Here is an 86,705-nt window from a genome sequence, read left to right on the forward strand (position 1 = left end):
TGGCAGGTCCGTTGGCGTGACGGCAGCGGGAAGCAGCGCAAAGAGAACTTCGACAAGCGGAGCGTGGCCGACACCCGTGCGGCCACCATCGAGGCAGACCTCGCGCGCGGCCTCTACGTCGACCCTGCCGCGGGCAAAGAGAGCTTCCGGGCGGTCGCCGAACGCTGGCGCACCTCGGCCGTTCACCGCTCGACAACGGCTTCGCGCGTCGAGCGGGCACTGCGGAATCACATCTACCCGGCGTTCGGCGATCGGCCCGTCGCCAGCATCCGCCCCTCGGAGATACAGGCGTGGGTGAAGGACCGCGCGCAGGTGCTCGCCCTGTCCACGCTCGGAGTGACCTACGCGTATCTCGTGAGCGTGCTGAACACGGCCGTACGTGATCGGATCATCGCGGTGAACCCGTGCGACGGGGTGCGCCTACCGGCAAAGCGTCGTACCGAGATCGTGCCCCTGCACCCGGACGTCGTCCGTGCCCTGATCGACGCCGCCCCGGACTGGTACCGCTCGCTCACGCTGCTCGCCGCTGCGTCCGGTCTGCGGCAAGGCGAAGTGTTCGGGCTCGAGGTCGAGCATGTCGACTTCCTGCGCCGCGAGGTGAAGGTGCAGCAACAGCTCATAACCCCCGAGCGGGGCGTGCCCTACCTCGGTGAGCCGAAGACGCACGAGAGCTATCGCACCGTGCCGCTCGCCAAGTCGGCCGTGGACGCTCTAGTGGCGCACCTCAAGCGGTATCCCGTCGCCGAGACGGAGGTCGAGGACCGTACGAACCCGCGTAGGCCACGCACGCGAAAAGCTCGGCTGTTGTTCCTCAACGAGCACAACGAACCGGTGCGGCGGGACGGTTGGGCTCACGTCTGGCGGCGGATGGTGAGCAACGCCGACAAGGCGCTCGCCGCGGCGCACGAGCGCAGGCGCGCGGCTTGGGTCAAGAAGGGGAAGCCGGAGGGCGAGGCGCCCGAACTCCTGCAAGTCCCCGAGGGGACAAGCATGCACGACCTGCGCCACTTCTACGCCTCGCTGCTGATCAAGCACCGCGAGAACGTCAAGACGGTGCAGAAGCGGCTCGGCCACGCCAAGCCGTCGATCACGCTGGACACTTACACACACTTGTGGCCCGACGACGAGGACACAACGAGGGCAGCCGTCGAGGAAGTCCTCGGCGATGTGCCCCCGTTGTGCCCTCCCCGGCGCGCCTACGGTGCATAAGTGCAGGTCAGGGCAATCCGTCAGCGGTAGTTGACGAACTGAAGCGCGAAGTCCAGGTCCTTGCCCTTGAGCAGCTGCTGGACCGCCTGCAGGTCGTCGCGGCTCTTGGAGGAGACGCGCAGCTCGTCGCCCTGCACCTGCGCCTTGACGCCCTTCGGGCCCTCGTCGCGGATGATCTTGGCGACCTTCTTCGCGTTCTCCTGGGAGATGCCCTCCTCGAGCGAGGCGAAGATCTTGTACTCCTTGCCGGAGGCCTGCGGCTCACCCGCGTCCAGGGCCTTCAGCGAGATGCCGCGCTTGATGAGCTTGGACTGGAAGACGTCGAGAATCGCCGCAACCCGCTCCTCGGAGTTGGCACGCATCTCGATCTTCTCGCCGGACCAGGCGATCGAGGCCCCGACGTTCTTGAAGTCGTAGCGCTGCGAGATTTCCTTGGCGGCCTGGTTGAGGGCGTTGTCGACCTCCTGCCGCTCGACCTTCGAGACGATGTCGAAACTGGAGTCGGCCATATTGAGTTGGCTCCTCGTGCGTAGATCCATCAGGGGGTGCGGCGTGTGATCCCCGGGCTTGGCGGGGCGGGCCGCCCCGTCAGCCTAGTCACCCCGGGCCCGATCGAGGGGCTGCGAATCGAGTGGCGAAGCACCCCTGGTCATCGGGTATGGTTTACGACGTTGCCACGGAGCGACTCGAAAGAGATTCCGAGGCAGCACCACCCATGGCGGTGTGCCCGAGTGGCCAATGGGAGCGGACTGTAAATCCGTCGGCTTAGCCTACCCAGGTTCGAATCCTGGCGCCGCCACAGGAGTGAAGAGGCCCCTGACCTTTCCGGTCAGGGGCCTCTTCGTTGTCTTCAGTCCACAACAGCCCGCACCGCGTCCGCCACCGGGGTGTCGCCGCCGATGAGCTCCAGCGTGCGGCCCGCCGTGCCCGGTTCGTCCAGCAGCGCCGCCAGCACCGCCGCCACGTCGTCGCGGGAGACCGCGCCGTGCCCCGTGGACTCGGCCAGCCGCACCAGGCCGGTGCCGGGGTCGCTGGTGAGCCGGCCCGGGCGCAGGACCGTCCAGTCCAGGCCCGGCCGGGCGCGGACGTTGGCGTCCGCGGCGGCCTTGGCGTGCAGGTACGCCGCGAAGACCGGGTCCGTGCCCGGGGGCGGCTCGCGGTCGGCGCCCATCGACGAGACCACGACGAAGCGCCGTACGCCCGCGGCCTCGGCCGCGTCCGCGAACAGCGTGGCCGCGCCGCGGTCGACGCTGTCCTTGCGGTCGATGCCGCTGCCCGGCCCCGCGCCGGCCGCGAAGACGGCGGCGTCCGCGCCCTCGAGGTGCCGGGCCACGTCCCCGACCGACGCCGACTCCAGGTCGCAGACGACCGGTTCGGCACCCGCCGCGAGCAGGTCCCCGGCCTGCCCGGCCCGGCGGATGACGCCGGCCACCTCGTCACCGCGTGCGGCGAGCAACCGCTCCAGCCGCAGCGCGATCTGGCCATGTCCACCTGCGATCACGATGCGCATGGTCCGACCGTAACGCCGAAGGCGGCGTCAGGCCGGTTCGGAGCCGCGCGGCGACTGCCGGGGCAGGTCGAGCGCCACCGAGCCCGGTACGTGCCGGTACTCCCGTACCGCGCTCGTACGGGCCACCACCCGCCCCCGGTGCACGACCAGGCGGCTGTACCCGAGCGACAGGGCCCCCGCGATCCCGCCGCCCCGCACGGCCAGCAACTCCGCCGGGAAGCCCGGCTCGAGCCGTACCTCCGCCAGCCCCATCGCGGCCCGCGCCCGCGCGCTCACGGCCTCGTACGCCTCCTCCGGGCTCAGCTCCCCGTGCGAGGCCAGCAGGTAGGCGGCCTCCAGCGGGTCGCCGCGCCCCACGGGGTTGGCCGCGTCCCGTACCGCCCCGCTGCCCGCCGCGACCCGCACCCCGGCGGCCCGCAGCAGGCGTACGGGCGCGCAGTGCGCCGCGCCCACCCGCCCGCACCGGCCCGGACCGGCCGCGCCGCAGTCGCCCTGCGGCAGGCACACGACCGTCACCCCGGCCGCCGCGAGCTGCTCGGCCGCCCGTGCCGCCACCTCGTGCGGCAGCCGGCCCAGCCCGCCGCACGGCCCGAGGGTCACGCCCGGGCGCAGCCCGCCGGCCATCGCGGCGAGCCGGGCCAGCCGGGCGGGGTCGGCGGCGTCCGTGTGCAGGTCGACGGCGCAGCCGTGCTCGGCGGCGACCTCGATGACGGTCTCCGCGTAGCCCGTCGGGTCCGGGTCGAGGTCGGGGCAGCCGCCGATCGCGGTCGCGCCCATCTTCACCGCGTCCCGCAGCATGGCCAGCCCGTCGGCCCCGGCCGCCCCCGTGAGCAGCCGGGGCATCGCGACGGCGGTGAGGTCGGTGAGCTCGCGCAGTACCCGGCGTGCCTGCAGCACGGCCTCCAGCGAGCCCAGCCCCTGCACGTCGCCGATCCGTACGTGGGTGCGCAACGCGGTGGTGCCGTGGCCGAGTTGGAGCAGTGCGGACTCGGTGGTCCGGCGCAGGACCTCCTCCTGCCCGTACGGGACCGGGCCGCCGAGGTCGGCCGTCAGCGCCGTGTCGCAGTGCGCGTGCGGTTCGGCGGGGGCGGGCAGCAGCAGATAGCCGGCGAGGTCGCAGCGGGCGCCGGGGGCCAGGCTGCCGGCGGTGCCGACGGCCTCGATGCGTCCACCGCTGAGCCGTACGTCCACGGTGCGGCCGTCCGGGAGGTGGGCGCCGGACAGCACCAGGGGGTTCTCGCCGGGGCCGCCGCCGGGGGGCGTGGTGGCGTCGCCGTCGGGGTTTCTCGCGGGCTGCGGCTGGTTGTCGGGCATGGAGCTCCCTACGGGGCCGGGGCAGGCATTCACGCAGCGTGGTCCGAGCCTAGGCCGCGCACGGAGCGGGTTCGCGCAAGCAGGCGACGTACGGCGAATAGTCGTACCGGTGTGGTCGGCGGGGCGGGTGGGGAAGCCCTGGTGAGGGGTGCGGCCATACGGATTTCACCTTCGGCCGCAGAGCGTGTAATGTCTTCCTCGCTCGCCCCAATAGCTCAGTCGGCAGAGCGTCTCCATGGTAAGGAGAAGGTCAACGGTTCGATTCCGTTTTGGGGCTCTGGTGTGAGAGGCCTCCCGTCCTCGGACGGGGGAATCTCCCGCACCGCAGCGGTGTAGCTCAGTCGGTAGAGCAAGCGGCTCATAATCGCTGTGTCACCGGTTCAAGTCCGGTCACCGCTACACACAGTAGCCGATTGTGGGGTCGGTCCTCCGATCGGCTACTCTTTTCTGCGTTATTTCCGTCCATTCCGTCAAGGAGCACTCACGTGGCTGCCACCGACGTCCGCCCGAAGATCACGCTGGCCTGCGTGGAGTGCAAGGAGCGGAACTACATCACCAAGAAGAACCGGCGTAATGACCCGGACCGTCTTGAGATGAAGAAGCACTGCCCGCGTTGCAACGCGCACACCGCGCACCGCGAAACGCGATAAACACACAGGCTCGTACATGAGGCCGTCCCCGGTTCCTGGGGGCGGCCTCGTGGCGTATATCCAGCCAGGTATCCAAGCCAGGACAGCCAGGGAGGTGCCGAGCCGATGGCGCTCGACCAGTCCTTCGTCGGACGGACGTATCCGGCCACCGAGCCTTATGAGGTGGGCCGGGAGAAGATCCGTGAATTCGCCGAGGCCATCGGTGACGGGAATCCGGCGTACACCGATCCCGAGGCCGCCAAGGCGCTCGGCCACCTCGATGTGATCGCTCCGCCGACCTTTGTGTTCGCGATCACCTACCGGGCCGCCGGGCAGGTGATCCAGGACCCGCAGCTGGGGCTGGACTACAGCCGGGTCGTCCACGGCGACCAGAAGTTCGCCTACACCCGCCCGGTGCGGGCCGGTGACGTGCTGTCGGTCACGTCGACGATCGAGCGGATCAAGACGATGGCGGGCAGCGATTTCCTGACGGTCCGTGGTGACGTCCACGACCGGGACGGCGAGCACGTTGTGACCGTTCACACGATGCTGGTGGCGCGTGCCGCCGAGGAGGCGTGATGGCTGCCCGGGTTTCCTATGACGATGTCGAGGTCGGCACCGAACTGCCCGCGCGGACGTTCCCGGTGACCCGCGCGACGCTGGTGCGCTACGCGGGCGCCTCGGGCGACTTCAATCCGATCCACTGGAACGAGAAGTTCGCCAAGGAGGTCGGGCTGCCGGACGTCATCGCACACGGCATGTTCACGATGGCCGAGGCGGTCCGCGTCGTGACCGACTGGACCGGTGACCCCGGTGCGGTGACCGAGTACGGCGTGCGCTTCACCAACCCGGTCGTCGTGCCCAACGACGACGAGGGCGCGGTCATCGAGGTCAGCGGCAAGGTCGCGGCCAAGCTGGAGGACCGCAAGGTCCGCGTGGACCTGGTCGCCACGAGCGGGGGCCAGAAGGTGCTGGGCATGTCCCGCGCCGTGGCCAGGCTGGCCTGACCCGCTCCTCGTTGACGGGTTGGTTATTGATCGCTAACTTACTTCTCATGCCCAGAATGAGTGCGGAGGAGCGGCGCGAGAGCGTCGTCCGTGCGGCGATCGCGGAGTTCGCCCACGGCGGGTACGACGGCACCTCCACGGAGTCCATCGCCCGCCGTGTCGGCGTCTCGCAGCCGTACCTCTTCCGCCTCTTCCCGGGCAAGCAGGCGATCTTCCTGGCGGCCGTCGAGCGCTGCATGCAGCAGATCGGGCGGACCTTCGAGGAGGCGCTCGAGGGCGTGCCGCCGGAAGAGACCAAGCACGCCATGGGCTGTGCGTACGAGCAGCTGATCGCCCGCGATCCCGACACCCTCCTGATGCTGCTGCAGATGTGCGTCGCGGTGGCATCCGCCGAGGCCGCGGGCGACACGGAGTTCGGCCGCACGATCCGGGCCGGCTGGATGGGGCTCTGGGACCAGATCCATCTGGCGCTGGGCGCGGAGGAGGGCGCGGCGTCCCGGTTCATGGCCCACGGCATGCTGCTCAACACCCTGGTCTCGCTGGGTTTCCCCACCGATCACAAGGTGTGGGCGGGTCTCAGCGCAGACCACTGACGGTGCCGGACGGCTGCCCGGGATTCTTTCCGTCCAAGAAAGTTAGTGACCAATAAATAATTAAGGGGGAGCAGTGAAAGAACGCCAAGGCACCTGGGCCTTGATCATCAGCAGCATCGCCGGCTTCATGGCGGCCCTGGACAACCTCGTGGTCACCACCGCGCTGCCGTCCATCCGCGCCGACCTCGGGGGAGGGCTCGAGGACCTCGAGTGGACGGTCAGCGGCTACACGCTGACCTTCGCGGTCCTGCTCATGACCGGCGCGGCCCTGGGCGACCGCTTCGGCCGGCGCCGGCTGTTCCTCGTCGGCGTCGCGATCTTCACGGCGGCCTCGGCGGCCGCCGCGCTCTCGACCGGGATCGGCGCCCTGATCGCCGCGCGCGCCGTCCAGGGGGTCGGCGCCGCGATCATGGCACCGCTCGGTATGACGTTGCTCACCGTGGCCACCCCGCCCGAGCGCCGCGGCGCGGCGTTCGGCATCTGGGGCGCGGTCAACGGCCTCGCCGTGGCCGGCGGCCCGCTCATCGGCGGCAGCCTCACCGAGCACATCTCCTGGCACTGGATCTTCTGGCTCAACGTCCCGCTCGGCCTGCTCCTGCTGCCGCTGGCCCGGCTGCGGCTGACGGAGTCGTACGCACCGGACGCCCGCCTGGACGTACCCGGAACGCTCCTGGTCAGCGGCGGTCTGTTCGGCATCGTCTTCGGCGTGGTGAACGTGCACGCCCACGGCTGGACCGGTGGTCGCGTCCTCACCGGCCTCATCGCGGGCGCCGTGCTGATCGTCGGCTTCATCTGGCACGGCATACGCAACAAGAAGCCCATGCTCCCCATGAGGCTCTTCCGCAGCCGGGCCTTCAGCGGCATCAACGCCGCCGGTCTGCTGATGTTCCTCGGCATGTTCGGCTCGATCTTCCTGCTGAGCCAGTTCTTCCAGGGAGTCAGCGGGTACTCGCCCACCGAGGCGGGGCTGCGGATGCTGCCGTGGACGGGCATGCCGATGATCGTCGCGCCGGTCGCGGGCCGGCTCGCCGACCGGATCGGCGGCCGGGCCGTGGTCGTCACCGGCCTGGCGCTCCAGGCCCTGGGCCTGACCTGGTACGCGCTGATGATCACGGCGGACGTCTCGTACGCCTCCCAGCTGCCCGCGCTGATCATGAGCGGCGTGGGCATGGCGCTCTACTTCGCGCCGTCCTCGGCGCTCCTCATGGCCAGCGTCGGCCCGGCGGAGCAGGGCATCGCCTCCGGGGCGAACAGCGCGCTGCGCGAGGTCGGCGGGTCGCTGGGCATCGCGGTCCTCGGCTCGGTCTTCGCGGCGCAGGGTGGGTACGGCTCGCCCCAGCAGTTCGTGGACGGGCTCACCCCGGCGCTGTGGATCGGCGCGGCGGCCGTCGCCGCGGCCGCAGTGGCGGCGGCGGTCATCCCTCGCGGGACGGGGGCGGTACGGGCGGTTCACGACCGCTCACGGGAGCCGGAGCCGGCGTCCCGGTAGTGCGCGCACGGTGCGGCGCCGTGGGTGGGCACGCCCCTTCGGGGCGTGATCGCACCCTCCCGCGCCACCCGTTGCCCGGTACCGCAGGGCTGAGCTCTCCCGCAGGGGCCGGGCGCCGTCGGCGGCCGACCGGGCTCACCCACCGCCCCCGGGCCGAGCGCCGCGCCCCCGTACCCTAGGGCGGGTGCAGGAACTCCACGACGCCCCCCTCGCCCCCCTGACCACCTTCCGGCTCGGCGGCCCGGCCGCCCGCCTGGTGACGGCCACCACCGACGACGAGGTGGTCGCGGCCGTGCGCGAGGCGGACGCGGCCGGCACCCCGCTCCTGGTCATCGGTGGCGGCAGCAACCTGGTGATCTCGGACAAGGGCTTCGCGGGGACCGCCCTGCGCATCGCCACCACCGGCTTCGACCTCGACGGCACCCGCCTCACCCTCGCCGCCGGCGAGAACTGGTCCGACGCCGTGGCCCGCACCGTGGAGGCGAGCCTGGCCGGCGTCGAGTGCCTCGCCGGGATCCCCGGCTCCGCGGGCGCCACCCCGATCCAGAACGTCGGCGCGTACGGCCAGGAGGTCTCCCAGACGATCACCGAGGTGACCGTCTACGACCGCCGTGCCGACGAGGTCGTCACCATCCCGGCCGCGGAGTGCGCGTTCTCCTACCGCCACAGCCGCTTCAAGCAGGACCCCGCCCGCTACGTCGTCCTGCGCGTCGTCTTCGGCCTGGAGGACGCGGGCGGCCTCTCCGCGCCGGTCCGCTACCCCGAGACGGCCCGGGCGCTGGGCGTCTCGGCGGGCGACCGGGTCCCGGCCGCGACGGCCCGCGAGACGGTGCTCAAGCTGCGCGCGGGCAAGGGCATGGTCCTCGACCCGGAGGACCACGACACCTGGTCCGCGGGCTCGTTCTTCATGAACCCGGTCCTCACCGAGGAGCAGCTCGCCGCCTTCCTGGCCCGCGCGGCGGACCGGCTCGGCCCGGACGTCAGCCCGCCCGCCTACCCGGCCGGCGATGGCCTGACGAAGACCTCCGCGGCCTGGCTGATCGACAAGGCGGGCTTCACCAAGGGCTACGGAAGTGGCCGGGCCCGTATCTCGGGCAAGCACACGCTCGCCCTCACCAACCGCGGCGGAGCCACCACCGAGGAGCTCCTCGCCCTGGCCCGCGAGGTCAGGGACGGCGTCCGGGACGCCTTCGGGGTGACGCTGGTCAACGAGCCGGTGACGGTCGGCGTCAGCCTCTAACCAGCCACTAGCCACTCGTCGATCCCGGCGAGCAGCCGCCGCCGCGCGTCCTCGGGCGCCTGGGACGCCCGGACCGACTGCCGTGCCAGCTCGGCCAGTTCGCCGTCCGTGAAGCCGTGGTGCTCGCGGGCCAGCTCGTACTGCGCGGCGAGGCGGGAGCCGAAGAGCAGCGGGTCGTCGGCGCCGAGCGCTATCGGCACACCGGCGTCGTACAGCACCCGCAGCGGCACCTCCTCCGGCTTCTCGTAGACGCCGAGGGCGACGTTCGAGGACGGGCACACCTCGCACGTGACGCCGCGCTCGGCGAGCCTGCGCAGCAGGCGGGGGTCCTCGGCGGCGCGTACGCCGTGCCCGATGCGCCCGGCGTGCAGGTCGTCGAGGCAGTCCCGCACGCTGCTCGGCCCGGACAGCTCGCCGCCGTGCGGAGCGGCGAGCAGGCCGCCCTCCCGCGCGATCTCGAAGGCGCGGTCGAAGTCACGGGCGAGCCCGCGCCGTTCGTCGTTGGAGAGCCCGAAACCGACGACCCCGCGGTCGGCGTAGCGCACCGCGAGCCGGGCGAGCGTACGGGCGTCCAGCGGGTGTTTGACGCGGTTCGCGGCGACGAGAACGCGCATCCCGAGCCCGGTGTCCCGGGAGGCGCGGTCGACGGCGTCCAGGATGATCTCGAGCGCGGGGATCAGCCCGCCCAGCCGGGGCGCGTACGAGGTCGGGTCGACCTGGATCTCCAGCCAGCCGGAGCCGTCGCGCACGTCCTCCTCGGCGGCCTCGCGCACGAGCCGCTGGATGTCCTCGGGAGAGCGCAGGCAGGAGCGGGCGATGTCGTACAGCCGCTGGAAACGGAACCAGCCGCGCTCGTCCGTGGCCCGCAGCCTGGGTGGTTCGCCGCCGCTGAGCGCCTCGGGCAGGTGCACCCCGTACTTGTCGGCGAGCTCGAGCAGGGTCGAGGGCCGCATGGAGCCGGTGAAGTGCAGGTGCAGATGGGCCTTGGGCAGCAGCCGGACGTCGCGAACGTTCTCCATTCCCGGATCCTGCCGCAGCAATGTCACAAGCGGAAGACGCTTACCCGATCGGGGCCCGGCCCGAAAGCAAAAGCGGGGTCCCGGCTGCCCGGAACCCCGCTCACGCACATCGTCAGTCGCGGGCCTCGGCCAGCAGCTTCTGGATCCGGGAGACGCCCTCGACGAGGTCCTCGTCACCCAGCGCGTACGACAGGCGCAGGTAGCCGGGGGTGCCGAACGCCTCGCCGGGGACGACCGCGACCTCGGCCTCCTCCAGGATCAGCGCGGCCAGCTCCACGGACGTGGCGGGCCGCTTGCCGCGGATCTCCTTGCCGAGCAGGGCCTTCACCGAGGGGTAGGCGTAGAACGCGCCCTCGGGCTCGGGGCAGACGACGCCGTCGATCTCGTTGAGCATGCGCACGATCGTGCGGCGGCGGCGGTCGAAGGCGGTCTTCATCTCCTCGACGGCCTCGAGGCCGCCCGAGACGGCGGCCAGGGCGGCGACCTGGGCGACGTTGCTCACGTTGGACGTGGCGTGCGACTGGAGGTTGGTCGCGGCCTTGACGACGTCCTGCGGGCCGATGACCCACCCGACGCGCCAGCCCGTCATGGCGTACGTCTTGGCCACGCCATTGACGACGATGCACTTGTCCCGCAGCTCGGGCACGACGACCGGCAGCGACGAGAACTCGGCGTCGCCGTACACCAGGTGCTCGTAGATCTCGTCCGTCAGCACCCACAGGCCGTGCTCGGCGGCCCAGCGGCCGATCTCCTCGACCTGGGCGCGCGGGTAGACGGCGCCGGTGGGGTTGGAGGGGGAGACGAACAGCAGGACCTTCGTACGCGAGGTACGGGCGGCCTCGAGCTGCTCGACACTGACGCGGTAGCCGGTGGTCTCGTCCGCGACGACCTCCACCGGGATGCCGCCGGCGAGCCGGATGGACTCCGGATAGGTGGTCCAGTACGGGGTGGGGACGATGACCTCGTCACCCGGGTCGAGGATCGTGGCGAACGCCTCGTAGATGGCCTGCTTGCCGCCGTTGGTGACGAGCACCTGGGAGGCCTCGACCTCGTAACCGGAGTCGCGCAGCGTCTTCGCGGCGATGGCGGCCTTGAGCTCGGGGAGCCCGCCGGCCTGCGTGTAGCGGTGGTACTTCGGGTCGTGGCAGGCCGCGGCGGCGGCCTCGACGATGTAGTCGGGCGTGGGGAAGTCGGGCTCGCCCGCGCCGAAGCCGATGACCGGGCGACCGGCGGCCTTGAGGGCCTTGGCCTTGGCGTCCACGGCGAGGGTCGCGGACTCGGAGATCGACCCGATGCGGGCCGAGACCCGGCGGTCGGTGGGGGCCTGGACGGCGGGGAAGGGGGACGTGGCATCGGTCATGGGGAAATGGTCCCAGACCCCGCGCGGGGGGCGCGCGGCGGTTTTCGGGAGGCCCGTCAGCCGTATCTGTTCGACGACGGCCGCCGGAGCACGTACACTCATGCGTCGTTGGCCCCTCACAGGCGACTTCGTCCCGAGCACACCGTGCTTCCGGGCGGATGCGGTAGGTTGGGGGAACCACAAAGGGTCGTAGCTCAATTGGTAGAGCACTGGTCTCCAAAACCAGCGGTTGGGGGTTCAAGTCCCTTCGGCCCTGCTACACGCATTCATCGTCACCAGGGTGCGTGCGCGCGTACGTACAGATGCACCGCCGTGCGGCTCCACCGGGCGCGGCACGGCCACGACCCGGATTCAGGTGAGGACGTAGTGACGGAAGCCCTGGGCTCCACCGCGACGCCTGAGAGCGGTCGTCCCGAGGACGAGGTGGCCGTCAGCAAGGGCCGCCGTGGCGGCAAGCGCGGCAAGAAGGGCCCGCTGGGCCGGCTGGCGCTGTTCTACCGCCAGGTCGTCGCCGAGCTCCGCAAGGTCGTCTGGCCCACCAGGAGCCAGCTGTCGACGTACACCACCGTCGTGATCGTTTTCGTTGTCATCGTCATCGGACTGGTGACCGTGATTGACTATGGGTTCAACAACGCCGTCAAGTACGTCTTCGGCTGAACCCGCGCGTAAGGCGGCCTCCGGTGGAGGTTCGCCTCTTCGCTCGTTCCACCCCTTGAAGACCAGGAAGAAGCAGCCACGTGTCTGACCCGAACCTGAACGACGCCGCCGAGCCCGTCGAGTCGGCGGAAGCGGCCGACATCGAGGCCGCGGCTGCCTCGGCCGAGGTCGAGGGCGACGCTGCGGCTTCTGACGAGCAGGGCATGCAGGAGATCGTCGAGAACGCCGACGGCGCCGACGAACTCGACGCCGAAGAGGCCGCCGCCGGTGAGCCGGCCGAGGAGGCCGCGCTCCACATCGAGGGCGACGAGGCCATCGAGGCCGAAGAGGCCGAGGCCGAGGAGCTCCCCGTCGAGGCCGAGCCCGTCGACCCCGTCGCCGCGCTCCGCGACGAGCTGCGCGGCCTGCCGGGCGAGTGGTACGTCATCCACACCTACGCGGGTTACGAGAACCGCGTGAAGACCAACCTCGAGCAGCGCGCCGTCTCGCTGAACGTCGAGGACTACATCTTCCAGGCCGAGGTGCCGCAGGAAGAGGTCGTCCAGATCAAGAACGGCGACCGCCGCACCGTCCGCCAGAACAAGCTCCCCGGCTACGTCCTGGTGCGCATGGACCTGACGAACGAGTCGTGGGGCGTCGTCCGCAACACCCCGGGCGTCACCGGCTTCGTGGGCAACGCCTACGACCCGTACCCGCTGACCCTGGACGAGATCGTCAAGATGCTCGCCCCGGAGGCCGAGGAGAAGGCCGCCCGCGAGGCCGCCGAGGCCGAGGGCAAGCCGGTCCCGGCCCGCAAGGTCGAGGTCCAGGTGCTGGACTTCGAGGTCGGCGACTCGGTCACGGTCACCGACGGTCCGTTCGCGACGCTCCAGGCGACGATCAACGAGATCAACGCCGACTCGAAGAAGGTCAAGGGCCTCGTCGAGATCTTCGGCCGCGAGACCCCGGTCGAGCTGAGCTTCGACCAGATCCAGAAGAACTGATCGACAAGCGTCCGAGAGGCCAGGCCCGATGGGTCTGGCCTCTCGGTTTTTGGTCCGGCCGCGATACCCGTTATCGTGGTGCGGTATGCCTGCGCGCAGTGTGCTCAGGCAAAAAAACTCTCACTAGGACCCGGAGAGAGCAATGCCTCCCAAGAAGAAGAAGGTCACGGGGCTTATCAAGCTCCAGATCAAGGCCGGCGCCGCCAACCCGGCTCCGCCGGTCGGCCCCGCGCTGGGTCAGCACGGCGTCAACATCATGGAGTTCTGCAAGGCCTACAACGCCGCGACCGAGTCGCAGCGTGGCATGGTCGTGCCGGTGGAGATCACGGTCTACGAGGACCGTTCCTTCACCTTCGTCACCAAGACTCCGCCGGCCGCGAAGCTGATCCTCAAGGCCGCGGGCGTGGAGAAGGGCTCCGGCGAGCCGCACAAGACCAAGGTCGCCAAGATCACCGAGGCGCAGGTCCGCGAGATCGCCACCACCAAGATGCCCGACCTGAACGCCAACGACCTGGACGCCGCCGCGAAGATCATCGCCGGCACCGCCCGTTCCATGGGCGTCACGGTCGAGGGCTGATCAGCCCCCTGAACCACCAGTGGCAGGGCCAGCGCCGGCCCGGACCACGACTCCACGCTCAACCCAAGGAGCAGAAGTGAAGCGCAGCAAGGCTCTCCGCACTGCGGACGCCAAGGTCGAGGCGGAGCGGCTCTACGCCCCGCTCGAGGCCGTTCGTCTCGCCAAGGAGACGTCCACCATCAAGTTCGACGCGACCGTCGAGGTTGCCTTCCGTCTGGGCGTCGACCCGCGCAAGGCCGACCAGATGGTCCGTGGCACCGTGAACCTTCCGCACGGCACCGGTAAGACCGCCCGGGTCCTGGTCTTCGCGACCGGCGACCGTGCCGAGGCCGCGCGTGCCGCGGGCGCCGACATCGTCGGTGCCGACGAGCTCATCGACGAGGTCGCCAAGGGCCGTCTGGACTTCGACGCCGTCGTCGCCACCCCGGACCTCATGGGCAAGGTCGGCCGCCTCGGCCGCGTGCTCGGTCCCCGTGGTCTGATGCCGAACCCGAAGACCGGCACGGTCACCCCGGACACGGCCAAGGCCGTTACGGAGATCAAGGGCGGCAAGATCGAGTTCCGAGTCGACAAGCACTCGAACCTCCACTTCATCATCGGCAAGGTCTCGTTCGACGACGCCAAGCTGGTGGAGAACTACGCCGCGGCGCTGGACGAGATCCTTCGTCTGAAGCCGTCGGCCGCCAAGGGCCGCTACATCAAGAAGGCGACCCTCAGCACCACCATGGGCCCCGGCATCGCCGTGGACTCGAACCGCACCCGCAACCTCCTGTCCGAGGACGAGACCGTCTGAGTCCCGTAGCGAGCGCGTAAGCACGTGGGCCGGGCCCCGCACCTTCTGGTGCGGGGCCCGGCCTCGTTGCGCTACGTTCCTCTCCAGTGGCTCGAAGAGAATTTCGGGCAAACAGGCTTTCAAGGGGGATGGGGATGACGGGGAAGACAGTTCGTCGTGTGTGTGCGGCTGCTGCCGCGGCGCTCGCACTGACCTCGGTGGCCGCCTGCGGCGGGGGTGACGACAAGAGCGACAAGAAGACCTCGGACAGCGCCTCCTCCGCGGCCAAGGGCGGCCAGGGCGACACCGGGGGCTCCGCGGTCGCACAGGCGATCAGCGCGCTGAACAAGGCCGTGACCGCCACCAACGGCGCCCACTCGGCCAAGGTCGAGGGCTCCACGACCATGGGCACCGTCGGCGCCATGAACATGAAGGGCGCCATCGACTGGCAGAGCGGCATCCAGGGCGACATCACGATCACCGGTGCCGGCGGCCCGATGAGCGAGCTCATGAAGGCCAAGGGCGGGGACGCCGGGATGCACGCCCGCTACCTGTCCGACGCCTACTACGTGAACATGGGCGACGCGATGGCCGGCCGGCTGGGCGGCAAGCACTGGATCAAGTACGACTACGACTGGATGGCCAAGAAGCTGGGCCCGTCGGGTGCGTACCTGAAGGACCAGATGCAGAACAACAACCCCACCCGCTCGGTCCAGCTGATGATCGGCTCCGGTGACGTGCGCAAGGTCGGCACGGAGGACGTACGCGGCGTCAAGGCCACGCACTACTCCGGCACCGTGGACGTGGCCAAGGTGGCCGAGAAGCAGTCCTCCCTCGGCAAGGACCAGCTCGACCAGCTCAAGCGCCAGCTCGAGCAGTCGGGCGCCACCAGCGAGCAGATCGACCTGTGGGTGTCGGACGACAACCTGCTGGTGAAGAAGACCGAGAAGGCCGACGGCAAGACCGGCAGGATGGACTCCACGGTCTACTACTCGGACTACGGCACCAAGGTCGCGGCCGAGGCCCCGTCCGCCGACGACACCGTGGACGCCGCGAAGATGATGCCCGGCAACAGCTGACCGACAGCCCGATTTGCCTGAACGCGGGCCGTTCACGTAGCGTATGCGAGAAGCCAAAGACCGCTGGTTGCTTCCGCGTGCGAACCGTGCACGGGGAGGCCGAAGGATCCGCTAGCTGCGGACGGCCCGCGCAGGTGAATCGTGGATGAATCTCCCGGACTTTCCGTCCGGTCGAGTTACGCCCCGTGCGCCTGCGCCGGGGCGTTTGTTTTGCCCAGCCCCTTCTGAGCGGTCCTCATCACCCGGAAGGAGGCCGAGGCTCATGGCGAAGACCGAGAAGGTCGGAGCTGTGGCGGAGATCACGGATCTGTTCCGTAACTCCAGCGCCGCAGTTGTGACCGCGTACCAGGGTCTTTCCGTGGCGCAGACCAAGACGCTGCGTCGTTCGCTCGGTGACAACGCTCAGTACCGAGTGGTGAAGAACACGCTGACCAAGATCGCGGCCAATGAGGCCGGGATCCCGTCGCTGGACGAGCACCTTGTTGGCTCGACGGCGGTCGCCTTTGTGACCGGTGACCCGGTCGAGGCGGCGAAGGGTCTTCGTGACTTCGCCAAGGAGAACCCCGCTCTCGTCATCAAGGGCGGTGTCCTTGACGGCAAGGCGCTGTCTGCCGACGAGATCAAGAAGCTTGCGGACCTCGAGTCCCGCGAGGTTCTGCTCAGCAAGCTGGCCGGTGCCATGAAGGGCAAGCAGTCCCAGGCTGCCTCGCTCTTCCAGGCGCTGCCGACGAAGCTCGTCCGCACCGTGGACGCTCTTCGCGCCAAGCAGGCCGAGCAGGGCGGTGCCGAGTAATTCGGCTCGCACATTGATCGCCGCTGCCTGAAGCGGTGATCACAGCGGGCCTGTACAGCCCGCCGACAGGTACATCCCGGCACCAGCCGACTTAGTGGAAGGACGCCAATCATGGCGAAGCTGACCAAGGACGAGCTGCTCTCGCAGTTCGAGGACATGACCCTCATCGAGCTGGCCGAGTTCGTCTCCGCCTTCGAGGAGAAGTTCGACGTCACCGCCGCCGCTGCCGCGCCGGTCGTCGTTGCCGGTGCCGCCGGTGGCGCCGCTGCCGCCGAGGTCGAGGAGAAGGACGAGTTCGACGTCATCCTCACCGGCGCCGGCGACAAGAAGATCCAGGTCATCAAGGTCGTGCGTGAGCTGACCTCCCTGGGCCTGAAGGAGGCCAAGGACCTCGTCGACGGCACCCCGAAGCCGGTCCTCGAGAAGGTCGCGAAGGACGCCGCCGAGAAGGCCGCCGAGGCCCTCAAGGGCGCTGGCGCCTCCGTCGAGGTCAAGTGATCTCTGGGAGTCACCTGACTCCCGGCATCACATTCCAAAGGCGATCACCCATGCGGGTGGTCGCCTTTGGGCGTTCCCGGGACGGCTGCGCGGCGCTGTCGGCGGGGGCGAGTATGGTGATCTTCGTTGTGTCTTCCGGGGCCGTCCGGCGGCCGGAGGGCCTTGACGAACAGCACGCCGCGCGCGATTCTCAGGACGCGGTGACTCCTGGAGCCGCTTCGGTCCACCGTCCGAGGAATGGATCCGCGGCAGACAGGGAAGTATCGTCGTGCGCTTCCGGATGGCGCCGGGGGCGCCGGACGGCGAGGACAACAGGATCCCGGAGGGAGAGATTGGTATCGCACCGGTCTCGGGACATCCGCTCTGGACATCAGTGGGCCAAGTGGCTACACTGACCCTTTGCGCTGCCTGTTAGCTGCTCCCTGCCCGTCACCAGGGGCATGCCCACTGCCGAGCACACAGATGGAAACCCGCCTGAGCTGGGATTTCTTCCGTACGCACGAAGTGGGACCGGTACGCGCGTAGTGAGTCCGAGCCCTCGGAAGGACCCCCTCTTGGCCGCCTCGCGCAACGCCTCGACCGCCAATACGAACACCGGCGCCAGCACTGCCCCGCTGCGCATCTCTTTTGCGAAGATCAAGGAGCCCCTCGAGGTTCCGAACCTCCTTGCGCTGCAGACCGAGAGCTTCGACTGGCTGCTCGGCAATGCCGCCTGGAAGGCTCGCGTCGAGGCTGCGCTGGACAGTGGTCAGGACGTCCCCACCAAGTCCGGTCTGGAGGAGATCTTCGAGGAGATCTCCCCGATCGAGGACTTCAGCGGGTCGATGTCGCTGACCTTCCGCGACCACCGCTTCGAGCCTCCGAAGAACTCCATCGACGAGTGCAAGGACCGCGACTTCACGTACGCGGCCCCGCTCTTCGTCACCGCGGAGTTCACCAACAACGAGACCGGTGAGATCAAGTCCCAGACGGTCTTCATGGGCGACTTCCCGCTCATGACGCCCAAGGGCACCTTCTGCATCAACGGCACCGAGCGTGTCGTGGTCTCGCAGCTGGTCCGCTCGCCCGGTGTGTACTTCGATTCCTCCATCGACAAGACGTCCGACAAGGACATCTTCACCGCCAAGATCATCCCGTCCCGGGGTGCCTGGCTGGAGATGGAGGTCGACAAGCGCGACATGGTCGGTGTCCGCATCGACCGCAAGCGCAAGCAGTCCGTGACCGTCCTGCTCAAGGCCCTCGGTTGGACGACCGAGCAGATCCTCGAGGAGTTCGGCGAGTACGAGTCCATGCGCGCCACCCTGGAGAAGGACCACACCCAGGGCCAGGACGACGCGCTGCTCGACATCTACCGCAAGCTGCGTCCGGGCGAGCCGCCGACCCGTGAGGCCGCGCAGACGCTGCTCGAGAACCTCTACTTCAACCCGAAGCGCTACGACCTGGCCAAGGTCGGCCGCTACAAGGTCAACAAGAAGCTGGGCGCGGACGCCCCGCTCGACGCCGGTGTGCTGACCGTCGACGATGTCATCGCGACGATCAAGTACCTGGTGAAGCTGCACGCCGGTGAGCTCGAGACCGTCGGCGAGAACGGCACCTCGATCGTCGTCGAGACCGACGACATCGACCACTTCGGCAACCGTCGTCTGCGCAACGTCGGCGAGCTCATCCAGAACCAGGTCCGTACCGGTCTGGCTCGTATGGAGCGCGTCGTCCGCGAGCGGATGACCACCCAGGACGTCGAGGCGATCACGCCGCAGACCCTGATCAACATCCGGCCGGTCGTCGCCTCCATCAAGGAGTTCTTCGGCACCAGCCAGCTGTCCCAGTTCATGGACCAGACCAACCCGCTGTCGGGTCTGACCCACAAGCGCCGTCTGTCGGCGCTGGGTCCGGGCGGTCTCTCCCGTGAGCGGGCCGGCTTCGAGGTCCGAGACGTCCACCCGTCGCACTACGGCCGTATGTGCCCGATCGAGACGCCCGAAGGCCCGAACATCGGTCTGATCGGCTCGCTCGCCTCCTACGGTCGCGTCAACGCGTTCGGCTTCGTCGAGACCCCGTACCGCAAGGTCATCGACGGCCAGGTCACCGACGAGGTGAACTACCTGACCGCCGACGAGGAGGACCGCTTCGTCATCGCCCAGGCGAACGCGCCCCTCACCGAGGACCTGCGTTACGCCGAGGCCCGCGTGCTGGTCCGCCGCCGTGGTGGCGAGATCGACTACGTCGCCCCGGACGAGGTCGACTACATGGACGTCTCGCCGCGCCAGATGGTGTCGGTCGCGACCGCCATGATCCCGTTCCTCGAGCACGACGACGCCAACCGCGCGCTCATGGGATCGAACATGATGCGCCAGGCCGTTCCGCTGATCAAGGCGGAGGCCCCGCTGGTCGGCACCGGCATGGAGTACCGCTGCGCGGTCGATGCCGGCGACGTGATCAAGGCCGAGAAGGACGGTGTGGTCCAGGAGGTCTCCGCGGACTACGTCACCGTCGCCAACGACGACGGCACGTACAACACGTACCGGGTCGCCAAGTTCTCGCGCTCCAACCAGGGCACGTCCTTCAACCAGAAGGTCGTCGTCAACGAGGGTGACCGCGTGGTCACCGGCCAGGTGCTCGCCGACGGTCCGTCCACGGACGAGGGCGAGATGGCGCTCGGCAAGAACCTGCTCGTGGCGTTCATGCCGTGGGAGGGTCACAACTACGAGGACGCGATCATCCTGTCGCAGCGCCTCGTCCAGGACGACGTCCTCTCCTCGATCCACATCGAGGAGCACGAGGTCGACGCCCGTGACACCAAGCTGGGCCCCGAGGAGATCACCCGGGACATCCCGAACGTCTCCGAGGAGGTCCTCGCCGACCTCGACGAGCGCGGCATCATCCGCATCGGTGCCGAGGTCGTGGCCGGCGACATCCTGGTCGGCAAGGTCACCCCGAAGGGTGAGACCGAGCTGACCCCGGAGGAGCGCCTGCTCCGCGCGATCTTCGGTGAGAAGGCCCGTGAGGTCCGTGACACCTCGCTGAAGGTCCCGCACGGCGAGATCGGCAAGGTCATCGGCGTCCGCGTCTTCGACCGCGAAGAGGGCGACGAGCTCCCGCCGGGCGTCAACCAGCTGGTCCGCGTCTACGTGGCCCAGAAGCGCAAGATCACCGACGGTGACAAGCTCGCCGGCCGTCACGGCAACAAGGGTGTCATCTCCAAGATCCTCCCGGTCGAGGACATGCCCTTCCTCGAGGACGGCACCCCGGTCGACATCATCCTCAACCCGCTCGGTGTCCCGTCCCGAATGAACCCGGGACAGGTCCTCGAGATCCACCTCGGCTGGCTCGCCAGCCGCGGCTGGAAGGTCGAGGGCGACGAGGACTGGATGCAGCGGCTCCAGGCGATCGGCGCCGACGATGTCGCGCCGGGCACCAACGTCGCCACGCCGGTCTTCGACGGCGCCCGCGAGGACGAGATCGCCGGTCTCTTCGAGTCCACGATCCCGAACCGTGACGGTGACCGCCTGGTCCTGCCCTCCGGCAAGGCCCGGATGTTCGACGGCCGCTCCGGCGAGCCGTTCCCGGACCCGATCTCGGTCGGGTACATGTACATCCTCAAGCTGCACCACCTGGTCGACGACAAGCTGCACGCTCGTTCGACCGGTCCGTACTCCATGATCACCCAGCAGCCGCTGGGTGGTAAGGCTCAGTTCGGTGGTCAGCGCTTCGGTGAGATGGAGGTGTGGGCGCTCGAGGCATACGGTGCCGCCTACGCCCTCCAGGAGCTGCTGACCATCAAGTCCGACGACGTCACCGGCCGCGTGAAGGTCTACGAGGCGATCGTCAAGGGCGAGAACATCCCCGAGCCCGGCATTCCCGAGTCCTTCAAGGTGCTCATCAAGGAAATGCAGTCCCTGTGCCTCAACGTGGAGGTGCTGTCCTCGGACGGCATGTCCATCGAGATGCGCGACACCGACGAGGACGTCTTCCGCGCTGCGGAGGAGCTCGGTATCGACCTGTCCCGGCGCGAGCCGAGCAGCGTCGAAGAGGTCTGACGGGTCTGGTGGGGGGCTTCCCCGGAAGCCCCCCACCGTCCCCGGACCCCCAGACCACTGATGTAGAGCCCATACCTCGCTGACAAGCGAGAGGGCACGAACCCTGAAAGAGGGATTGACGACAAAGTGCTCGACGTCAACTTCTTCGACGAGCTGCGGATCGGCCTGGCGACCGCGGACGACATCCGAACCTGGTCCCACGGCGAGGTCAAGAAGCCGGAGACCATCAACTACCGCACCCTGAAGCCGGAAAAGGACGGGCTCTTCTGCGAGAAGATCTTCGGCCCCACCCGGGACTGGGAGTGCTACTGCGGCAAGTACAAGCGTGTCCGCTTCAAGGGCATCATCTGTGAGCGCTGTGGTGTCGAGGTCACCCGCGCCAAGGTGCGCCGTGAGCGGATGGGCCACATCGAGCTCGCCGCCCCCGTGACCCACATCTGGTACTTCAAGGGCGTCCCGTCCCGGCTGGGCTACCTGCTGGACCTGGCCCCGAAGGACCTCGAGAAGGTCATCTACTTCGCGGCGTACATGATCACGTACGTCGACGAGGAGCGCCGCACGCGCGACCTGCCCTCGCTGGAGGCCCACGTCTCCGTCGAGCGTCAGCAGATCGAGCAGCGCCGTGACGCCGACCTCGAGGCCCGTGCCAAGAAGCTCGAGTCCGACCTGGCCGAGCTCGAGGCCGAGGGTGCCAAGGCCGACGTGCGCCGCAAGGTGCGCGAGGGTGCCGAGCGTGAGATGAAGCAGCTGCGCGACCGTGCGCAGCGCGAGATCGACCGTCTCGACGAGGTCTGGAACCGCTTCAAGAACCTCAAGGTCCAGGACCTCGAGGGCGACGAGCTGCTCTACCGCGAGCTGCGCGACCGCTTCGGCACCTACTTCTCGGGTGCGATGGGCGCCGCCGCGCTGCAGAAGCGCCTGGAGTCCTTCGACCTGGACGAGGAGGCCGAGCGCCTCCGCGAGATCATCCGCACCGGCAAGGGCCAGAAGAAGACCCGTGCGCTCAAGCGCCTCAAGGTCGTCTCCGCCTTCCTGCAGACCCGCAACAGCCCCACGGGCATGGTGCTGGACTGCATCCCGGTGATCCCGCCGGACCTGCGTCCGATGGTGCAGCTGGACGGTGGCCGCTTCGCGACCTCCGACCTGAACGACCTGTACCGCCGCGTCATCAACCGCAACAACCGCCTCAAGCGACTCCTTGACCTCGGTGCCCCCGAGATCATCGTGAACAACGAGAAGCGCATGCTTCAGGAGGCCGTCGACGCGCTCTTCGACAACGGCCGTCGTGGTCGCCCGGTCACGGGCCCCGGCAACCGTCCGCTGAAGTCGCTGTCCGACATGCTCAAGGGCAAGCAGGGTCGCTTCCGTCAGAACCTGCTCGGCAAGCGAGTCGACTACTCGGCGCGTTCCGTCATCGTCGTCGGCCCGCAGCTGAAGCTGCACCAGTGTGGCCTCCCCAAGGCCATGGCGCTGGAGCTCTTCAAGCCGTTCGTGATGAAGCGCCTGGTGGACCTGAACCACGCGCAGAACATCAAGTCGGCCAAGCGCATGGTCGAGCGCGGCCGCACCGTCGTGTACGACGTCCTCGAAGAGGTCATCGCCGAGCACCCGGTGCTGCTGAACCGTGCGCCCACGCTGCACCGCCTCGGCATCCAGGCCTTCGAGCCGCAGCTGGTCGAGGGCAAGGCCATCCAGATCCACCCGCTCGTCTGCACCGCGTTCAACGCGGACTTCGACGGTGACCAGATGGCCGTCCACCTGCCGCTCTCCGCGGAGGCGCAGGCCGAGGCCCGCATCCTGATGCTGTCCTCGAACAACATCCTCAAGCCGGCCGACGGCCGTCCGGTCACCATGCCGACCCAGGACATGGTGCTCGGTCTGTTCTTCCTCACCACCGACGAGGAAGAGCGCAAGGTCATCGGTGAGGGCCGTTCCTTCGGCTCGGTCGCCGAGGCGATCATGGCGTTCGACGCCCGTGAGCTCTCGCTCCAGGCGAAGGTCGACATCCGCTTCCCGATCGGCACCGTCCCGCCGCGTGGCTGGACCCCGCCGGTCGCGGAGGAGGGCGCTGCGTCCGACAGCGGCTTCGCCGCGGGGGAGTGGCAGCAGGGTGACTCGTTCCGCCTGCGCACCACCCTGGGCCGCGCGCTCTTCAACGAGCTGCTGCCCGAGGACTACCCGTTCGTCGACTACTCGGTGGGCAAGAAGCAGCTCGGCGAGATCGTCAACGACCTCGCGGAGCGCTACCCCAAGGTGATCGTGGCGGCGACGCTCGACAACCTGAAGGCGGCCGGCTTCTACTGGGGCACGCGCTCCGGCGTCACCGTCGCCGTCTCCGACATCGTCGTGCCGGAGGCCAAGAAGGCCATCGTCGCGGGCTACGAGGCCCAGGACGAGAAGGTCCAGAAGCAGTACGAGCGCGGTCTGATCACCAAGGACGAGCGCACGCAGGAGCTCATCGCGATCTGGACCAAGGCGACCAACGAGGTTGCCGAGGCGATGAACGCGAACTTCCCCAAGACGAACCCCATCTTCATGATGGTTGACTCGGGTGCCCGAGGAAACATGATGCAGATGCGGCAGATCGCCGGTATGCGTGGTCTGGTGTCGAACGCGAAGAACGAGACCATCCCGCGTCCGATTAAGGCGTCCTTCCGCGAGGGCCTCTCCGTGCTGGAGTACTTCATCTCCACCCACGGTGCCCGTAAGGGTCTCGCGGACACCGCCCTCCGTACCGCCGACTCGGGTTACCTCACCCGTCGTCTGGTCGACGTCTCCCAGGACGTGATCATCCGCGAGGAGGACTGTGGCACCGACCGCGGCCTCAAGCTGACGATCGCCTCCAAGGACGAGGCCGGCATCCTGCGCAAGGCCGAGGACGTCGAGACCAGCGTCTACGCCCGCATGCTGGCCGAGGACGTCGTCGTCGACGGCAAGGTCATCGCGCCGGCCAACGTCGACCTCGGTGACGTGCTCATCGACCAGCTCGTCGCCCACGGCGTCGAGATGGTCAAGACTCGCTCGGTCCTCACCTGTGAGTCCGCGGTCGGCACCTGTGCCTTCTGCTACGGCCGCTCGCTGGCGACCGGCAAGCTGGTGGACATCGGCGAGGCGGTCGGCATCATCGCCGCCCAGTCGATCGGTGAGCCCGGTACCCAGCTGACGATGCGTACCTTCCACACCGGTGGTGTGGCCGGTGACGACATCACCCAGGGTCTGCCCCGTGTCGTCGAGCTCTTCGAGGCTCGTACGCCCAAGGGTGTCGCCCCGATCTCGGAGGCGGCCGGCCGCGTCCGCATCGAGGAGACCGAGAAGACCAAGAAGCTCGTCGTCACCCCGGACGACGGCAGCGACGAGACGGCGTTCCCGATCTCGAAGCGTGCCCGTGTCCTGGTCAGCGAGGGCGAGCACGTCGAGGTGGGCCAGAAGCTCACCGTGGGTGCCACCAACCCGCACGACGTCCTGCGCATCCTCGGCCAGCGCGCCGTCCAGGTCCACCTGGTCGGCGAGGTCCAGAAGGTCTACAACTCGCAGGGTGTGTCGATCCACGACAAGCACATCGAGATCATCATCCGGCAGATGCTGCGCCGCGTGACGATCATCGAGTCCGGCGACGCGGAGCTGCTGCCGGGCGAGCTCGTGGAGCGCTCGCGCTTCGAGTCCGAGAACCGTCGGGTTGTGACGGAGGGTGGCCACCCGGCCTCCGGCCGTCCGCAGCTGATGGGTATCACCAAGGCCTCGCTGGCGACGGAGTCCTGGCTGTCGGCCGCCTCCTTCCAGGAGACGACCCGAGTTCTGACGGACGCGGCGATCAACGCCAAGTCCGACAGCCTCATCGGCCTCAAGGAGAACGTCATCATCGGTAAGCTCATCCCGGCCGGTACGGGTCTGTCCCGCTACCGCAACATCCGGGTCGAGCCGACCGAGGAGGCCAAGGCCGCGATGTACTCGGCCGTCGGTTACGACGACATCGACTACTCGCCCTTCGGTACCGGCTCCGGCCAGGCGGTTCCGCTGGAGGACTACGACTACGGTCCGTACAACCAGTAGTCGCGGGTATCACGCTCAGCAGGGCGGTCGCTCCCTTCGGGGAGTGGCCGCCCTGCGGCGTTTCATGCGAGGTTCTGCAACTGCTTCTTGTCCGGCTTGCCCACGGGGGTGAGCGGGATGGCGGGGAGCAGGCGCACGGACTCCGGGGCGTAGAGGCGGCCCATGCGGGCGGTGACGAACTCCCGGATGAGCTCGGTGTCGGGATGATGCCCCGGGGCGGGGACGATCGCCGCGTGGACGTGTTCCACGGACTGCTCGTCGCGGGTGCCGAAGACCGCGCACTGGGCCACGGCCGGGTGGCTGATCAGGAGTTCCTCGAGTTCCGACGGGTGGACGTGCCCGCCGACCACGATGATCTTCTCCTTGATCCGGTCGACGATGAAGAGGTAGCCGTCCTCGTTGAGATAGCCGATGTCCCCGGTGCGCAGCCAGCCGTCGGGGAGCAGGACCTCGGCGCTGAGTTCGGGCTGCTTCCAGTAGCCGGGCATGACGCCCGCGGAGCGTACGTGGATCTCCCCTTGCCGCCCGGCGGGCAGGTCCCGGCCGTCGTCGGTGTCACGGATGGAGATCTCGACGCCGGGCATGGCCCGTCCGACGGTGATCCGTCCGTCGGGGCCGGTCACGGAGTGCTCGTGCGGGGCGACCTTGGTGATGTTCTGGGCCTCCGACTGCCCGTACCAGCCGTGCAGGACGGGCCCGAAGACCTCGGCGGCCTCGCGCAGCCTGGCCGGTGAGGCGGCGCAGCCGCCGTAGGTGATACGTCCCAGGCTGGACACGTCGGTGCCGGGGAGGGCGGGGTGGTCGAGCAGCTGGTACAGCAGGGGCGGCAACAGCCAGATGTGGGTGATGCGTTCCCGTTCGATCGCGGCGAGCACGTCGCCGGGGTCGAAGGAGCGCTGCAGGACGACGTGACCGCCCCGGAGGAGGGTGATGTCGGTGAAGATTCCGGCGAGATGGGCGAGCGAGGTACAGGCGAGGTAGCGGGGCCTGTCACCGGCGCCGGGGAGGGGAACGTCCAGGGTGCGGCGGTGGGTGGCGTGGGCTATGAGAATTCCCTTGGGAATGCCGGTGGTTCCTCCCGTGTGGCGGATGGCCTGGTCGTCGTCGGGGCTGACCCGGCACACGGTGGGGTGTGCCGCTTGGCGGGCTGAGGCGGCGAGGACGTCCTCACCGATCGTGCTCGGTCCGAGGGCGAGCACCGAGGCGACGTCCGTCAGGGGCAGCAACTCCTCGGCTTCGGCGTACCGTTCGCCGTCCACCAGCAGCACGGCGGTGTCCACGCTCTCGACGATCCGCGCCATGGTGTGCGGGCTCACGCCTCCGGTGAGCGCGGCCTGCCGCGCGCCCGCGAGGTGGGCGGCGTAGCGGGCGATGAGCGCCTCCACGGTGTTGCCGGTCAGCAGCGTCACGGTGGTGCCGCGGCGTACGCCCCGGTCGGCGAGCTCCCGGGCGAGCCGGTACGTACGGTCGCGGAGCTCGCCCGCCGTGACCTCGCGCCCGTCGGCGGTGGTCAGTACGGGGCGCCCGGGCTCGGCCGCGAGCGCGTCGAGGACGGCCTCGGCGTAGCTGACGAATTCTCGCTTGTCGCTGGAGGGTTGGTTGTCGTCCATGCCTCCGAAGCTACGCGGGGTTCGCTCATGCCTTCCACGACCAGTTGGGCCATGTGCTCATGTTTCTGCGGTTATGTGGCCATGTGGCCATGTGGTCCGCCCGCCTCGGGGCGGACCACATGCCGCTAACGGCCCGCGAGCTGGATGACCGATATCGCCAGCCCGGCGAGCGCGGTCAGCGCAGCCACGCTCGCCAGCGGCCAGCGGGTGCGTTCGAGGGCGTCCAGCCGGGCCTCGTGATCGGCGAGTTGGCGGTCGGTCTGGTCGCTGCGCTGGACGAGCAGCGCGAGCGCCCCGTCGACGCGGGCGAACCCGGCCTCCATCGTGCCGCGCAGCCGCTCCAGTTCCAGGGCGACGGCTGTCGGCGGTGTCGGTGCGGGGTTCACGGCCGGCCCCGTTCCTCGTGGGCTTCGGTGACGTCAGTGCGCAGCCAGCCTGGCAGCAGCGACTGGACGGCTGGCAGCGCCATCATCCGGGTGAGTCCGCCAGTCACGGCCAGCGCACCCGCGACCCATGGCAGGGATGCCGGGATGCCAGAGGCCTCGACGATGGCAGGGATGGTGACCGCGAGGGCGACGGCGGTCTGCAGGACAGTGCGCAGGGTGCGTTTGGTGGCGTCGGACATGAAGAATGCTTTTTCCTTCTGCATAGGGAAAGCCCTGCCGGCGCCTTCGCAAACAGGGAAGGAACTGGCAGGGCTTACGCGTGGATATATGTCAGGGCCGTGGCTGGTGTTCTTGGAGGTAGCGGGCGGCTCTCATGAGCAGATGTGGGTTGTCTCGAAAGAATCCCAGACCGGCATTGCATGGCCTGCAGAGCATCCCTCGGACACAGCTTCCACAGGTCTTGCTGCTGGCGGGGCAGCACGAGTGGTCGTGGTCGACAGCGAAGACCTGACCTGTTTCGTCCTGGCTGATGCCACAGATCAGACATCTTCCGCCCTGGTCTGCCAGCAGATTGGCCACTTGGCCAGGCGTGAGTCCGAAGCGCTTGGCCCTGATCTTCGTTGACTCGCATGTGGTGCAGTGCGGCCGAGGGCCTCCTCCCGAGATAGGGAAGAGAGCAAGAGCCTTGTAAGCACCGCATGATAAGCAGAGGTACAGGCCGTCCTTGAGCCGCTGAGACATAGGCGTGTACTTCTTGAGCGGTTTCAGAGGATCTATGCCCTGCCGCCACTGGCGATTGTGGCCGGTGCAGTAATGGCGATACTTGCGCGGTTTTTCGCAGATCCAGCCGTCGCCTTCAGCCTTGCATGTCTCGCTGTACATTCCATCACCATAAGAGGCAACGTCCGTGGCTGGCAGGAGAATTGAAAATCAGCTACGAGGTACCTTGAGCGCGTCCCAGGTAATCCTGCCAGGGATGCCGTCTGCGTCGAATCCGTTGAAGCCGAGTTTCTGCTGCCACCGCCGGTAGGAGCGCCGGTCCGCGTCTGTCCATCGGGGGCCGGGGCCCTGAGCGTAGGCGGAGCAGCCTTCGGCGACGAGGCGGCGGCCCATGGCGGTGATGATGGGGGAGTTGGGGTTGCTGCGGAAGAAGTCACTGCCAGGGAATGGCTGATACGACAGTGCTGGTGTTGGCGCAATGCCGTTGCGTGCCCAGCTGCGCATCTGCGCGCGGGAGTTGAACCGCGCCACGTTCGTGTCCACCGGGTCGTCGGTGAACTGGTGGATGAGCCAGTCCGCTTGGATCTTGGGCTCGCCCTCGTCGACGTAGTCGGCTATCCACAGGCCATCGGCGGCGTAGCTGGTGGTGTCGCGGTTTCGCCAGAAGTCGCGGTTGCAGTAGAGGATCACGCGGTGGCCGGGGCGCAGAGCCTTGACCTTGCGGAGCATGGCGTCCTTCTCCGCGCAGGTGGCGATGCCGCCGTCGGTGGTCTCCCAGTCGATGGCGAGGATGTCGCCTTCGCGGGAGTCGCAGCGGTCGACGAAGTACTGGGTCTGGGCGTCGATGTTGCCGGGGCGCAGGAAGTGGTAGAAGCCAACGACGAGTCCGGCCTCACGGGCGCGGGCGGCCTGGGCCTTCATCGACGGATTGACGTACGAGCGGCCCTCGGTGGCCTTGATGAAGACGAAGTCGAGGCCGTCGGTGGAGTAGGAGGACGACTGGTACGAGGAGATGTCTATGCCCTTGATGCTGCTCATGCCCACTCCTTCACTTCCTTCACAGCCGGGACCTGGAGGGCGTCCCAGGATGCGCGCCCGGGCCAGCCGTCGGCGTCGGCGCCGGTGTAGCCGAGCTTGCGCTGCCAGCGCTGGTAGGAACGCTGGTCGGCGTCCGTCCACTGTGCGCCGGGGCCCCGGTCGTACGCGGAGCAGCCCTCGGTCACCAGGCGGCGGCCCATGGCGGCGACGACCGGGGAGTCGGGGGCCTGGCGGAAGAAGGCGGTGCCGGGGAAGGGCTCGGTGCGAGCTGCCGGTGCGGTGGCGAGGCGGCGCGCGATCCGGTCGCGCATGCCGTCCATGGTGAAGCCGATGGGGTCGATCTTCTCGTGCGTCCACTCCTTGTGGCCGATCACGGAACCGGAACCCCAGCCGTGGGCGCGGCACATGGCGGCCGACACGCGCTCGATGGCGTCGAGCTGGGCCTCGGGCCACGGGTCGTCGCCGTCGCCGAGGTTGATGCACTCGAAGCCGTAGAAGCGGACGTTGCCGTCGGTGTCGTTGATCCGCGGGCGCGGCAGGGCGGTCTCGCGGATGACGGCGTCCAGGACGTTGCCGTCGCCGCCTCCGGCGTGGTTGGTACGGCCGTTGCCGACGAGGTGGACGGTGCCCGCCTTGTCGATCACGCCGTGGCAGAGCGGGCCGGGGAGTTCGTCGTAGCCGTCGTAGCAGAGCTGGACGGAGTCGGCGGTGCCGTCGCTCGCGGTGTGGTGGACGACCACGCCGTTGACGGGGCCCCAGGCGCCCTTGTGGTTGCGGTTGTGCTCGCGCCAGCCGTCGGTCTCGACGACGTCGACGCCCTCGGCGCGGAGGGCGTCGACGAACTGGTCTGCGGTGAGGGGAGTTGCCATGAGGAGGTGCTCCAGACAGAGGGGCCCCGCACCGGCATGCGGTGCGGGGCCGGGAGGGGGTCAGGCGACTGCGGCCCAGATGGCGTTGGAGTCGTCGATCACGGTGGACGGGTTGAACGAGGCCGGCAGCGAGGTCTGGCCGGTGACCGGGAGCCGCCCGTGGCGCACGAAGGCGCCGGGCATCCGGGCGCCGGACGCCGGACGGAGGCCGAAGTTCGCGCCGGCGGCGAAGCCGGGGCCGTTCTGCCGGACGTCGGGTCCGTTGATGACGAACGCGACCCAGTAGCAGCCGGGTTGGGCCTGGTACGTCGTGGTGAGCGGCAGCGTGACGGTGGTGCCCTCGAGCACCGGCTTGAAGATGTCCTTGAGCGACGGCGTCACCGCCACCCGCTTGCCGCCCGCGTCGTAGAGGCCCGCGAACGAGGCCGCGCCGAGGGTGTTGCCCGCGTAGCCGTGGATGTAGAAGGCCAACTGGCTGATCTGGGCGGGTGTGCGGAGCACGATGCCCATCAGGTAGACCTGCCCGTTGGGGCAGTACTGCGGCGTGGCCGGGTTGTCCTTGGTGCCGGGCGTCGTCGACATCGAGGCCGTGGCCGGGTCGAACGTCCAGGCCTTGAAGCCGAGATCGGTCGGTCCCCAGGTGCCGGGCGCCCGGAGGGAGTCGACATAGGCCTTGCGCACCAGATGGTTGTCCGAGGTCGGATCGGCGAGCGTGAGGGGCGCGCCGGCGAAGGTCTTCGTTCCCGTGACGGTCTGGTCGCCCGTGAGCGAGACGACGGAGTCGGCCGCCGCGGCGCCCAGGGCGGCCGCATCCAGCAGGACCGGCCCCGTCTTGCCGTTGACGGAGACCACGGCCGTCGACTGCTGTACGTACCGCAGGTCCGCCGCGGCCTGGTCGAGCGCGCCCACGTCCGCGGCGACGAGCTTGACGGCGCCCTTCTTGTCGTTGACCGACGACACCGGGGCGACCGCGCCCGGCGGCAACTGGGCCGCGGGCACCTTGCCGGTCGCGTCGAGGGCGGCGACGCCGCCCGCCGCGCCGACGTTCGCCACCGGCACGGCCTGGACGTCGGCAGCGGTCAGCTTGACGTCCGCCACGCTCTGGCCGTTGACGGACCGCACCACGCCCGGCGCGCCCGCCGGACCCGCGGGACCCGGCGCACCGGCCGGCCCGGCCGGACCGGGCACGGCGACGTAGTGCGGGGCCTCGGGGTCGACGGGGGCGATGTCGGCGAGGTCGACGGTCTTCTGCGCGGCCGGGAGGACGATGTCGTACGCGCGGTTGACCGGTATGCCGGCCAGCTGCTCGGTGACGGTGTACGACCACGTCGCCGGGTTCATGCCCGGGGTGTCCGTGGCGGGCAGCACCGCCTTGATGCGGCCGTCCGCATCCAGCGGGGCGACGATGGGGCCGCCGAGGATGACGTCGCTGCCGCTGTGCGTCAGCAGACTCGGGGGACGGAAGGTGACGACGCCGCTCAGCGCCAGGCCGTCCGGGGTGAGGTAGCGGCCGGTGACCGTCACCGTGGGGATGTTGTTGGGCAACACGGGAGTGTCTCCAGGGAGTTGGTGGTCAGGACTTGACGCCGTAGAGCGCCCGTGGCGCGCACGCGACGGTGCCGCCGGGCGCGGTGACGCGCGCCTGCACCTTGAAGGTGACGCGGGAGTCGAAGGGGGCGCCGACGGGGGCGGTGAACTCCAACTGGTCCGCGGCCGATACGGGACCCACGGGCATGTCGTCGACCAGCAGCTGCACCTCACCGCCGCCGGTGACGGCGATCAGGCAGTAGAGGTGCGGGTGCTGGACGATGGCCACGCCGCGGTACAGCGTCGTCCACTCGGTGGCGGTGGTGGATTCCCAGCGGGCGGTGTTCTCGGGCGCGGGCAGCGGATAGGGGATGTAGGGCCGGGCGAGCCCCTCTCCCGACGGGTCGTCCGCGATGATGGCGTTGCTGTTGCCGTCGAACACCTTGACCGACTGCCGCGGTGAGATGTCGGGTGCCTCGGCCCGTACCGCCATCGCGACCGAGCCGTCCTCGCGGCGCAGCATGAAGCCGCTCTGGCCGCTGCCGTCCGGCCGGTCGGGGAAGACCGCGGGGCTCTGGCCGATGAACAGCAGCTCGGCACCCTTCTCGCTCTCGCTGCTGCGCACGGCCAGCTGGCCGCCGTCGCTGATGACGACGTTGCCGCCCTTGACCCGGTCCATCGCGGGGCGGGTGTTGGCACTGCCCATCAGGGCGCGCACCTGTCGTTCCAAGGAACGGATGCGGTCCAGGAGGTCGGTGGGGATGGCGGCCATCTATGACCCCTTCAGTGGTTCCAGATAGAGCTTCGCGGTCTCGCCCCTGCCACGGGCGGGCGGCGTGACGGTCAGACCGACGACGCGGTAGCGGAGGTCCTTGTCGTCCACGTGCCAGCTGTCGCGGATGCGCAGCCGGACCGAGGCGCCGATGAGGGCCGGGTTGATGCGGCCGTCCATGCGGATGGTGACCTCGGGGATGACCTGCGGCCTTACGGAGCGGTCGCGTTCGGCCCGGGCCAGTGCGTCGAGGGCGTTCACGTCCGACACGCCGCTGTGGTCGGAGGAACCCTCGAGGCGCGGCCAGCCGGCCTTGAGGTCCTCGACCGCTTCCTGCGCCTTGGACACCTGCGGCCGGGAGTGGCTCGCCTGGTCCTGGTTGTCCGACTCGCCCCGGGCGAACCAGACGTTGGCCTGCACGGTCGCGTCGGTGGGCAGGCTGTACGAGATCACTTGCCCGGGGCGGTCCAGCACGATGTCCGAGGCGCCGGTCGTGATCGTCGGGTGGCCGAGCTGGAGGCGCTTGACCCGCCTGCCCGTTGAGGGATCGCGGTGACAATGGATGCGCCACTCGAAGCCGTCCTCCGAGGCCGCCAGGGCGTCGATGAGCTCCCGGATCCGGGCCAGGTCGGTGCCGAGGTAGGAGCGGGACCAGGGCCGCTTCGCGCCCGAGGAATCCGTCCCGTAGGCGATGCCGATGTTGCCGCCGGGCTTCTTCGGGTTGCCCTCGTCGTCCGGCTTGGTGTCCTGGGCGTACCCGATGAGGGCCTGGACGATCGCGAACTGGTCCTTGTTCGTGAACGACTTGTCGTCCGCCAGGATCCGGTGGTCGAGGTACGAGTCGAACGTGCCGGCCTGGATCTGTACGCTCAGCCGCCCCCGCTCGTCACCGCCCGGGGTGCTGGTCCACAGGATGCCGCCCCACCAGATCTCGGAGCCGCGCTCCAGCCAGACCGCGGTGCGGCCGGGCAGGAGCGCGGCACGGGCCCGCTGGGCGAGCGCCTCGTCGGGCAGCGGAATGGTGGCCCGCAGCTGGCCCGGCTTGCCGATGAAGTCGTCGAACTCCACGTCGGTGAGCGGCAGTGCGTCGACGACCCGGTCGGTGAGCAGGTCGCAGAACAGGGCGCGGTACGTCATGTCCGCCCGGTGCGTCGTCCGTATCACGCGTCGACCTCGTACGAGCCCCAGACCTCGTACCACGAGCCGGAGGACGGAGTGGCCGGGAAGTCGGCGTCCACCCAGGTGCCGGACGCCTTGCCGTCCGGGGCGGTGGTGGACCAGCCGCGGGCCACACCGGTACCCACGTCCACAGCCCGGAAGTCTTCCTTCTCCTGTCCGGTGACCTGGTAGACGTAGCAACCGCCGAAGTAATACGCCCCGTTGCCCGGTCCGGTACGGGACCGGAACATGCCGGGCATGGCCAGCTTCGGCGGGATCGGCAGGGAGAGGTACCAGTTGCCGTTGCGGTCGGGGCCGCCCCAGTTGGTGGTGGTGCCGATGGTGAGCGACGCGTAGAACTGAACCTGCGGGCCGTCCTTGATGTACCGACCGGTCACCTTGCCGTTGCCGATCCTGGGCTGGAAGTTGCCGTCCTCGGCACCCCACTTGGGCGTGTACGGCGTCCACTTGGGGCGATCCGCCGGGTACGCCTGCCACTTCTTGCCGTCCCAGCGCTGCAGCCCGGCGGCAGTGTCACGGTACTGACCCGGGTAGGCGCCGGGGCCGGGGTCGCCTCCGTCGGACGGGAGGATGCCGCCGACCGCGACCGTCACCTGGCGCTTGTCCGTCACCGCGCCCTTCGCCCAGTCGATGCCGCCGGTTCCGGCCGACGCTCCGGCCCGGACCCGGACCTCGGCCAGTGTGAGGGAGACGCCGGGCGCGGGCGGTGCGGCCGGGGTGGCCGCCGGGACGCCCTGCACGACCTCGACGGCGGCGCCCGTCTTGCCGGAGGCGTCCTGCTGGTTGTCGTAGACGCGCACCACGACGAGGTCGATGCGGTCGAAGGACGGGTCGCCGTCGGCGAAGGTGATGCTGGTGTACTCGGAGATATAGACCGGGTAGGCGCCGGAAGTGGCGCTGCCCTGGATGATGGCGCGGCCCGGCTGGACCCGGGTGCTCATGCCCGTGCCGTTGACGTCGACCCACAGGCCGTCCGTCCGGTACTGCCCCGACCGGGAGCCGGGAATGACGCCGTCGCGGGAGGTCAGGGTGCCGGTCGGGACCATGGTCCCGACCGGGGCGAGCCGGGTGTCGAGGCGGGACTGGCCTTCGCCGTCGGCCGAGTTGAGCAGCCACGCGCTGCCGATGTTCATGTCGTACTCCAAAAGGTGTCGGGGTGCCGGGGTGTGCTTGGACGGGGCTGGGCGGGGCTGTTACCAGTGGGCGTTGCGCCAGGTGATGGTGGCGGAAGCGTCTTGGTGCGCCTCGCTGGTGTCGGCGCGGAACGCGAACGACGTCTCACCGGGGGGGAGTTGGAAGAGCTGCTCCGGGTCCGACGAGAGCGTGGCCGTATTGATGCGTGACGAGCTGCCGTTGAGCAGGACCGTGCCGTCGCCGGTGTCGACCGTCAGGACGTCGGCGGGCGCGAGCGTGATGTCGTACTCCAGGCACAGGTCCTCGCCGCCCAGCCGGGTCAGTGACGGACGCGTGACCGGACCGCGGAACTCGATGACCGGACTCGTCGGCGCGTCACCGCTGTTGAGCGCGGTGACAATGCCGGTGCTGCCGGGCTCGCCCCAGGCGAGCGGCCAGGACAGGCCCTTCGACTTGCTCCAGTCCAGTCCCCGCTCGGGGATGGGCAGCCCGGTCCGTACGCTCTCCTCCTTGATCGAGAAGCGGCGCGGGTCGGCGCAGATCCACTGCACGGTCGCCTTGGCCGCACCGTGCGTGACGAACATCCGGTCGTGCGGGATCGTCCGCTGGTTCACCCGTGCCCGGACGGCGAGCGTCTCACCGTGCAGACGCACGGCCAGCCACTGCTCCCGCGCGTGCACGGCCGTCGCGGCGCGGAACTCCCGTGCCACGAAACCGGCCTGGGACAGCTGGTCGGGCAGCAGCCAGACCGGCGCCGTGACGGTACGTGCCTGCGCCCACAGCGCACCGGGCCAGGCGCCGTGCTGGTCGGGGCGCAGCACGTCACCGCTGTCCAGGGCGGGCAGGTCCGCCCAGCCGGTCAGCCCGCTGCTGTCGATCTCGTAGTCGGTGCCGGGGCCCAAAAGGAGACCGGCCCACTGGATCTGCCCGTCTTGGGTGATCAGTGAGCCGGGGGGATGCTCCGCGGTGTTCATTTGTGCGGTTGGCATGGGGAGTTGGCCCTCACCTTCTTGTCTGTGCGCTTGCCGGTGCGCTTGTCTGCGCGAGGAAGAGCAGGTCCTCGGCGATGCCGTGGGAGCCGCGGCCCTCCGGCTCGTGGTAGTTGCTGATCCGCGGCCCGCCCGTCTGCCGCCCGCCGCCCGTGGCACGGGCCGCTTCGGCCGTTCTCTCCAGCAGGCGCTCGAGCTTGGACATCGGGAGCACGGCCTCCGCCTCGCCGGCCTCGGCGAGGATCACGCGGACGCCGCCGTCGCGGGGAGAGACGATGCCGCCCTGGGCGAGCATCGGGATGCGGGGGATGTCGAAGCCGAACTTCTTGCCGAGGATGCTGACTTTGATCGTGTTGAGCGCGTCGATCACCATGTTGGCGAAGCTGATGATCGCGTTGACGGGCGCCTTCAGCACGCCGACGGCCATCGTGGCGGCGGTCTTGAGGAAACCGCCCAGCCCGCCAAAGAGCCGCTTGAGAGCCGTGCCCAGGGACCGGAAGCCACCGGAGATGTCTCCCTTGAGGAATTTGCCGATGGGCTCGGCGAAGAGCTTGATGCCCTTGAACACGCTCGTGGCGAGGAAGAGGACGAACTCGATGTACGGCGTGATCCCCTGCATGGCGATCGAGATCATCTTCTCGGCGGAGGCGAACAGCACCTCCATGATCTTCTTCCCGGCGTCCGACTCCATGGCGAACTCGATGAGTTGCTCGGCGAACGGGGCGAGCAGGGTGGCGACAGCGACGAGGGGATTCCCCTTCATCACCAGGTTGATGACCTCCATGACTCCGCCCGCGATCCCGAGCAGGCCGCCGAGCCTGCCGGCGAGGCGACCGCCCTTGCCGGCGCTCTTGCCGAGCTTGGAGAGGAGCCCCTTGGCGCTGCCGCCCGCCTGACGGTGCAGGTTCTTGACCAGGAGGTTGGACTTCTGGACACCGGCCTTGGCCTTGATCGCGTTCGTGTGGACGGTGGCGGACTCACGGCCGAGCTTCTGTACGGGTCCGGTCGCGCCGCCCATCTGGGCCGCTGCCTGCTTGACCGCCTTGCCGGCCGGGGAGTTGGCGCGGCCGAGGCGGTCGAGGGCCAGGGCCGCGCCCTTGATGCCGGTGAGGCTGCCGCGCATGGACTGCGCGAGCCCCTGAACTGCCGTCCCCAGTCCGGCGAAGCCGCTCGCCGTACCGGCTAGAGGGTTGGGGAGAACTGCTGCTGCCGCCATGCGGTCCTCCTCACCCGCGGGCCTTGGCGAGGAACATCAGAGACAACGCGGTCTCCTTCGGGTCGCTGCCATGGGCGGCGTAGTAGTTCTCGATGTGGAACCCGCTGCCGCCCGCCCCCGGTACTCCTGCTGCCGCCAGCCGCGCATCCACCGCCGTACGGGTCAGCAGCCGGTCGAGCTTCGACAGCGGCATGACCGCCTCCGACTCGCCCGCCTCCGCCACGATCGCGGGCACGCCGCCGCTGCGCGGCGGCACGATGCCGCCCTGGGCGAGTGCGAGGTCCGGGATGGTGGGGATGTTGATGGTGAAGCCCTTGCCACCGATGAACGGCACCCAACTTGGGACGGTGACGTGGATGCCGTTGACGGCCCTGATCGCCATGTTGATGAGCTCGAAGACCGACCTCATGGGCAGGGTCATGAAGTTCACGATGCCCTTGAAGATCGTGCCGGCGAACTCCGGCAGCCCGTTCCAGGCCGCCCGTATCGCCTTGTCCACGGCCATGAACGCGCCGGGGATGTCACCGCTGATCCAGAGGAGCACCGGGGCGATCGCGAGCTTGATGCCCTTCCAGACCATGCCGAAGAGCTTGCCGGTGTCCTGCATGATCGGCCCGACGACCCTCATGACGCTGTCGACGACCTTGCCGATGACGGAGAAGGCCGTCTTCATGATCTTCTGCATCGTCTTCGACTTGGACGCCATCTCGACGACCTTTTCGATGAGCGGTGCGAAGAGCCCGAGCAGCATCCCGATGACGTTGCCCTTCATGGACTTGTTGAGCCCCTTCATGCCGCCGTCGGCCTTCTTGAGCCCGCCGTGCATCGTGCCCATGTGCTTGCCGTTGTTGGCGGCTTCCTTGCCGAACTTGCCGACGGACTTGGCGGCGAGGTCGGAGGAGCTCTTGATGTTCTTGACCTCGCGGCCGAACTGCTGGGTGGAGGTCTTGGCCTTGCCTGTGTGGGTGTTGGCGATGCCGAGTTGCTTGCCGAATGCGCCGGCGGACTTGCCGGCGGCGTCTTGGGCGGTCTTGAACGTGCGGGCTCCGCCGGAGGCGATTCGGAATGCCTGTGTTAGGGACGACATGGCTTATGCTCCCCCAGCAAGTGTCTGGCTGACGCTGTTCATGCGGTTCTTCAGGCCATCGAGCTTGCTACTCATGGAGTCGACGTTCGCTTTGAGCCGGTCGTGTTCCTTTTTTGCAACTTCATCGGCCTTCTCTGCCTTTGTCTTGAGCGACTCAATTCTCGTGTATTTTTTCTGGGCTTCCTTCTCTACGTTCTCGATCTTCTTTAGGGTTTTGCCTGCTTTCTTCAGTTCGGATGCGGGGTTGGTGAAGGATGAGGGATATGCGGCATTGAGTAGCTGTGTATTGGCTGTGTCGTGCAGCTTGGTGAGCTTTTTTGATTGCCGTTCCGCACTTCTCTGTATTCTGCTCTCTTCGGATCCGGCGTGCGGGAAGGTCCGAAGTTGGCGTCCAAGAAAGACGACGCCCTTCTCGTCGACCTTGAACATGGTTCCGTCGACTTTGAACACAGTGAAGCCCATCTGTGCCGCCACGAGGCCGGCTTTTAGATAGTCGACGCTTGTGCTCAGGCCATTGATCTTGTTCTTCACCAGGTCGGCTTCTTTGTTGGTGAAGAAAAGGCGCCCGAATTCGCGAACAGTCTCGTCGGGGGTGAGGATCTTTGGAAGTTTTATGGAGGTGTCACCGTCGCCGGAGTTCGCCAATTTTCCGCCTCCCTTGATTGTTCAGGGCTGGGGTGCTTGCGTGCGAATGGTATACACTGCCCCAGTTATGGTGTTCTCGGATTTATGTGGGGATGTCGTGTTCGCTGCTCTGTTGATATCGCTGATGGTGTTTTTCCCAATCCCTGTCCTGCTCGTGCTCGTGGTTGCGCCCTGGTGGCGTGGCCGTCGGCTCAAGCGGGTAGGGGTTCGGGTTCCCGGCGTGTGCACATGGGTTTCGTGGGATGAGGGGGCATCCGTTGCAAGAATCAGTTACGTCACTCGTGACGGTTTCGAGTTGACTCACCGGACGAGGCCGAACTATTCGACGCCCCTTGAGCAGGGCGAGCAGGTGGACATCGTCTATGACCCCGCAAAGCCATGGAAGGCTCGTGTGGCTGCATGGCTGGACGAAGAGCCAGGCCACCGCTTCAACGCGCGAGGGCTGATTGTTCTTGAGGCGCTGTTCCTCATCCCGCAGCTCTACTGGTCCTACTTGCTGTTGCGCGCTTGTTTCTCTTGACGCGCCTGGTTGGGCTCTGTTCAACGCGGGCGCGTCGTTTGCCGTTCTGTTCGGCCTTGAGTCAGAGGGGTTTTGGGGAAGGTTGTGGAGGGGATGTATATCCTCGCGATCGTCACAGTGGCTCTATTTTTGCCTCTGTTCTTCATAGCTACGCTGGACGTTTTCCCCCGGCTGCGGAAAAGGATGCTGAAAAAGCGCGGCATCAGAGTGGACGGGGTCTGTATCGGGGTTGCCTGGGATGCGAATTCGGCAACGCTCGCCATTGAGTACGAGACGCGCGACGGGCGTGGGTTGACCCACCGGACAGACCCCATTCATCTGGCGCAGATCGACAAGGGGGATTCGGTTGCCATCGTCTATGACCCCAGAAAACCGCAGCGAGCTGACGTTGCCGATTGGCTCGACGGGGCGCCGAAGCAGCGGTTCTTTACGGTGGGGATGCTCGTGATAGAAGCAATTTTCCTGGTGCCCCAGATCTGCTGGGTCTACGTACTCGTCAGTGGGATTGTCCATCCTTGAGCTGTGTTGCTACGAGAAGAACCTGGCGAGTTGATCCGCCGTTGGCAGACGCTCTGTCTCGCGGTCTTCTTTCTCGTAGGGTGCGGAATCCGGCGAATCCGGCTCCGCGAGCCCGGGCCTGGGCACTGGCTCCGGATAGTCCAGTGGCTCTGCTTCCTCATCGCTGTTCAGCGTTCCTGTCATCCAGTTGGCAACCGCCAAGTGGTCAACCGTTGCTGCCAGCAGATGCGTTGACGCATCCCACTCCACAACCTCACCGTGCAGTTCACGGTTGACCGCACTGTCGCGTGGCAGATGCTTGACCAGCACCATGAGGCGGCGCGAGGAGAGCCGCTCACGGTGCCAGTCCAGCAAATCCACGCCGTAATGCCGCAGCAGATCCGCTTCTAGAGCCTCGGCGTGTTCTTCGACGAACGCGTCGAGGCTCAGGCTTCCCCCAGGCCGAGCCCGGTCTCCTTGCCGTACGCCTCCAGGATCGCGGCGATGTCCGGCATCGTCACGTCGTGCTTGGCGAAGCGCTCGAACTGCTTCTCGCCCAGCAGGAGTTCCAGCAGGCCGTCGACGTCGTTGTCGTCGAGCTCGCGCAGCGCACGGGCGGTGCGGCGGCCGATCTCGGTGGGGAGTTCGAACGTGTCGTCGTCGAGCTGGAAGGACCACGTACGACCACTGGCCTCCAGGCGCTGGGCGCGGGCTGCGTTGACGTCGAAAGCGGGCATGGAATTGCTCCTTTGTGGGTGGGAGGGAGGAAGGGAAAGCGGGGCGCCGCACTGTCGTACGGCGCCCCGAGGGGATTACTGCTTGGCCGGGGCGGTGGTCGCGAAGGCCTTGTCCTTCATCAGCCAGGTCGCCAGCGAATCGCCCGTGCCGGCCACGGCCGTGAAGGTGACGCCCAGCTTGATCGCGCCCTTGCGGTTGAGGTCCACGTCGTCGTTGACGGTCACCAGACCGCGCGGAATGACGAGGCGGTAGCGGATGCCCGCACCGTCGTTGAACTCGAGGCCCAGCGCGCGCTCGTCCTCGCCCTGGTTGTTCTTGATGTCGTACTTGTAGACACCCGTGTTCGGGTCGACCTCGCCGACGGTGCCGCCGCCGAAGAAGAACGGCATGGTGTCTTCGTTCAGCTGGAGCATGCCGAACTTCACGGTCAGCTCACGGTCGGTGTAGAAGGTCCGAACCGGGGTCAGCGACTGCCAGGTGTCGACGTTGGCGGTCTTGCCCTTGCGGCTGAACTTCACGCCGTCGGTGCTGGTGTAGCCCAGGTCCATCCAGCCGGCGCCCCATTCCGGGGCGTCGATGCTGGTCGGGGCGGCGGTGCCGGCCGGGGCGATCAGGACGCGGCCGGTACCGGCGACGCGGATCTCGCTCGGGTTCTGCATGGGGTTCTCCTTGAGAGGTGAAAAAGAAAGGACCTCACCGGAGTTGGTGAGGTCCGTAGGGAGGGGAGGCGGTGCGGATCAGGACGGACGGAGCGACAGCGACACCGTCGTGCGGTAGCGGTTCGCGGCGGGCCGGTTGTAGTCCGGGAACCACCGCACGGCCTCGGTCTCGACGACGTCGGTGACCACCGCCGCCCCGTAGGCCGTGCCGCGCAGCTGGAGGAGCGCGGTGCGGACGAGGAGGGAGACGGCGTGTGCCGTGCGCTTGTCCGGTCCGTAGACCTCCAACTCCACCAGCGGCTGGTCGAGATGAAGGTCATCCATCCAGGCCCCGCCGGTCCGGGAGACCAGCACCGCCTTCTGCGTACCGTCGAAGCTGGCGGGAGGCCGGTTGTCGATGACCACCCCGGCCAGCTCCGACCGGTACTTGAGCCCGTCGATGATGAGCTGTTCCACATCCGGGAACGTGATCGGGGCTTCCATTGCTTGCGTGCTCCTTTCCATGGGCACTCGCGAGCGCGGGCCGCGCGGCGTGCGGAGGGAGGGGTTCGCACGGCCCGCGCAACGCGAAGCGGCGGATGCCATGGCCCGGTTGGGGGCACAGCTCCGCCGCTGCATCCATTGTGATCGAGAACGTGCGGGCGCGCAACTAGAAGTTGTGAGGGCGCGCGTTAGGGGGTGGTGCTGGTGATGGGGTTGTCCGGGCTGTCGAGCCAGATGTGGCGGCTGACGTCGGTGACGGTCAGGCCGAAGCGGTCGTACGACGGCTGGCCTTGGTCGAGCCACCAGTGGTAGGCGGCTTCGGCTTCGCCCCAGAGTCGGCGCGGCCCGGCCTGCCAGACGAGCGTGGTCATGTCGCTGTCGTCGCGGAAGAGCGTGCAGGCCCACGCGTCGTCCGTGACGCTGTGCAGCCAGAGCGGGCGGGCGCCATAGCGCTTGCGGGTGAGTGTCTGGCGGCAGTCGGGCAGGCGGAGGGCGAGGGCGAACTCCACGGGATTGAAGGTGTCGTCGTCGGCGGCCTGGCAGAAGTCCGCTGCGGTGAGGTCGGTGGCGGTGAGGTCGGCGTGGGCGAGGTTGCCGTGGTGGGCGGTGATGGCGGCTGGGGGTGATGCGGTCGCGTTGATGAAGCTGCCTTCTGCGTGGGCGCCGTCGGGGGATGCGTGCAGCAGGGCTGTGAGCTGCTGGCGGCTGTGCGGGGTTGTCCAGGTGGTGATCAAGGGTGCGCTCCGGGGTTGCGTACGCCCGCTGCGGCGAGCTCTTCGCGGGTGGCGAGGCGGAGGGCCTCGGGCGGTGCGTCCCACTCCCGGCCGCCCTTCGGTGGGCGCACCTGTACGTGAGGGCCCTCGGTGCCCATCACTTGCGCGAGCGCTGCGGTCCGCGTGTCCACGACATAGGTGCCTTCGCGGTACGTCACGGAAGATTCCCTTCGGGTTGTGCGTGCTGGTGGCGCTCTCAGGGTTCTGGGTCGGCGCTACGCTCGGAAGGGGGTAGAGGGCAACAACAGGCCTGTTGCACAGGGGAGTTAGGTCATGGCCAACGCTGGCAAGACGGGTGGGCCCGGGCAGCCCCGTATCGGGTGGGGGTTCTTCGGGGAGGAGTTGAGGCGCCGCCGCGAAGCGGCAGGGCTCACGCAGCAGGAACTGGGCAAGCAGGTGTTCTGCACCGGTTCGTACATCGGGCAGTTCGAGGCGGGTACGCGTAGGCCGCGACCGGAGCTTGCGGAGCTGATTGATGCGGCCCTGGGGACGGACGGGTTCTTCAAGCGGATGTGCGAGGAGCTGATCAAGGGGACGCTGTATACGCACTACTTCGCCGACGCGGCGCGCCTCGAAGGGCTAGCCGTCACCATCCGCGAGTATGCGCCGACATTTGTGCCGGGCGTGCTGCAGACGGCGGCTTACGCTCGGGCCGTCTTCCTGGGCGGGTTTCCGTTTGCACCCGAAGAAAAGATCCAATTCTGGGTGGCTGCGCGACTGGCGCGGGCGCGCATCCTTGAACATCCAACAGCGCCGTTGTTGTGGGCTGTTCTCGATGAGGCTGTCATCCGGCGCAAAGTCGGTGGCGCTGCTGTGATGCGTGCGCAGCTGTTGTACATGGCTTCCCTGGTGCGCAAGCGCCGGATCGGTGTGCAGGTGCTGCCGTTCGGCGCGGGCACGTCGGCAGTGGGTGGCGCGGTCAGCTTGATGACCTTTGAGGATGCTCCTCCAGCGGCTTACACCGAGGGGGTTCTCAGTGGTCACTTGCTAGGCGATCCGGCCTCCGTGGGGCGGTGCGAGCTGCTCTATGACCTCGTGCGGGCTGCTGCGTTGCCACCAGAAGCGTCCTTGTCCTTGATCGAGTCAACGGCAGATGAGTACGCGCATGAACACGGTGCATGAACTGAATGCGACAGCATGGCGCAGGAGCAGCTACAGCGGGTCAGGGGCCGGAGGTGGCGGGAACGACTGCCTCGAAGTCGCCGACAACATACCCGGCATAGTCCCCGTCCGTGACTCCAAGGCCCCGCACGGCCCGGCCCTGGCCTTCCCCCCCTCGCGCCTGGGCCGTCTTCGTCGCCACTGTGTAGTCGACTCTTCCCGGCCTCCCTAATTCATGATCCACTGGCGTCACGTTGCGCCCGATGTGGGCGCACTTGATGCCATAAGGGGGAGTCCGTGCGGGACGTGCTGGCTGTGGCCGTGCGCGTAAGTGCTGGGCTGACGTTCGTCGCCACCGTGGTGGCATGCGTTTGGGCTCTGGGAATCGACTACCAGCCGGCGCCGCACACCGGTGTGCTCGTCTGCATCTGGGTGGCGGCCTGTGCCGCGGTTGCACGGGCGGTGCTGCTGTGGGTGCGGCGTGCACGCGGCAGGCGTCGTGCCGCCCGGCGCGCGGCCGTCAGGGTAAGCCTGGACAAGGGGCCGAGCGCGGATCCTCGTCGGGAGTGGGACGAGGTCTATGCGGTGCCGGATGGCTCGTGGGGGTGGGCCAAGGGCCGACAGTTGGCCGTGAACGTCCTGACCCTCACGGCATCCTTGACCGCCGTCACTCTGCTGTCTCTGCCACAGCACGACAGCCTGCAGGCCGCCATACAGCGTGCTGGCGCCCATGTTGCAGATGCGACTGTCGTGGGGCAGCCGCGCATCATCAAGAAGGAATACGACGACGACAACCCCGATATGGTCGTGGGGTATGTGACCAAACCGCTGGTGTCGATCCCCGGCGGCCCCGCACGACTTGCTCTTTCCCCGGTAAGTACCAGCAAACTGCCGCGTCCGGGCCAGCACATGCCAGTGCTGTGGTCGCCGAACAATCCGTCCCTGGGCGGCTATACCGACGCTGCCTCCGAGCTGCGCCGATTGGCAGACGGGAATTGGAAGGCGAATCTGACACGCGGCAGTAGCGTCACGGTGGTCATCGCGGGGGTCTTCGGACTGGTCATGCTCCCCTGGGTCTTTCTGTTCGCCTTGGGGCTGGAGGAGGACACACTGTGCGATGTTGCCTGGTCGCCGGGAGCGCAGACCGTTCATGCCGTCATCATTCTGGGCGCTGCGTACGGCTACACGCCAGCTCTCACAGGGCATGCTGCCCATGGTCTGCAGGCGTGCTGTCAGGCCCTCGGCTGGCTCTTCCTATGCGGCATGATCTTCTCCCCCATCTACCGGCTAGTGAAGGAGAACCAGTCCTGAGCAACCTGGAGTTGTCGGGTGCGGGTTGGTGGGGTGCGGCGGGCACTTCGCCGCTGCGCGGCTCATGCGGCAGCTGTGGGCGGTTTACGTGACGGGTGCTCGGCCGTCCACCCCCGTTTCGCCGTTGCGCGCACGCGAAGAGGCGCGGCGGTGGGGGGTGCTGGCGGCGATACGGGCGGCTTGCCGGGCTGTAACCCTTCAGCGGTGGGGAAGTTACGTTCCCAGAATCGAATACTCCTTGTTTGTCGCGTAGAACTCACCGCTATTGAAAAGTGGACCACTTGCCACGCATCAACAGCCCCAGGTTTCGCTCCCGTTCCCGCCGCGATGGGTGACTGGCGAATCGGGTACCGGTTTCCCCCCGAAAACCGACCCCAGACGTGCGGAAACCGGTACCCGGTTCGCCGTTCAGTAGCTGGGCTGTGGCGTATGGGATCCGTGAGGCTCCGGGCCTGCCCGCCTGCTCCGCCCCGCGCAGCGGAGCGGACCCGGGAGCGGGCAACGGCGCGCTGTCGCTGCTGGCATCCCGCACCCAGCAACGAGCATCGGCCGGGCTCCCGCCCTGTCCGTAGCCCGCCGCTGTGCGCCGGAGGCGCGAGACGAGACCCGCACTGGTCCGAGCGCCTCACCGCCCGCCGGTCCGCACCGCCTCCCGCACCCCCGCGATTCGTGTCTCCACCTCGCGGTACCAGTCCGTGACCCTGCGGTCCGGTTCCACTGCCACGCGGCCCGCGTCCAGGTCGCGCAAGCGGGCATCGGCGGCGTCGAGTTGTGCCTCCAGGGCGGAGGCGTCCGGCACGTTCGCGGCACGCGCGAGCTCGTACCGTGCGGCGGCCAGCACCGCATGGACGCGCTCGCGGAGCGGGGCGACCTTGTCGCGGATCTCCAGCAGGTTCTCGTGGAGGTCGTGCAAGGTGATGGCCGACTCGTCGAGGTCGTGGGCGAGCTGCACGAAGCTGTCGCTGTGGACTGTGAAGTGCAACGTCGCGGACTGGAGCGAGGGCAAGTCGGTGTCAGCGCGGACGCGCCAAGTTGCCTTCGCCGCATCGTACTTCGTGCTCAGCGCGTCGCACGTCGCCAGGCCTGCCCGGGCCGCGTCCAGCTGTGCCCGTACGGTGGTCACCGGCAGGCCGTCGGTGTGGCCGAGCAGGGCCTGGATCCGGGCCAGGTGATCCTCCAGCCTGCCGCGTGCTGCGTTCAGCAGGCCGTATGCGTCGCCTGCCGTATCCAGCACGCGGGCCAGGACCGCCCTGGCTTCCGTCAGTGTCGGGTCGTCCTCGCGCATGGCTCCTCCTGACCGTCCCCCGAGGTCTGAGTGTTCGTCAGGTCAGTGTGCCAGCGCCGCCGCAGCGGTAGAGCGTCTGGGCTTCCTTGGCCCCCTTGGCTCCCTTGCTGTCAGCCGCGCCGCCGTAGGCCGAGGCGGGGACGCGTGTACAGGACGAGGTGACCCACTTCTCTATGCGCGTCGTGGCCGCCGGGGAGCTTCCGCCGCCGCCGAACAGGGCGCCCATGGCGCGGTCGCCGGCGCCGCCCACCAGTACGTACCGCAGTCGGCCCGAGTTCACCAGCTGCTGGAACTGCGTCTCGGACGGGAACGGCACCCGGCCGCTGAAGCCGCCCAGTGGCAGCACGTCGGCGCCCTTGGCGAGGATGTACGGGGAGGCGCCGCTCCAGCCGGTGGTGGCGAAGACGTACTCGGCCGATCCCCGGTGTGCGGTCGTGTAGGCGAGCAACCTGCGCTGCTCCGTGGTGAGTTTGCCGCTGCCGTCGCCGCCGAAGCCGCCCATGCCGCCTCCGCCGTGGTGGCCGAAGCCCTTCAGTAGTTCCGCCATCTGCTTCATCTGCTTCGCGCCGCCATGGCCGCCGCCTGACGGGCCGATGGCGCCCATGCCGGAGCTCCGGTACCCCGGCTTGAACACCTGCACCGCCCACGCGCTCGGCGCGATCAGGATCGCGGCCAGTGAGGCGGCGAGGCCCGCGAACGCGAGCCGTCGGCCACGGGACCCGCCGCGACGGGCGAGTACGAGAGCCGCCACCGCGACCGTGCCCAGCACTATCACCGCGGGCACCAGCCACGGCAGGAACGACGGGAACAGGTCCGCAACGTAAGCGCCCCACGCCGCCGTCGCGGCGACCGTGCTCGGCAGCACCCAGGCTCGTCGCCCGCCCTCCCGGTAGGCGCGCCACAACAGGACCAGGCCGCCGCCGGCCAGGGCGGCGATCGGTACCGCTATGACGCCCATGTAGTAGGTGTGGCCGCCGACGCTTCCCGCGCTGAACACCAGGAAGAACGTGGTCAGCCAGGTGCCCCAGAGGAGGAACCCGGCCCGGAGCCGGTCCGTGCGTGGTCGCCCTCGCCGCCACAGCAGGCCGCAGATGATCGCGACCGCCGCGAGCGGGTAGAGCCAGCCGGTCTGCGAGGCGAGCGACGAGCCGAACATCTTGCCCCAGCCGTCCTGGCCGCCGCCCCGGCCGAAGCCGCCGTACGCGCGGGCCAGTTCGGCCATGCGTGAGGCCTCGGCGTTGGCGTTCTCCGCGCCGTCCGCCTTGGGGGACTGGCGCCCGTGGCCCCCGCCCCCGCCGCCCTGGGTCGCGCTGACGCTGCCCGTCGACGCGGCGCTGATCCCCAGCGCCGAGAACCGGTTGAGGAAGTTGTAGCCGACGACCATGCTGACCGCGGAGTTGTTCGTCGTGCCGTCGACGTACGGCCGGTCCTTGGCCGGCGCGATCGTGGCGACCAGCACCCACGACGCGGACACGGCCACCATGGCCAGCGTCGCGACCGCCAGCCGCAGCAAGCGCGTGCGCAGCGCGACGGGCGCGGAGACGAGGTAGAGCAGCCCCAGGGCGGGCAGGACCGCCCACGCCTCGAGCATCTTCGCCTGGAAGCCGATCCCGACCCAGACGCCGGCCATGACCAGCGGCCTCAAGCGGCCGTCACGCGCCGCTCGTTGGGTCGCTTCCGCCGCGAGCAGGACGCAGAGCGTGAACAGCGGGTCCTCGACGGCGGTGCGGAACAGCCCCACGGCAACAGGGGTCAGAAGAAATACGCCACTCGCAATGAGTGCCGCATTGACCCCGGCCCACCGTCGCACCACACGGTGGAGGACGAGGAGACTCGCCACTCCCTCCAGTATCTGAGGGAGTGTCAATGCCCAGGGATGGAAACCGAAGATCCGGGCCGAAATGGCCTGTGGCCACAGGAACCCCGGCAATTTGTCCAGGGTGATGGAATTCCGCGGGTCGAAGGAGCCGTAGAAGAACGCCTTCCAGCTCTCCGTCATGCTGCGCACGGCGTCCGCGTAGAACGCGTGGTACTGGCTGTGGTTGATCCCCCACGCGTAGAGCGCGGCGGCAAGCACGGTCATGACCAGCAGCGCAGGCCGCGCGTACGCGGGTTGGCCCTCGGGTGACCGCCAGGGGGCACGGCGGGTTGCCGTGCCTGCGGGAGGCGATCCGGCCGGGGCGGGGACAGTTGTAGCCATGCGCAGCAGTTTTCGGCATGGCGAGGGGCTTTCACGCCCCGGGCGGCTTTTTCAAGGAAATTCTCATGCGGCCCCGGGAAACCTTTTACGGACCTGGACCGGCCTTGGCGGAAAAGGGTGGAAGTCATGACCGGGGAATTGGGGAATGAGGGGCTGTTCGCGTCAGTTCCTCAGCCCCGGCACCTCGTCCCGCATCAGCGCGATGCCCGCCTCCACGGCGCACCCCCGCTCCCCTCGTCCCCACACGGCGGTGATCTTACGTGTGATGGGCAGTCAGGGCCGTGTCCGACCGGCGCGTTAGATTAATGGGCGATCTCACACACTCCCGGGTATCTCGAGACAGATGCGCCGGAGGTGGTACGGACGGGCAAAAGAGTCGGCGATGAGCACCTGGGGGATGGCATGAGCGAGCAGATCGTGATGTCCGGGGGGACCCTGCGGTGAGCAGCGCGCACAGTGAGCGCCTGGCGGAGGTTGTGTCCGCGACGGTGCAGGTGGCGGGGGAGTCGGGGCGCGCGGGGCGGTTCAGCGAGGACGTTGCCCATGCGCTGGCCTCGGTCATAGGCAAGGTCGCCGACAAGACGGTGGAAGCAGCCGAGTTGACCGGATTCGTCAACGGCTGGCAGGAAGCGGTGGCGGCGGTGGAGGAGCAGCAGGAGAGCTCCGCCACCGGCGCGCAGGTGTACCGGGTGCCGTCGTGGGGGAGTGCGGGCGGCGGCGAGCCGAAGGGCTGACGTTCCCTGGCCCCAGCCGAAGGGCTGACGTTCCCCGAGCGAGTCGGAGTCAGCGTTCGTGCGCCCGGCGCGTGGCGCGTTCCGCGGCGAAGACGTCCTCCAGGCGGAAGAGGTGTGCCCGGCCGCGGCGCCCCGCCGGGGCCAGGTGCGCGAGCTGGACCCACTTGCGGATGGTGTCGGGGACCACGGCCACCTCCTGGGCAGCCATGGTGGCGGTCACCAGCGTGGTCATCGGGGGTCCTCTCCGTCCTGGGCCGCGGTCAGCTCCGTGAGGTCGGCTTCCGTCGCGTCCGCGAGCTGCTGCCAGTCCGCGCGGGCCCAGGAGTGCCGGTGACGGCCGTCCGTACGGCAGTTGCAGGAGCCGTCGGTGCAGCGGCAGCCGGGGTTGATGCAGAGCACCGTCTCGCGGTGGGGGAAGACCCGCAGGGAAACGGAGTCGCAGTACGGGCAGCGGCCGCGTACCCGCACTGGCGCTTCCGTGTCGCCCAGGGCGAGCGAGCAGCGCCGTGCCATACGGCGGGCCTCGGAGCGCACATGGCCGGCGAGGACCGGGTCGGGGTGTGCGGCGATGTGGTCCAGCAGTCCGATCAGGCGGGTCAGGCGTTGCTCGACGGTGCCGTGCCGGGGTCTCGGCAGGCGCAGCCGCTCGCAGACCGCTTCCTCCAGTTCCACCACTCCGTCGGTGATGTCGCGGATGGTGTCGGAGACGAACAGGCGGATGGGGGCGGACGGGGCGCCGCGGTGCGTACCGCGTCCGGCGGGGGAGGGGCGGGCGGTGCGGCTGGGCGTCAGTTCCCGGCCGAGTTCGGGGAACTGACGCAGCAGGATTCCCAGCCAAACGGCGGCGCGGTCGGGGCGAAAGGCGCGGGTCATGGCTGCTCCGAGGGTGATGCGGGGGCGAGGAGGGCTTCCGGGACGCGGACTTCCCTGCCGTTGCGCCAGAGGCGGCCACCGCTGACTCCGTCGAACAGGCTCTCGCGCGGGGCGACGGTCTCCAGGCAGGGGCGGCGTACGGGGCAGATGGCGCAGGCGCGCAGGGCGGGCACGGCAGGTTTGGGGCGGCGGGCGAAGACGGTCTGCTGGGGGAGGCCGGCGCAGGCGGCGAGGGTGCGCCAGTCGGAGGGGAGGTGTGCGAATGCGGGCATGGGGCGGTGGTCCCTGGTCGGGCAATCGGCGGGCTGCGGCGGCCCGCTTGTTGCGGCTTCGCAATGGAACCTACGCCCATTGCGTGCGAGCGCGCAACAAAAGTGAGTGGGGTTTGGCTGCTTCGGATTGTTGGTCTGCCGAGTTGACCAGCTCTTCAACACTCAAAAGGCGCGAATTTACCCCTACGGGGTGGTGGGTTGCGCCCCCGCGCACCATCCTGGTCATTGCGTGCGCGAGCGGACGATAGGGTCGGCTTTTGCGGAGGGAGACATACGGATGGGCGAGAAGAGCTCGGAGATGGAGCGGTTCGCGGGCTGGGTCGAGACTCTTATGCGGCAGAAGGGTTACGACATCGACAGCCCGCGCGGCGGTGGCAGGTCGCGGCTGGCGGAGGACGCGGGGGTGCACCGGGCGGCGGTGACCCGGCTCCTGCAGCGGCAGAGCCTGCCGGACCTGGAGACGATGCGGGCGCTGGCCCGCGTGCTCGGGGTCGGGCTGCGGGACATGCTGATCGAGTCCGGGCGGGTGACGCCCGAGGACCTGCCGTTGCCGGAGTCGGCGGGTGCTCAGGGCGAAGGTGTGGGGGAGCGGGTCACCCCGGCGCGGGCGGCCGAGTTGCTCGGCATCCCGGAGAGCCACCGGCGGCAGTTCGTCGAGATGACCGAGATGATCCTGACGGTCAGCGGTGCACGGCTCGACGACCCGCGCAGTGCGCAGTGGAGTGCGTCCGCGCACCGTTAGCCCCGCGTCTAGTCCCACGTCTAGTCCTGCGTCTGGTACCGCGTCAGTCCCGCCGGTGGTGCTGCCGGAGTGCCGGTGCGGCCCGGCTATGGGATCCTGACCTGGGACATATGCCACACAACGGGGCGTCCTCCGCGTGTGCATTTGTTTTGACCGCAGCCCATGCGCTAGGTACGCTCTGACCTTGTGCCTGGGGTGTCCCTGGGCTCTTGTGCGTGCCTTCAAACCGTGCGAGAGGCCCGGAACCGAGGGGTTCTGCAACCACTCGGAGACACCGAAATCTGCGCGTATCCGCCCTCGGCGGAGGTCTGCAGCTTTCGACACACCCGACCGCGTGGGTCGGGGAGTGGCCCAGGTTAGTTTTATCGTGATCGGCACACAGAAACCGGAGAAACGGTGCCTACGATCCAGCAGCTGGTCCGGAAGGGCCGGCAGGACAAGGTCGAGAAGAACAAGACGCCCGCGCTCGAGGGTTCGCCCCAGCGTCGTGGCGTCTGCACGCGTGTTTTCACGACCACCCCGAAGAAGCCGAACTCGGCGCTCCGTAAGGTCGCGCGTGTGCGTCTGACCTCCGGCATCGAGGTCACCGCTTACATTCCGGGTGAGGGCCACAACCTGCAGGAGCACTCGATCGTGCTCGTGCGCGGTGGCCGTGTGAAGGACCTGCCGGGTGTTCGCTACAAGATCATCCGCGGCTCCCTCGACACGCAGGGCGTCAAGAACCGTAAGCAGGCTCGCAGCCGCTACGGCGCCAAGAAGGAGAAGTAAGAATGCCTCGTAAGGGCCCCGCCCCGAAGCGCCCGGTCATCATCGACCCGGTCTACAACTCTCCTCTTGTCACGTCGCTGATCAACAAGATCCTGCTGCACGGCAAGCGTTCCACCGCCGAGCGCATCGTGTACGGCGCCATGGAGGGTCTGCGCGAGAAGACCGGTAACGACCCGGTCATCACGCTGAAGCGCGCGCTTGAGAACGTCAAGCCCGCCCTCGAGGTCAAGTCCCGCCGTGTCGGTGGCGCGACCTACCAGGTGCCGGTCGAGGTCCGTCCGGGCCGCGCCTCCACCCTGGCGCTGCGCTGGCTGGTCGGCTACTCCCGCGCCCGTCGCGAGAAGACCATGACCGAGCGCCTCATGAACGAGCTGCTGGACGCCTCCAACGGTCTCGGCGCAGCCGTCAAGAAGCGTGAGGACACGCACAAGATGGCCGAGTCCAACAAGGCCTTCGCGCACTACCGCTGGTAGTCCCTACCCCCATCGAGAACCGAGAGAAGACTGAGCCATATGGCCACCACTTCGCTTGACCTGGCCAAGGTCCGCAACATCGGGATCATGGCCCACATCGACGCGGGCAAGACGACCACCACCGAGCGGATCCTGTTCTACACCGGTGTTTCTTACAAGATCGGTGAGGTCCACGATGGCGCTGCCACGATGGACTGGATGGAGCAGGAGCAGGAGCGTGGCATCACGATCACGTCTGCCGCGACGACCTGCCACTGGCCGCTGAACGACGTCGACCACACCATCAACATCATCGACACCCCGGGCCACGTCGACTTCACCGTCGAGGTGGAGCGTTCGCTGCGCGTGCTCGACGGTGCCGTGACGGTGTTCGACGGCGTTGCCGGTGTTGAGCCGCAGTCCGAGACCGTTTGGCGTCAGGCGGACCGCTACGGCGTGCCGCGTATCTGCTTCGTCAACAAGCTCGACCGCACCGGTGCCGAGTTCCACCGCTGTGTCGACATGATCGTCGACCGCCTGGGCGCGGTTCCGCTGGTCATGCAGCTGCCGATCGGTGCCGAGGCCGACTTCAAGGGCGTGGTCGACCTCGTCCAGATGAAGGCGCTGGTCTGGTCCGCCGAGGCCGCCAAGGGCGAGATGTACGACGTCGTCGACATCCCGGACACCCACATCGAGGCTGCCGAGGAATGGCGCGGCAAGCTCCTCGAGGGCGTTGCCGAGAACGACGAAGAGATGATGGAGCTCTTCCTCGAGGGCCAGGAGCCCACCGAGGAGCAGCTGATGGCGGCCATCCGCCGCATCACCCTCGCGTCGAAGGGTGGCGCCGACTCCGTCACCGTCACCCCGGTGTTCTGTGGCACCGCGTTCAAGAACAAGGGCGTTCAGCCCCTGCTCGACGCGGTCGTCCGCTACCTGCCGTCGCCGCTCGACATCGAGGCCGTCGAGGGCCACTCGGTCAAGGACGCCGACGAGGTCGTGAAGCGCAAGCCTTCCGACGACGAGCCGTTCGCCGGTCTTGCCTTCAAGATCATGAGCGACCCGCACCTCGGCAAGCTCACCTTCGTCCGGGTCTACTCGGGCCGCATGGAGGCTGGATCCCAGGTCCAGAACTCCGTGAAGGGCAAGAAGGAGCGCATCGGCAAGATCTACCGGATGCACGCGAACAAGCGTGAGGAGATCGAGTCGGTGGGTGCCGGTGACATCGTCGCCGTCATGGGTCTGAAGCAGACCACCACCGGTGAGACCCTCTGCGACGCCGCGAACCCGGTGATCCTCGAGTCGATGGACTTCCCGGCCCCGGTCATCCAGGTCGCCATTGAGCCCAAGTCCAAGGGCGACCAGGAGAAGCTGGGTGTCGCCATCCAGCGTCTGGCCGAGGAGGACCCGTCCTTCCAGGTCCACACGGACGAGGAGACGGGCCAGACCATCATCGCGGGTATGGGCGAGCTGCACCTCGACGTGCTGGTCGACCGTATGAAGCGTGAGTTCAAGGTCGAGGCCAACGTCGGCAAGCCGCAGGTCGCGTACCGCGAGACGATCCGCAAGGCCGTCGAGCGGATCGACTACACGCACAAGAAGCAGACTGGTGGTTCCGGCCAGTTCGCGAAGGTGCAGATCGCGATGTCGCCCCTCGAGGGCGACGGCTACGAGTTCGAGAACAAGGTCACCGGTGGCCGCATCCCGCGGGAGTACATCCCGTCCGTGGACGCGGGTTGCCAGGAGGCCATGGAGTTCGGTGTTCTGGCCGGCTACCCGCTGACCGGCGTGAAGATCACGCTGCTCGACGGTGCCTACCACGACGTCGACTCCTCCGAGCTCGCCTTCAAGATCGCCGGTTCCATGGCGTTCAAGGAGGGTGCCCGCAAGGCGTCGCCGGCTCTGCTCGAGCCGATGATGTCCGTCGAGGTCACCACCCCCGAGGACTACATGGGCGACGTGATCGGCGACATCAACTCCCGCCGTGGCCAGATCCAGGCCATGGAGGACCGGAGCGGCGCCAAGCTCGTCAAGGGCCTGGTTCCGCTGTCGGAGATGTTCGGCTACGTCGGAGACCTCCGCAGCAAGACGTCGGGTCGCGCAAGCTACTCGATGCAGTTCGACTCCTACGCCGAGGTTCCGCGGAACGTCGCCGAGGAGATCATCGCGAAGGCCAAGGGCGAGTAATCGGCTCCCGTCTCCACAGACGGATCCGACGCTTTAGGCTTGAACCGGCCGTTGGGGCATACCACCGCAATTCGCATGCGGCGGTATGCCCCGGCGGACGGCACCCCAGAAGATCACCTGGCGCCGATGAAGTAAGGCGTACAGAACCACTCCACAGGAGGACCCAGTGGCGAAGGCGAAGTTCGAGCGGACTAAGCCGCACGTCAACATCGGCACCATCGGTCACGTTGACCACGGTAAGACGACCCTTACCGCGGCCATCACCAAGGTGCTGCACGACGCTCACCCGGAGCTGAACCCCTTCACGCCGTTCGACCAGATCGACAAGGCGCCTGAGGAGCGGCAGCGCGGTATCACCATTTCCATCGCGCACGTCGAGTACCAGACCGAGTCGCGTCACTACGCCCACGTTGACTGCCCGGGTCACGCGGACTACATCAAGAACATGATCACCGGTGCCGCCCAGATGGACGGCGCGATCCTCGTGGTCGCCGCGACCGACGGTCCGATGCCGCAGACCAAGGAGCACGTGCTCCTGGCCCGCCAGTCCGGCGTTCCGTACATCGTTGTCGCCCTGAACAAGGCCGACATGGTGGACGACGAGGAGATCCTGGAGCTCGTCGAGCTCGAGGTCCGTGAGCTGCTCAACGAGTACGAGTTCCCGGGCGACGACGCTCCGGTCGTCAAGGTCTCGGCGCTGAAGGCGCTCGAGGGCGACGCCGAGTGGGGCCAGTCGGTCAAGAGCCTCATGGACGCTGTGGACGAGCACATCCCGCAGCCCGAGCGTGACGTCGACAAGCCGTTCCTGATGCCGATCGAGGACGTCTTCACGATCACCGGTCGTGGCACCGTCGTCACCGGTCGTATCGAGCGTGGTGTCCTGAAGGTCAACGAGACCGTCGACATCATCGGCATCAAGACCGAGAAGACCACCACCACGGTCACCGGCATCGAGATGTTCCGCAAGCTGCTCGACGAGGGCCAGGCCGGTGAGAACGTCGGTCTGCTGCTCCGCGGCATCAAGCGCGAGGACGTCGAGCGCGGCCAGTGCATCATCAAGCCGGGTTCGGTCACCCCGCACACCGAGTTCGAGGCCACGGCGTACATCCTCTCCAAGGACGAGGGCGGCCGCCACACCCCGTTCTTCAACAACTACCGTCCGCAGTTCTACTTCCGTACGACTGACGTGACCGGTGTTGTGACCCTCAAGGAGGGCACGGAGATGGTCATGCCCGGCGACAACGCCGAGATGACCGTTTCCCTGATCCAGCCCGTCGCCATGGAGGAGGGCCTGCGCTTCACCATCCGTGAGGGCGGCCGTACCGTTGGTGCCGGTCAGGTCACCAAGATCAACAAGTAATTGCTGATCTGAGCGTTCCGCACTCTCCGTGAGGGGAGTGCGGGGCGCGTGGAACAGGCCCGTACATCCTTGGATGTACGGGCCTGTTCGCGTTGTCAGGAGCCGTTGTCAGGAGCCGTCGAAGCCCAGGCTCGCGGCGAGCTGGCGGCGGTGCTTGATGCCGAACTTGCGGTAGATGCGCGTGAGGTGCTGCTCGACGGTGCTCACGGTGATGGACAGCTTCACCGCGATCTCCCGGTTGGTGTAGCCCTGGGCGGCCAGGGCCGCGACCCGGTGCTCGGCGTCGGTGAGCGGGTGCGAGGTCTCCGGGTCCGTGCCCGGGGCCGCACCGGTGCGGCGGGGGCGTACGGGGGCGGGGAGCAGGGAGCGCTGGAGTTCCTCCGCGCCGCACTCCTCGGCCGTGCGCCAGGCCCGCAGGGCGAGCTGCCGGGCCTCGCGGCCGTTGCCGAGCCGCTGGTGGACCTGGCTGAGCTCGGCCAGGGTACGCGCCATGGTGTAGCGGTCGCCCGCGGTCCGCAACAGCTCCACGGCCCGGCCGAGCATGGGCGCGCGCTGGGCGGGGCCGCGGGTGGCGGACAGGACGCGCAGGGCGGAGCCGAGGGCGCGGGGCCGGCGGTAACCGGGGTGCGTGAGCTGCTCGTTGAGCAGCTTGCCGGCCTCGGCGGGTTTGCCGAGCCGGATCCAGGCCTCGGCCGCGCCGATGCGCCACGGCACCAGGCCGGGGGAGTCCAGGCCCCAGGAGGCCAGGTTCTCGCCGCAGGTCCTGAAGCTGGTCAGCGCCGCCTGGTGCCGGCCCAGGGCGAGGTGGTGCGTGCCGCGCGCGTGCTGGTAGTACACGCCGAAGACGGTGCGGAAAGCGGCCTCGGGCACCGGCCGGTCGAGGAGCTGTGCCGCGGCGTCGTGCTCGCCGCGTGCCGTGTGGGTCTCGACGAGGACGGCCAGCGGCAGCGTGACGCCCGTCCCCCAGCTCTCCGGGGGCATCAACTCGAGTGTGCGGCGGCCGTGTTCGAGGGCGGTGGGCAGGCTTCCCCTGCGCAGGGAGATCAGGGCCTTGGCCAGGTGCAGGGCGGAGTCCCAGACGGGGACGCGGTGCCTGGCCGCCCGTGCCAGCAGCCGGTCGCACCAGTGCTCCGCCTCGGCCAGCCGGTCGATCCGGATCAGCGCGTGCACCGAGGAGATCAGCGGGTCCAGGGTGTGCTCGCCCAACCGGGCCGATTGCAGGACCCGTTCGGCGTCGGCCAGGACCTCGTGGGGGTCGCCGCCGCGGAGGGCGGCGTAGGCGTTGCGGGCGGCGATCAGCTCGGGGGAGGGGGAGGGGGGCTCCTCGGGCGTATGCGTGTGGTTCAGGATGCCGCTCAGCCGGGGCAGGGCGCCGGGGTACTCGGTGGCCAGTCGCAGGCGGGCGACGCGCAGGGCGTCGGCGAACTGTGCGTCGTGCCCCTCGTGGGGGAGCCCTTCGGACGCGGCTGCCGCTTCGTCCTCCATGCCGTGCCACAGCAGGGCCTGGACGAGCTGGAGCACGGTGCGCGGTGGCAGCGCCCCTGCCTGTGCCTGGTCCGTCAGTGAACGGAGTTGCGGGACAACGCCCTTGGGGTCGAGGCGCCAGGCGAGGGCCGCCGTGGCGAGCCGGTCGGTGAGGCCCTGCGGGGTGTCGTCCGCGCACAGGACGGCCTGCCGCAGGCAGTGTGCCGCCCGGTCGGTGTCGCCGCTCGCGAGGTACGCCTCGGCGGCGGCGCGCAGCAACTGGGTCTCCCACCGCTCGCCCAGGGGGCCGCATGCGAGCAACTGCTCGGCGACGGCGGTGGGTTGGGCGCCCTGGGCGTGGAGCAGCCGGGCCGCCTTGGCGCGGAGCCGCGTGTGTTCGGCGGCCGGCAGGCCGGCCAGGAGGGCGGTGCGCAGGGCGTCGTGGCGGAGCCGGCCGTCCTCGAGCAGTGCGGACTCGGTGAGTGCGTGGAGTGCGAGGCCGGCCGTGCGGCGGGTGACGCCGGTCAGGGCGCAGAGCGTGGTCGTGTCCTCGCCGCCGCCCAGTACGGCGATGCCGCGGGCCACGGCGAGGGTGTCGCCGCCGATGCGGTGGACGCAGGCATTCGCGGCGGCCTGGAAGGCGGCGCCGGGGGCGGGCTCCTGCGGTTCCCGCGGTTCCCGCGGTTCCCGCGGGGCGGCGGTGCGGGCGTCGGCCAGCAGGGCGTTCAGCAGGAGCGGGTTGCCGCCGCTGGCGGCGTGGAAGCGTACGGCGAGCCGCCCGGCCGCGTCCTCGCCCAGCTCGGCGGCGACCAGTTCGGCGACCCCGGCCGGGCTCAGGGGTGCGAGGTCGATCCGGCAGATCCCGGGCTGGTACTGGAGCTCGCCGAGGAGCGTACGGTCGGCGGCGGCGCCGTGCGGGCTCTCGGCGCTCTCGGTGACGACGAGGGCGATGGGTGCGGTGCGCAGCCGCCAGACCAGGTAGAGCAGGCACTGCAGGGATGCGGGGTCGGCGTGCTGGAGGTCGTCGACGCAGAGGAGGAGGGGACGGTCGGCGGCCAGGCCGAGTGCGGCCTGGTGGATGCGGCGCAGGACGGTGGGCGGTACGGCGCCGGTGCCGGTGCTGGCGCCGTGCGCGTCCTCGAGGGCCTCGGGGAAGAGCTGTTCCACCAGGGCGTAGGGGAAGGGGTGTTCGGCCGGGCTGCCGATGGCGCGCAGTACGCGGAAGCCGTGGGCGGTGGCGTGGGCGTCCAGTGCGTGGAGGAGTTCGGTCTTGCCGATGGCGGCGCCGCCGCGGATCACGGCGAAGCCGCCGCTGCCCGTGCGGCATTGAGCGAGCGTCCCGGACAGTCGGGCGAGCTCCTTGCCACGCTCGACGAGCATGCGGGCGCCCCTTCCCCCTCTGAGGCGGTCTCCGGACGTGGCCGAACCGGAGTTCCAGGTTCCTTCAGGCGATCGATCTGCACGATAGCAAGGCCCTGGGAGGGGGGAGTTGTGCCCCGGTCCCGCCCTTTCACCGTTTCCTCCGGGGGCGGAGCCCCCTGGGCCCCCGCAACGCGGCTTCGCCGCGTTGGTCCTCAAACGCCGGACGGGCTGGGTTGTGCCGGGCCTGGCACTCTCCAGCCCGTCCGGCGTTTGAGGACGAGCGGCGGAGCCGCGACAAGCGGGGTCTGGGGCGCAGCCCCAGGGGCGGGGTCCGGGGGCTGCGCCCCGGGGAACGGTGGAAGGGCGGGGCCGGGGCAGCAGACTCCCGTGGTGGGCTATGGGCGCCAGGCCCAGGGGGTGGCGTCCGGGGCCAGGCCCACCACGCACGGGCGGTGGTCCGCGTCGGCCAGCAGGGCCGCCGTGCCGACGGGGACGGGGCGGCCGGAGACCCGGGCCGGGTCGGCGTCGGACGCCGCCGCGTCGACGAGCTGGGCGCCGCCGTCGAGCGCACGGCCCAGCAGCATCAGCGTGTCCTTGCCGCCCCGCGCCGGCACCGCCTGCGCGATGAGCGCGCCGTAGCCCGCGAAGCGGCGCAGCGTGGAGTCGTCCAGCTGTTCGGTTTCGGGGCCGCCGTCCTTGAGGCGGTAGCCGACCGGCTCCTTGGCGGCCGGCTTGCGGTAGACGACGGCCAGCTGCCCGTCGGGGCCGACCCCGGCGGCGATCGGGTCGCCGCCGGGCTGCGGCAGCGATCCCTTGAGCGGCGCGAAGCGCATCGGCTTGCCGGGCTCGTCCTGTGTCCAGTGGTGGACGGTGTCGCGGCCGGCGCCGAAGACGTGGACGCGGTGGTCCTTGTCCAGGACGGCTGTCAGGCCCTCCTGGATCTCCTGGCCGTGCAGGCTGTGCCAGCCGCCCCACTTGCCGCCGGCCTCGCGCACCCGGTACGAGAGCCCCTTGCCCGCGTTGCGGACGAACAGGTGGACGCGCCCGTCCGGAGTGGCGACGGCGGCCGGGATGCCCGTACGGCGGCCCCGGTCGTGCTTGTGCTCGGGGTTGCCGAGGCTCTTCCACTTCCCGAACGCGCCGTCGGGCGAGCGCTGCTCGAGGACGACGATCTCGCGGGTGTTCGCGCGGCCCTCGCCCTTGAGGGCGGAGAAGCGCAGGGCGAAGAGCAGGCGGCGCCCAGAGGAGTCGCGGACGGTCGAGAGGGCGGGCGCGAAGGGCCCGCCGCCCAGGTTCTGGGGGTCGCCGAAGCGGCCGCTGCCGGGCGAGGACTCCAGCCAGCGCACGGCGTGCAGGCCGAGGACGCCGTACGCCTCCACACGCCCGGCCTTGTCGGTGCCGACGGCGGGCGTGGCGCCGGGGTGGCGGTAGTGGGTGGAGCGGATCCAGCCCTTGCGGTTCTTCATCGGGCGGTCGCCGCCCTGGCCGTAGTCGCCGCAGCCCGCGGTGTTGCCGCAGCTCCAGTGGGGGTCGCCGCCGTACGCCTCGACCAGGCGGTGCTTCTGCTCCACGATCTCCGCCGGCAGATTGTGCGGCCAGCGCTGGTTGTAGTAGCCGCGGAAGGAGGTCGTGAGGAAGCGGGGCGGGTGCTCGTCACGCTTGGTGACGTCCGCGACCCACTGGGACATCGCCTTCCAGGTGAAGAGCGCGGTCGGGGTGTGGTCGCGGTGGTCGGAGCACGCCCCGTAGTCGTTGTCCTTGGGGTGCGTGGCGTCGTGCACCTGGAAGTCGGGGTCGGGGTCCATGGTGTGGATCACGGTCGGCTTGTAGCGGTCCATGATCCCGGACAGGGCGTCCACCAGGGTGCTGTGCTTGTAGTTGCTCACGGTGGTGCAGGGGGAGCCGGTGGCGACCAGGGTCTGCATCTCGATGCCCGGCTCGTCCCACAGCTCCGGCAGACGGGTGTCGTGGGCGGACTCCATGGCGAGGTTCAGGAAGACCAGCCGGACCCGCTTGTTGCCGTTGACCAGCTCGTTGGTCTCGGCCTTCACCCCGCCCGGCAGGTCCAGGACGGACTTGGTCCAGCCGGTGAACTTGTCCTTGCCGATCAGCTCGGCGTAGGCCTGGCGCAGCCCCTGGTGGCGGGCCGAGGAGTACTTGGCCTTGTCCCGCTTGATGGGCTTGGGCATCCCCTTGATCCAGTTCTGCCCGACCGCCTCGCCGGCCGTCACATAGACGGACACGACGGGCACGCCGGCCTGCACCATGAGCCCGGCGTCGGGCTGCATGAAGAACAGGTCGTCGTCGGGGTGCGCCATGATCTGCAGCAGCAGCGGGCTGCCGCTCTTGGCGAACGACTCGGTGGAGTGGGGGTCCAGGGCGCGTACGGGGGAGAGCTTGGGGCCGGAATCGCCGGAGCTGCACCCCGCCGCGGCGAGCGCGGTGGTCGCGGCGATGCCCGCGAGCACCGAGCGGCGAGAGACCGTACGCCGTGAGATGTCCAACTACCTGACTCCGTCCGTTGTGCCACGCGCAACCTATGGCCCCCCAGCGTGTGAAGGGACGGGCATGCGGACGCGCGGGTTGCCCAAGGAGGGACAAATCCTGGGGGAGAGCTCAGGGGCCCCGTAAGGCCGGAACCGCTTGCCGGAAACGACCCTAGTGTCCACAATGCCGGGACGGCGGTTTGACATCTCGGCCGGTCGTTGTACCTTTTTCGGCTGCGATTGGCGCCCCTTCGGGCACGTATGGCACACTGTTCAGGTTGCTCGGTTGAGTGCCGATGCTGCGCGCCTCCCGCCGGGAGGACTGGAAGCGAGTCCCGCAGTACTCGTCGCCCCTTGTGAGGGGCGGAAGTACGGGAATCTTCCGGGAAGTGTCAGCGGGGCTCTGGCCAGGCACTCGGTGGGTGTCCTTCCCCCATGAACCCCTTGAGCAGGGAGTCTCCTTTTTTGGAGATTCTGACTGGAAGGGGCGCGACACGCCCGACCGCGTGGGTCGGAGGTGAGCGGGGATGGGACAGCGCTGCAGCGCAAGCCCGCCGAGTACCGGAGCGTTACGAGAGACAGGACTACGAAGTAGCCATGGCGGGACAGAAGATCCGCATCCGGCTCAAGGCCTACGACCACGAGGTCATCGACTCTTCGGCGAAGAAGATCGTCGAGACGGTGACCCGCACTGGTGCGTCGGTCGCGGGCCCGGTGCCGCTGCCCACTGAGAAGAACGTGTACTGCGTCATCAAGTCGCCGCACAAGTACAAGGACTCGCGCGAGCACTTCGAGATGCGTACCCACAAGCGCCTCATCGACATCCTCGACCCCACGCCGAAGACGGTTGACTCGCTTATGCGTCTCGACCTGCCGGCCGGCGTCGACATCGAGATCAAGCTCTGAGGTGACGCGCGAGATGGCTAAGCAGATCAAGGGCATCCTGGGCGAGAAGCTCGGCATGACGCAGGTCTGGGACGAGAACAACCGTGTCGTCCCCGTGACCGTCGTCAAGGCCGGTCCCTGCGTCGTGACCCAGGTTCGCACCAACGACGCCGACAAGTACGAGTCGGTCCAGATCGCCTTCGGCGAGATCGACCCGCGCAAGGTGAACAAGCCCCTCAAGGGCCACTTCGCCAAGGCTGACGTGACCCCCCGCCGCCACCTGGTGGAGATCCGCACCTCCGACGCCGCCGAGTACACGCTCGGCCAGGAGATCAGCGCGGACGTGTTCGAGGCCGGCGTCAAGGTTGACGTCACCGGCAAGAGCAAGGGCAAGGGCTTCGCCGGTGTCATGAAGCGCCACAACTTCCGTGGCCTCGGCGCCGGGCACGGCACCCAGCGCAAGCACCGCTCCCCCGGCTCCATCGGTGGCTGTGCCACCCCGGGCCGTGTGTTCAAGGGCCTCCGCATGGCGGGCCGCATGGGCAACGAGCGGGTCACCACCCAGAACCTGACCGTCCACGCCGTTGACGCGGAGAAGGGCCTGCTCCTGATCAAGGGCGCGGTTCCTGGTCCGAACGGCGGCCTCGTCCTGGTCCGTACCGCGGCCAAGGGGGCCTGAGGTAACCGATGAGCACCATTGACATCCTTTCGCCGGCAGGCGACAAGGCCGGGACCGTCGAGCTCCCCGCGGAGATCTTCGACGCCAAGGTCAGCATCCCGCTGATCCACCAGGTCGTTGTCGCGCAGCTGGCCGCTGCCCGTCAGGGCACGCACAAGACCAAGACTCGTGGCGAGGTCCGCGGCGGTGGCAAGAAGCCGTACCGCCAGAAGGGCACCGGTCGCGCCCGTCAGGGTTCGACCCGCGCGCCGCAGTTCGCCGGTGGTGGCGTCGTGCACGGTCCCGTGCCGCGTGACTACTCGCAGCGGACCCCGAAGAAGATGAAGGCCGCCGCCCTGCGCGGTGCCCTCACCGATCGGGCGCGCCACTCCCGCATCCACGTCGTCTCCGGCGTGGTCGAGGGTGCGGTTTCCACCAAGGCCGCCAAGACCCTGCTCGGCAAGATCTCGGAGCGCAAGAACCTGCTCCTGGTCGCCGACCGGTCCGACGAGGCCGCGTGGCTGTCCGCCCGCAACCTGCCCCAGGTGCACATCCTGGAGCCGGGCCAGCTGAACACGTACGACGTGCTCGTCTCGGACGACGTGGTCTTCACCCAGGCCGCTTTCGAGTCCTTCGTGTCTGGCCCCAAGGCCATTGAGACCGAAGGGAGCGAGGCCTGATGACTGAGGCCGTCGTCACCAGCAAGACCTTCTCGGACCCGCGCGACCTTCTGGTCAAGCCGGTTGTCTCGGAGAAGAGCTACGCGCTGCTGGACGAGAACAAGTACACGTTCATCGTCGACCCGCGCGCCAACAAGACCCAGATCAAGCAGGCCGTCGAGGCGGTCTTCTCGGTCAAGGTCACCGGGGTCAACACGATCAACCGCCAGGGCAAGCGCAAGCGCACCAAGAGCGGTTTCGGTAAGCGTGCCAACACCAAGCGCGCCATCGTGACCCTCGCCGAGGGCGACCGTATCGACATCTTCGGCGGTCCGACCGCCTAAGGGCGGTCTGGATCGTCCGAAATCGGACGAGGACTGAGAAATGGGTATCCGCAAGTACAAGCCGACGACCCCGGGCCGTCGTGGCTCCAGCGTCGCCGACTTTGTCGAGATCACGCGGTCCACGCCGGAGAAGTCGCTGGTCCGCCCCCTGCACAGCAAGGGCGGCCGTAACAACGCCGGTCGTGTGACCGTTCGCCACCAGGGTGGTGGCCACAAGCGCGCCTACCGTGTGATCGACTTCCGTCGTCACGACAAGGACGGCGTGCCGGCCAAGGTCGCTCACATCGAGTACGACCCGAACCGCACCGCGCGCATCGCGCTGCTGCACTACGCAGACGGTGAGAAGCGCTACATCATCGCGCCGCGTGGCGTCGTGCAGGGTGCTCGGATTGAGAACGGCCCTGGCGCCGACATCAAGCCGGGCAACAACCTGCCGCTGCGCAACATCCCGGTGGGTACGACCATCCACGCCATCGAGCTGCGTCCCGGCGGCGGTGCGAAGTTCGCCCGCTCCGCCGGTTCCTCCGTGCAGCTGCTGGCGAAGGAGGGCTCCATGGCCCACCTGCGCATGCCGTCCGGCGAAATCCGCCTGGTCGACGTGCGCTGCCGCGCCACCGTTGGCGAGGTCGGCAACGCCGAGCAGTCGAACATCAACTGGGGCAAGGCCGGCCGCATGCGCTGGAAGGGCGTTCGCCCGACCGTCCGCGGTGTCGCCATGAACCCCGTTGACCACCCGCACGGTGGTGGTGAGGGCAAGACCTCCGGTGGTCGCCACCCGGTCTCGCCCTGGGGTCAGAAGGAGGGTCGTACTCGTTCTCCCAAGAAGGCGAGCAACAAGTACATCGTCCGCCGCCGCAAGACGAACAAGAAGCGCTAGGAGCGGGTTTAGATGCCGCGTAGTCTCAAGAAGGGACCCTTCGTCGACGCCCACCTCATCAAGAAGGTGGACGCTCAGAACGAAGCCGGTACCAAGAACGTCATCAAGACCTGGTCCCGTCGCTCCATGATCGTGCCGGCCATGCTCGGCCACACGCTCGCGGTGCACAACGGCAAGACCCACGTCCCGGTGTTTGTCTCCGAGTCGATGGTCGGCCACAAGCTCGGCGAGTTCTCGCCGACCCGCACCTTCCGCGGCCACGTCAAGGACGACCGCAAGTCGAAGCGCCGCTAAGCGGGGTGCGAACGACTATGACTGACACCGAAGGGACAACCATGGAAGCCAGGGCCCAGGCGCGGTACATCCGCGTCACGCCCATGAAGGCCCGCCGAGTGGTGGACCTCATCCGTGGCATGGATGCCACGGAGGCTCAGGCGGTCCTGCGTTTCGCCCCGCAGGCCGCGAGCGTGCCGGTGGGCAAGGTGCTGGACAGCGCCATTGCCAACGCCGCGCACAACTACGACCACACCGACGCCTCTTCGCTGGTCATCAGCGAGGCGTACGTCGACGAGGGCCCGACCCTGAAGCGGTTCCGTCCGCGTGCCCAGGGCCGTGCCTACCGGATCCGCAAGCGGACCAGCCACATCACCGTGGTCGTCAGCAGCAAGGAAGGAACCCGGTAATGGGCCAGAAGGTTAACCCGCACGGGTTCCGCCTCGGCATCACCACGGACTTCAAGTCCCGCTGGTACGCCGACAAGCTGTACAAGGACTACGTCAAGGAAGACGTTGCCATTCGTCGCATGATGACGAAGGGCATGGAGCGCGCCGGTATCTCGAAGGTTGAGATCGAGCGCACCCGCGACCGCGTCCGCGTCGACATCCACACCGCCCGCCCGGGCATCGTCATCGGCCGCCGTGGCGCCGAGGCCGACCGCATCCGTGGCGAGCTGGAGAAGCTGACCGGCAAGCAGGTTCAGCTGAACATCCTCGAGGTCAAGAACCCCGAGGTGGACGCTCAGCTGGTGGCCCAGGCCGTCGCCGAGCAGCTGTCCTCCCGCGTCTCCTTCCGTCGCGCCATGCGCAAGAGCATGCAGTCGACGATGAAGGCCGGCGCCAAGGGCATCAAGATCCAGTGCGGTGGCCGTCTCGGCGGCGCCGAGATGTCCCGTTCGGAGTTCTACCGCGAGGGCCGTGTGCCCCTGCACACGCTCCGCGCGAACGTCGACTACGGCTTCTTCGAGGCCAAGACCACCTTCGGCCGCATCGGCGTGAAGGTCTGGATCTACAAGGGCGACGTCAAGAACATCGCCGAGGTCCGCGCCGAGAACGCTGCCGCGCGTGCGGGCAACCGCCCGTCCCGTGGTGGCGCTCAGGACCGCCCGGCCCGTGGTGGCCGTGGTGGCGAGCGCGGTGGCCGCGGCCGCAAGCCGCAGCAGAACGCCGCTGCCGAGGCCCCCAAGGCCGAGGCCGCTGCCGCTGCTCCGGCTGAGTCCACCGGAACGGAGGCCTGACCGACATGCTGATCCCTCGCAGGGTCAAGCACCGCAAGCAGCACCACCCCAAGCGTCGTGGCATGGCCAAGGGTGGCACCGAGCTCGCCTTCGGTGAGTACGGCATCCAGGCCCTGACCCCGGCCTACGTGACGAACCGTCAGATCGAGTCCGCTCGTATCGCCATGACGCGTCACATCAAGCGTGGCGGCAAGGTGTGGATCAACATCTACCCCGACCGTCCGCTGACGAAGAAGCCTGCCGAGACCCGCATGGGTTCCGGTAAGGGTTCTCCGGAGTGGTGGGTCGCGAACGTCCACCCCGGTCGGGTGATGTTCGAGCTGTCCTTCCCGAACGAAAAGGTCGCTAAGGAGGCGCTGACCCGCGCCGCCCACAAGCTTCCGATGAAGTGCCGCATTGTTCGGCGCGAGGCAGGTGAGTCGTGATGGCCGCTGGTATCAAGGCGACCGAGCTGCGCGAGCTCAACGACGAGGACCTCGTCGCGAAGCTCCGTGAGGCCAAGGAAGAGCTGTTCAACCTCCGCTTCCAGGCGGCGACCGGGCAGCTCGAGAACCACGGCCGGCTCAAGTCCGTCCGTAAGGACATCGCCCGGATCTACACCCTGATGCGTGAGCGCGAGCTCGGCATCGAGACGGTGGAGAGCGCCTGATGAGCGAGAAGAATGTGACTGAGAAGACCGAGCGCGGTTTCCGCAAGACCCGTGAGGGTCTGGTCGTCAGCGACAAGATGGACAAGACCGTCGTCGTCGCCGTCGAGGACCGCGTCAAGCACGCGCTGTACGGCAAGGTCATCCGCCGTACCAACAAGCTCAAGGCGCACGACGAGCAGAACGCTGCCGGCGTCGGCGACCGCGTCCTCATCATGGAGACGCGTCCGCTGTCGGCGAGCAAGCGCTGGCGCATCGTCGAGATCCTCGAGAAGGCCAAGTAATTACCTGAGGGGTTTCCCTCAGGTCAGTTCCGCCAGGCTCGGTGAGGGGCTTCGCAAGGAGCCCCTCACCGGGAACCGGCAGACGATCAGGAGATAGACGTGATCCAGCAGGAGTCGCGACTTCGCGTCGCCGACAACACTGGTGCCAAGGAGATCCTTTGCATCCGTGTTCTCGGTGGCTCGGGTCGCCGCTACGCGGGCATCGGTGACGTCATCGTCGCCACCGTCAAGGACGCGATCCCCGGTGGCAACGTGAAGAAGGGTGACGTCGTCAAGGCGGTCATCGTTCGCACCGTCAAGGAGCGCCGCCGTCCGGACGGCTCGTACATCCGCTTTGACGAGAACGCGGCCGTCATCCTCAAGAACGATGGCGACCCCCGCGGCACCCGTATCTTCGGCCCCGTGGGCCGAGAGCTGCGCGAGAAGAAGTTCATGAAGATCGTCTCGCTCGCGCCGGAGGTGCTGTAAGCATGAAGATCAAGAAGGGCGACCTGGTTCAGGTCATCACCGGCAAGGACAAGGGCAAGCAGGGCAAGGTCGTCAAGGCCATGCCCAGCGAGGACCGTGTCCTGGTCGAGGGTGTCAACCGGGTCAAGAAGCACACCAAGGCCGGCCAGACCGCCCGTGGTTCCAAGACCGGCGGCATCGTGACGACCGAGGCCCCGATCCACGTCAGCAACGTTCAGCTGATCGTGGAGAAGGACGGCAAGAAGGTCGTTACCCGCGTCGGTTACCGCTTCGACGACGAGGGCAACAAGATCCGCGTTGCCAAGCGGACGGGTGAGGACATCTGATGGCTACCACTCCGCGTCTCAAGACGAAGTACCGCGAGGAGATCTCGGGCAAGCTGCGTGAGGAGTTCTCCTTCGAGAACGTCATGCAGGTTCCCGGCCTGACCAAGATCGTGGTCAACATGGGTGTGGGCGACGCCGCCCGCGACTCCAAGCTGATCGAGGGCGCCATCCGCGACCTCACCACGATCACCGGTCAGAAGCCCGCCGTCACCAAGGCCCGTAAGTCCATCGCGCAGTTCAAGCTGCGCGAGGGCCAGCCGATCGGCGCCCACGTCACCCTCCGTGGCGACCGCATGTGGGAGTTCCTGGACCGCACCCTGTCGCTCGCGCTGCCGCGCATCCGCGACTTCCGTGGTCTCTCCCCCAAGCAGTTCGACGGTCGGGGCAACTACACCTTCGGTCTCACGGAGCAGGTCATGTTCCACGAGATCGACCAGGACAAGATCGACCGGGTCCGGGGCATGGACATCACCGTGGTCACCACGGCGAAGAACGACGACGAGGGCCGCGCCCTGCTTCGTCACCTCGGCTTCCCCTTCAAGGAGAACTGACCGTGGCGAAGAAGTCCCTGATTGCCAAGGCCGCTCGCAAGCCGAAGTTCGCGGTTCGCGCGTACACCCGCTGCCAGCGCTGTGGCCGTCCCCACTCCGTTTACCGTAAGTTCGGCCTGTGCCGCGTGTGCCTTCGTGAGATGGCTCACCGTGGCGAGCTGCCGGGCGTGACCAAGAGCTCCTGGTAACAACCCACTTGGGTTGACCAGGACTCTCGGTAAGCATCCTGGATGGTGGGTGTCCCAGCCCGGCTCCCGTAGAGTTGAAGGGTTGGGCGCCCGCCGCCCATGACCGTCTTACTACGCCGTAGGTCCCCGCGCCGCACCCGTCCCGACATTGTTCGGGGAGAGGGATGGCGCAGATAGGAAACCCCGGCGAGAGAGGCCGAAGGCCAAACATGACCATGACCGATCCGATCGCAGACATGCTGACCCGTCTGCGGAACGCGAACTCGGCGTACCACGACTCCGTGGCCATGCCTGCCAGCAAGATCAAGGCGCACATCGCCGAGATCCTGCAGCAGGAGGGCTACATCTCCGGCTGGAAGGTCGAGGACGCCGAGGTCGGCAAGTCCCTCGTCATCGAGCTGAAGTTCGGTCCGAACCGTGAGCGCTCCATCGCGGGCATCAAGCGGATTTCGAAGCCGGGCCTGCGTGTCTACGCAAAGTCCACCAACCTGCCGAAGGTCCTCGGCGGCCTGGGCGTGGCGATCATCTCCACGTCCCACGGTCTCCTGACCGGTCAGCAGGCCAGCAAGAAGGGCGTGGGTGGGGAAGTCCTCGCCTACGTCTGGTAATCGGGAACGGAGGAATAGCCAATGTCGCGTATCGGCAAGCTCCCCATCCAGGTTCCCGCTGGTGTGGACGTCACCATCGATGGCCGCAACGTGCAGGTGAAGGGTCCCAAGGGCACCCTGAGCCACACCATTGCCGCGCCCATCGCGATCGCCAAGGGTGAGGACGGCGTACTGGCCGTCACCCGCCCGAACGACGAGCGTCAGAACAAGGCCCTGCACGGTCTGTCCCGCACGCTGGTGGCGAACATGATCACCGGCGTGACCCAGGGTTACAGCAAGAAGCTCGAGATCAGCGGTGTCGGTTACCGCGTCCAGGCGAAGGGCTCCAACCTGGAGTTCGCCCTGGGCTACAGCCACCCGATCCTGATCGAGGCGCCCGAGGGCATCACCTTCAAGGTGGAGTCCCCGACCAAGCTGACTGTCGAGGGCATCGACAAGCAGAAGGTCGGCGAGGTCGCCGCGAACATCCGCAAGCTGCGGAAGCCCGACCCGTACAAGGCCAAGGGCGTCAAGTACGAGGGCGAAGTCATCCGCCGCAAGGTCGGAAAGGCGGGTAAGTAAGCCATGGCATACGGTGTGAAGATCGCCAAGGGCGATGCATACAAGCGCGCCGCCAAGCAGCGCCGCCACATCCGCATCCGCAAGAACGTGTCGGGTACGGCCGAGCGCCCCCGTCTCGTCGTGACGCGGTCCAACCGTGGCATCACCGCCCAGGTGATCGACGACATCAAGGGTCACACCCTGGCGTCGGCGTCGCACCTGGACGCGTCGATCCGCGGTGGCGAGGGTGACAAGAGCGCCCAGGCCAAGAAGGTGGGCGCCCTGGTCGCCGAGCGTGCCAAGGCCGCCGGTGTCGAGGCCGTCGTGTTCGACCGCGGTGGCAACCAGTACGCCGGGCGCATTGCCGCTCTGGCGGACGCCGCCCGCGAAGCCGGGCTGAAGTTCTAAGCCCCGGTTCCGGAGCTAGCGGACGTAACAGAGAGAGGTAATTCCAATGGCTGGACCCCAGCGCCGCGGAAGCGGTGCCGGTGGCGGCGAGCGGCGGGACCGGAAGGGTCGCGACGGTGGCGCTGCCGCCGAGAAGACCGCGTACGTTGAGCGCGTAGTCGCGATCAACCGCGTCGCCAAGGTTGTCAAGGGTGGTCGTCGCTTCAGCTTCACCGCGCTCGTCGTGGTGGGTGACGGTGACGGCACCGTAGGTGTCGGTTACGGCAAGGCCAAGGAAGTTCCGGCTGCCATCGCCAAGGGCGTGGAAGAGGCCAAGAAGAACTTCTTCAAGGTCCCCCGTATCCAGGGCACCGTCCCGCACCCGATCACGGGTGAGAAGGCGGCGGGCGTCGTCCTGCTCAAGCCCGCGTCCCCCGGTACCGGTGTTATCGCCGGTGGCCCGGTGCGTGCGGTGCTCGAGTGCGCCGGCATCCACGACATCCTGTCGAAGTCGCTCGGTTCTTCGAACCCGATCAACATCGTGCACGCCACGGTGGAGGCCCTCAAGGGACTGCAGCGTCCCGAGGAGATCGCCGCCCGTCGTGGCCTGCCGCTGGAGGACGTTGCTCCCGCCGCTCTGCTGCGGGCGCGTGCAGGGGCGGGTGCGTAATGGCTCGCCTCAAGGTCACGCAGGTCAAGTCCTACATCGGTAGCAAGCAGAACCACCGCGACACCCTTCGTTCGCTTGGTCTCAAGCGCATGAACGACGTGGTCGTCAAGGAGGATCGTCCCGAGATCCGCGGCATGGTGCAGACCGTCCGCCACCTCGTGACGGTCGAGGAGGTCGACTGACATGGCGGAGCAGAACCCGCTGAAGGTCCACAACCTCCGTCCGGCCCCGGGCGCCAAGACCGCCAAGACCCGTGTGGGTCGTGGTGAGGCGTCGAAGGGTAAGACGGCTGGTCGCGGTACCAAGGGTACGAAGGCCCGTTACCAGGTTCCGGAGCGCTTCGAGGGTGGGCAGATGCCCCTCCACATGCGCCTCCCGAAGCTGAAGGGTTTCAAGAACCCCGCGCACAAGCAGTTCCAGGTCGTGAACCTGGACAAGCTGGCCGAGCTCTACCCGCAGGGTGGCGAGGTCACGGTGGCCGACCTGGTCGCCAAGGGTGCGGTTCGCAAGAACGAGCTCGTCAAGGTCCTTGGCCAGGGCGAGATCTCCGTGGCGCTGCAGGTGACGGTCGACGCCGTCTCCGGCTCCGCCAAGGAGAAGATTGCCGCCGCCGGCGGCACCGTCACCGAGCTCATCTGAACTCGTTGATCTGACAACCGGGGATGTCCCATCTGGGGCATCCCCGGTTGGTCGTTCCTAGCCGGGCACAGTCGCCGGTAAGGTGGCGTGGACTGTTAACCTTCGCGCGGCCTGTGCCCGCGCGGATTTTGACTGATACCTATCCGTCGAACCTCAAGACCGTTACCTCTCACGTGGATTCGTGGGAGGCGCAGGAGGCACCGTGCTCACCGCGTTCGCCCGGGCGTTCAAGACGCCCGACCTGCGCAAGAAGCTGCTGTTCACGTTGGGCGTCCTGGTGCTCTACCGGCTGGGTGCGCATGTGCCCGTTCCCGGTGTCGACTACCGGAACGTCCAGGTCTGTTACGACCAAGCCAAGGGCGGCGCAGGCCTGTTCGGCCTCGTGAACATGTTCAGCGGTGGCGCGCTGCTGCAGATCACGATCTTCGCGCTGGGGGTCATGCCGTACATCACGGCGAGCATCATCCTGCAGCTGCTGACGGTCGTCATCCCGAGGCTGGAGGCCCTCAAGAAGGAGGGTCAGTCCGGGCAGGCCAAGATCACGCAGTACACGCGCTATCTGACCGTTGCGCTTGCCGTGCTGCAGGGCACGGGACTTGTCGCCGTCGCGTCCAGCGGCGCGCTGTTCGGCAACTGCTCCGTCAGCAATGCGATCGTCCCGGACAAGTCGATCTTCACGACCGTCGTCATGGTCCTCACCATGACCGCGGGTACCTGCCTGATCATGTGGCTCGGTGAGCTCGTCACCGACCGCGGTATCGGCAACGGTATGTCGATCCTGATGTTCACCTCGATCGCGGCCAACTTCCCGAGCGCCCTGTGGGCGATCAAGCTTCAGGGCAAGCTGGCGGGCGGCTGGCTGGAGTTCAGCCTCGTGATCCTGTGCGGTCTCGCCATGGTCGGGCTGGTGGTCTTCGTTGAGCAGGCCCAGCGCCGCATCCCCGTGCAGTACGCGAAGCGCATGATCGGCCGCCGTTCCTACGGCGGGACGTCCACGTACATCCCGCTCAAGGTCAACCAGGCCGGTGTGATCCCGGTCATCTTCGCGTCGTCACTGCTCTATATCCCGGCGCTGCTGGTGCAGTTCACCAACTCCAAGAACTCGTCCTGGGCGCAGTGGATCGAGGCCAACCTGGTCAAGGGTGACCACCCGGTCTACATGGTCACGTACTTCCTGCTGATCGTTTTCTTCGCGTTCTTCTACGTCGCGATTTCCTTCAACCCCGAGGAAGTTGCGGACAACATGAAGAAGTATGGTGGGTTCATCCCGGGTATCCGGGCGGGGCGTCCCACCGCGGAGTACCTGAGCTACGTGCTGAACCGCATTACGTGGCCCGGCTCTCTCTATCTGGGGCTGATCGCCCTGGTGCCCACCGTGGCACTGGTCACATTGAACGCAAACCAGAACTTCCCGTTCGGGGGAACCAGCATCCTGATCATCGTGGGTGTCGGTCTGGAGACTGTGAAGCAGATCGAGAGTCAGCTGCAGCAGCGCAACTACGAAGGGTTCCTCCGCTGATGCGAATTGTCCTCGTCGGCCCGCCCGGCGCCGGCAAGGGTACGCAGGCCGCGTACCTCGCCAAGAATCTCGCGATCCCGCATATCTCGACGGGTGACCTCTTCCGCGCGAACATCAGCCAGGGAACGGCACTCGGCCTGAAGGCCAAGGAGTACATGAGCGCCGGCCAGCTGGTGCCCGACTCGGTGACGATCGGGATGGCCGAGGACCGCATGAACCAGGAGGACGCCGAGGGCGGCTTCCTGCTGGACGGTTTCCCCCGCAACGTGGGCCAGGCCGAGGCGCTGGACACGTACCTGGACGGCAAGGGCCTCAAGCTCGACGCCGTCCTGGACCTGGAGGTCCCGGAGGACGAGGTCGTCAAGCGGATCGCCGGCCGGCGCATCTGCCGCAGCGACAGCAGCCACGTCTTCCACGTGACCTACAACCAGTCGAAGACCGAGGGCGTCTGCGACGTCTGCGGCGGCGAGCTCTACCAGCGTGACGACGACCGTGAGGACACCGTCCGCAAGCGGCTCGAGGTCTACCACACGGAGACCGAGCCGATCATCGACTACTACAAGGCACAGGGCCTCGTGGTGACGATCCCGGCGCTCGGCAAGGTCGCCGAGGTCACGGAGCGGGCCATGGCCGCTCTCCAGGCCGACGAGGCCTGATCCCCGCACAGCGCTCATACGGCCGCGATGCCCCGCCGGGCATCGCGGCCGTATGGTGTATCGGAAGCCCCATCGCCGTCACAGAAAGGCACCAGCCGCAATGGTGGAGATCAAGACCCCCGACCAGATCGCGAAGATGCGTGAGGCGGGACTGGTCGTCGCCGCCATCCACGCGGCCACCCGTGAGGCGGCCGTGCCCGGTGCCACCACCAAGGACCTGGACGACGTGGCCCGCAAGGTGCTGGCCGAGCACGGCGCGAAGTCGAACTTCCTCGGCTACGGCGGCTTCCCCGCCACGATCTGCACCTCGGTGAACGAGGTCGTCGTGCACGGCATCCCGGACACGAAGACCGTCCTCAAGGACGGCGACATCATCTCGATCGACGCCGGCGCGATCATCGACGGCTGGCACGGCGACGCGGCCTTCACGGCCTTCGTGGGCACCGGTCACGCCCCTGAGCTGGTCGAGCTCTCCCGGGTGACCGAGGAGTCCATGTGGGCCGGCATCGCGGCCGTGAAGAACGGCAACCGCCTGGTGGACATCTCCAAGGCCATCGAGGGCTACATCCGCCGCCAGCCCCGTCCGGCCAGCGGCAAGTACGGGATCATCGAGGACTACGGCGGGCACGGCATCGGCTCCGAGATGCACATGGACCCGCACCTGCTGAACTACGTCTCGCGCAAGCGGGGCCGCGGCCCGAAGCTCGTCCCGGGCTTCTGCATCGCCATCGAGCCGATGGTGAGCCTGGGCACGGCCAAGACGCACGTCCTCGAGGACGACTGGACGGTGCTGACGGACGACAAGACGTGGTCCTCGCACTGGGAGCACTCGGTCGCCCTGACGGAGGAGGGCCCGCTGGTCCTCACGGCGGTCGACGGTGGCAAGGCGAAGCTGGCGGAACTGGGCGTCACGGCCGCGCCGGATCCGCTGGCGTAAGGCGGGCGTAACGATCTCTGCGTATGGGCAGCACACCCTGGATTAGTCTTTCCGGTTGCCCTGACGTAGACTGATGCGTCGGCTCTCGTGTATCCGCATGTCCGCGTCCGCGTGGCGTACGAACACCAGAGTCGATCAAGGTAGCCGATTCGAAAGGCGAAGCGTGGCCAAGAAGCAAGGTGCCATCGAGATCGAGGGCACCGTGATCGAGTCTCTGCCGAACGCCATGTTCAAGGTGGAGCTCCAGAACGGTCACAAGGTCCTCGCGCACATCAGCGGCAAGATGCGGATGCACTACATCCGTATCCTTCCCGACGACCGGGTCGTGGTGGAGCTGTCTCCGTACGACCTGACGCGCGGCCGGATCGTCTACCGGTACAAGTAGTAGATCTTGCCTGTATCCCGCTCCTGCGGGGTGGTGGCACTGACCCGGAGAACCTCACACCCATGAAGGTCAAGCCGAGCGTCAAGAAGATCTGCGACAAGTGCAAGGTGATCCGCCGCCACGGCCGGGTCATGGTCATCTGCGACAACCTGCGCCACAAGCAGCGCCAGGGCTGACGCAGGACCTGCACTCACGCAGTTCCTTCGCGCGACGCGAGCAATACGTACATACGCAGGACCCGTCCCTCTCTGCATGAGGGCGACACCCCCGGCTCGGAGGCCGAGGACCCGGTTCGTACCAACTCTTTGAATCAAAGGGGACGGCGGCTGGGAGTGGTCTTGTGGAAGACCTCCGACGAACATCTGGAGCCATTCAATGGCACGCGTTTCCGGTGTCGACATCCCGCGCGAAAAGCGCGTGGAGGTCGCACTCACCTACGTCTTCGGCATCGGCCGCACCCTGGCGCAGGAGACCCTCGCCGCCACCGGTGTGAACCCGAACACCCGCGTTCGTGACCTGGCCGAGGAAGACCTGGTCAAGATCCGCGAGTACGTGGACGCCAACCTCAAGACCGAGGGTGACCTCCGTCGCGAGATCCAGGCCGACATCCGCCGCAAGGTCGAGATCGGCTGCTACCAGGGTCTGCGTCACCGTCGTGGCCTGCCTGTCCACGGTCAGCGCACCAGCACGAACGCTCGTACCCGCAAGGGCCCGCGTCGCGCCATCGCCGGCAAGAAGAAGCCGGGCAAGAAGTAGTCCGCAGCGGACGCTCGTCAGCGGTCTTCGCTGTAGGACCGACCACCTCCCGTAGGAGATAAGAGATGCCCCCCAAGGGTCGTCAGGGCGCTGCCAAGAAGGTGCGCCGCAAGGAAAAGAAGAACGTCGCTCACGGCCACGCGCACATCAAGAGCACGTTCAACAACACCATCGTTTCGATCACCGACCCCACGGGCAACGTGATCTCCTGGGCCTCCGCCGGCCACGTCGGCTTCAAGGGCTCGCGCAAGTCCACCCCGTTCGCCGCGCAGATGGCCGCCGAGTCGGCCGCGCGTCGCGCGCAGGAGCACGGCATGCGCAAGGTTGACGTCTTCGTCAAGGGCCCGGGCTCCGGTCGTGAGACCGCCATCCGTTCGCTCCAGGCGACCGGCCTCGAGGTTGGCTCCATCCAGGACGTCACCCCGACCCCGCACAACGGCTGCCGTCCGCCGAAGCGCCGCCGCGTCTGACGCGCCGGCCGCTTCGCGGTTGCCTTGAGGGTGTGGGCGGTACGGCTCTTCGGAGCCGTGCCGCCCGTACCCTTGTAGTACCTCAGGACATCAAATAGTGGGTGTCCATGACTGAAGGATCCTTCGCATGCTGATCGCTCAGCGTCCCTCCCTGACCGAAGAGGTCGTGGACGAGTTCCGTTCCCGGTTCGTCATCGAGCCGCTGGAGCCGGGCTTCGGCTACACCCTCGGCAACTCCCTGCGTCGTACGCTCCTCTCCTCGATCCCGGGTGCGGCGGTCACGTCCATCCGCATCGACGGTGTCCTGCACGAGTTCACCACCGTGCCGGGCGTCAAGGAGGACGTCACCGACCTCATCCTCAACATCAAGCAGCTGGTCGTCTCCTCGGAGCACGACGAGCCGGTCGTGATGTACCTGCGCAAGCAGGGCCCGGGTCTGGTCACCGCCGCGGACATCGCCCCGCCGGCCGGTGTCGAGGTGCACAACCCCGACCTGGTCCTGGCGACCCTGAACGCCAAGGGCAAGCTGGAGATGGAGCTGACCGTCGAGCGCGGTCGCGGCTACGTCTCCGCCGTCCAGAACAAGCAGGTGGGCCAGGAGATCGGCCGTATCCCGGTCGACTCCATCTACTCGCCGGTTCTCAAGGTCACCTACAAGGTCGAGGCGACCCGTGTCGAGCAGCGCACCGACTTCGACAAGCTGATCGTCGACGTCGAGACCAAGCAGGCCATGCGCCCGCGCGACGCCATGGCGTCCGCCGGCAAGACCCTGGTCGAGCTGTTCGGTCTGGCCCGTGAGCTCAACATCGACGCCGAGGGCATCGACATGGGCCCGTCCCCGACGGACGCCGCCCTGGCCGCCGACCTGGCGCTGCCGATCGAGGAGCTCGAGCTCACCGTTCGGTCCTACAACTGCCTCAAGCGCGAGGGCATCCACTCCGTGGGTGAGCTCGTCGCCCGTTCCGAGGCCGACCTGCTCGACATCCGCAACTTCGGTGCGAAGTCGATCGACGAGGTCAAGGCGAAGCTGGCCGGCATGGGCCTGGCCCTCAAGGACAGCCCGCCCGGATTCGACCCGACCGCCGCCGCGGATGCCTTCGGCGCAGACGACGACGCGGACGCCGGGTTCGTGGAGACCGAGCAGTACTGATCGGTCTTCTGCTGCGGGTCCGTTTCGGCTGATCGCGCAGTTCCCCGCGCCCCTTACGGGGCGCGGGTCTCCGACGGACAACCGTCTGCTCGGATACTGACTCCGGTACCTGATACGGCCGGGGCAGACACCTAGGAGAAACACCATGCCGCGTCCCACCAAGGGTGCACGTCTCGGCGGCTCCGCCGCGCACGAGAAGCTGATGCTGGCGAACCTCGCCAAGTCGCTCTTCGAGCACGGCCGCATCACCACGACCGAGGCCAAGGCCCGCCGCCTGCGTCCGGTCGCGGAGCGCCTGATCACCAAGGCGAAGAAGGGCGACATCCACAACCGTCGCCAGGTGCTGCAGACGATCACCGACAAGGGCATCGTCCACACCCTCTTCACCGAGATCGCTCCGCGCTTCGCCGAGCGTCCGGGTGGCTACACCCGCATCACCAAGATCGGTAACCGCCGTGGCGACAACGCGCCCATGGCCGTGATCGAGCTGGTCGAGGGCGAGATCGCCAAGAAGGCGACCGTTGCCGAGGCCGAGGCCGCCACCAAGCGTGCGGTCAAGGAGTCCGAGGCCGCTGCCGAGGCTCCGGCCGAGGAGTCGAAGGACGCCTGACGCACATCGTGTGTCAGGACGGGCCCGCCCCTTTCGGGGGGCGGGCCCGTCCCGCATTTGTGGAAGGAAACTCTGCGGTGAGTGACGAGGTGGAGCCCGGCAAGGTCCGGGTGCGGCTGGACCTGTCGTACGACGGCAAGGACTTCTCGGGCTGGGCCAAGCAGCGCGAGGGACAGCGCACGGTCCAGGGCGAGTTGGAGGACGCGATCCGGACGGTGACGCGGTCCTCCGAGACGTACGAGCTGACGGTGGCCGGCCGTACCGACGCGGGTGTGCACGCGCGCGGGCAGGTCGCGCACGTCGACCTGCCGGCCGAGGTGTGGGCCGAGCACGAGGACAAGCTGCTGCGCCGGCTCGCCGGCCGGCTGTCGCACGACGTGCGGGTGTGGAAGGCGGCCGAGGCGCCCTCCGGGTTCAACGCCCGGTTCTCGGCGGTGTGGCGGCGGTACGCCTACCGCGTCGTCGACCACCCCGGCGGGGTGGACCCGCTGTTGCGCGGTCATGTCCTGTGGCACGACTGGCCGTTGGACGTCGAGGCGATGAACGCCGCGTCCCACGACCTGATCGGTGAGCACGACTTCGCCGCGTACTGCAAGAAGCGCGAGGGCGCGACGACCATCCGCACGCTCCAGCAGCTGAGTTGGGAGCGCGACGCGTCCGGCGTCATCACCGCGACCGTGAAGGCGGACGCCTTCTGCCACAACATGGTGCGCTCGCTCGTGGGCGCGCTGTTGTTCGTCGGCGACGGCCACCGGCCGGTGGAATGGCCCGGCCAGGTGCTGGCCGCGGGTGTACGGGACTCGGCCGTGCACGTCGTACGGCCGCACGGGCTGACGCTGGAGGAGGTCGGTTACCCGGCCGACTCCGAGCTCGCCGCCCGTAACCGGGAAGCGCGCAACAAGCGCACTCTTCCCGGCAAGGGCTGCTGCTAGTACGTCAGTTGGCCTCGGCCGGGCAGCTGACGGCCAGGTCGCTGTTGACGGTGAGGTACGGGCGGATGCCCCCGACGGCCGGGTAGACGTCGGTCTTGTTGCGGTCGACGATGTCGCCGGCGATACGGCCGACGCGCACCGGCTCGGCGTCGGTCGCGATCCGCAGGGACAGGTCCCAGACGGCCTCCTGGCCGGCGTCGCCGCGGGCGACCTTCAACTGCTTGTAGGGCAGGGAGAAACGGAAGGCCGTCCCCTCCGTGACCGTGACCTCGGCGGAGACGTCGGTCGCGGCGTCGCCGCGCGGCGTGCCGATGACGAACGGCTTGCTGTCCGGGCTGAACTCCGTGCCGTACAGGGTGCCTTCGACGGTGAACTCGGTGTCGCTCTGATGGATCGTCAGGGCCTCGGCGTGGGCCTTGCGGTGCCAGGCGCGCAGCGCGAGATAGCCGTCGACGGTGGGGTAGGGGATCGCCCAGGTGAACGGGGAGCCCGGCAGCGGCTCGAGGTCCAACAGGCCGCGGCCCTCGGCGAGATGGGACGTCACCCGGCGGCGGGCCTTGTCATCGCCCCGTACGACGTGCAGGTCCCAGCGGCCCTCACCGAGCCGCAGCTCGCGGCGGTCCAGGACGGCCGTGAAGGGAGCGCCCTCGGCGGCGGGGGCGTGCAGCGGGACGCTGTGGGAGGTGCCCTCCTTGCGCCGGGTGACCGTGAGGCTCAGGTCGTCGCCCGCCAGGCCCTTGGACTCGACCGAGACGACGATGTTGCCGTCGGCGTCGATACGGCAGGAGGCCGTGGCGCGCAGCGGCTTGCGCACGATCTCCTTCAGGGCGGACGAGACGGGCTGCTTGGCGGGCTTGGCGACGGTGCGGCGCATCGGGCGGACGAGCTTGCCGACGGTGCGGCGCAGCATCGTGCCCAGCGGCACCTGGTCGGACGTCCCGGCGGTGGCGGAGGTGGTGCGCGTGATGTTGCCGCCGAGGCTCTTGATGAGCTCCTCGTACGCGTCGGCGATCTGCTCCGGGGCGTAGCGCTGGGCGGAGACGCGGGCGGCGGCGCCCATGGTGCGGCGGAGCTCGTCGTCCTCGATGAGGGTGAGCAGGCCCTTGGCGATGCCGTCGACGTCGCCGACGGGGACGAGGAGGCCGTCCTTGCCGTCGCCGATGATCTCGCCGGGCCCGTGCGGGCAGTCGGTGGCGACGACGGGGACGCCGCAGTTCATGGCCTCCACGATCGTCATGCCGAAGGACTCCTCGCGGGAGGTGACGGCGGCGATCGAGCCCTTGGCCCACTCGGTCTCGATGGGGGAGTGGGCGCCCATGAGGGTGATGGTCTCGGTGAGGCCGAGCCGGTCGACCTGGGCGCGCAGCTTGGCGTGCTCGGGGCCGCGGCCGTAGATGCGCAGGTTCCAGTCCGGGCGGGCGGCGTGGACGGCGGCCCAGGCGGAGACGAGCAGGTCGTAGCGCTTGACGGGGATGAGCCGGCCGGCGGCGACGACGAGCTTGGTGGCCGGGTCGGCGGGCTCGACCTCGGAGGGGGGACAGCCGTTCGGAATGCAGACGATCTTCGTCTTGGCGTCCGGGAACTGCTCGCGGTGGGTGCGGGCGTCCGCCTCGGAGACGGTGGTGTGCGCGTCGAGGTGCGGGATGGCGCGGTCCTGGGCGGCGCGGATGTGCGGCTCGTGGGTGCCGTAGATCCGGTGCTCCTGGCCGATGCGCAGGTAGCGGTCCTGGCCGAAGCCCGCGAGGTACATCACCAGGCCGGGGCGGGTGGCGACGACGACGTCGGCGTCGGTCTGCTCGAGGTGCTCGGCGACGCGCTGGTCGGTCAGGGCGCTGAACTGGGCGCCCTTCGCCTCCTTGGGCGGGATGTACGCGCTCTCCTGCTCCAGGAGCGGGTTCTCGCGGTCGGCGCCCTCGTCGGGGCGGTTGTCGATCAGGTTGACGAGCCTGACGTCGCGGTGCAGGGGGAGCCGGGGGGTCTTGCCGGTCCTGATGATCGAGACGATCTCGACGTCGTGCCGGGCCGCGAGGGCACCGGCGACGTTGAACGTGGACCGGATCGTGCCACCGATGCCGTACGCGTTCTGAAGCAGGAAAGAGATCTTCATGGCGGTGTGTGCGCGACGCTCTGCGCGCCGCGTCCGTCCTCCCCCGTGCATGGGTATCGAGATCGAGATCCGTCCCCTGCGGGCCGGGCTGTCGCTGTTACCGGTCCGGCCGGACCTGTCGATGAAGAGGGCCGTCGACAGGGGCTGTGGTTCCCTCGAAGCCTACATTGTGGCCTCCGCCACGTGGCCGATAAACGGAATCGGCTCATCCCTGACGAAAGGCCCTGTCGGAGCCCCTGTGAAGATGGAACCATTGACCGGATTGCTTTGTGTTCGATGGTGCAGGTCGTATCGGTTGTATCGGGGGACGTGGTGGCGGTGACAGGAATGCGTGGAGTGAGGACCAGAGTGGCCGTGGCGGCGGCCGTACTTCTGGCCGGGGCCCTGGCGAGCGGGTGCGGCACGGGCCGCCCGGCCGGGGACGAGGCGACGGTCAAGAGCTCCGGCAGCAGCTCCGGCAGCGTGAACGCGCCCCAGAGCGAGGCCAAGGACGAGCGCGGCGCCGCCGCCGACGCGGAGGACCGGCTGGCCGCCGCGGAGCTCGACGAGGACGAGGTCCCGGGCTTTGTGATCGAGGAGGTCGAGGACGACTCGGCCGGCTTCGGCAACCCCACCACGGGCAGCCCGCTGTGCCGCCCCCTGGTCACGGCGCTGGGCTCCAACCCCGAGCCCCGCCCCGCCGCGTCCCTGGTCAACACCTTCGCCCGGTCCGACGAGGACGAGGAGTTCGAGGGCCTGATGGGCACGATCCGCGTCTCGGAGTACGAGGGCGACGGGGCCGCCACCACCTTCGACCGGCTGCGCTCCTCCGCGACGGCCTGCGCGGGGGGCTTCCGGATGGAGACCGGCGAGGGCGAGTCGCAGAAGTTCGACAAGGTGCAGGCGGTCACGGCGCCGAAGCTGGGCGACGAGGCGCTGTCCTACCGCCTGGACAACTCCGTCGAGGAGGCGCCGACCCTGCTCACGGTGGTCAGGACCGGCAACACGCTGTCGATGTTCTTCGCCACCAGCCTCGGTGACTTCGAGGACCCGGCCGAGGTCGTGATCCCCGACGGGCTGATGAAGGCGCAGGTCGACAAGGTCAAGCAGGCCATGTCCGAGGACGCGCCCGCGCCTGCGCCCGCGCGCGGCAAGCAGGACGACGGCCCCGAGCAGGCGGACGGCAGCATCCGGGCCGACCGGGTCGACGTGGTCGCCGATCTTTCGCCGCGCGGCGTGTAAGGAACACGTTCGTCCGGGGCAGGACGCCGGATGCCACGGCCCGGTCAGGGCCTACGCGGTACGCGGAGCGCTCGCCGCGGCCGCTGCGGCCTGGGACCGGCCGCGCTCGTAGATACGGTCGAAGGCGTACGCCGCGATGTCCCGCCCGGCCGCCAGCGCCTGTGTGTCATCGGCGCGTACGGGCTTGCCGTCGGTGTAGCCGGCGATCGTGAAGTACGCGTAGCGGCCCTCGGCGTTGACGGCGCGCCGGCAGGCCGTGTTCCGGCAGAAGGCGGGGGCCTTGCCGCCGGCGAGCGACTCGATGTTCCCGTCCGTCTGCGCCTTGGCCTTCTCCGCGGCGGCCTTGGTGTCGAAGACGGCGACCCCGACGGTGACGGCGACCCCGTCCCGTACGTATGTGGCCCGCAGCACCCGGCGACAGCCGTTGCCGGTGAGCACACCGCCCAGGCTGCCCTGGGCGGCGGAGGCGCAGTCGGAGTCGTCGGCCGTGGCGGCCCGCTCGTAGACGCGCTTGTCCACGGCCGGCTTGGGGTCGGGGAACAGCGTCGCGGGGGAGAGCGGCGCCTTGTCCTTGGCGGCGCTCGCTATGAAGTCGCGCGGGTCCAGCAGGGAGGGCGGTGCCACCGGGGTGAACGTGGGCTCGGGGGACGCGGAGGTGCTCGGGGCCGCCGTGTCGTGAGCCGGGGCCGCCTTGCTGCTCCCGCCCTTGCCCGAGCTGACGATCGCCGTCGCGACGATCGCGGCGACGGCGGCCGCGGCCAGGGCCCCGCCGCCGAGGAGCAGCCACTTGCGACGGCGGTCGCGGGTGGCGTTGTCGTCCGCCAGGGCGGCCCAGTCCGGTGTCTGCGGCGGCCCCCACGGCGGCTGTCCCTGTCCGGATTCCCCCTGGGCCCCGTGCGGACCCCCCTGCCCAAAGCTCATGGGCCGCATCGTAATCCGGTTGGTCGCCGCCCCGGGAGCCTGGAGAATGCCGCACATGGGACACGTCGAAGCCGGGCACCTCGAGTACTTCCTCCCCGACGGGAGGCCGCTGCTCGATGATGTCTCCTTCCGGGTCGGCGAGGGCGCCGCGGTCGCCCTCGTCGGGGCCAACGGCGCGGGCAAGACGACGTTGCTGCGGCTGATCGCGGGGGACCTCAAGCCGCACGGCGGCTCGGTCACGGTCGGCGGCGGGCTCGGCGTGATGCCGCAGTTCGTGGGGTCCGTACGGGACGAGCGCACCGTGCGCGACCTGCTGGTCTCCGTCGCCCCGCCGCGGATCCGCGAGGCGGCCGAGGCGGTGGACAAGGCCGAGCACGCGGTCATGACCGTCGACGACGAGGCCGCGCAGATGGCATACGCGCAGGCCCTGTCCGACTGGGCCGAGGCGCGGGGCTACGAGGCCGAGACCACCTGGGACATGTGCACGATGGCCGCGCTCGGCGTCCCGTACGAGAGCGCCCAGTGGCGCCAGGTGCGCACGCTCTCCGGCGGCGAGCAGAAGCGGCTGGTGCTCGAGTCGCTGCTGCGCGGCCCGGACGAGGTGCTGCTGCTCGACGAGCCGGACAACTACCTCGACGTCCCCGGCAAGCGCTGGCTGGAGGAGCAGCTGAAGGAGACGAAGAAGACCGTCCTCTTCGTCAGTCACGACCGTGAGCTGCTGGCCCGCGCCGCGGAGAAGATCATCAGCGTCGAGCCGGGCCCCGCGGGCAGCGACGTCTGGATGCACGGCGGCGGCTTCGCCACCTACCACGAGGCCCGCAAGGAGCGCTTCGCCCGCTTCGAAGAGCTGCGCAGGCGCTGGGACGAGAAGCACGCCCAGCTCAAGAAGCTGGTGGTCAGCCTGCGCCAGGCGGCCTCGGTCAGCCATGAGCTGGCCTCCCGCTATGCGGCGGCCCAGACCCGGCTGCGGAAGTTCGAGGAGGCCGGCCCGCCGCCGGAGCCCCCGCGCGAGCAGGACATCCGGATGCGGCTGCGCGGCGGGCGTACGGGCGTGAGGGCCGTGACCTGCGAGGGGCTGGAGCTGACCGGGCTCATGCGGCCGTTCGACCTGGAGGTCTTCTACGGCGAGCGGGTCGCGGTGCTGGGCTCGAACGGCTCGGGCAAGTCGCACTTCCTGCGGTTGCTCGCGGGCGACACCGAGAACCCGGTGGCGCACACGGGCGCGTGGAAGCTGGGCGCGCGCGTCGTGCCCGGGCACTTCGCGCAGACACACGCCCACCCCGAGCTCCTGGGGCGCACGCTCGTCGACATCCTGTGGACGGAGCACGCGCGCGACCGCGGGGCCGCGATGTCCGCCCTGCGGCGGTACGAGCTGGAGCGGCAGGGCGACCAGCCCTTCGAGAAGCTGTCGGGCGGCCAGCAGGCGCGCTTCCAGATCCTGCTCCTGGAACTGTCCGGCACGACGGCCCTCCTGCTCGACGAGCCGACCGACAACCTCGACCTGGAGAGCGCGGAGGCCCTCCAGGAGGGCCTGGAGGCATACGAGGGCACGGTGCTCGCTGTCACGCACGACCGCTGGTTCGCCCGTTCCTTCGACCGCTTCCTCGTCTTCGGGGAGGATGGGAACGTGCGTGAGGTCCCCGAACCCGTGTGGGACGAGAGCCGTGTGGCACGGGCCAGGCCCTAGACTCCACAGCTTTTGACCCCGCCCGGCGCCGCCGGGTACCCTGTGGGTTCGTTATGCGTATTGGCTTGGTCGTTCTCACGCGAGGGGCCCTTACGCTTGTCCGCCAGGCTGATCGCAGGCGGTTCACGCCCCGGGTTGCGTCCCCGGTGCGGAGCCAGTGCCGGTGAGCGACCTCGTGCGGGCCGTGTCAGGACCCAATCACTGAAGAAGCGAAGGCTACGACCGTGCGTACGTACAGCCCCAAGCCCGGCGATGTCACGCGCCAGTGGCACATCATTGACGCGCAGGACGTCGTCCTGGGCCGTCTGGCCTCGACGGCCGCATCCCTGCTCCGCGGCAAGCACAAGCCCGTGTACGCGCCGCACATGGACATGGGTGACTTCGTCGTCATCATCAACGCCGACAAGGTGCACCTGTCCGGCAACAAGAAGACCCAGAAGATGGCCTACCGCCACTCTGGCTTCCCGGGTGGTCTGCGCTCCGTCCGTTACGACGAGCTGCTCGACAAGAACCCCGAGAAGGCCGTCGAGAAGGCGATCAAGGGCATGCTGCCCAAGAACTCCCTCGGCCGTCAGATGCTCTCGAAGCTGAAGGTCTACTCGGGCGACCAGCACCCGCACGCCGCCCAGCAGCCCGTTCCGTTCGAGATCACCCAGGTCAAGCAGGGCTAGTCCCGGCCACCGCCGAAATCCAGAAAGTCTGAGGAGAAGTCGTGGCTGAGACCACCGCCGAGCAGCCGCTCGACGAGACTGCCGACATCGAGCAGTACACCACCGAGTCCGAGGTCGTCGTCGAGGGTGAGTACACCTCCGAGTCCCTCGCCTCCCGTTTCGGTGACCCGCAGCCGGCCGCCGGCCTGGGTCGTCGCAAGAACGCCATCGCCCGCGTCCGGATCGTTCCGGGCTCCGGCAAGTGGAAGATCAACGGTCGCACCCTCGAGGACTACTTCCCGAACAAGGTGCACCAGCAGGAAGTCAACGAGCCCTTCAAGGTGCTCGAGCTCGACGACCGCTACGACGTCATCGCCCGCATCGCGGGTGGCGGCGTGTCCGGCCAGGCCGGCGCCCTGCGCCTCGGTGTGGCCCGTGCCCTCAACGAGGCCGACGTCGACAACAACCGCGGCCCGCTGAAGAAGGCCGGCTTCCTCTCGCGTGACGACCGTGCGGTCGAGCGCAAGAAGGCCGGTCTCAAGAAGGCCCGCAAGGCCCCGCAGTACAGCAAGCGCTAAACAGCCGCTTGGCTGCTCTGCTCGAACGCCCCGGCGGCACGATCCGTGCCGCCGGGGCGTTCGGCTATGGGACACCCGGGGCGTATACCTGAAGGCAACGCCCCGGACCGGCACCCGACACCTTCTCGTACGGGGGCTCGCTCTCCGGGCCCCGAACTTCCGCGTTTTTCGGAGGACACCAGTGGGACGACTCTTCGGTACGGACGGTGTGCGCGGTGTCGCCAACGCCGATCTGACGGCCGAACTCGCGCTCGGCCTGTCGGTCGCGGCGGCGCATGTGCTCGCGGAGGCGGGGACGTTCGAGGGCCATCGCCCGGTCGCGGTGGTCGGCCGCGATCCCCGCGCGTCGGGTGAGTTCCTGGAAGCCGCGGTGGTGGCCGGGCTGGCCAGCGCGGGCGTGGACGTCCTGCGCGTCGGCGTGCTGCCGACGCCGGCCGTCGCCTACCTCACCGGTTCGCTCGGCGCGGATCTCGGTGTGATGCTCTCCGCGAGCCACAACCCGATGCCCGACAACGGCATCAAGTTCTTCGCCCGTGGCGGGCACAAGCTCGCCGACGAGCTCGAGGACCGTATCGAGCGGACGTATCGCGCGCACTCGACCGGTGAGCCGTGGGACCGGCCCACGGGTGCGGGTGTCGGCCGCGTCCGCGACTACGACCAGGGCTTCGACAACTATGTCGCGCACCTGATCGGCGTGCTCCCGAACCGTCTCGACGGGCTCAAGGTCGTCATCGACGGTGCGCATGGGGCTGCCGCCCGGGTCTCGCCCGAGGCGTTCGCGCGGGCCGGTGCCGAGGTGATCACCATCGGCACCGAGCCGGACGGTCTCAACATCAACCACGAGTGCGGCTCCACGCACCTGGAGAAGCTGCAGCGGGCCGTTGCCGAGCACGGTGCGGATCTGGGTGTGGCGCATGACGGTGACGCCGACCGTTGCCTCGCGGTCGACGCGACCGGTGCGGAGGTCGACGGCGACCAGATTCTCGCCGTTCTCGCTCTCGCGATGCGCGAGGCGGGATCACTGCGGAAGAACACCGTTGTCGCCACGGTGATGTCCAACCTCGGCTTCAAGCTGGCCATGGAGAGCGAGGGCGTCGATGTCATCCAGACCGCGGTCGGCGACCGTTACGTCCTCGAGGAGATGAAGGCGGGCGGCTTCGCGCTCGGCGGCGAGCAGTCCGGGCACGTCATCGTCCTCGACCACGCGACGACGGGTGACGGCACCCTGACCGGTCTGATGCTGGCCGCGCGTGTCGCGGCCACGGGCCGTTCGCTGAGCGAGCTCGCCGGGGTCATGGAGCGGCTGCCGCAGGTCCTGATCAACGTGCGCGACGTCGACAAGTCGCGCGTCGCCACGTCGACGGAGCTCGCCGACGCGGTCAACGACGCGGAGCGCGAACTAGGTTCCACCGGGCGGGTGTTGCTCCGGTCCTCCGGGACGGAGCCGCTGGTGCGGGTGATGGTCGAAGCGGCCGACATCGAGCAGGCGCGGGCGGTCGCGCAGCGGTTGGCGGACGTGGTCAAGTCTGTGCTGGGGTAAGGGGTTTGTGCCCCGGTCCCGCCCTTTCACCGTTTCTTCCGGGGGCGAAGCCCCCGGGCACCCGAAACCACAATTCGCGCGGTTGTCCTC

Annotated in this window: 97 protein-coding genes, 4 tRNA genes and 1 pseudogene (1 of these 102 only partly in view); 67 read left to right on the forward strand and 35 right to left on the reverse strand. The window is 68.5% G+C overall.

Features of this window, described 5'->3' with window-relative positions; genetic code table 11:
• Positions 1–1,209 carry the 3' portion of a tyrosine-type recombinase/integrase gene (locus ACV530_RS04290; protein WP_494330877.1) on the forward strand. It extends 123 nt beyond the left edge of the window, so 1,209 of the gene's 1,332 nt are visible here — the last part of the coding sequence; the start codon falls outside the window, past its left edge; the stop codon is at positions 1,207–1,209.
• A gap of 20 nt (positions 1,210–1,229) precedes the next feature.
• Here the strand turns inward: ACV530_RS04290 and ACV530_RS04295 are convergent, their stop codons facing one another.
• On the reverse strand, positions 1,230–1,718 hold the full coding sequence (locus ACV530_RS04295) for a YajQ family cyclic di-GMP-binding protein (protein ID WP_494330878.1): 489 nt from the start codon (positions 1,716–1,718) through the stop codon (positions 1,230–1,232).
• A 208-nt stretch (positions 1,719–1,926) separates the two neighbouring features.
• Between ACV530_RS04295 and ACV530_RS04300 the strand changes: the two genes are divergently transcribed.
• Positions 1,927–2,008: transfer RNA gene (locus ACV530_RS04300), tRNA-Tyr, on the forward strand.
• Positions 2,009–2,059: 51 nt separating this feature from the next.
• Here the strand turns inward: ACV530_RS04300 and ACV530_RS04305 are convergent.
• Together ACV530_RS04305 and ACV530_RS04310 are read right to left on the reverse strand one after the other, a co-directional pair.
• Complete coding sequence (locus ACV530_RS04305; RefSeq protein WP_494330879.1) at positions 2,060–2,719, reverse strand: NAD(P)H-binding protein; 660 nt, start codon at positions 2,717–2,719, stop codon at positions 2,060–2,062.
• 27 nt (positions 2,720–2,746) lie between these two features.
• A complete protein-coding gene (locus ACV530_RS04310; RefSeq protein ID WP_494330880.1) occupies positions 2,747–4,033 on the reverse strand; it encodes an amidohydrolase family protein in 1,287 nt (428 codons plus the stop codon).
• 204 nt (positions 4,034–4,237) lie between these two features.
• On the opposite strand from ACV530_RS04310, the gene ACV530_RS04315 reads away from it, so the two are divergent.
• From ACV530_RS04315 to ACV530_RS04350, 8 genes are all read left to right on the forward strand, one after another.
• Positions 4,238–4,310, forward strand: a tRNA-Thr gene (locus ACV530_RS04315).
• A gap of 49 nt (positions 4,311–4,359) precedes the next feature.
• A tRNA-Met gene (locus ACV530_RS04320) sits at positions 4,360–4,432 on the forward strand.
• An 86-nt stretch (positions 4,433–4,518) separates the two neighbouring features.
• Complete coding sequence (gene rpmG, locus ACV530_RS04325) at positions 4,519–4,683, forward strand: 50S ribosomal protein L33 (RefSeq protein ID WP_004571794.1); 165 nt, start codon at positions 4,519–4,521, stop codon at positions 4,681–4,683.
• A 105-nt stretch (positions 4,684–4,788) separates the two neighbouring features.
• Positions 4,789–5,241 (forward strand): MaoC family dehydratase N-terminal domain-containing protein, encoded by a 453-nt coding sequence (locus tag ACV530_RS04330; protein ID WP_494330881.1) that lies wholly within the window; start codon positions 4,789–4,791, stop codon positions 5,239–5,241.
• Positions 5,241–5,669, forward strand: a complete 429-nt coding sequence (locus ACV530_RS04335; RefSeq protein WP_494330882.1) for a MaoC family dehydratase — start codon at positions 5,241–5,243, stop codon at positions 5,667–5,669. Before ACV530_RS04330 ends, ACV530_RS04335 begins: the two co-directional genes overlap by 1 nt.
• A gap of 47 nt (positions 5,670–5,716) precedes the next feature.
• Positions 5,717–6,262, forward strand: coding sequence for a TetR/AcrR family transcriptional regulator (locus ACV530_RS04340; RefSeq protein WP_494330883.1), 546 nt, complete (start codon positions 5,717–5,719; stop codon positions 6,260–6,262).
• Between the two features lie 73 nt (positions 6,263–6,335).
• On the forward strand, positions 6,336–7,751 hold the full coding sequence (locus tag ACV530_RS04345) for an MFS transporter (protein WP_494330884.1): 1,416 nt from the start codon (positions 6,336–6,338) through the stop codon (positions 7,749–7,751).
• Between the two features lie 184 nt (positions 7,752–7,935).
• Positions 7,936–8,991, forward strand: a complete 1,056-nt coding sequence (locus ACV530_RS04350; protein WP_494330885.1) for a UDP-N-acetylmuramate dehydrogenase — start codon at positions 7,936–7,938, stop codon at positions 8,989–8,991.
• On the opposite strand, the gene ACV530_RS04355 is transcribed toward ACV530_RS04350, so the two are convergent.
• Together ACV530_RS04355 and ACV530_RS04360 are read right to left on the reverse strand one after the other, a co-directional pair.
• Entirely contained in the window at positions 8,988–10,010 is a 1,023-nt protein-coding gene (locus tag ACV530_RS04355; protein ID WP_494330886.1) for an adenosine deaminase, read from the reverse strand. The genes ACV530_RS04350 and ACV530_RS04355 overlap by 4 nt on opposite strands.
• 112 nt (positions 10,011–10,122) lie before the next feature.
• On the reverse strand, positions 10,123–11,370 hold the full coding sequence (locus ACV530_RS04360) for a pyridoxal phosphate-dependent aminotransferase (protein ID WP_494330887.1): 1,248 nt from the start codon (positions 11,368–11,370) through the stop codon (positions 10,123–10,125).
• A 183-nt stretch (positions 11,371–11,553) separates the two neighbouring features.
• On the opposite strand from ACV530_RS04360, the gene ACV530_RS04365 reads away from it, so the two are divergent.
• The 10 genes from ACV530_RS04365 to ACV530_RS04410 all read left to right on the forward strand — a co-directional run bounded on the left by ACV530_RS04365 (position 11,554) and on the right by ACV530_RS04410 (position 24,816).
• Positions 11,554–11,626, forward strand: a tRNA-Trp gene (locus tag ACV530_RS04365).
• Between the two features lie 110 nt (positions 11,627–11,736).
• A complete protein-coding gene (gene secE / locus ACV530_RS04370) occupies positions 11,737–12,027 on the forward strand; it encodes a preprotein translocase subunit SecE (protein WP_494330888.1) in 291 nt (96 codons plus the stop codon).
• An 80-nt stretch (positions 12,028–12,107) separates the two neighbouring features.
• Complete coding sequence (nusG, locus tag ACV530_RS04375; protein ID WP_494330889.1) at positions 12,108–13,010, forward strand: transcription termination/antitermination protein NusG; 903 nt, start codon at positions 12,108–12,110, stop codon at positions 13,008–13,010.
• Positions 13,011–13,152: 142 nt separating this feature from the next.
• Positions 13,153–13,587 carry a 50S ribosomal protein L11 gene (rplK, locus tag ACV530_RS04380; protein WP_494330890.1) on the forward strand — a complete coding sequence of 145 codons (435 nt, stop codon included), beginning with the start codon at positions 13,153–13,155 and terminating at the stop codon, positions 13,585–13,587.
• Positions 13,588–13,663: 76 nt separating this feature from the next.
• Positions 13,664–14,380, forward strand: a complete 717-nt coding sequence (rplA, locus tag ACV530_RS04385; protein WP_494330891.1) for a 50S ribosomal protein L1 — start codon at positions 13,664–13,666, stop codon at positions 14,378–14,380.
• A 134-nt stretch (positions 14,381–14,514) separates the two neighbouring features.
• The gene (locus ACV530_RS04390) at positions 14,515–15,438 is read left to right on the forward strand and encodes an SCO4651 family lipoprotein (RefSeq protein ID WP_494330892.1); all 924 of its coding nucleotides are present in this window, start codon (positions 14,515–14,517) and stop codon (positions 15,436–15,438) included.
• 262 nt (positions 15,439–15,700) lie between these two features.
• On the forward strand, positions 15,701–16,231 hold the full coding sequence (gene rplJ, locus ACV530_RS04395; protein ID WP_494330893.1) for a 50S ribosomal protein L10: 531 nt from the start codon (positions 15,701–15,703) through the stop codon (positions 16,229–16,231).
• 111 nt (positions 16,232–16,342) lie between these two features.
• Complete coding sequence (rplL, locus tag ACV530_RS04400; RefSeq protein ID WP_494330894.1) at positions 16,343–16,729, forward strand: 50S ribosomal protein L7/L12; 387 nt, start codon at positions 16,343–16,345, stop codon at positions 16,727–16,729.
• A 554-nt stretch (positions 16,730–17,283) separates the two neighbouring features.
• Positions 17,284–20,766, forward strand: coding sequence for a DNA-directed RNA polymerase subunit beta (rpoB, locus tag ACV530_RS04405; protein WP_494330895.1), 3,483 nt, complete (start codon positions 17,284–17,286; stop codon positions 20,764–20,766).
• A 126-nt stretch (positions 20,767–20,892) separates the two neighbouring features.
• Positions 20,893–24,816, forward strand: a complete 3,924-nt coding sequence (locus tag ACV530_RS04410) for a DNA-directed RNA polymerase subunit beta' (RefSeq protein ID WP_494330896.1) — start codon at positions 20,893–20,895, stop codon at positions 24,814–24,816.
• Positions 24,817–24,878: 62 nt separating this feature from the next.
• Here the strand turns inward: ACV530_RS04410 and ACV530_RS04415 are convergent, their stop codons facing one another.
• The 15 genes and pseudogenes from ACV530_RS04415 to ACV530_RS04485 form a co-directional block, all read right to left on the reverse strand.
• The gene (locus tag ACV530_RS04415; RefSeq protein WP_494330897.1) at positions 24,879–26,426 is read right to left on the reverse strand and encodes an AMP-binding protein; all 1,548 of its coding nucleotides are present in this window, start codon (positions 26,424–26,426) and stop codon (positions 24,879–24,881) included.
• A gap of 125 nt (positions 26,427–26,551) precedes the next feature.
• Entirely contained in the window at positions 26,552–26,812 is a 261-nt protein-coding gene (locus ACV530_RS04420; protein WP_494330898.1) for a hypothetical protein, read from the reverse strand.
• Complete coding sequence (locus ACV530_RS04425; protein WP_494330899.1) at positions 26,809–27,051, reverse strand: hypothetical protein; 243 nt, start codon at positions 27,049–27,051, stop codon at positions 26,809–26,811. The genes ACV530_RS04420 and ACV530_RS04425 overlap by 4 nt, the downstream gene beginning before the upstream one ends.
• A gap of 91 nt (positions 27,052–27,142) precedes the next feature.
• Positions 27,143–27,694 carry an endonuclease VII domain-containing protein gene (locus ACV530_RS04430; RefSeq protein WP_494330900.1) on the reverse strand — a complete coding sequence of 184 codons (552 nt, stop codon included), beginning with the start codon at positions 27,692–27,694 and terminating at the stop codon, positions 27,143–27,145.
• Between the two features lie 48 nt (positions 27,695–27,742).
• Positions 27,743–28,036, reverse strand: a complete 294-nt coding sequence (locus ACV530_RS04435) for a peptidoglycan-binding protein (RefSeq protein ID WP_494331152.1) — start codon at positions 28,034–28,036, stop codon at positions 27,743–27,745.
• Positions 28,016–28,570: pseudogene (locus ACV530_RS04440) on the reverse strand (GH25 family lysozyme); the annotation flags it as partial. The pseudogene ACV530_RS04440 and the gene ACV530_RS04435, both read right to left, overlap by 21 nt.
• The gene (locus ACV530_RS04445) at positions 28,567–29,439 is read right to left on the reverse strand and encodes a peptidoglycan-binding protein (protein WP_494330901.1); all 873 of its coding nucleotides are present in this window, start codon (positions 29,437–29,439) and stop codon (positions 28,567–28,569) included. The gene ACV530_RS04445 and the pseudogene ACV530_RS04440, both read right to left, overlap by 4 nt.
• Before the next feature lie 60 nt (positions 29,440–29,499).
• Positions 29,500–30,987 carry a phage tail protein gene (locus ACV530_RS04450; protein ID WP_494330902.1) on the reverse strand — a complete coding sequence of 496 codons (1,488 nt, stop codon included), beginning with the start codon at positions 30,985–30,987 and terminating at the stop codon, positions 29,500–29,502.
• A 25-nt stretch (positions 30,988–31,012) separates the two neighbouring features.
• Positions 31,013–31,738 carry a hypothetical protein gene (locus tag ACV530_RS04455; RefSeq protein ID WP_494330903.1) on the reverse strand — a complete coding sequence of 242 codons (726 nt, stop codon included), beginning with the start codon at positions 31,736–31,738 and terminating at the stop codon, positions 31,013–31,015.
• Complete coding sequence (locus ACV530_RS04460) at positions 31,739–32,875, reverse strand: hypothetical protein (RefSeq protein ID WP_494331153.1); 1,137 nt, start codon at positions 32,873–32,875, stop codon at positions 31,739–31,741.
• Positions 32,876–32,898: 23 nt separating this feature from the next.
• A complete protein-coding gene (locus tag ACV530_RS04465; protein ID WP_494330904.1) occupies positions 32,899–34,050 on the reverse strand; it encodes a hypothetical protein in 1,152 nt (383 codons plus the stop codon).
• 60 nt (positions 34,051–34,110) lie between these two features.
• A complete protein-coding gene (locus ACV530_RS04470; RefSeq protein ID WP_494330905.1) occupies positions 34,111–35,040 on the reverse strand; it encodes a phage distal tail protein in 930 nt (309 codons plus the stop codon).
• 13 nt (positions 35,041–35,053) lie between these two features.
• Entirely contained in the window at positions 35,054–36,256 is a 1,203-nt protein-coding gene (locus ACV530_RS04475) for a hypothetical protein (protein WP_494330906.1), read from the reverse strand.
• 10 nt (positions 36,257–36,266) lie between these two features.
• Positions 36,267–37,343 carry a phage tail protein gene (locus tag ACV530_RS04480; RefSeq protein ID WP_494330907.1) on the reverse strand — a complete coding sequence of 359 codons (1,077 nt, stop codon included), beginning with the start codon at positions 37,341–37,343 and terminating at the stop codon, positions 36,267–36,269.
• A gap of 3 nt (positions 37,344–37,346) precedes the next feature.
• Positions 37,347–37,988, reverse strand: a complete 642-nt coding sequence (locus tag ACV530_RS04485) for a hypothetical protein (protein ID WP_494330908.1) — start codon at positions 37,986–37,988, stop codon at positions 37,347–37,349.
• 67 nt (positions 37,989–38,055) lie between these two features.
• Between ACV530_RS04485 and ACV530_RS04490 the strand changes: the two genes are divergently transcribed.
• Positions 38,056–38,508 (forward strand): hypothetical protein, encoded by a 453-nt coding sequence (locus tag ACV530_RS04490; protein WP_494330909.1) that lies wholly within the window; start codon positions 38,056–38,058, stop codon positions 38,506–38,508.
• Positions 38,509–38,601: 93 nt separating this feature from the next.
• Positions 38,602–39,027, forward strand: a complete 426-nt coding sequence (locus ACV530_RS04495; RefSeq protein ID WP_494330910.1) for a hypothetical protein — start codon at positions 38,602–38,604, stop codon at positions 39,025–39,027.
• A 9-nt stretch (positions 39,028–39,036) separates the two neighbouring features.
• On the opposite strand, the gene ACV530_RS04500 is transcribed toward ACV530_RS04495, so the two are convergent.
• The 6 genes from ACV530_RS04500 to ACV530_RS04525 all read right to left on the reverse strand — a co-directional run bounded on the left by ACV530_RS04500 (position 39,037) and on the right by ACV530_RS04525 (position 41,817).
• On the reverse strand, positions 39,037–39,387 hold the full coding sequence (locus ACV530_RS04500) for a hypothetical protein (RefSeq protein WP_494330911.1): 351 nt from the start codon (positions 39,385–39,387) through the stop codon (positions 39,037–39,039).
• Positions 39,388–39,452: 65 nt separating this feature from the next.
• A complete protein-coding gene (locus ACV530_RS04505; protein WP_494330912.1) occupies positions 39,453–39,743 on the reverse strand; it encodes a hypothetical protein in 291 nt (96 codons plus the stop codon).
• A 75-nt stretch (positions 39,744–39,818) separates the two neighbouring features.
• Positions 39,819–40,403, reverse strand: a complete 585-nt coding sequence (locus tag ACV530_RS04510; RefSeq protein ID WP_494330913.1) for a phage tail tube protein — start codon at positions 40,401–40,403, stop codon at positions 39,819–39,821.
• A gap of 78 nt (positions 40,404–40,481) precedes the next feature.
• Positions 40,482–40,886: a hypothetical protein gene (locus tag ACV530_RS04515; RefSeq protein ID WP_494330914.1), complete on the reverse strand. Its 405-nt coding sequence runs from the start codon at positions 40,884–40,886 to the stop codon at positions 40,482–40,484.
• Between the two features lie 188 nt (positions 40,887–41,074).
• The gene (locus ACV530_RS04520) at positions 41,075–41,620 is read right to left on the reverse strand and encodes a hypothetical protein (protein ID WP_494330915.1); all 546 of its coding nucleotides are present in this window, start codon (positions 41,618–41,620) and stop codon (positions 41,075–41,077) included.
• Positions 41,617–41,817: a hypothetical protein gene (locus tag ACV530_RS04525; RefSeq protein ID WP_494330916.1), complete on the reverse strand. Its 201-nt coding sequence runs from the start codon at positions 41,815–41,817 to the stop codon at positions 41,617–41,619. Before ACV530_RS04525 ends, ACV530_RS04520 begins: the two co-directional genes overlap by 4 nt.
• A gap of 115 nt (positions 41,818–41,932) precedes the next feature.
• On the opposite strand from ACV530_RS04525, the gene ACV530_RS04530 reads away from it, so the two are divergent.
• The 3 genes from ACV530_RS04530 (at position 41,933) to ACV530_RS04540 (ending at position 44,071) form a co-directional block, all read left to right on the forward strand.
• Positions 41,933–42,781, forward strand: coding sequence for a helix-turn-helix domain-containing protein (locus tag ACV530_RS04530; protein ID WP_494330917.1), 849 nt, complete (start codon positions 41,933–41,935; stop codon positions 42,779–42,781).
• Positions 42,765–42,992: a DUF397 domain-containing protein gene (locus ACV530_RS04535; protein ID WP_494330918.1), complete on the forward strand. Its 228-nt coding sequence runs from the start codon at positions 42,765–42,767 to the stop codon at positions 42,990–42,992. The genes ACV530_RS04530 and ACV530_RS04535 overlap by 17 nt, the downstream gene beginning before the upstream one ends.
• Before the next feature lie 65 nt (positions 42,993–43,057).
• Entirely contained in the window at positions 43,058–44,071 is a 1,014-nt protein-coding gene (locus ACV530_RS04540) for a hypothetical protein (protein ID WP_494330919.1), read from the forward strand.
• Between the two features lie 625 nt (positions 44,072–44,696).
• On the opposite strand, the gene ACV530_RS04545 is transcribed toward ACV530_RS04540, so the two are convergent.
• Positions 44,697–45,356: a hypothetical protein gene (locus tag ACV530_RS04545; RefSeq protein WP_494330920.1), complete on the reverse strand. Its 660-nt coding sequence runs from the start codon at positions 45,354–45,356 to the stop codon at positions 44,697–44,699.
• A 37-nt stretch (positions 45,357–45,393) separates the two neighbouring features.
• On the reverse strand, positions 45,394–47,439 hold the full coding sequence (locus ACV530_RS04550) for an ArnT family glycosyltransferase (RefSeq protein WP_494330921.1): 2,046 nt from the start codon (positions 47,437–47,439) through the stop codon (positions 45,394–45,396).
• 557 nt (positions 47,440–47,996) lie between these two features.
• On the opposite strand from ACV530_RS04550, the gene ACV530_RS04555 reads away from it, so the two are divergent.
• Positions 47,997–48,290, forward strand: a complete 294-nt coding sequence (locus tag ACV530_RS04555) for a hypothetical protein (protein ID WP_494330922.1) — start codon at positions 47,997–47,999, stop codon at positions 48,288–48,290.
• A gap of 49 nt (positions 48,291–48,339) precedes the next feature.
• On the opposite strand, the gene ACV530_RS04560 is transcribed toward ACV530_RS04555, so the two are convergent.
• From ACV530_RS04560 to ACV530_RS04570, 3 genes are read right to left on the reverse strand one after another with little or no spacing between them, the layout of a single operon-like run.
• Complete coding sequence (locus tag ACV530_RS04560) at positions 48,340–48,522, reverse strand: hypothetical protein (protein WP_494330923.1); 183 nt, start codon at positions 48,520–48,522, stop codon at positions 48,340–48,342.
• A complete protein-coding gene (locus ACV530_RS04565) occupies positions 48,519–49,163 on the reverse strand; it encodes a hypothetical protein (RefSeq protein WP_494330924.1) in 645 nt (214 codons plus the stop codon). Before ACV530_RS04565 ends, ACV530_RS04560 begins: the two co-directional genes overlap by 4 nt.
• Positions 49,160–49,435, reverse strand: a complete 276-nt coding sequence (locus ACV530_RS04570; protein ID WP_494330925.1) for a WhiB family transcriptional regulator — start codon at positions 49,433–49,435, stop codon at positions 49,160–49,162. The genes ACV530_RS04565 and ACV530_RS04570 overlap by 4 nt, the downstream gene beginning before the upstream one ends.
• A gap of 277 nt (positions 49,436–49,712) precedes the next feature.
• On the opposite strand from ACV530_RS04570, the gene ACV530_RS04575 reads away from it, so the two are divergent.
• The 5 genes from ACV530_RS04575 to tuf all read left to right on the forward strand — a co-directional run bounded on the left by ACV530_RS04575 (position 49,713) and on the right by tuf (position 54,941).
• The gene (locus ACV530_RS04575; RefSeq protein ID WP_494330926.1) at positions 49,713–50,177 is read left to right on the forward strand and encodes a helix-turn-helix domain-containing protein; all 465 of its coding nucleotides are present in this window, start codon (positions 49,713–49,715) and stop codon (positions 50,175–50,177) included.
• A 396-nt stretch (positions 50,178–50,573) separates the two neighbouring features.
• On the forward strand, positions 50,574–50,945 hold the full coding sequence (gene rpsL / locus ACV530_RS04580) for a 30S ribosomal protein S12 (protein ID WP_003948652.1): 372 nt from the start codon (positions 50,574–50,576) through the stop codon (positions 50,943–50,945).
• 2 nt (positions 50,946–50,947) lie between these two features.
• Positions 50,948–51,418: a 30S ribosomal protein S7 gene (rpsG, locus tag ACV530_RS04585; RefSeq protein WP_494330927.1), complete on the forward strand. Its 471-nt coding sequence runs from the start codon at positions 50,948–50,950 to the stop codon at positions 51,416–51,418.
• Positions 51,419–51,457: 39 nt separating this feature from the next.
• Positions 51,458–53,581, forward strand: a complete 2,124-nt coding sequence (gene fusA / locus ACV530_RS04590; protein WP_494330928.1) for an elongation factor G — start codon at positions 51,458–51,460, stop codon at positions 53,579–53,581.
• 166 nt (positions 53,582–53,747) lie between these two features.
• Complete coding sequence (gene tuf / locus ACV530_RS04595) at positions 53,748–54,941, forward strand: elongation factor Tu (RefSeq protein WP_494330929.1); 1,194 nt, start codon at positions 53,748–53,750, stop codon at positions 54,939–54,941.
• 108 nt (positions 54,942–55,049) lie between these two features.
• Here tuf and ACV530_RS04600 read toward each other — a convergent pair whose 3' ends face one another.
• Both ACV530_RS04600 and ACV530_RS04605 read right to left on the reverse strand, forming a co-directional pair.
• Positions 55,050–57,785 carry an AAA family ATPase gene (locus ACV530_RS04600; protein WP_494330930.1) on the reverse strand — a complete coding sequence of 912 codons (2,736 nt, stop codon included), beginning with the start codon at positions 57,783–57,785 and terminating at the stop codon, positions 55,050–55,052.
• 377 nt (positions 57,786–58,162) lie between these two features.
• Positions 58,163–60,271, reverse strand: coding sequence for a PIG-L family deacetylase (locus ACV530_RS04605; protein WP_494330931.1), 2,109 nt, complete (start codon positions 60,269–60,271; stop codon positions 58,163–58,165).
• Between the two features lie 579 nt (positions 60,272–60,850).
• Between ACV530_RS04605 and rpsJ the strand changes: the two genes are divergently transcribed.
• The 31 genes from rpsJ (at position 60,851) to truA (ending at position 77,911) form a co-directional block, all read left to right on the forward strand.
• Positions 60,851–61,159 (forward strand): 30S ribosomal protein S10, encoded by a 309-nt coding sequence (gene rpsJ, locus ACV530_RS04610; protein WP_003948644.1) that lies wholly within the window; start codon positions 60,851–60,853, stop codon positions 61,157–61,159.
• Between the two features lie 13 nt (positions 61,160–61,172).
• Positions 61,173–61,817: a 50S ribosomal protein L3 gene (gene rplC, locus ACV530_RS04615; protein WP_494330932.1), complete on the forward strand. Its 645-nt coding sequence runs from the start codon at positions 61,173–61,175 to the stop codon at positions 61,815–61,817.
• Positions 61,818–61,825: 8 nt separating this feature from the next.
• Positions 61,826–62,476, forward strand: a complete 651-nt coding sequence (rplD, locus tag ACV530_RS04620; protein WP_494330933.1) for a 50S ribosomal protein L4 — start codon at positions 61,826–61,828, stop codon at positions 62,474–62,476.
• A complete protein-coding gene (gene rplW, locus ACV530_RS04625) occupies positions 62,476–62,799 on the forward strand; it encodes a 50S ribosomal protein L23 (protein WP_494330934.1) in 324 nt (107 codons plus the stop codon). Before rplD ends, rplW begins: the two co-directional genes overlap by 1 nt.
• Positions 62,800–62,839: 40 nt before the next feature.
• Positions 62,840–63,676, forward strand: a complete 837-nt coding sequence (gene rplB / locus ACV530_RS04630) for a 50S ribosomal protein L2 (RefSeq protein ID WP_494330935.1) — start codon at positions 62,840–62,842, stop codon at positions 63,674–63,676.
• A gap of 12 nt (positions 63,677–63,688) precedes the next feature.
• Positions 63,689–63,970 (forward strand): 30S ribosomal protein S19, encoded by a 282-nt coding sequence (gene rpsS, locus ACV530_RS04635; protein ID WP_494330936.1) that lies wholly within the window; start codon positions 63,689–63,691, stop codon positions 63,968–63,970.
• A gap of 41 nt (positions 63,971–64,011) precedes the next feature.
• The gene (gene rplV / locus ACV530_RS04640) at positions 64,012–64,359 is read left to right on the forward strand and encodes a 50S ribosomal protein L22 (RefSeq protein WP_004571827.1); all 348 of its coding nucleotides are present in this window, start codon (positions 64,012–64,014) and stop codon (positions 64,357–64,359) included.
• Positions 64,359–65,189, forward strand: coding sequence for a 30S ribosomal protein S3 (gene rpsC, locus ACV530_RS04645; protein ID WP_095580665.1), 831 nt, complete (start codon positions 64,359–64,361; stop codon positions 65,187–65,189). The genes rplV and rpsC overlap by 1 nt, the downstream gene beginning before the upstream one ends.
• Before the next feature lie 5 nt (positions 65,190–65,194).
• The gene (gene rplP / locus ACV530_RS04650; RefSeq protein WP_116212444.1) at positions 65,195–65,614 is read left to right on the forward strand and encodes a 50S ribosomal protein L16; all 420 of its coding nucleotides are present in this window, start codon (positions 65,195–65,197) and stop codon (positions 65,612–65,614) included.
• Entirely contained in the window at positions 65,614–65,838 is a 225-nt protein-coding gene (gene rpmC, locus ACV530_RS04655; RefSeq protein WP_030368408.1) for a 50S ribosomal protein L29, read from the forward strand. Before rplP ends, rpmC begins: the two co-directional genes overlap by 1 nt.
• The gene (rpsQ, locus tag ACV530_RS04660; RefSeq protein WP_079429300.1) at positions 65,838–66,119 is read left to right on the forward strand and encodes a 30S ribosomal protein S17; all 282 of its coding nucleotides are present in this window, start codon (positions 65,838–65,840) and stop codon (positions 66,117–66,119) included. Before rpmC ends, rpsQ begins: the two co-directional genes overlap by 1 nt.
• Before the next feature lie 99 nt (positions 66,120–66,218).
• Positions 66,219–66,587: a 50S ribosomal protein L14 gene (rplN, locus tag ACV530_RS04665; protein WP_087927567.1), complete on the forward strand. Its 369-nt coding sequence runs from the start codon at positions 66,219–66,221 to the stop codon at positions 66,585–66,587.
• A 2-nt stretch (positions 66,588–66,589) separates the two neighbouring features.
• Positions 66,590–66,913: a 50S ribosomal protein L24 gene (rplX, locus tag ACV530_RS04670; RefSeq protein WP_494330937.1), complete on the forward strand. Its 324-nt coding sequence runs from the start codon at positions 66,590–66,592 to the stop codon at positions 66,911–66,913.
• Positions 66,910–67,464 (forward strand): 50S ribosomal protein L5, encoded by a 555-nt coding sequence (gene rplE / locus ACV530_RS04675; RefSeq protein WP_494331154.1) that lies wholly within the window; start codon positions 66,910–66,912, stop codon positions 67,462–67,464. Before rplX ends, rplE begins: the two co-directional genes overlap by 4 nt.
• A 2-nt stretch (positions 67,465–67,466) precedes the next feature.
• Entirely contained in the window at positions 67,467–67,652 is a 186-nt protein-coding gene (locus tag ACV530_RS04680; protein ID WP_035800856.1) for a type Z 30S ribosomal protein S14, read from the forward strand.
• A 209-nt stretch (positions 67,653–67,861) separates the two neighbouring features.
• Positions 67,862–68,260: a 30S ribosomal protein S8 gene (rpsH, locus tag ACV530_RS04685; protein ID WP_494330938.1), complete on the forward strand. Its 399-nt coding sequence runs from the start codon at positions 67,862–67,864 to the stop codon at positions 68,258–68,260.
• 21 nt (positions 68,261–68,281) lie between these two features.
• Complete coding sequence (gene rplF, locus ACV530_RS04690; RefSeq protein WP_494330939.1) at positions 68,282–68,821, forward strand: 50S ribosomal protein L6; 540 nt, start codon at positions 68,282–68,284, stop codon at positions 68,819–68,821.
• A gap of 3 nt (positions 68,822–68,824) precedes the next feature.
• Positions 68,825–69,208: a 50S ribosomal protein L18 gene (gene rplR, locus ACV530_RS04695; protein WP_494330940.1), complete on the forward strand. Its 384-nt coding sequence runs from the start codon at positions 68,825–68,827 to the stop codon at positions 69,206–69,208.
• Positions 69,209–69,254: 46 nt separating this feature from the next.
• The gene (gene rpsE, locus ACV530_RS04700; RefSeq protein WP_190066381.1) at positions 69,255–69,857 is read left to right on the forward strand and encodes a 30S ribosomal protein S5; all 603 of its coding nucleotides are present in this window, start codon (positions 69,255–69,257) and stop codon (positions 69,855–69,857) included.
• Positions 69,857–70,039 (forward strand): 50S ribosomal protein L30, encoded by a 183-nt coding sequence (gene rpmD, locus ACV530_RS04705; RefSeq protein WP_030368398.1) that lies wholly within the window; start codon positions 69,857–69,859, stop codon positions 70,037–70,039. The genes rpsE and rpmD overlap by 1 nt, the downstream gene beginning before the upstream one ends.
• Position 70,040: 1 nt before the next feature.
• Positions 70,041–70,496 carry a 50S ribosomal protein L15 gene (rplO, locus tag ACV530_RS04710; RefSeq protein ID WP_494330941.1) on the forward strand — a complete coding sequence of 152 codons (456 nt, stop codon included), beginning with the start codon at positions 70,041–70,043 and terminating at the stop codon, positions 70,494–70,496.
• A gap of 202 nt (positions 70,497–70,698) precedes the next feature.
• On the forward strand, positions 70,699–72,015 hold the full coding sequence (gene secY, locus ACV530_RS04715) for a preprotein translocase subunit SecY (protein WP_494330942.1): 1,317 nt from the start codon (positions 70,699–70,701) through the stop codon (positions 72,013–72,015).
• Positions 72,015–72,671, forward strand: a complete 657-nt coding sequence (locus ACV530_RS04720; RefSeq protein WP_494330943.1) for an adenylate kinase — start codon at positions 72,015–72,017, stop codon at positions 72,669–72,671. The genes secY and ACV530_RS04720 overlap by 1 nt, the downstream gene beginning before the upstream one ends.
• 100 nt (positions 72,672–72,771) lie before the next feature.
• Entirely contained in the window at positions 72,772–73,608 is an 837-nt protein-coding gene (gene map, locus ACV530_RS04725) for a type I methionyl aminopeptidase (protein ID WP_494330944.1), read from the forward strand.
• 163 nt (positions 73,609–73,771) lie between these two features.
• Entirely contained in the window at positions 73,772–73,993 is a 222-nt protein-coding gene (infA, locus tag ACV530_RS04730) for a translation initiation factor IF-1 (RefSeq protein WP_003956442.1), read from the forward strand.
• 62 nt (positions 73,994–74,055) lie between these two features.
• The gene (gene rpmJ / locus ACV530_RS04735) at positions 74,056–74,169 is read left to right on the forward strand and encodes a 50S ribosomal protein L36 (RefSeq protein WP_003956441.1); all 114 of its coding nucleotides are present in this window, start codon (positions 74,056–74,058) and stop codon (positions 74,167–74,169) included.
• Between the two features lie 199 nt (positions 74,170–74,368).
• Positions 74,369–74,749, forward strand: a complete 381-nt coding sequence (gene rpsM / locus ACV530_RS04740) for a 30S ribosomal protein S13 (protein WP_494330945.1) — start codon at positions 74,369–74,371, stop codon at positions 74,747–74,749.
• Between the two features lie 65 nt (positions 74,750–74,814).
• A complete protein-coding gene (gene rpsK, locus ACV530_RS04745; protein ID WP_003948617.1) occupies positions 74,815–75,219 on the forward strand; it encodes a 30S ribosomal protein S11 in 405 nt (134 codons plus the stop codon).
• A gap of 127 nt (positions 75,220–75,346) precedes the next feature.
• A complete protein-coding gene (locus ACV530_RS04750; protein WP_004946635.1) occupies positions 75,347–76,369 on the forward strand; it encodes a DNA-directed RNA polymerase subunit alpha in 1,023 nt (340 codons plus the stop codon).
• Between the two features lie 145 nt (positions 76,370–76,514).
• Positions 76,515–76,979, forward strand: a complete 465-nt coding sequence (gene rplQ / locus ACV530_RS04755; protein WP_478647062.1) for a 50S ribosomal protein L17 — start codon at positions 76,515–76,517, stop codon at positions 76,977–76,979.
• A gap of 77 nt (positions 76,980–77,056) precedes the next feature.
• A complete protein-coding gene (gene truA, locus ACV530_RS04760; protein ID WP_494330946.1) occupies positions 77,057–77,911 on the forward strand; it encodes a tRNA pseudouridine(38-40) synthase TruA in 855 nt (284 codons plus the stop codon).
• A 4-nt stretch (positions 77,912–77,915) separates the two neighbouring features.
• On the opposite strand, the gene ACV530_RS04765 is transcribed toward truA, so the two are convergent.
• A complete protein-coding gene (locus tag ACV530_RS04765) occupies positions 77,916–80,018 on the reverse strand; it encodes a glycosyltransferase family 4 protein (RefSeq protein WP_494330947.1) in 2,103 nt (700 codons plus the stop codon).
• A 336-nt stretch (positions 80,019–80,354) separates the two neighbouring features.
• On the opposite strand from ACV530_RS04765, the gene ACV530_RS04770 reads away from it, so the two are divergent.
• Complete coding sequence (locus tag ACV530_RS04770; RefSeq protein ID WP_494330948.1) at positions 80,355–81,239, forward strand: hypothetical protein; 885 nt, start codon at positions 80,355–80,357, stop codon at positions 81,237–81,239.
• A 51-nt stretch (positions 81,240–81,290) separates the two neighbouring features.
• On the opposite strand, the gene ACV530_RS04775 is transcribed toward ACV530_RS04770, so the two are convergent.
• The gene (locus ACV530_RS04775; RefSeq protein ID WP_494330949.1) at positions 81,291–82,160 is read right to left on the reverse strand and encodes a hypothetical protein; all 870 of its coding nucleotides are present in this window, start codon (positions 82,158–82,160) and stop codon (positions 81,291–81,293) included.
• A 55-nt stretch (positions 82,161–82,215) separates the two neighbouring features.
• On the opposite strand from ACV530_RS04775, the gene ACV530_RS04780 reads away from it, so the two are divergent.
• From ACV530_RS04780 to glmM, 4 genes are all read left to right on the forward strand, one after another.
• Positions 82,216–83,847, forward strand: coding sequence for an ABC-F family ATP-binding cassette domain-containing protein (locus ACV530_RS04780; RefSeq protein WP_494330950.1), 1,632 nt, complete (start codon positions 82,216–82,218; stop codon positions 83,845–83,847).
• A 224-nt stretch (positions 83,848–84,071) separates the two neighbouring features.
• Positions 84,072–84,518, forward strand: a complete 447-nt coding sequence (gene rplM, locus ACV530_RS04785; protein ID WP_494330951.1) for a 50S ribosomal protein L13 — start codon at positions 84,072–84,074, stop codon at positions 84,516–84,518.
• Positions 84,519–84,559: 41 nt separating this feature from the next.
• Entirely contained in the window at positions 84,560–85,075 is a 516-nt protein-coding gene (gene rpsI / locus ACV530_RS04790; RefSeq protein ID WP_494330952.1) for a 30S ribosomal protein S9, read from the forward strand.
• A 181-nt stretch (positions 85,076–85,256) separates the two neighbouring features.
• Positions 85,257–86,615 carry a phosphoglucosamine mutase gene (gene glmM, locus ACV530_RS04795; RefSeq protein WP_494330953.1) on the forward strand — a complete coding sequence of 453 codons (1,359 nt, stop codon included), beginning with the start codon at positions 85,257–85,259 and terminating at the stop codon, positions 86,613–86,615.
• Positions 86,616–86,705: the final 90 nt, after the last annotated feature.

The organism is Streptomyces sp. SX-6, from assembly GCF_059089585.1.

Coding starts and splice junctions, on each gene's coding strand:
- ACV530_RS04295 (WP_494330878.1), bottom strand. CDS start 1,718: ATGGCCGACTCCAGTTTCGACATCGTCTCGAAGGTCGAGCGGCAGGAG.
- ACV530_RS04305 (WP_494330879.1), bottom strand. CDS start 2,719: ATGCGCATCGTGATCGCAGGTGGACATGGCCAGATCGCGCTGCGGCTG.
- ACV530_RS04310 (WP_494330880.1), bottom strand. CDS start 4,033: ATGCCCGACAACCAGCCGCAGCCCGCGAGAAACCCCGACGGCGACGCC.
- ACV530_RS04330 (WP_494330881.1), top strand. CDS start 4,789: ATGGCGCTCGACCAGTCCTTCGTCGGACGGACGTATCCGGCCACCGAG.
- ACV530_RS04335 (WP_494330882.1), top strand. CDS start 5,241: ATGGCTGCCCGGGTTTCCTATGACGATGTCGAGGTCGGCACCGAACTG.
- ACV530_RS04340 (WP_494330883.1), top strand. CDS start 5,717: ATGCCCAGAATGAGTGCGGAGGAGCGGCGCGAGAGCGTCGTCCGTGCG.
- ACV530_RS04355 (WP_494330886.1), bottom strand. CDS start 10,010: ATGGAGAACGTTCGCGACGTCCGGCTGCTGCCCAAGGCCCATCTGCAC.
- ACV530_RS04360 (WP_494330887.1), bottom strand. CDS start 11,370: ATGACCGATGCCACGTCCCCCTTCCCCGCCGTCCAGGCCCCCACCGAC.
- rplK (WP_494330890.1), top strand. CDS start 13,153: ATGCCTCCCAAGAAGAAGAAGGTCACGGGGCTTATCAAGCTCCAGATC.
- ACV530_RS04390 (WP_494330892.1), top strand. CDS start 14,515: ATGACGGGGAAGACAGTTCGTCGTGTGTGTGCGGCTGCTGCCGCGGCG.
- rplJ (WP_494330893.1), top strand. CDS start 15,701: ATGGCGAAGACCGAGAAGGTCGGAGCTGTGGCGGAGATCACGGATCTG.
- rplL (WP_494330894.1), top strand. CDS start 16,343: ATGGCGAAGCTGACCAAGGACGAGCTGCTCTCGCAGTTCGAGGACATG.
- ACV530_RS04415 (WP_494330897.1), bottom strand. CDS start 26,426: ATGGACGACAACCAACCCTCCAGCGACAAGCGAGAATTCGTCAGCTAC.
- ACV530_RS04425 (WP_494330899.1), bottom strand. CDS start 27,051: ATGTCCGACGCCACCAAACGCACCCTGCGCACTGTCCTGCAGACCGCC.
- ACV530_RS04430 (WP_494330900.1), bottom strand. CDS start 27,694: ATGTACAGCGAGACATGCAAGGCTGAAGGCGACGGCTGGATCTGCGAA.
- ACV530_RS04435 (WP_494331152.1), bottom strand. CDS start 28,036: ATGCGCAGCTGGGCACGCAACGGCATTGCGCCAACACCAGCACTGTCG.
- ACV530_RS04445 (WP_494330901.1), bottom strand. CDS start 29,439: ATGGCAACTCCCCTCACCGCAGACCAGTTCGTCGACGCCCTCCGCGCC.
- ACV530_RS04455 (WP_494330903.1), bottom strand. CDS start 31,738: ATGGCCGCCATCCCCACCGACCTCCTGGACCGCATCCGTTCCTTGGAA.
- ACV530_RS04460 (WP_494331153.1), bottom strand. CDS start 32,875: ATGACGTACCGCGCCCTGTTCTGCGACCTGCTCACCGACCGGGTCGTC.
- ACV530_RS04465 (WP_494330904.1), bottom strand. CDS start 34,050: ATGAACATCGGCAGCGCGTGGCTGCTCAACTCGGCCGACGGCGAAGGC.
- ACV530_RS04470 (WP_494330905.1), bottom strand. CDS start 35,040: ATGCCAACCGCACAAATGAACACCGCGGAGCATCCCCCCGGCTCACTG.
- ACV530_RS04475 (WP_494330906.1), bottom strand. CDS start 36,256: ATGGCGGCAGCAGCAGTTCTCCCCAACCCTCTAGCCGGTACGGCGAGC.
- ACV530_RS04480 (WP_494330907.1), bottom strand. CDS start 37,343: ATGTCGTCCCTAACACAGGCATTCCGAATCGCCTCCGGCGGAGCCCGC.
- ACV530_RS04490 (WP_494330909.1), top strand. CDS start 38,056: ATGGTGTTCTCGGATTTATGTGGGGATGTCGTGTTCGCTGCTCTGTTG.
- ACV530_RS04495 (WP_494330910.1), top strand. CDS start 38,602: ATGTATATCCTCGCGATCGTCACAGTGGCTCTATTTTTGCCTCTGTTC.
- ACV530_RS04505 (WP_494330912.1), bottom strand. CDS start 39,743: ATGCCCGCTTTCGACGTCAACGCAGCCCGCGCCCAGCGCCTGGAGGCC.
- ACV530_RS04510 (WP_494330913.1), bottom strand. CDS start 40,403: ATGCAGAACCCGAGCGAGATCCGCGTCGCCGGTACCGGCCGCGTCCTG.
- ACV530_RS04515 (WP_494330914.1), bottom strand. CDS start 40,886: ATGGAAGCCCCGATCACGTTCCCGGATGTGGAACAGCTCATCATCGAC.
- ACV530_RS04530 (WP_494330917.1), top strand. CDS start 41,933: ATGGCCAACGCTGGCAAGACGGGTGGGCCCGGGCAGCCCCGTATCGGG.
- ACV530_RS04535 (WP_494330918.1), top strand. CDS start 42,765: ATGAACACGGTGCATGAACTGAATGCGACAGCATGGCGCAGGAGCAGC.
- ACV530_RS04545 (WP_494330920.1), bottom strand. CDS start 45,356: ATGCGCGAGGACGACCCGACACTGACGGAAGCCAGGGCGGTCCTGGCC.
- ACV530_RS04550 (WP_494330921.1), bottom strand. CDS start 47,439: ATGACCGTGCTTGCCGCCGCGCTCTACGCGTGGGGGATCAACCACAGC.
- ACV530_RS04560 (WP_494330923.1), bottom strand. CDS start 48,522: ATGACCACGCTGGTGACCGCCACCATGGCTGCCCAGGAGGTGGCCGTG.
- ACV530_RS04565 (WP_494330924.1), bottom strand. CDS start 49,163: ATGACCCGCGCCTTTCGCCCCGACCGCGCCGCCGTTTGGCTGGGAATC.
- ACV530_RS04570 (WP_494330925.1), bottom strand. CDS start 49,435: ATGCCCGCATTCGCACACCTCCCCTCCGACTGGCGCACCCTCGCCGCC.
- ACV530_RS04575 (WP_494330926.1), top strand. CDS start 49,713: ATGGGCGAGAAGAGCTCGGAGATGGAGCGGTTCGCGGGCTGGGTCGAG.
- rpsG (WP_494330927.1), top strand. CDS start 50,948: ATGCCTCGTAAGGGCCCCGCCCCGAAGCGCCCGGTCATCATCGACCCG.
- fusA (WP_494330928.1), top strand. CDS start 51,458: ATGGCCACCACTTCGCTTGACCTGGCCAAGGTCCGCAACATCGGGATC.
- ACV530_RS04600 (WP_494330930.1), bottom strand. CDS start 57,785: ATGCTCGTCGAGCGTGGCAAGGAGCTCGCCCGACTGTCCGGGACGCTC.
- rpsJ (WP_003948644.1), top strand. CDS start 60,851: ATGGCGGGACAGAAGATCCGCATCCGGCTCAAGGCCTACGACCACGAG.
- rplC (WP_494330932.1), top strand. CDS start 61,173: ATGGCTAAGCAGATCAAGGGCATCCTGGGCGAGAAGCTCGGCATGACG.
- rplD (WP_494330933.1), top strand. CDS start 61,826: ATGAGCACCATTGACATCCTTTCGCCGGCAGGCGACAAGGCCGGGACC.
- rplW (WP_494330934.1), top strand. CDS start 62,476: ATGACTGAGGCCGTCGTCACCAGCAAGACCTTCTCGGACCCGCGCGAC.
- rplB (WP_494330935.1), top strand. CDS start 62,840: ATGGGTATCCGCAAGTACAAGCCGACGACCCCGGGCCGTCGTGGCTCC.
- rpsS (WP_494330936.1), top strand. CDS start 63,689: ATGCCGCGTAGTCTCAAGAAGGGACCCTTCGTCGACGCCCACCTCATC.
- rplV (WP_004571827.1), top strand. CDS start 64,012: ATGGAAGCCAGGGCCCAGGCGCGGTACATCCGCGTCACGCCCATGAAG.
- rpsC (WP_095580665.1), top strand. CDS start 64,359: ATGGGCCAGAAGGTTAACCCGCACGGGTTCCGCCTCGGCATCACCACG.
- rplP (WP_116212444.1), top strand. CDS start 65,195: ATGCTGATCCCTCGCAGGGTCAAGCACCGCAAGCAGCACCACCCCAAG.
- rpmC (WP_030368408.1), top strand. CDS start 65,614: ATGGCCGCTGGTATCAAGGCGACCGAGCTGCGCGAGCTCAACGACGAG.
- rpsQ (WP_079429300.1), top strand. CDS start 65,838: ATGAGCGAGAAGAATGTGACTGAGAAGACCGAGCGCGGTTTCCGCAAG.
- rplX (WP_494330937.1), top strand. CDS start 66,590: ATGAAGATCAAGAAGGGCGACCTGGTTCAGGTCATCACCGGCAAGGAC.
- rpsH (WP_494330938.1), top strand. CDS start 67,862: ATGACCATGACCGATCCGATCGCAGACATGCTGACCCGTCTGCGGAAC.
- rplF (WP_494330939.1), top strand. CDS start 68,282: ATGTCGCGTATCGGCAAGCTCCCCATCCAGGTTCCCGCTGGTGTGGAC.
- rplR (WP_494330940.1), top strand. CDS start 68,825: ATGGCATACGGTGTGAAGATCGCCAAGGGCGATGCATACAAGCGCGCC.
- rpsE (WP_190066381.1), top strand. CDS start 69,255: ATGGCTGGACCCCAGCGCCGCGGAAGCGGTGCCGGTGGCGGCGAGCGG.
- rpmD (WP_030368398.1), top strand. CDS start 69,857: ATGGCTCGCCTCAAGGTCACGCAGGTCAAGTCCTACATCGGTAGCAAG.
- rplO (WP_494330941.1), top strand. CDS start 70,041: ATGGCGGAGCAGAACCCGCTGAAGGTCCACAACCTCCGTCCGGCCCCG.
- ACV530_RS04720 (WP_494330943.1), top strand. CDS start 72,015: ATGCGAATTGTCCTCGTCGGCCCGCCCGGCGCCGGCAAGGGTACGCAG.
- map (WP_494330944.1), top strand. CDS start 72,772: ATGGTGGAGATCAAGACCCCCGACCAGATCGCGAAGATGCGTGAGGCG.
- rpmJ (WP_003956441.1), top strand. CDS start 74,056: ATGAAGGTCAAGCCGAGCGTCAAGAAGATCTGCGACAAGTGCAAGGTG.
- rpsM (WP_494330945.1), top strand. CDS start 74,369: ATGGCACGCGTTTCCGGTGTCGACATCCCGCGCGAAAAGCGCGTGGAG.
- rpsK (WP_003948617.1), top strand. CDS start 74,815: ATGCCCCCCAAGGGTCGTCAGGGCGCTGCCAAGAAGGTGCGCCGCAAG.
- ACV530_RS04750 (WP_004946635.1), top strand. CDS start 75,347: ATGCTGATCGCTCAGCGTCCCTCCCTGACCGAAGAGGTCGTGGACGAG.
- rplQ (WP_478647062.1), top strand. CDS start 76,515: ATGCCGCGTCCCACCAAGGGTGCACGTCTCGGCGGCTCCGCCGCGCAC.
- ACV530_RS04765 (WP_494330947.1), bottom strand. CDS start 80,018: ATGAAGATCTCTTTCCTGCTTCAGAACGCGTACGGCATCGGTGGCACG.
- ACV530_RS04775 (WP_494330949.1), bottom strand. CDS start 82,160: ATGAGCTTTGGGCAGGGGGGTCCGCACGGGGCCCAGGGGGAATCCGGA.
- ACV530_RS04780 (WP_494330950.1), top strand. CDS start 82,216: ATGGGACACGTCGAAGCCGGGCACCTCGAGTACTTCCTCCCCGACGGG.